The following is a 114,161-nucleotide window of genomic DNA, read 5'->3' on the forward strand; positions in this document are numbered from 1 at the left end:
GATCCAGCCCATCGACATCAGGAAACCATTGAGCAGGCCGTTATTGCTGAGGATGCCCATCCACGCGTAAACGCGGATCAGGATCGCGGTCCAGGTCGGCATCATGATCAGCAGCACCAACACGGTCTGCATCTCTTTGCGCGCATTGGCAATGGCGTAGGCCATCGGGTAACCGATCAGCAGGCACAGCGCCGTGCTGAAGAAAGCCATCTTCAGCGAGCCCAGGTAAGCGGCGATGTACAACTCGTCGTCACCCAGCATGGCGTAGTTGCCCAGGTTCAGCAGCAGCTGAATTTTTTGGTCAACGTAGCTGTAGATCTCGGTGTACGGCGGAATCGCGACGTCGGCTTCGGCAAAGCTGATCTTCAGAACGATGAAGAACGGCAGCATGAAGAACAGGAACAGCCACAGGAATGGAATCCCGATGACCATATGACGGCCACCGGGGGTTATTCGTTGCAGGCGGCGCTTGAATTTTCGAAGGTTCATGAGCGCAATACCACGCCGCTGTCGTCTTCCCACCAGACATAGACTTCGTCGTCCCAGGTCGGACGCGCACCGCGGCGTTCGGCGTTGGCGACAAACGACTGCACGATCTTGCCGCTCGGAAGCTCGACGTAGAACACCGAGTGGCCGCCCAGATAGGCGATGTCATGCACCTTGCCCCGCGACCAGTTGTATTCGCAGGTCGGTTTTTCGGTGGTCACCAGCATTTTTTCCGGGCGGATCGCGTAGGTCGTGTGTTTGTCCTCTACCGAGGTGCTCACACCGTGACCCACGTAGATATCGTTCTCCAGCTCCGGGCAATTGATACGCGCGTAGCCTTCGGCGTCATCGACCACTTCACCGTCGAACAGGTTGACGTTGCCGATGAACTCGCAGACCAGACGGCTGACCGGGGTCTCGTAAATATCGATCGGGCTGCCGATCTGGGCGATCCAGCCCTGATGCATGATCGCGATGCGTTGGGCCATGGTCATGGCCTCTTCCTGATCGTGGGTCACCATGACGCAGGTCACGCCGACGCGCTCGATGATTTCCACCAGCTCGAGCTGCATTTGCGAGCGCAGTTTTTTATCCAGCGCCCCCATCGGCTCATCGAGCAGCAGCAGCTTTGGACGCTTGGCCAGCGAGCGGGCCAGGGCCACACGCTGACGCTGGCCGCCGGACAACTGATGCGGTTTGCGCTTGGCGTACTGGGTCATGTGCACCAGCTTGAGCATTTCGCCCACCCGCGCATCGATCTCCGAAGCGGACATTTTGTCCTGCTTGAGGCCGAAGGCGATGTTTTGTGCCACGGTCATGTGCGGGAACAGGGCGTAGGACTGGAACATCATGTTGATCGGCCGCTCGTAGGGCGGCATGTCGGTGATGTCCACACCATCGAGGTAAATACGGCCTTCTGTTGGGCGCTCGAAACCGGCGAGCATACGCAGCAAGGTGGATTTGCCCGATCCCGATCCGCCGAGCATGGCGAAGATTTCGCCTTTGTTGATTTCCAGGGACACATCGTCCACGGCAATCGTCTCGTCGAATTTCTTCGTGACCCGGTCGATTTTGACCAACACCTGTTTAGGTGTGTGGTCGCCCTCGAGGGCTTTCTTATAGGCGCCGGAGGCAACAGCCATTTACGAAACTCCCAACAAATTTAGCAGCCCGATCAATAGGGTCGGGCCTTGGATAGGTGGTCTTGCGAGCTATTTACCCGTCTTGACCTTGGTCCACGTGCGCGTCATCAGACGTTGCACCTTCGGCGGTAGTTCGGTTGAAACGTAAGTCTTGTCCAGTACCGCCTGGGTCGGGTAAACCGCTTCGTCGGCACGGATGGACGCGTCCATCACCTTGTCTGCTGCAGGATTGGGGTTGGCATAGCCAACATAATCGCTGACCTGGGCAATCACTTCTGGCTTGAGCAGATAGTTGATGAACGTGTGGGCCTGCTTGACGTTGCTGGAGTCCTTTGGAATCGCCAGCATGTCAAACCACAGGGCGCCGCCTTCCTTGGGAACGATATAGGCGATGTTGACGCCTTTTTTGGCCTCTTCGGCACGTGCCTTGGCCTGGAACACATCACCGGAGAAGCCGATCGCAACACAGATGTTGCCGTTGGCCAGGTCGGAAATGTATTTGGAAGAATGGAAGTAGGTGACGTAAGGACGCACCGACATCAGGGTAGCTTCAGCTTTTTTGTAGTCTTTGGGGTTGGTGCTGTTTGGATCCAGGCCCAGATAGTTGAGCACGGTCGGCAGCATTTCATCGGCCGAGTCCAGGAAAGCCACGCCGCACGATTGCAGCTTCTTCATGTTCTCGGGTTTGAACACCACGTCCCAGGAGTCGATGGTGTCGATGCCCAGGACTTCCTTGACCTTATCGACGTTGTAGCCAATACCGTTGGTGCCCCACAGGTACGGCACCGCGTACTGGTTACCCGGGTCATTGGCCTGCAGACGCTTGAGCAGAACCGGGTCCAGGTTGGAATAGTTAGGCAGTTGCGACATGTCCAGTTTCTGGAATGCGCCCGCTTTGATCTGCTTGCCCAGGAAGTGGTTCGACGGAACGACCACGTCGTAACCGGTGCGTCCTGCCAGCAGTTTGCCTTCCAGCGTTTCGTTGGAGTCGAAGACGTCATACACCGGTTTGATGCCGGTGGTCTTTTCGAAGTCGGCCAGTGTGTTCGGGGCGATGTAGTCCGACCAGTTATAAATGTGCACGGTGGGTGCCGCTTGAACGCTGACGGCAAGCGTCAAACCAGCTCCGACCAGCAGGGTCTTGCGAAACAAAGATGTAGACACTTGGTGGTCCTCTAAATAGTTGGGCCTGCAAGGCCCGCGTTGCATGGCAGCACAACTGCCAAAGACAAACCGGCGCGCAACTTACCCTCGATAAACCGGGACGGCAAAGTTTTCTGCGATTTATAGCCCTAAAACCATGATTTTTCGTGATTTCTGCCTTCTTTAGGAGCGTGCTTGCTCGCGATCTTCTGGATCTGAACAGCTCGTGGGCAAGCTCGCTCCTGCAAAGGGGCAGTTATTTACCGGATTTGATCTTGGTCCAGCTGCGGGTCAGCAGGCGCAAGGTTGCAGGCGGCAAATCGCTGATGGCATACAGCTTGGCCTTCACTTCATCCGACGGATAAATGCTCGGGTCACCGGAGATGTCTTTATTCACCAGCGGTGTTGCAGCCTTGTTACCGTTCGGGAAACGTACGCTGTTGGTGATTTCAGCCATGATTTCAGGCTGCATCAGGAAGTTCATCCAGGCGTAAGCGGCATCAACGTTCTCGGCATCCTTGGGAATGGCGACCATGTCGTAGAAGCTGCCGGCACCCTCTTTAGGAATGGCATATTTGAGTTTGACCTTGCCACCGGCTTCTTTGGCACGGGAGATGGACTGCTCCAGGTCGCCCGAGTACCCCACGGCTACGCAGATATTGCCGTTGGCCAGGTCAGAGATGTACTTGGAGGAGTGGAAGTAACCCACCGAAGGACGAATTTTCAGGAACAGTGCTTCGGCTTCAGCCAGTTGCTTCTTGTCTTGCGAATCGGTCGGGTAGCCCAGGTAGTGCAGGGCGGCCGGGATCATTTCGGTCGGCGAGTCGAGGAAGCTGATGCCACAGCTTTTCAGCTTTTCAGCGTTCTCTGGCTTGAACAGAACATCCCAGGAATCGATGGTGTCGACGCCCAGTGCGGCTTTGACCTTCTCCGGGTTGTAGCCGATGCCGATGGTGCCCCACATGTACGGGAAGGCATGTTTGTTGTCTTTGTCGCTGGCATCGCCAACGGCCTTGAGCAACGCAGGATCGAGGTTTTTCCAGTCAGGCAGCTTGGAGCGGTCCAGTTCCTGGTAAACCCCGGCCTTGATCTGCTTGGCCAGGAAATTGTTGGATGGCACGACGATGTCGTAACCGGACTTGCCCGCCAGCAGTTTGGCCTCAAGGGTCTCGTTGCTGTCGAACACGTCGTAAACCACTTTGATACCGGTCTGGTCTTCAAACTTTTTGACGGTATCGGGCGCGATATAGTCGGACCAGTTGTAGATGTGCAGAACCTTGTCCGCGGCTTGAGCTGCCCCCGCCATCACTCCCATCAAAGACAGGGCGAGAAGGGTCTTGCCAGCTTTTTTAAAACCTGATGCCTTCATCTGTAATGCTCCAATTGTTCTCTTAAACCACTGATTCAGCGACCTGATCTCAGGATGACTAAAACCGGCGGGTAGTCTGGCAAGATCGGGGGCAGGCTTTCAAGGGAAGAGCCTTTATTCTTAAGGCTCCGAGCGTAATTGCCTGCATAAAAACAGCAGATTTCATTCACCCGGAGCCTGACGATCAACCTTGTAATACTTCCAGGGTCAGATCGAGGCACTTACGCGCCTTGGTCACCAGCTCATCAATCTCGTCTTTGCTGATTACCAGCGGCGGCGCAATGATCATGGTGTCGCCAACGGCGCGCATGATCAGCCCGTTTTCAAAGCAGAATTGTCGGCAAATCATGCCGGCGCCGCGGCCCTCATAACGTTTGCGGGTGGCTTTGTCCTGAACCAGTTCAATGGCTCCCAACAGGCCCACACCGCGCACTTCGCCCACCAACGGGTGATCGTTCAGTTCACGTAGACGCTTTTGCAAATACGGTGCCGTTTCTGCGTGAACCTTCTCGATAATTTTTTCTTCGCGCAGGATGCGGATGTTTTCCAGCGCAACGGCGGCGGCAACCGGGTGACCGGAGTAGGTGAAACCGTGGTTGAAATCGCCCCCTTCGTTAAGCACGGCGACTACTTCGTCGCGCACGATCAGGCCACCCATCGGGATGTAACCCGAGGTCAGGCCCTTGGCGATGGTCATCATGTCGGGTTTGAGGCCGTAGAAATCGCTACCGAACCACTCACCGGTGCGGCCAAAGCCACATATGACTTCGTCAGCCACGAACAGGATGTCGTACTTGGCCAGAATCTCCTTGATTCGCGGCCAGTAGGTATCGGGCGGAATGATCACGCCGCCTGCGCCCTGAATCGGCTCGGCAATAAAGGCACCGACCTTGTCGACGCCGATTTCGAGAATCTTTTCTTCCAGCTGGTTGGCCGCCCAGATACCGAACTCTTCCGGGGACATGTCGCCGCCTTCGGCAAACCAGTACGGTTGGGCAATGTGCGTGATGCCCGGGATCGGCAAGTCACCCTGTTCATGCATGTAGGTCATGCCGCCCAGACTGGCACCGGCCACGGTTGAGCCGTGGTAGCCGTTCTTGCGGCTGATGATGACCTTCTTCTCGGGTTGGCCTTTGATCGCCCAGTAGTGGCGAACCATGCGCAACATGGTGTCGTTGCCTTCAGAACCGGAACCGGTGAAGAACACGTGGTTCATGCCTTCGGGGGCGATCTGGGCGATGACCTTGGACAGCTCAAGCACTGGCGGGTGAGCGGTCATGAAAAACAGGTTGTAGTACGGCAGCTCGCGCATTTGCTTACTGGCCGCATCGGCCAGTTCGTCACGTCCGTAGCCAATGGCAACACACCACAGGCCGGCCATGCCGTCGAGAATTTTGTGACCTTCGCTGTCCCACAGGTACACGCCCTTGGCGTGAGTGACAATGCGCGGCCCGACTTCTTTCAATTGCTTGAAATCACTGAATGGCGCCAGGTGATGGTCGTTGCTCAGTTGTTGCCAGTGGAGGGTTTGCGGGTTCTTGTTGGTCATACAGAGCTCTCCTTTATTCCGTGAGGTGCCGCGCCTTCCTGGCGCAGCACTCCTGGTGACAGACGGGGTGGATCAGACGGCGAACAGCAGGAACTCCCGCTCCCACGAACTGATGACACGCTTGAAGTTTTCATGCTCGGCACGTTTGACTGCGATGTAACCCGCAATGAATTTGGTGCCCAGGTACTTTTCGACAGTCTTGCTGCTTTCCATGCGTGCCAGTGCTTCTTCAAGGGTCAGAGGCAGGCGCAGGTTGCGGCGTTCATAACCGCGGCCCACTACGGGAGCGCTCGGATTGATCCCTTCAACCATGCCGATATAGCCACACAGCAAGCTGGCAGCAATCGCCAGGTACGGGTTGGCGTCGGCGCCCGGCAAGCGGTTCTCGACCCGGCGGTTTTGCGGGCCGGCATCCGGCACGCGCAGACCTACGGTCCGGTTCTCTTCGCCCCATTCCACGTTTACCGGCGCCGAGGTATCAGGCAGGAAGCGGCGGAAGGAGTTCACGTTCGGCGCAAACAGTGGCAGCAGTTCAGGAATGAACTTCTGCAAGCCGCCGATGTGATTCAGGAACAGCTGGCTCATGGTTCCATCTTCATTGGAGAAGATGTTTTTGCCGGTTTCGATGTCGATGATGCTCTGGTGCAAGTGCATGGCGCTGCCAGGCTCACCGGTCATGGGTTTGGCCATGAAGGTAGCGGCTACGTCGTGCTTGAGCGCGGCTTCGCGCATGGTGCGTTTGAACACCAGAATCTGGTCGGCCAGCGACAGTGCGTCGCCGTGACGGAAGTTGATTTCCATCTGCGCGGTGCCGTCTTCGTGGATCAGGGTGTCCAGATCCAGCTCTTGCAACTCGCACCAGTCGTATACGTCTTCGAACAGCGGATCGAATTCGTTGGCCGCTTCAATGGAGAACGACTGACGGCCGGTCTCGGGGCGTCCCGAGCGTCCGATCGGTGGCTGCAACGGGTAGTCGGGGTCGTCGCTGCGCTTGGTCAGGTAGAACTCCATCTCTGGCGCCACAATCGGCTGCCAGCCGTGATCGGCATAGAGTTTGAGGACCTTTTTCAGCACGTTGCGCGGCGACAGCTCAATCGGGTTGCCCTGTTTGTCGTAGGTGTCGTGAATCACCTGGGCCGTGGGTTCTATCGCCCAGGGCACCATAAACACAGCGTTCTGGTCCGGACGGCAGATCATGTCGATATCGGCAGGGTCCAGCAGCTCGTAATAGATGTCGTCTTCGACATAGTCGCCCGTTACGGTTTGCAGCAAAACGCTCTCGGGCAGGCGCATGCCTTTTTCGGCAATGAACTTGTTGGTCGGCGAAATCTTGCCGCGTGTAATCCCGGTAAGGTCGGCGATCATGCATTCGACTTCTGTGATCTTGTGGTCTTTCAACCAATCGGTGAGCTGGTCGAGGTTGTTACTCATAAATGCCTCTGGGCTGAGTGTCCTGACTTGGATAAGTCAGGCGTTTACTGACGCATCCGCGTCGCGTTGGGTCGCGCGCCTTCTGCAGGCATCGCCAAATGCCTGGAAGATGGCGAGATAAATCGGGTTAGAGCTTACCTGCCATTCGGGGTGCCATTGCACAGCTAAAGCAAAAGCCTTGCCGCCCTCGACCGAAACCGCCTCAACCAGCCCGTCCGGGGCCACGGCCTCAACCCGTAACCCGGGGGCCAATTGATCGACACCCTGGGTGTGAATCGAGTTGACCTCGAACTCCGCCGGCAGGCCCAGACCCGCCAGTACGCCGCCCGGTTGAATGTGCATGGCATGGCTCGGTGCGTACTGCACCTCAACGGGCGCGCTGGGGTCTTCGCGATGCTCGATGAAGCCTTCGACTTCATGCAATTTCTGGTGAAGTGTGCCCCCCAGGGCTACATTCAACTCCTGAAACCCGCGGCAGATCCCCAGCACAGGAATACCTGCGGCTATGGCGGCGCGAATCAGGGGGAGGGTGGTGCCATCACGGTCAGGATCATGCAGCGTGCCAGGCGCACTGGCAGGGCCGTGATATAAGTGAGGTTCGATGTTGGAAGGTGAACCGGTAAAGAGCAGGCCGTCCAGACTGTCCAGAATATTTGTCGGATCAATCAGTTCCGCCAATGACGGAAGGATCAGAGGCAAGCCTTTGGCGGCCACCGCGACTGCTCGCACGTACTTATCGCCAGTGATGTGATAAGGATGCAAACCGATCTGCTTGGTGCAGGCGGTGACGCCGATTAACGGCAGGCGTGACATGTAACACCCCGGTATTATTGCTGTTATGGGTTTGAATCGAGCTTAGCCTTGTTCATTTTTTTACACAACACCCCCGTAAAAAATACAATACGGCCCGCTCAAGCCTGCGGTCGGCAAAGGTTTTAAAAGGGCAAAGACGCCCTAAAAAGCGTCAAAAATGGCCTTTCAGCCCTTTTTAAGGGCAAAAAAGAGGCTGCTTGACTTCGGTATGCCGTTCGGGTTGACTGAATCCCGTAGCGCTCAATGATTGATATTTTTAACAACAAAGGTGTTGCATCATGTCGGTACCCCCGCGTGCCGTTCAGCTTAACGAAGCGAACGCGTTCCTTAAGGAACATCCTGAGGTTCTGTACGTTGACCTTCTAATTGCGGATATGAATGGTGTGGTGCGCGGCAAGCGCATTGAACGCACCAGCCTCCACAAGGTTTACGAGAAAGGCATCAACCTGCCAGCCTCTCTTTTTGCGCTGGATATCAACGGCTCAACGGTGGAAAGCACCGGTCTGGGGCTGGATATCGGTGACGCAGACAGAATCTGTTATCCAATCCCTGACACCCTGTGCAATGAGCCGTGGCAAAAGCGCCCAACCGCGCAACTGCTGATGACCATGCACGAACTCGAAGGTGAACCCTTCTTCGCCGACCCTCGCGAAGTATTGCGTCAAGTTGTTACTAAATTTGATGACATGGGCCTCACCATCTGCGCCGCTTTCGAGCTCGAGTTCTACCTGATCGACCAGGAGAACGTAAACGGGCGTCCACAACCGCCGCGTTCGCCGATCTCCGGCAAACGTCCGCATTCGACCCAGGTTTACCTGATCGACGATCTCGACGAATACGTCGACTGCCTCCAGGACATTCTGGAAGGTGCCAAAGAACAAGGCATCCCGGCTGACGCCATCGTTAAAGAAAGTGCCCCGGCGCAGTTCGAAGTGAACCTGCACCACGTTGCCGACCCGATCAAGGCTTGCGACTACGCGGTACTGCTTAAACGTCTGATCAAGAACATCGCCTACGACCATGAGATGGACACCACGTTCATGGCCAAGCCTTATCCGGGCCAGGCGGGTAACGGGTTGCACGTACATATTTCGATTCTGGACAAAGAAGGCAAAAATATTTTTGCCAGCGAGGATCCCGAGCAGAACGCCGCATTGCGTCACGCGATCGGCGGTGTGCTCGAGACCCTACCGGCGCAGATGGCGTTCCTTTGCCCTAACGTCAACTCGTACCGTCGTTTCGGCGCACAGTTCTACGTGCCGAACTCGCCGTGCTGGGGCCTGGACAACCGTACGGTCGCCTTGCGCGTGCCGACCGGCTCATCTGACTCCGTGCGTCTGGAACACCGGGTTGCCGGCGCTGATGCCAACCCGTACTTGTTGATGGCTTCGGTTCTGGCAGGCGTGCACCACGGTCTGACCAACAAGATCGAGCCACCACCACCCGTAGAAGGCAACTCCTACGAGCAGAACGAGCAGAGCCTGCCGAACAACTTGCGTGATGCCCTGCGCGAGCTGGATGACAGCGAAGTCATGGCCAAATATATCGACCCCAAATACATCGATATTTTTGTTGCCTGTAAAGAGAGCGAACTGGAAGAGTTTGAACATTCCATCTCCGACCTCGAGTACAACTGGTACCTGCATACCGTGTAAGCGATTGCAGTACTGAAAAACGCCATCGGCCCACAGCCGGTGGCGTTTTTTTATGGGTTCACAACCGCGGGCGATCAGGGTGAAGGTCTGTGGCTAACATCCTGCCCGGCTCGTACAATGCCTGCTGCCCCGCAGGAGACACCCATGACGCGCCCCGCCACGCCCCGCGCTACACCTCGCAAGCCCCGCGCCCGCAGTCAGGTCCGAATCGATTCGATACTCGATGCTGCCCGCACTTTGCTCGCGGCAGAGGGTGTGTCCAGCCTGTCGATTTACAGCGTGGCGCAGCGTGCCGCCATCGCACCTTCATCGGTCTACCACTTTTTCCCCAGTGTGCCGGCGTTGCTCCAGGCCCTGACCAGTGATGTCCATGCAGCGTTCCGCGCCTGCCTGCAAGTGCCCGTTGCCCATGGCGAACTCACTGGCTGGCGCGATCTTTCGCGGATTATCGAACAACGCATGCTGACCATTTACCACCAGGACGCGGCGGCCCGGCAGCTGATCCTGGCTCAGCACGGGCTTACCGAAGTGACCCTGGCCGACCGCCAGCACGATCTTGAACTGGGGCAATTGATGCACGCGCTTTTTATGCGCCACTTCGAGCTACCGGTAATGCCGCAAGAGGTGGACGTTTTTGCCCTGGCGATGGAATTGGGCGACCGCGTGTATGCGCGTTCCATGCAGCTTCACGACTGCATCACCCCACGCATGGCCGAAGAAGGGGCGCGGGTGGTCGATGCATATTTGGGCTTGTACCTGCCGCCGTACCTGCCCAAACGGCCGTCCCTGTAGGAGCGAGCTTGCTCGCGAGCTTTTCAACGCTGTATCCCGGGCCGTGAAGAGCTCGCTCCGTCTGTGTCAGAAGGGCGCGTCACCCAGGATTGTCGCGCGATGCATCACGCGCCGGTTCGGGCGGTAATCATCCACGGCGTAATGCTGGGTCACACGGTTGTCCCAGAACGCGACGTCGTTCTCCTGCCAGCGCCAGCGGATGGTGTACTCCGGGCGGGTGCTGTGGGCGAACAGGAGTTTCAAAATCGCTTCGCTTTCAGCCTCTGAAAGCTCATTGATTTTCGTGGTGAAGCCTTCGTTGACGAACAGCGACTTGCGGCCGCTGACCGGGTGCGTACGTACCACCGGGTGCGACAGCGGCGGGTTGTTTTTACGGGTCTGGTCCCAGCGCAGAAAATCTTCAGGTGTAGAGCCGAAACGCTCCAGCGGGAACGATTTGGTGAAGTCGTGGGTTGCAGTCAAACCATCCAGCAACACTTGCAATGGCTTGGACAGCCCCTCGAACGCTGCAATCCCGCTGGCCCACAAGGTATCGCCGCCAAAGGCCGGCAACTGCTTGGCACTCAGCACCGCACCCATCGCCGGGGTCGGCAAAAAGGTTACGTCGGTGTGCCATACCGCGTTGTCACGCACGTCGGTGACGGCGGTGTCCAGCACCAGCACTTCGGGCTGCTCAGGTACGTTGGGATAGATCGGATGAATATGCAGATCACCAAAATTGGCCGCAAAGCGTGCTTGCTGCTGCGGGGTGATCGACTGGTCTTTGAAGAAAATAACCTGATGCTCAAGCAGCGCTTGCTCGATGGCATCGCGCTGCTGCGGGCTCAGGGGGCGGGTCAGGTCAACGCCGTCAATCTGGGCGCCAAGGGCAGAGCTAATCGGGGTAATGGTCAGGCTCATGGTCTATCTCTTTATCAGCGCGCCGATTGATCAGCGTCGAGTGTCTAGTGAGCCTGGCCGTGCCACGGCACCAGCTTGCGTTGCAGGGCGCGCAGGCCCATTTCCATGGCAAAGGCGATGATGGCAATCACCAGAATTCCCAGTACCACCACGTCGGTGACCAGAAATTGTGCGGCGGACTGCACCATGAAACCCAGCCCGCTGGTGGCGGCGATCAACTCGGCTGCCACCAGGGTCGACCAGCCGACGCCAAGGCCGATACGCACACCGGTTAGAATGTCCGGCAGGGCGCTGGGCAAAATCACATGGCGAATCAACTGCCAGCGGGTGGCACCCAACGACTGAGCGGCGCGGACTTTGGCCGGGTCGACGGTACGCACGCCGGTGGCAGTCGCAATTGCAATCGGGGCAAAAATCGCCAGGTAGATCAGCAGCACTTTTGAAAGCTCGCCAATCCCGCACCAGATCACAATCAGCGGCAAATAGGCCAGCGGCGGAATCGGGCGATAGAACTCGATCAGCGGGTCGAAAATCCCCCGCGCAATGCGGTTGTGGCCAATGGCGATACCCACCGGTACGGCGGTCAGGATCGCAAACCCCAGGCCCAGGCCGATACGGCTCAGGCTAGCGCCCAAGTGTTGCCACAAGGTGGAGTCCATATAACCTTTGGTCGCCAGCAACCAGCCCTTTTCCAGTACGGCGGACGGTGGCGGTAAAAACAGCGGTTCGATCAGCCCGGCCGCGGTCACGGCCCACCAAACGGCAATCAGGGTGACGATGGTCAGGACGCTGATCCAGCGCGTGCTCAGGCTGCGTTTCACCGGGCGCGGTGCGTGGGGTGCGGCAACCGGAGCTGCGGCAACGGCTTCATAACTGCTCATGCGCGCTCCTGATGCTGTGTGGCACTGCGTTGGGAAAACACGCGCTCAAGCACGTGCTCACGGGTTTCGATAAAGCGTGGATCGGACTTGATCGAACGGGCCGATTCACCGGCGTTGTAACGCTTTCCGAAATCCAGGCTCAGGCGCTCGACGATACGGCCCGGGTTGGGTGCCAGCAAAATCAGGTCAGTGGCCAGAAACACCGCTTCTTCAATGTCGTGGGTAATCAGGAATACGGGTTTGTCGGTGCGCTTGCACACTTGCAGCAGCAGTTCTTGCATCTGTTCGCGGGTGAAGGCATCCAGCGCGCCGAAAGGTTCGTCCATCAGCAACACGCGGGGATCGGCAGCCAGGGCACGAGCCAGGCCGACGCGCTGCTTCTGGCCGCCCGAAAGCTCCCAGACGCGGCGCTGTTCAAAGCCCGACAAATCCACCAGCGCCAGCATTTCACGGGCGCGGATTTCGCGCTTGTCGCGGGGTACACCGGCCAGTTCCAGGCCGAAAGCCACGTTGGCCAGGACGTCTTGCCAGGGCAGCAGCACGTCGTCCTGAAACACCACGCCACGCTCGGCACTCGGTCCCTTGACCGGGGCACCGTCGAGGGTGATGCGCCCCGCGCTCGGTTCGACAAAACCGGCGATCAGATTCAGCAATGACGTTTTGCCGCTGCCCGACGGGCCAAGGGCGACCAACAATTGCTGAGGGCCGAGGTTGACGGAAATATCCGACAGCACCGGCTCAGCTGCGCCCGGGTACTGTGCGCTGATGCGCTCCAGTGATAACAAGGCCATGACGGTCGACTCCTCAGCGGGCGAAAATTATTGAGTAATGAAGCTGGCGTTGACCGACGGCGCGTAGTCCGGCAGTACCGCATCGACCTTGCCTTGCTCTTTGAGGAAGGCGGCAGTGTCGGTCAGCGCTTTAGTGGTCGGCGCGCCGAGCAGGACAACTTGATCCGCGGCCAGCGGGTAGACGTTGCCTTGCAGCAGCACCGGGATGTCAGCAGGCTTGGCGCCGGAGAGCTTCACCACTTTGTCGACGTTGCTTTGATTGGCCAGCCAGGCTTGCGGATCCTTGCGATAGTCGGCGTAGGCATCCAGCGTGACCTTGGCAAAGTCTTTAACGATTTCAGGGTGCTTGGCAGCGAAGTCCTTGCGCACGATCCATGCATCAAAAGTCGGTGCACCGAATTTGGCCAGCTCGCCAGAGGTAATCAGCACTTTGCCGTTCTCCTTGGCTGCGCCCAATGCCGGGTCCCACACATAAGTGGCGTCGATATCGCCACGCTTCCAGGCCGCCACAATGGCCGGCGGTGCAAGGTTCAGAATCTGTACTTTCGAAGGGTCAATGTTCCAGTGCTTGAGCGCTGCCAGCAGGCTGTAGTGCCCGGTGGACACAAAAGGCACAGCAACTTTCTTGCCGATCAGGTCTTGCGGGCTATTGATTCCGGAACCGTCACGGGCCACCAGTGCCTCAGCGCCGCCGATCTGGGTGGCGATCAAAAAGGTTTCCACCGGCACTTTGCGGGTGATGGCCGCGGTCAGCGGGCTGGACCCCAGATAGCCGATTTGCACATCACCCGAGGCAATGGCGGCAATGATGTCTGAGCCGTTATCGAATTTGCGCCAGTTGATTTTGGCGCCCGTGGCCTTTTCGTAAGCCCCATCGGCCTGGGCGACTTTGGCCGGGTCAACGGTGGTTTGGTAAGCCACGGTCACATCGGTACTGGCGGCCTGCGCAAAGAAACTGGCACCCGCCAGAGACAGAGCTGCCAAAAGGCGTAAGGGGGAGTGCAGTTTCATCAGGAAGCTCCTCGGCAGGCGGCCGGACATCGGCAGAGCGCGAGGTTAAATGATCTAAGAATGCGTAAATAAATAACTTTTAAGCATTAGCTTATGAAGTTCTGAACACTAGATACGCGCGCGAGCTTTAACTGCGTCGCGTTTTTTGCCGGCATCTGGTCGGGTCGCGGGATAAGAACTAAACGCTATTAAAAAATTCATAAATTATTGTTTATAAATTAGACAAAAGGCCTATAGGATTCCCCCGATTTTGCGTAGGAAATATTTAGCTATATATTCTTTTGATCTGAAAAAATTCGAAACAATTCTTTTTGGTTTTATTGAATAGCCATTACCCTGCGCACAAACGGCAGATGACTAGACAAAGGTCGTAGACATGATTGGTTACGATTGACTTGTCAGTCACTGTCTGGCGCTAATCGCGCATCTGTAGCACCGAGGCGTCAGATCTTGGGCTAAAGAACTACAAAAATTAGAAACGCATAGGAGCAACACCATGAACAAGTCCACCTTGGCCCTCGCTGTGGCCGTAGGTTTGTTGGCGCAACAGGCAAGCGCTGCTGGCTTCATTGAAGACAGCAAGGCCACGCTGAAGCTGCGTAACTTCTATATCAACAACGATAACCGTGATGCTGAAGCAGGCTCTGCTGCCAACCGCGCAAATGGTGTTCGGAGCAAAACCGAAGAATGGGGCCAAGGTTTCCAGCTGGACTTCACCTCGGGCTTCACCCAGGGCACAGTTGGTTTCGGTGTGGACGCGATTGGCCTGTTGGGCGTCAAACTGGACTCCAGCGCTGCCAAGCACGGTAATGCACTGGGCACCTCATCGGGCGGCTCTGTATTCCCGAGCGACGGCGACCACGCTGCTGACGAATTCGCCAGCCTGGGCCTGACTGCCAAAGCCAAGATTTCTCAGACTGAATTGCGCATCGGTACCTTGCAGCCAAAACTGCCGGTCATCGTGACCAACGACGGTCGCATGCTGCCGCAAACCTTCCAGGGTGGCCAGATCACCTCCAGCGAGTTCAAGGACCTGACCTTCACCGGCGGCCAGATTGAACACGCCAAGGGTCGTAACTCCAGCAACAACGAAGGCCTGTCGATTGCTGGTGCCAACGGTGGCTCCAACTACGACGCGGGCAAATTTGTTAACAAGTTCTATTACGGCGGTGCCGACTACAAGCTCAACAAAGACCTGTTGCTGCAGTACTACTACGGCAATCTGGAAGATTTCTACAAGCAACACTTTCTGGGCCTGACTCACAACTGGTCCATCGGCCCGGGCGTGCTAAAAACTGATTTGCGTTACTTCCACAGCACAGACGACGGTAAGAACGGTAATGATCCGTCCTACTACAGTGCTGGCGATTACCGTGGCCAGACCAGCGGCAAAGGCAAGGTTGACAACAACCTGTACAGCGGCCTGTTCCTGTACACCGTTGAAGGCCACACCTTCGGTGGCGGTTACCAGGTCAGCAACGGCAGCAGCGACTTCCCTTGGCTGAACCAGGGTGACGGTTCTTCTGCTTACCTGACTACCGACATGCAAATCCAGAAGTTTGCCCGTGCTGGCGAACGTACCTGGCAGGCTCGCTACTCGTATGACTTCGCCAAGCTGGGCGTTCCTGGCCTGACGGCGGGCGCGGTTTACCTGCGTGGCGATAACTTCGACACCGTCAACAAAGCCGGTGGCGTTGCAGGCTCCGGTCTTTCCGAGTGGGAACGGGACATTACCGTGGCCTACGTAGTACAGGAAGGCACGTTGAAAAACCTTGGCTTCATGTGGAAAAACGCCATGTGGCGCAACGATATTCCTTCGAGCCGCGAGCAAGACGAAAACCGTCTGATCGTCAGCTACTCGATCCCGTTGCTGTAAGCCGTTCGTAACAAAAGGCAAGAAAAATCCTGCCCGGCGCAATGCCGGGCAGGGTGTTTACCGAAGATCGAATCGATCAATTCGCAACACATTTAAATGTCGCAGCTCCCTGCCGCTCCCCTTGCCTAAACCTGAATCCAGAGTGGCCCCATGCCTTGGCCGCGTCCAATGAAACAGTTTTTAATATTCCTTTAAGATCTAACCAAATCGATATTTATTCTTTTTAAATCGTTATTGGCGCAGGCAGAGTAAGCCCATCACGCCCTGCCATTCCCTATAAAAAGGAGCTGCACCATGAGCCTCAGACTCGGCGATATCGCCCCCGATTTCGAACAGGATTCCAGCGCCGGCAAAATCCATTTTCATGAATGGCTGGGCGATAACTGGGGCGTGCTGTTCTCGCACCCGGCGGACTTCACCCCGGTGTGCACCACCGAGCTGGGATTCACCGCCAAGCTCAAGGACGAGTTTGCCAAACGCGGGGTCAAGGCCATTGCCCTGTCCGTCGACCCGGTGGATTCGCACCACAAGTGGATCGAGGACATCAACGAAACCCAGAACACCCTCGTCAACTTCCCGATCCTGGCCGATGCCGATCGCAAAGTGTCTGACCTCTACGACCTGATTCACCCCAATGCCAGCGATACCCTGACAGTGCGCTCGTTGTTCGTGATTGATCCGAACAAGAAAATTCGTCTGACCATCACCTACCCGGCCAGTACGGGACGTAATTTCAACGAAATACTGCGGGTGATTGATTCACTGCAACTGACCGACAACTACAAAGTCGCCACCCCGGCCAACTGGCAGGACGGTGACGACGTCGTCATCGTGCCGTCGCTCAAGGACGAAGACGAAATCAAGAAACGCTTTCCTAAAGGCTACCGCGCCGTGAAGCCTTACCTGCGCCTGACGCCACAACCGAATAAATAATCCCTCCTGTAGGAGCGAGCTTGCTCGCGAGCTGTTCAGATCAAAAAGCTCGCGAGCAAGCTCGCTCCTACAGAGTTTCCACCTTCAAGTGCAACAGGGTTTGGGCCGTTTCGACGGCCTTTTTTTGCTTTTTAAATGTTCAAAATGCTTATTCCTTTAAAGAATAAACAAATGAATAAATATGATTTATAGATATATAAATCACCTGTTAAGGTCTTCTCACTCAAGCGAAAACGCTGACAGCGAATTGCACACATTCATTCAAGGAAACGCCTAGATGCTGGTCGTGACAATCGGAGGTAGCCCTAGCCAACGATCCCGTTCCGGGGTGCTGCTGGACCGCGCCAAACACTGGCTCAACCAGCAAGGCGTTGAAGTCGTGAGTTATCAGGTCCGTGACTTTCCGGCCGAAGACTTGCTCCACGCCCGTTTTGACAGCCCGCAAATCATCGATCTGTTGCAGCACATTGATAATGCCGATGGCCTGGTGATTGCGACGCCGGTGTACAAGGCCTCGTTTAGCGGCGCACTGAAAACCATCCTCGATCTGCTGCCTGAACGTGCCCTGAGCCACAAAGTGGTATTGCCCATCGCTACGGGGGGCAGCATCGCCCACATGCTGGCTGTGGACTACGCCCTCAAGCCGGTGCTGTCTGCGCTCAAGGCTCAGGAAATGCTGCACGGCATTTTTGCCGAAGACAGCCAGATTGCTTACGGCGAAGGCAGCGCACAAGCGCAACTGGTGCCGATCCTGGAACAACGTTTGAGCGAGGCCCTTGAGCAGTTCTACAGCGCCCTGGCCCGCCGTCCGAAACCGCTGGACCCGAACATTCTCAACGAGCGCCTGCGCACGGCTCGCTGGAGCATCTGAACCAACCGATGCCGGTGCCTTTGTGTGGGAGCTGGCTTGCCAGCGATTCAGGCGCCCCGGATTGCCTGACACGATGCAGTGATGCCATCGCCGGCAAGCCAGCGCCCACAGGTACAGCACACCGTTTCAAGTAATCCCGCCTTACCGATCCGCTAACGGCCCGGCAGGTGCAACCCGAATCTCGAACTCTGATAGGAGAGCGCTATGCGCCCTTTCATTTTGCGTCGTGGAGTGGTCGCCCTGTTGGCTGCGGCTGTGTCCTTTGGCGTCGTTTTAGAAGCACAGGCCGATGCGCTGCGTATCGGTTATCAAAAGTACGGCACGCTGGTGCTGCTCAAGGCCAGGGGCACGCTGGAAAAGCGTCTGGCCGAGCAGGGCGTCGATGTGCAATGGACCGAGTTCCCCGGTGGCCCGCAATTGCTTGAGGGCCTCAACGTGGGCTCCATCGACTTCGGCGTGACGGGTGAAACTCCGCCTGTATTCGCCCAGGCCGCCGGTGCTGACCTGCTGTATGTCGCCTACGAGCCGCCTGCGCCGACCAGCGAAGCAATTCTGGTGCCCAAGGATTCACCGATCAAATCGGTCAAAGACCTCAAAGGCAAAAAGGTCGTGCTCAACAAAGGCTCCAACGTGCACTACCTGTTGGTGCGCGCCCTTGAAGATGCCGGCCTGAAGTACAGCGACATCCAGACCATATTCCTGCCACCCGCCGATGCCCGTGCGGCGTTTGAGCGCGGCAGTGCCGATGCCTGGGTGATCTGGGATCCGTACCAGGCTGCCGCCGAACAGCAGCTGCAGGCACGCACCCTGCGTGACGCCAGCGGTATCGCAGACAACCATCAGTTCTATCTGGCTACCAAGCCCTACGCCGAACAGCATCCCAAGGTCATCGAGGCCCTGATTGAAGAAGTCCGCGATGTCGGTGAGTGGGCCAAAGCCAACCCTGAAGAGGTCACCCGGCAAGTAGCGCCGATCCTCGGTCTGCCGGTTGATATCACCCGCACGGCGGTCAAACGCCAGGGCTACGGCGCACAGTTTTTGACCCCGGATGTGGTCAGCGCCCAGCAAAAAATCGCTGACAGTTTTTACCAGCTCAAGCTGATTCCCAAGCCGCTGGTTGTGAAAGATGTGATCTGGACACCACCGGCCACTGTGGCCAAAGCCAACTAACGCTTGCCGTACCCATTCAGGAGACAACTCCATGAGCCTCAATATTTTCTGGTTCCTGCCTACTCACGGTGACGGCCATTACCTTGGCACCTCCGAAGGCGCCCGCGCCGTTGACTACGGTTATTTGCAACAAGTGGCACAAGCGGCAGACCGCCTGGGTTTTGGCGGAGTACTGATCCCAACCGGGCGCTCGTGCGAAGACTCGTGGCTGGTGGCGGCAGCGTTGATCCCTGTGACCCAGCGCTTGAAGTTTCTGGTGGCGCTGCGCCCGGGTATCGTTTCCCCGACCGTGGCCGCGCGACAGGCCGCGACCCTGGACCGACTGTCCGGCGGACGGGCGCTGTTCAACCTGGTGACCGGCGGTGACCCGGAAGAGTTGGCGGGTGATGGCCTGTTTCTGAGCCACGAAGAGCGTTATCAGGCATCGGTTGAGTTCACCCGTATCTGGCGCCGTGTACTGGAAGGCGAAACCGTGGACTACGACGGTCAGCACATCACGGTCAAAGGCGCCAAGTTGCTCTATCCACCGATCCAGCAACCGCGTCCGCCGCTGTACTTCGGCGGTTCCTCGGAAGCGGCGCAGGATCTGGCCGCAGAGCAAGTTGAAATGGTCCTGACCTGGGGCGAGCCTCCGGCTGCGGTTGCAGAAAAAATCGAGCAGGTACGGGCCAAGGCCGCCAAACACGGACGTACCGTGCGCTTCGGTATTCGCCTGCACGTCATCGTTCGCGAAACCAACGAAGAGGCGTGGAAAGCGGCAGACAAGCTGATTTCACATCTGGATGACGACACCATCGCCCGGGCCCAGGCTTCACTGGCGCGCTTCGATTCCGTCGGCCAGCAGCGCATGGCCGCACTGCATGGTGGCAGCCGCGACAATCTGGAAGTCAGCCCCAACCTGTGGGCAGGCGTCGGCCTGGTACGCGGTGGCGCGGGCACCGCGCTGGTGGGTGACGGTCCGACAGTGGCGGCACGGGTCAAGGAATACGCCGACCTGGGCATCGACACCTTTATTTTCTCGGGCTATCCACACCTGGAAGAGTCCTACCGCGTGGCTGAACTGCTGTTCCCGCACCTCGATATCGAGCGCCCGGAACTGCCGAAAAGTGCCGGCTACGTCAGTCCGTTTGGCGAAATGGTTGCCAACGATATTCTCCCTAAAGCTGCTTCGCAGAGTTGAGGCGGCCATGAGTAAGGGGAAGGCTCTAAGCCTTAATGGCATCGGCCACAAACTGGCGCCCTGGGCCTTGCCGGTTTTACTGCTGGCGGTTTGGCAGTTGTCGGTTTCGGCGGGCTGGTTGTCGACGCGCATTTTGCCGGCACCCAGCGCCGTGATCGCGGCCGGGGTCGAGTTGGTGCGCAGTGGCGAAATCTGGAAACACCTCGCCATCAGTGGCTGGCGCGCCGGGGTCGGTTTTGTGATCGGTGGCAGCATTGGCCTGGTATTGGGCTTCATTACCGGCTTGTCGAAATGGGGTGAACGCCTGCTCGACAGCTCGGTGCAAATGATCCGCAACGTACCGCATCTGGCGCTGATCCCTCTGGTCATCCTGTGGTTCGGGATCGACGAGTCGGCGAAGATTTTTCTGGTGGCGCTGGGGACTTTATTCCCGATCTACCTCAACACCTACCACGGCATCCGCAACGTCGACCCTGCCTTGGTGGAGATGGCGCGCAGTTACGGGCTGTCCGGTTTCAGCCTGTTTCGTCAGGTGATCCTGCCCGGTGCCTTGCCTTCGATTCTGGTGGGCGTGCGCTTTGCCCTGGGCTTTATGTGGTTGACCCTGATCGTGGCTGAAACCATCTCTGCCAGCTCCGGCATTGGCTACCTGGCGATGAACGCCCGGGAGTTTTTGCAGACAGACGTGGTGGTACTGGCAATTGTTTTGTACGCGGTGCTGGGCAAGCTGGCCGACACCGCAGCCCGTGGACTGGAGCGCGTGTGGTTGCGTTGGCACCCGGCGTATCAAGTGGTTAAAGGCGGTGCAGCATGACAGCTCAACAACCTCCGCGTTTGCGTCAGGGTATTCCGCTGGCCATCCATGGCCTGCAAAAGTCTTTTGGTGAGCGTCAGGTACTGCGCGACATCAATCTGCATATTCCGGCCGGTCAATTCGTGGCGATTGTCGGGCGTAGCGGGTGCGGCAAAAGCACCCTGATGCGCCTGCTGGCCGGGCTCGATCAACCGACGGCGGGGGTATTGCAGGCAGGTACTGCACCGCTGGAAGAAGCCCGCGCAGACACGCGGCTAATGTTTCAGGAAGCGCGTTTGCTGCCCTGGAAAAAAGTCATCGACAACGTCGGGCTCGGGCTCAAGGGCGACTGGCGTGCCAAGGCGCTAAAAGCGCTGGAAGAGGTGGGTCTGGCCGAGCGGGCCAATGAATGGCCGGCGGCATTATCGGGCGGGCAGAAACAGCGTGTGGCGCTGGCTCGTGCGCTGATCCACCAGCCGAGCCTGTTATTGCTGGATGAACCGCTGGGCGCGCTGGATGCATTGACCCGCATCGAGATGCAACAACTGATCGAACGCCTGTGGCGCCAGCACGGATTCACCGTGTTGCTGGTGACCCACGATGTCAGCGAAGCCGTTGCGATAGCCGACCGGGTGATTCTGATCGAAGACGGCGAAGTGGGGCTGGACCTCATTGTCGAATTGCAACGCCCGCGGGTGCGCGGATCGCACCGGCTGGCGGCACTGGAAACTGAAGTACTCAACCGGGTACTTGCCTTGCCTGGCTCTCCCCCTGAGCCGGAACCCGTTGCACCGCTGCCCACGCAACTGCGCTGGGCACAATAACCGCACTTTTCTATCCCAAGACAGGAATCGACACCATGACCATCAAAGCCATCAACGTTCGCAACCAGTTCAAAGGCCATATCAAGGAAATCGTGCTGGGCGACGTGCTCTCGGAAATCGACGTACAGACGGCATCGGGCATCGTTACCTCGGTCATCACCACCCGTTCGGTCAAAGAACTGGAACTGGTTGTGGGCAGTGAAGTCATTGCCTTTGTGAAATCTACCGAAGTCTCCATCGCCAAGTTGTAAGCCATGAAAGACCGAGCCCCGAGCGGTGTAAGCCCCTCGGGGCTTTTTTATGCCCGGCAATGGCGTTGTTTGTATCGCGAGGCAAGCTCGCTCCTACAGGGGCTATGTAGACACATACAGAGATACTGCTGTGTCTCTGTCGTGCCTGAGCAACACTATTCTGTGCCTTGGAATTTATTCAGAGGGCAAAGGAATGCCAGCTTTTCCTCATGCATACCGACTTCGTACCGGGAGGTTTTGCGAAGTAGGGCGTATTTATTTGATTACGGCTGTCGTGAAGAATCGGCAGCCTTATTTCTATGATTTTTGTTTAAGCCGTATTTTGATTAATGAATTCAGGCGAACACACACAGAAGGCCTTGTGGAATCACTCGCCTGGGTCGTAATGCCCGACCACTTCCACTGGTTAATCGAACTTCAAGACGCCAGCCTTGCGACAGTCATGCAGCGGACAAAATCACGGAGTGCGCTAGCGATTGGCTGTGCCCTTGGGCACCCGGTGAAGCTCTGGCAAAAGGGCTATCACGACCGAGGGATTCGCTATGACGAGGATCTTGCAGGCGTTGCCCGCTATGTCGTCGCTAACCCCCTGCGTGCAGGTTTGGTAAAGCACTTGGGCGACTATCCCCACTGGGATGCCATATGGCTCTGACCCCTGTAGGAGCGAGCTTGCCTCGCGAGCTTTCAAGGCTTGCGAGCGAACAGGATTCAGGCGGTGATTTTACGCCACACACTCACCAGCCAGGGCTGCTGGTCGCGGGGCAGGCCCGGTGGGCGATAGTAGTGCTCAAGCTCGACAAAACCCGCTTTGGTGAGCATCGCCCGCCAGTTCTCCAGGTCGTGATATGCCCCGTAACGCTGGCCATTCCAGCCTTCCTGATTGTCTCCCCGGGGGTTGGAACTCAGCAGTACGCCACCTGGTTTCAGGGTGGCGTGCAGTTTGCCCAGCACTTGTTCCAGCTCTTGCGTCGGTACGTGGAACAACGAGGCGTTGGCGAAGATGCCGTCGAAGTGTTCTGCAGGCAGTTCAAGCTTGAGAAAGTCTTGATGCCATACTTCACAGCCACTGTCCTGGCGGGCCATCTGGGTGAAGCGTTCAGTGCCGTCGAGCCCGACCGCTACATGCCCCAGGCGGGTGAAGGTTTGCAGATCGCGCCCCGGGCCGCAGCCAAAATCCAGAAGGGTAAATGGCGCGCGGCCCTGGATGTGCCGCAGCAATGCGTCGATGTTCTGGCTCACGTCGTGGTCGCGAGTCCCTTCGCGAAAGCCTTCGGCACTCTGCTGATAATGCTCCAGCGTGGTGGCAGCAATCTGTTCGAGGGTTTTTGCATCGAGGGTCATGGCAGGCTCGGTCGGCGGCAGTGGCCGCCGACTATACCTCAGCGTTTGTTCAGTACGCGGGCCAGGCGATCACCGCCAAGCTGAATCACCGCCACCAGCACCACCAGCAACACAATCACGGTCAGCATGACCTGAGTGTCAAAGCGCTGATAACCATAGCGGTAGGCAATGTCGCCCAACCCTCCCGCGCCAATGGCCCCGGCCATGGCCGATGAGTTGATCATGGTGACCACTGTGATGGTGAAACCGCCGACAATGCCCGGTAAAGCTTCTGGCAACAGCACGTGCCAAATGATGTGGTGGCGTTTGCAGCCCATGGCCTGCGCTGCTTCGATCAGGCCGTGATCCACTTCGCGCAAACTGACTTCGGCGATCCGCGCAAAGAATGGCGTAGCCGCGATGGTCAGTGGTACGACGGCAGCCCAGACGCCGTAGGTAGTGCCGACAATCAGGCGGGTAAACGGGATCAGCGCCACCATTAAAATAAGAAAGGGAATGGAGCGGAACAGGTTCACGAACGCGCCCAGAGCCTTGTGCAATCTGGGGGCTTCATAGATTCCACCCTTGGCGCTGGTGACCAGAATCACCGCCAGCGGGATGCCCAATATCAATGCGATCAGCGACGACACACCGACCATCAAAAAGGTGTCGATCACCCCCTGCCATAAACGCTCATATCCCATAACCCACGACCTCGACCTGTTGTGCCCATTGTTCGGCGCGCTTGCGCAGTTCGTCCGCCCCCAGTGAGGAGCTGGTCACACTGAGCAACAGTTGGCCCAGGGCATGGCCCTGAATCTGTTCAACCCCGCCATGCAGCAGCCGCACCTGTCCGCCCAGAGCGCTGAACAACGCACCCAGATCCGGTTCCTGGTCCTGGCTGCCGGTAAAACGCAGACGCAGAATCACACTTGAATGTGACGATGCCGGCTGTGCGCTGATGCGGTTTTTCAGGGCTTCGGGCAGGCTGTCTTGCAGCGGTGCAAGCAAGGTTTTGCTGACCTCGTGTTGCGGGTCGCCGAACACTTGCCACACCGGGCCCTGCTCGACGATCCGGCCTTGTTCCAGTACCACCACGCGGTGGCAGATATCGCGAATCACCGCCATCTCGTGGGTGATGAGGATGATGGTCAGGCCCAGGCGCTGATTGATCTCGCGCAGCAGGCCGAGGATCGACTGGGTGGTCTCCGGATCAAGGGCCGAGGTGGCCTCGTCACAGAGCAGGATCGCCGGGTCATGGACCAGCGCGCGGGCAATGCCGACCCGCTGTTTCTGCCCGCCCGAAAGCTGCGCCGGGTAGGCCGTGTGCTTGCCTTGCAGGCCCACCAGCTCCAGCAGTTCTCGGACTTTTTGCTCGCGTTGCAGCTTGGGCACGCCTGCAACCTTGAGCGGCAGTTCGACGTTCTGCCACACGGTTTTGGCCGACATCAGGTTGAAGTGCTGGAAGATCATGCCGGTTTGCCGGCGCAACGCCACCAGCCGGTTTTCATCGAAGTCACCGATGTCGGTTTGATCGATCAGCACGCGACCGCTGCTGGGTTGCTCCAGGCGATTGATGGTGCGGATCAGCGACGATTTGCCGGCACCGCTGCGGCCGATAATGCCGAAAATCTCCCCGTGCTGAATCGCCAGGTCGATACCCTTGAGGGCATCCACCGGTCCCTGGCTACCTTCATAGGTTTTGCCCACGCCGATAAAACGCACATGGGCCTGGCTCAGTTCAGGGTGCAGCTGGGTGTGGGTCGCGCCAGGCTGCGGCTGATCGAGCCGCTCGCGAGCAATAGCCACGTTCATGTTCAGTTATCCCAGCCAGGTTGATACAGGGTGCCGTAGGCCTTATCCAGCGAGGCTTTGACCACAGGCGAGTGCTGGTAGATGTCGACAAATTTTGCCAGTCGCGGGTCGTCCTTGTTCTTGGGCTGGATCACGAATTGAATGACATATTCCGGGTGGTCGATGCCGTCAAACAACAGTGCCGAGTTGGCATCGAAGTTTTTCGACAGGCGGATGTAGTGCGGGTAACCCTGCACCAGATCGGCATCGTCATAAGCGCGCACCAGCTGTACGGCTTCGACCTGCAGGATTTTGATGTTTTTCGGATTGGCGATGATGTCTTCTTCGGTCGCCTTGTAGCCTACGCCGGGCTTGAGGGTGATGAGGCCGGCTTTGGCCAGCAGTTGCAGGCCGCGTCCGCTGTTGATCGGGTCATTGGCGATGGCCACCGTAGCGCCCTGGGGCAGTTGGTCCAGGCTTTTGTATTTTTTCGAGTACAGGCCCACGTTGTTGATGATGCCTTTGGCATAGGGCACCAGATTAAACCCGCCGGCAGCGTTGGCGTTCTCCAGGAACGGGATGTGCTGGAAGTAGTTCACGTCGATGTCGCCGCTATTGAGGCTGACGTTGGGAGCGATCCAGTCGCTGAACTCGATCAGCTCGACATCAAGGCCTTGCTTCTTGGCTTCGCTCACCGTCGTTTCAAGGGCGGGAGCAAAGGCCGCTGTGGTGCCGACCTTGAGCGGGGCGTCGCTGGCGAACACGATGCCGCTGAACAGTCCGAGCGCCATAACCAGTGGGGTTAAGTGTTTTTTGTGCATGGGGCAAATTCCATTCAAAAATTCAGAATTCAAATCCTGTAGCAGCGAGCTTTACTCGCGAGCATCTGACGGCTCGTGAGCAAGCTCGCTCCTGCAGGGTTATTCGGGTTGGCGGTAACCGGCGCCGGTATGCCGCCCGGGCAAGTGTGCGTCGCCTTCGGTAAACAGTTTTTGCCGCAGGCTGCCGACGTCATACGCAGTCTTGTAGGAACCCCGGCGCTGCAACTCGGGGACTACCAGGTCGATAAAGTCGACATAGCTTTCCGGCGTCACGATGCGGGTCAGGTTGAAGCCGTCCAGACCGGTCTCTTCGATCCACGATTCGAGCTCGTCGGCCACCTGTTCCGGTGAACCCACCAACGTCATGTAGCGTCCGCCCAATGCGTGTTGCTCAAGCAGTTTGCGGCGCGTCCAGTCGTTGTTTTGCAGCACTTTGGTGGCGGACTGGATGGCGTTGTTTTTCACGTACTGGATCGGCTCGTCCAGTTCGTAGTCGGCAAAGTCGATGCCCGTGGAGCTGGAAAAATGCGCCACTCCGGCTTCGGCACTGGCATAGCCCAGGTACTCTTCGCGCTTGGCCCGGGCCAAGGCTTCGGTGGGCGCGACGATGACGTTGAGGCCCATAAACAGTTTGATGTCATCCGGGTTGCGTCCTGCCGCCACGGCGCTGGCGCGAACCTTGTCGACCTGGGCTTTGGTCGCTGCCTTGGTCTGGCCACTGATGAACACACACTCGGCATGGCGCCCGGCAAACACCAGCCCGCGATCCGAACTGCCGGCCTGAAACAGTACCGGCGTGCGCTGCGGTGAGGGTTCGCACAGGTGATAACCCTCGACCTGGTAGAACTCACCGGCGTGTTTGACCTTGTGCACCTTGTCGGGCCGGGCATAGACGCGCTGCGCCGGGTCGTTGACCACGGCGCCGTTTTCCCAGCTGCCTTCCCAGAGTTTGTACAACACCTCCAGGTATTCATCGGCCTGGTCGTAGCGCCGGTCGTGTTCGACTTGCTCGGTCAGGCCCATGGCCTTGGCCGCGCTGTCCAGATAACCGGTGACGATGTTCCAGCCCACGCGGCCGCGGGTCAGGTGGTCCAGTGTCGACATGCGGCGCGCGAATAAATACGGGGGCTCGTAGGTCAGGTTTGCGGTCAGGCCAAAGCCAAGGTTTTTGGTCACGGCCGCCATGGCCGATACCAGCAGCAGCGGGTCGTTGACCGGCAGCTGGATCGACTCCTTGAGCGGAACATCAACCGACTGTTGATAGACGTCGTAGACGCCGACGATATCGGCGATAAACAGCCCGTCAAACAGCCCGCGCTCCAGCAGCTGTGCCAGCTCCGTCCAGTATTCCAGGGTGTTGAATCGGGTGGAGGTGTCCCGTGGATGAGTCCACAACCCGTGGTTGATGTGGCCAATGCAGTTCATGTTGAAGGCATTGATCAGGATTTTCTTTTTGCTCATCAGATGGTCCCCCGCAATGGCGGGTTTACATCGTTCAGGTAGTAGTTACCTACCGCGTGATATTTCCAGCGCACCGGATCGTGCAGGGTGTGGACGCGAGCATTGCGCCAGTGACGATCGAGCCCGTGTTCGGCGAGGGTGGCCTGGCTGCCCGCCAGTTCAAAGAGGGTGCTGCCGGCGGCCAGCGAAATCTCGGTGCTGATGGCGCGCGCTTCTGCCACCGCAATCGAGGCGGCTGCCACGGTGCCGGCATGGGTATTGGCCTGGGCGATATCCAGCAGTTCACCGGCGCGCTCCAGCAAGGCTTCGGCAGCATGCAGACGCACGCTCAGGTGGCCAAAGCTTTTCAGGGTCAGTGGGTCTTCGCTGGCGATATCGGTGGTGGCATCGATCCAGGGCCGGGTCTTGGTGCTTACAAAATGCAGCGCGTCTTCAAAGGCGGCGCGGGCGATGCCGGTGTCGATGGCTGCGTGGAGGATTTGCGCCAGCGGGCCAACCGGGGTCGGGCGCTCAAAGGCGCTTTGAAACGGGATCACGTCTTCAGTGGCGACGAATACATTGTCGAACAGCACGGAACCACTGCCGGTGGTGCGCTGGCCGAAGCCGCTCCAGTCGTCGATCACGGTCAGGCCGTCGCTGTCGCGGGGCACAAACGCCAGGTGCTGTACGCCGTTGTCATCGACTACCGAGGTCGGAATCCGCTGCGCATACAGGGCGCCAGTGGCGTAGAACTTGCGACCGGTAATGCGGTAACCGTCTTCGGCTTTGGCCAGATGGGTCGTACGGTCGTGGGCGGTTTTAGTACCTGTTTCGGCCAGGGCATTACCAAAGCGCTGCCCGGCCAGGACCTCGGCATACAGCCGCGCCTGTTGCGCCGGCGTGCCATTGACCCGCAGTACTTCAAGTGCATAAAAATGGTTTTGCGGGATTTGCCCCAGCGAGGCGTCAGCAGCAGCAATCAACGCCACCACCTGTGCCAGCGTGACATTGGACACACCGGCGCCGCCCAGGGCCTTCGGCACGGTGATGCCCCACAGGCCGGTGTGGGAAAACAGTTCGAGTTCATCAAAGGGCAGGCGTCGTTCGCGGTCGCGTACAGCGCTCTCGCGTTTGAAATGTGCGGCGAGCTCACGGGCGACGCTCAGGGCCTCGGCATCACTGCGGATGACCGGGACCTGTTTGGATATCAGTGACATGGGTATCTCCGTAGTCAAATCCAGGAATGCCGGGCAGGCAGGGTGCCGTTGAGGCGATAGGTGCCGATGGCGTGGTATTTCCAGCGGACCGGGTCGTGCAGGGTGTGAACCCGTGCGTTGCGCCAGTGGCGGTCGAGGTTGTACCGGGCCACAGATGCGCTGCTGCCTGCCAGTTCGAAGAGTTTTTCGCTGGCCAGCAACGACAGCTCGGTGCTTAGCACCTTGGCTTCGGCTACGGCAATCGAAGCCCGGGCGGCGGCCTGCGCGTCAATCGGCGCGGCGCTGACTTCATCCAGTACCCGGCCTGCTTTGCGCAGCAAGGCTTCGGCCGCGTGCAGCTCGATCTTCAATTTGCCGATGTCGGCGATGACATAGGGATCATCGCTGTTGCGTTCAACGTTGGCGTCGATCCACGGCCGGGAACGTTCACGTACAAAGCTGATGGCGTCGGTAATGGCTTCGCGGGCGATGCCCAGATCGATGGCGGCCTGGATCAGTTGCGACACCGAGCCCTGAATGTTCGGGACTTCGCTCAGGCGCCAGCTGTCGATGACCAGTTCGTCATCGATTCGCACGTTGTTGAGCAACACGGTGCCGCTGGCGGTGGTGCGCTGGCCAAAGCCGGACCAGTCATCGACAACGCGCAGGCCGGGAGTACCGCGGCGAACAAAGGCCATGACCGGTTTGCCGTCGTCGTTGAGCGCCTTGACTGCGATCCAGTGCGCGAACAGTGCACCGGTGGAGTAAAACTTCTGACCGCTGATAACCAGGTCATCCTCGTCAGCGGTAATGCGTGCCTTCAAGTCGAGGGTATTTTTACTACCGCGCTCAGGCCCTGCATTACCAATGCGCCAGCCTTGCAGCACGCTGCTGAACAGTTGTTCTTTTTGCGACGGGGTCGCGGTGCTCGAAATCAGATTGAGAATGCCCACCTGGTTCTGCGGAATCTGCCCCAGCGCCGGGTCGGCAGCCGAGATAATGGCAAACACTTCAGCCAGGGTGACGAACGATACCTGTGGCCCGCCGAACTCGCGGGGAATGGAAATACTGCCAAGTCCACTGCGGGTGAACTGCTCAATGAGTGACCACGGCAATTTGCGTTGCTGATCGCGTTTTGCGGCGTGCTCACGGGCGGCGTCAGCCAGATCGCGTGCAGCTTGAAGGGCTTCGTTGTCGGTGCGCAGGATGTGCGCTGCGAGCAACAAGGGCGCGACATCCAGGTCGCTTTGCAGGTGTGCATTCGCCAGGTTCGACATCACTGCTGCTCCTTGGCTGCACGCAATGCCCTGGCGATTTCCACAAGGGTAATTGTGTTACGGACCATACCTACCTCGCATCTCATTGGAGCACCGCTTGAGCGGTGCGGATAAAAGCTGGAAAGTCCGGTGGTCCGGTGCATATACCCTAATTGAGTATAAAAATTAAAAGAACTAACTTTTAGGAATATGGATAGACGATTCGTCTTGCTGAGGGTTGCGGTTGCGTCATCGGGTTGCGGCGCTCTTGCGCGAACGGAGCTTTTTGTCGCGTCGTTACCTACAAGTCCTGCTCATTGTTGGCCTCAAGTCAGCGCTTTTATTTTGCTATTTCTTTCCATCGCGCTAAGGAATAGCCATCGTGACCGACTCAACCGACCAAACCCCCCACAGCCAATCCGCAGCCAATCTGTTCAGCAGCGGCGACGTTTTTTCGGGGGCCTACAACTTCATGAGCAGTATCAGTGCCGGGGTCGATCCACGCACCGGCATGTTCTCGGCCTCGATAACCCTGCCCACCGGGGCCGCCAACGATTTACGCGGCCCGATCAGCCAATTGCGCCTCGGCTACAGCCCGTTGATGACCGACGACCAGGGTTTTGGTCTGGGCTGGATGCTCGGCACCACGTCCTGGGACGGGGCTAGTCAGCAGTTGCAGCTCAATTCCGGCGAGCGTTTTCGTGGGGAGATTGTTGGCCAGAACATGCGCTTTCCCGACGTTCGCTTGCCGGTGGTGACGGTTACGGTGCAGCGTCAGGAAATGTGGGTGCGGCATAACGACGGTACCTCCGAGCGCCTGATTCCATTGGCCGGGAATCCGAGCTTGTGGGTGGTCAGCACCCTGGTGGGAGCCGATGGCAGTGCCCTGAGTTTTGACTGGCGCTCCATCGGTAACGCGGCCTATCTGCAAAAGGTCAGCGATGCTCAGGGTCGAACTGTGGTGGCGCTTTCCTACGAAGGTTTGCAAACCCATCTGACCCTACAGCCCGATACTCCCTCGCAGATGGTGATGAATTTTCAGCGCATCTCCGGGCAGTTGCGCCGGGTGACGGTGGACGGGCTTCCCGACAATGGTTGGCAATTTGACTACAGCACCGCGAGCTCGGGCTTGTTGTTGCTGAGCAAATGCACCCAGCCCACCGGTAGCACCGAGGAAGTGACCTACAGCGAGGCCAACGGTCTGGCGTTGCCGCCGGGGGCGCCGTTCCCACGGATGCCGGTAGTCAGCCAGACCCGCAAGGACCCGGGCGACGGGCAACCGGTGCAGTTGGTTCGTTATGACTATGGCCTTTATGGTTCCAACAATTACTTCGGCTGGCCGGTAGTGCGGCAGTGGCGCAACCGTGAGGACAATCTTTATCACCTGACCGGGGGTGGCGATTTTCTATACGGCTCCACCGAAACCCTGATGGATACCCGGGGTACTGTTTTGCAAACAGTGTCCCGCACCTTTAACCGTTTTCACTTGCTGACCCGGGAACGCACCTTGCAGGGCCAGACGCTGCAGGAGACCGAGACCACTTATTACGACGAACCCTGGCTGCCCATTGCCCGGCAATTGCCTTACTTCCAGTTCCCGCACAAGGTGATCACCCGCAAGGCGCATCTAGACGGGCAGCGGGTGTTGCGTGAACTGAGCACTGAAGAAGAGACCCGTTACGACGACTTGGGCAATCCGGTTTGGCACCGCAATGCGTTGGGTGGCATTGAAGCGTCGGAGTACTACCCGGTCAGTGGTGAGACCGACCATTGCCCGGCCGATCCGCTGGGTCGTATCACCCGTCTGAAAAGTCGTACCGCAAGCCCGCCACCCGGCACCGAGGGCCCGGTTAAACAGACTCGATACCGTTATCAATCATTGCCGGTACGGCAGGATGCTCCGGAGTTTGCCTTGCCGACTTTCGTCCAGAGCAGTGAAGAGCGTTTGCTGCTGGTTGAAGGTGAAAACCTGACTGAACTGGTGCATTCCAGCCAGACCTTTATCGTTGATCCAACCTCGCCCCATCACGCTCGCATGTTGAGTGAAACCGAGACTGTGCAGGGTAAAAGCACGACCCGAACCTACAGCTACATGCTCACTCAAACGCGAGGGGCTCGGTCGATTGAGCGTGCCGTACTGCAGGAAAACGTAACCATCACCGGGTACGACGGGCACTCATCTGTATCCCAGTCCTCACAGGATCTGTACTCAGGCCTGATGGTGACCGAGCAGACCGATGAACAAATGCGCATCGCCTTTGCCCACGATGCCCTGGGCCGTGTAGTGCAGGAAGTCGCCGCACCGGATTCGGCGTTCGAAGCCGCGGTCAATTGGGCCTATTCGTTGTCAGCGAACGAGCGCTGCCAGACCCGAATCGGCGCTTCCGGGCGTAAGGAAACGGTCTGGCTGGATGGTATGGGTCGCGAGGTGCGACGTGAGAAACAGACCGACAGCGGTCAGACCTATACCGCCTGGACCGGCGAATATGACGTGTTAGGCCGGGTATTTCGTGAGACCGCTTACGACCCCGGTAACGAAGACACTCCAGCCCTGAGCCTGACTACCGAACGCACCTTTGACGATTGGGGCAATGTGCTGACCGAAACGTCGGCGGACGGCGTCACCCAGCACACTCTGGCCGACCCGGTAGCCCTGACCGGTACCAGTTGGCAGACCGATGCCAATGGCGTGGCCGGGGCCAAAACCGTCACCACCCATACCCTCGATGGCAAGCCGTTGACCGAGCAGTTGTACTGCGCCGACGGCGTGCTGCAGCACGAACTGGGCTGGAGCTATGACGGGCTGGGCCGCTGCATCAGTCAGTCTGACGCCATGGGTCGCAAGACCTTGCAGGAATGGGATGTGCGGGACCGGCTGGTGTCGACCACGCTGCCAGATGGCAGTGTGATCAAGCGCACCTATGCCGAAGGCCACGACGGTGAATTACCGGCCACGGTCTCAATCTCTCATCCTTCTTTGGGTATTAACGAAGTCGTACTGGGAGAGCGTAAATACGACGGTCTTGGCCGACTGGTGTGGGAAAAGGTCGGCCAGAGTGTCTCTGAATGGCAATACGCCGAAGGACAAATCCACGCCCATACCCAGACCTTGCCCGATGGCACCGTAGTCGTCACCGAACGTCAGCCGGAACTGGGCGGCGCGCTGCTGTCGCTGCAGGCCCCGGACATCAGCGTATTCAACACGTACGATCCGCTAAGTGGCCGTTTGCTGGAAGCGCAGGGCAATCTGGGCCTGCAAAAAGATCACTGGTCGCCGTCGGGCTTGCTGACCAAGGCCGATTACGCCTGGCACGGTGATCAACCGCGTTCACAACAGCAAACCACCACACCTGCGGGCAAGGTCACCCGCCTGACCGATGCCGATGGTGCTGAACAGCGCTGTCAGTACGATGAGTTCGGGCGCTTGAGTGTGCAGCAAGGCCCAGACGTCACGATCACCATCACCTACGATGTAGCCTCGCGGATTCACCGGCAGCACACCCAATCAAAAGATGGTTCGCGAGACATGACCGTAACCCTGGACTACGACAACCTCGGCCGTCTGGCCCGTCGCACGACCGAAACCCGCACCCCGTCCGGGCAGCAGGTAGAAGTGCAAACCCAACAATGGCGTAAAGACGGTAAGCTCACCCAGCGCGAACTGACCCGTGACGGCACACTGGTGCGTCGCGAAACCTTCGACTACGACATCCGTGGCCGCATGATTTCCCAGCAGCTAGTGGGCGAGAAATTACCCGAAGACGCCCACGGTCGCAGCTACCGCGAACAACACTTCCAGTACGACGCCCTGGACAACGTGCGACGCCTCGAAACGGTATTTGCCGACGGCAGCGCCAACAACGTCACGCTGTTTGGCTACAACCCCGCCGACCTTACCCAGCTGATAAACGTCAGCCACAGTCGACCCGATTACCCGGCACCAGTAACCCTGGAGTACGACACTCTGGGCAATCTCAAACGCGACGAGCGCGGTAATCCGCTGCACTACGACGCCCTAGGCCGACTGATCGGGGTAACTCTGCCTACAGGCCAGCGTCGTTGGCACTACGGCCCCGGTGGCAACATCATCAAGACCGAAGACGCTGGCGGTCCACGTTGGCGCTACCACACCTCAGGCCAGCTCAGTTGCGAGGTGGGTGAAAGCACACAAACCCGCTGGGTCCGTGCCGGAAATGTTCCGGTTGCTGAAAGCCGACTGGCCTCGGCTGTGCGGGAAGTCATGCTGTTGGGCACCGATGCCCAGGGCTCCATAACCACGCAAGCCAAAGACCAAATCCAGACCCCGGTCTACGGCGCCTACGGCCAGAGCACAACTGAACCGGGAACCAGCCGACTGGGCTACGCCGGCGCCTTGCGTGAACAGGACACCGGCTGGTATTTCCTCGGCGACTACCGGATCTACAACCCGGTGCTGATGCGTTTTCACAGCCGCGACAGCCTCAGCCCCTTCGGTGAAGGCGGCCTCAATGGCTATGCCTACTGCGCGGGCGACCCGGTGAACCGCATCGACCCGTCGGGCCATGCGTGGACCGACTGGCTGTTGCCGGCAGCGGGGCTTGTGCTGGGCATGATCGGCACCGTGGCGTCACTGGGTGCTTTGGCGGCACCTGCCGCAGCCCTGACCGCCAGCTATATGGTGGCGGTGACAACTGCGACCCTGAGTGTGGTGTCACTGGCCGCAGACGTCGCCTCCATAGTCTTGCTGACCAGCGGCAATGAAAACGCGGGGCGGATTCTGGGCTATGTAGGCATGGCGACGGGCCTGGCATCGGCGGCGCCGTCGATTGCCAGTGCCGCTGCCAAAAACGTCAAAGCATTCGGCATGCGCGTGGGCTCGTTGCAGGGCAGGCTGCAACATGCAGGGGGTGTTCCCGGGGGAGGCAGGGCATTTCCTGGAGGGGCTCAACGAGCGGGTGCCGCGACGCCACCCATGCGTGATATGGACTTTTCCATGATGCTGGAGCAAGGACCGATTCGAGAGAGTTTCTTGCCGTACTTGTCGCGTGGTGATTTGCAAAATATAGGGCAAACCAACTTAGCCAACAGGAACTCTGTTTATCGACCGGGGACATCCACTGCTCCCGTGCCACTGCAACTTTCGTCTTCAGAGCCCGTGAATGTTTTATCGGGTCCTTACCTCTATCCTGCGGGAAGTGGTCACCTCGTTCATAACCCCGGTTATGTTATTGAGGTGAGGCAAATTATATCTGGCTCCCATCCCCAGTATTACCCATGGCAATTGGGGCAAGCAGGCATCCAGAACCCGCGTCAATTAAGAATCGTAAGCAGTACTCAATTAGACAACTATGTTAGCGGAATGGCCCGAAATGCCCAAACTGGTCGAGCACACCGGTTGAGCGTAATGGACAGTTTCGCCGAGGTTGACAATCAATGGTTCCGCCAGAACCCTCTGCCTGCTGCTCCAACTAATGCTCGTGCCCGGATAGCGAGGCGAGTTGAGAGGTGTCGTGTGATGTAGTCATAGGCATTGATAAATTTTTAAGCACATGATCAGGATGGGGGGCGTTTTCCTCGCCCCCCATAGTTTCATGGAGTTGTAAGTTCCAGGCCAGTAAGGCTAAAGCAGGGGGGATTTAATGCGTTACTGCAAAATAAATAACTCCTGGAGTTCCACAACTTGAGGAAGCCCTCTACTTTCGGGATCGTGAGCCCGTAGAGGCCTGATAACTCTTGAGGCACTGCTGTAGAGTTCGATACGCCAACTCATATTGTTCCAGCAGCCGACGGGCGACTGGAGGTCGTAGTTTCTTCAGACATCCGCATTCAGATGCATCCGGGACCGGTATGCATTTCGCTGTTTTTATCATTTATTTCACACTGCATCCGCATAATGGGCCGGAGTCAGGAAGCCGGTTTGCCCGCTTTGTGATATTTAGACGTTGCCAAATTTCTCGGAAGATCATTCAAATGGCCTCAGATCCTCAGCTGACCCCACCGGTGCGCTCTCGCTTTAGCCTGCGCTGGTATTACTGGCTTTTGCTGCTTGGCGCATTGCTTTATGCACTGTCGGCCATCATGCATTGGGATGACCGGGGTGCGTTGTGGGTGCTGGAGCAGTTTGAGAACCCGCAAGAACAGAACGAAAGCGTGTGGTTGCCTGACTACGTGGTGACGATAGATGCCAAGCCGTTACCGGGAATGGAAAAGGACGAAGCGTCGGATCTGGCTTATAACCCGCTGAGCAAAACGCTGTTTTCGGTGATGGGTAAAAACCCGTTCCTGGTGGAATTGACCCTCGATGGCGATGTACTGCGCAAAATTCCTCTGGTGGGCTGGAGCAACCCTGAAGGCCTGACGGTGATGGAAAATGGCCTGCTGGCCATTGTCGATGAGCGCGAACACTTGCTGACCATCATCAATATCGATGCGAACACCAAATCCCTGAATATTGCCGACTTCCCCAAGTACAACCTGGGGCCTTCCAGGAATCAGAACAAAGCCTTTGAGGCCATTGCCTGGGACCCGCGCCGCCAGCAACTGTTGCTGGGCGAAGAGCGTCCGCCGCAGTTGTATGTGTGGAAAAGCGATGGCAGCCAGACCCTCACTGGCACCAAGCAGAAAGTGCCTAGCGACGAGCTGGATTTGCGCAACCTGTCGGCCTTGAGCATTGATCCGCGAACGGGCCATACCCTGGTGCTTTCGGCAGATTCGCACATGCTGCTGGAGCTCGATGAACTGGGTGAGCAAGTCAGTTTCATGACCTTGCTTAGCGGCTTCAACGGTCTCAAAAACACCATTCCCCGGGCGGAAGGGGTGGCAATTGATGAGCACGGCACCCTGTACATGGTCAGTGAGCCGAATCTGTTTTATCGCTTCGAGAAAAATGCCAAAAAGCCTTGAGCATTGACCGCCAGGACCTGGCCGACGCTAACGCAGGCAAGCCCGGCTCCCGCACAAGGCGGGCCAGGTTGTTAAGTTTGAATTAATCCGGTCATGGTATTTCACCCGCCTGATTTTTTTAGAGTTCGGCCCAATGCTCCGCTTCAACCGTTTTAGCGCTCTTGCTCTGCTTCTAGCTCTGCTTGCTGCCGGTTTTGCCGCACAACATTACCGTCTGTTCGAGCACACCTGGTTCAAGGTCAACCGGCTGTGGCAACTCGCCAATCCCGCAGCGATCAATCTGGGCGAGTATCGCGCCGTGCTGCAAGGCCAGGTGATTGAAGGGCTTGAGGACGATGTCTCGGCACTGACCTACGACCCGCTGCGTAAAAGCCTGTTTACCGTGACCAACAAAAATGCCGAACTGGTGGAGCTGTCCCTGGATGGCCGGATTGTGCGGCGCATTGCCCTGGTCGGGTTTGGCGATGCCGAGGCGGTTGAGTTTATAGACGCCAATACCTACGTGATTGCCGACGAGCGTGAGCAGCGGCTTTTCAAGGTCAAGCTTGATGACAACACTCAGGTACTCAATGCCCGGGAGGCGGAGCAACTGACGCTGGGGATCCATCTGCGGGGTAACAAGGGGTTTGAAGGGTTGGCATACGACTCGGTCGGCAAACGTCTGTTTGTGGCCAAGGAGCGTGATCCGATGCTGATTTACGAAGTGCGGGGCTTCCCTCAGGACAATCCCCAGATGCCGTCTGCCATCCACGTGGTGACCAATGCGCGGCGTGATGCCCGGTTGTTTGTTCGCGATCTGTCGAGTTTGCAGTTTGACGAGCGCAGCGGGCATTTGCTGGCTTTGTCCGATGAGTCGAGGTTGTTGCTGGAGCTGGATATAGACGGGCGGCCCATCAGCACGCTATCGCTGAAAAAGGGCCGACATGGCCTGAAAAAAACAGTGCCACAAGCGGAAGGTGTCGCCATGGACGACGAAGGGACGTTATACGTGGTGAGTGAGCCGAATCTGTTTTACGTGTTCAAAAAACCATAAAACATAAAAAACTGTAGGAGCGAGCTTGCTCGCGAGCTCTTGAGGCGGTTTGAAAAGCTCGCGAGCAAGCTCGCTCCTACAGGTTCGGGTTAGCGGGTCAGGGTTTTCACGCCTTCAGCGGTACCCAGCAACAGCAGGTCAGCCGGGCGGGCTGCAAACAGGCCGTTGGTCACGACGCCGACGATGGCGTTGATCTGACGCTCCAGCTCTACCGGGTTGGTGATCTGCATGTTGAACACGTCGATGATGATATTGCCGTTGTCCGTCACCACGCCTTCGCGGTAAACCGGGTCGCCGCCCAGCTTGACCAGTTCGCGGGCTACATGGCTGCGGGCCATCGGGATCACTTCAACAGGTAGCGGGAACGCGCCCAGCACCGGTACCAGCTTGCTGCCGTCGGCAATGCAGATAAAAGTTTTAGCCACGGCGGCCACGATCTTCTCGCGGGTCAGGGCTGCGCCGCCGCCTTTGATCAGGTTCAGGTTTTCGTCGCTTTCATCAGCGCCATCGACATAGAACTCAAGGTCGCTAACGGTGTTCAGCTCGTATACCGGAATACCGTGGCCCTTGAGGCGCGCGGCAGTGGCTTCGGAACTGGCCACGGCGCCGTCGAAGGCACCCTTGTGCAGGGCCAGGGCATCGATAAAGCAGTTGGCCGTGGAGCCGGTGCCGACCCCGACGACGCTCTTGTCATCCAGCTTTGGAAGGATGAAGTCGACGGCAGCCTGGGCTACGGCCTGTTTGAGTTGGTCCTGGGTCATGGGGGGCTCCGGGCGGGAAGGGGAACAGAAGGGCCCGCATTATAGAGGCAAGCGCCCGGTTGTGTGGCGGGTGTGATGGCAATAGGTGGGCGCTGGCTTGCCGTCGATTGAGATGGCCCTAATAAACCTTCCCTTTCGTGTGGTCGGTTGCGTAAACGCTGGGGTAGACTCCTTGGTCCCTGCCAACCCGCCCAGTGAAGCTTTCCGATGCTCGAACAGTACGTTAAGAAAATCCTCACCTCGCGCGTTTATGACGTTGCCGTAGAAACCCCCTTGCAAGCTGCCAACCAGCTCTCCGAGCGGTTGGGCAACCATATTTTGCTCAAGCGCGAAGATTTGCAGCCGGTGTACTCGTTCAAGATTCGCGGCGCTTACAACAAGCTCATGCACTTGAGTGACGCCGAGCGTGCCTGTGGCGTAGTCACCGCGTCGGCGGGCAATCATGCACAGGGTCTGGCCCTGGCAGCCAAGGTGCTGGGGGTCAAGGCCACCATCGTCATGCCCAAAACCACTCCCGAGATCAAGGTCGAAGGTGTGCGTTCACGGGGCGGCATTGTGGTGCTGCACGGCGATACGTTCCCGGAAGCCCTGGCCTACTCGCTGCAATTGGTTGAGAAGGAAGGCTACGTCTACGTTCACCCCTACGATGACCCGCACACCATTGCCGGGCAGGGCACCGTGGCGATGGAAATTCTGCGCCAGCACCCGGCACCGCTGGATGCGATCTTTGTACCGGTGGGCGGCGGCGGGCTGATCGCCGGGATTGCCGCGTATGTGAAATACCTGCGCCCCGATATCAAAATCATTGGCGTCGAGCCCGATGATTCCAACTGCCTGCAAGCTGCGATGGCGGCCGGCGAGCGCGTGGTGCTGCCAGCGGTCGGGATTTTTGCCGATGGCGTGGCCGTGGCCCAGATTGGCCAGCACACCTTCGACATCTGCAAGGACTACGTTGACGAAGTGATCACCGTCAGCACCGACGAAATTTGTGCGGCGATCAAGGACATCTTCGACGATACCCGCTCGATCACCGAACCTGCCGGTGCCCTGGGTGTGGCAGGGATCAAGAAGTATGTGGAACAGCGCGGTGTGCGCGGCCAGACCCTGGTTGCCATCGACTCCGGGGCCAATGTGAACTTCGACCGCCTGCGCCATGTGGCCGAGCGGGCCGAGCTGGGCGAAGGTCGCGAGGCCATCATCGCGGTGACCATTCCTGAAGTGCCGGGCAGTTTCGAGGCGTTTTGCCAGGCTGTCGGCAAGCGTCAGATTACCGAATTCAACTATCGCTATCACACCGGTAGCGAGGCGCACATTTTTGTCGGTGTGCAGACCCATCCGGAAAACGACCCGCGCAGTGCACTGCTGGCCAGTCTGATCGGGCAAGGCTTCCCGGTGGTCGACCTGACCGAGAACGAACTGGCCAAACTGCATATCCGGCATATGGTCGGCGGGCATGCGGCCAAGGTCAGTGATGAATTGCTGTTCCGTTTCGAGTTTCCGGAGCGCCCGGGCGCGCTGTTCAATTTCCTGCACAAGCTGGGCGGACGCTGGAACATTTCGATGTTCCATTACCGTAACCACGGTGCGGCCGATGGTCGTGTCATGGCCGGGCTGCAGGTACCTGCCGATGAGCGTCATCTGGTACCGGCAGCGCTGGCTGAAATTGGTTATCCGTATTGGGATGAGAGCGATAACCCGGCGTACCAGCTGTTTCTTGGCTGATAGCCGCTACGCTGATTGAACGGCTCAAGGGATTAATCAAATGGAAACGTTCACCGCGTTAAAACTGCTGCATGGTGTTTGCACATTGCTGCTGTTCGTCAGCGCCATTGCTTTGCTGGTGGTGGTGATTCGTCGCTGGCGGGCGGGGGACAAGGATCTGTCCGGCGCCATCGTAAGGCGGCCCTGGGCCTTTGTCTGGGCGTTAATGGCCGTGTGCCTGGTGGCACTGCCGGTGAGTGGCTGGTTCCTGGTGCATATGGCCGGCTGGCCGCTGAGCCAGTTGTGGTTGCTGGCGGGCAGCAGTTTGTATCTGGTGGGTGGCTTGAGCTGGTTGTGGTTGCTGGTACGCCTCAATCGCCTGCGATTGGGGCGAGTGGCCAAACATCCGGGGTTCACGTTGGGTCTGGCGATTTTTTGTGCAGTTTGCTTTATCGCCATTGCCGGGCTGATGGGCGCCAAGCCGGTCTGACCCTGTTATGAGCATCTGTAGGAGCGAGCTTGCTCGCGAGCTGTCGGTTGTCGCGATGAAAAGCTCGCGAGCAAGCTCGCTCCTACAGTGGGTGCTGGGTGTCGGTTCAGTCGCGCAGCGTCATCACTGGCCAGCCGCGTTTTTCGGCTTCAGCACGCAGGTTCGGATCAGGATCAACCGCCACCGGGTGGGTCACTTGCTCCAGCAGCGGCAAGTCGTTCATCGAGTCGCTATAGAACCAGCTGTCTTCCAGGCTGTAGCCATTTTCTTCGATCCAGCGGTTCAGGCGTGTCACCTTGCCTTCACGGAAGCACGGCACGTCGGTGCTGCGACCGGTATAGCGGCCATCGACGATTTCGCACTCGGTGGCAATCAGGTGTTCCACGCCGAGCTTTTGGGCGATCGGTGCCGTTACCACGCGGTTGGTGGCCGTGATAATGACCAGCGTGTCGCCTGCTGCACGGTGTTTTTCCAGCAGCGCGTGTGCCTTGGGCAACATCAACGGCTCGATGCAATCGCGCATGAATTCGCGGTGCCATTGATCCAGTTGAGCCATGTCATGACGGCCAAAGATTTCCATGCTGAAATTAAGGTAGGCGGCGTTGTCGAGTTTGCCGGCCAGGTAATCCTGATAAAAGGCATCGTTACGTGCCTTGTAAGCATCGCCGTCGAGAATGCCCCGCTGGCACAAGTAATCGCCCCAAGCGTGATCGCTGTCGCCGCCCAGGAGGGTGTTGTCCAGGTCGAATAAAGCCAGTCGCATTGAAATTACCCGCTGAAGTGTCTGTTAAAAGGCTACAAGAATACGGTCTTTTCATAAGAGTGCACATAAGGCAGGAAGGCGCGTTGCTGCTTTCACAACCTTTGTGGAACAATGCGGTGACATGCGTTTGCGAGGTTGTTGCCGTGATCGACCCCGATGGTTTCCGCCCTAATGTCGGGATTATTCTGACAAATGATGCTGGTCAGGTACTTTGGGCTCGCCGAATCAATCAAGACGCGTGGCAGTTTCCGCAGGGCGGTATCAACCCTGATGAGACGCCGGAAGACGCCTTGTACCGTGAGTTGAACGAAGAAGTTGGCCTTGAACGCGAAGATGTAGAAATACTCGCCTGCACGCGAGGCTGGTTGCGTTATCGTTTGCCGCAACGCCTGGTCCGTACCCACAGCCAACCGCTGTGTATCGGTCAGAAGCAAAAGTGGTTTTTGCTGCGCCTGGTTTCCAACGAGCAACGGGTGCGGATGGATTTGACCGGTAAACCGGAGTTCGATGGCTGGCGCTGGGTCAGTTATTGGTATCCGTTGGGCCAGGTGGTGACATTCAAGCGCGAGGTTTACCGTCGCGCTCTCAAAGAGCTTGCCCCGCGCCTTTTAACGCGCGCCTGACACGGAGTTCGACCCCGAGCCATGCTCAATACGCTGCGCAAGATCGTCCAGGAAGTTAACTCCGCCAAGGATCTCAAGGCGGCGTTGGGGATTATTGTGCTGCGCGTCAAAGAGGCCATGGGCAGTCAGGTCTGCTCGGTCTATTTGCTTGATCCAGAGACCAATCGTTTTGTCCTGATGGCGACCGAGGGCCTGAACAAGCGCTCGATCGGCAAAGTCAGCATGGCGCCCAACGAAGGCCTGGTCGGCCTGGTGGGCACCCGTGAAGAACCTCTGAACCTCGAAAACGCCGCCGATCACCCTCGTTATCGCTACTTTGCTGAAACCGGTGAGGAGCGCTATGCCTCTTTCCTGGGAGCACCGATCATCCACCACCGACGAGTGGTCGGGGTTTTGGTCATCCAGCAAAAGGAACGCCGCCAGTTCGATGAGGGCGAAGAAGCCTTCCTCGTGACCATGAGTGCGCAACTGGCGGGCGTTATTGCCCACGCCGAAGCCACGGGCTCGATCCGCGGCCTGGGGCGTCAGGGCAAGGGCATCCAGGAAGCCAAGTTTGTCGGCGTACCGGGCTCTCCGGGTGCGGCGGTCGGTACGGCGGTGGTCATGTTGCCCCCGGCTGATCTGGACGTGGTGCCTGACAAGAGCATTACCGATATTCCGGCTGAAATTGCGCTGTTCAAAACAGCCCTCGAAGGTGTGCGCAACGATATGCGCGCAGTTTCGAAAAAACTCGCCACTCAATTGCGGCCCGAAGAGCAGGCTCTGTTCGACGTGTATCTGATGATGCTCGACGATGCGTCGCTGGGCAGCGAAGTCAAAAATGTGATCAAGACCGGTCAGTGGGCCCAGGGCGCGCTGCGTCAGGTGGTGACTGATCACGTCAACCGTTTCGAACTGATGGATGACGACTACCTGCGCGAGCGGGCGTCGGATGTGCGTGACCTGGGGCGGCGCCTGCTGGCCTACCTGCAACATGACCGCCAGCAAACCATGGTCTACCCCGACCACACCATCCTGGTCAGTGAAGAACTGACCGCGACCATGCTCGGTGAAGTCCCCGAAGGCAAGCTTGCCGGTCTGGTGTCGGTACTGGGTTCGGGCAACTCCCACGTGGCAATTCTGGCCCGGGCCATGGGCATTCCGACGGTAATGGGCCTGGTTGACCTGCCGTACTCCAGGGTCGACGGCATTCAGATGATCGTCGACGGCTACCACGGCGAGGTCTACACCAACCCCAGCGATGTACTGCGCAAGCAATACGCCGAGGTCGTCGAAGAAGAACGTCAGCTGTCTCAGGGCCTTGATGCCCTGCGTGAGCTACCGTGCATCACCCCTGACGGGCATCGCATGCCACTGTGGGTCAACACCGGCCTGCTGGCTGATGTGGCCCGTGCACAGCAACGTGGCGCTGAAGGCGTAGGTCTGTACCGCACTGAAGTGCCGTTCATGATCAACCAGCGCTTTCCGAGCGAAAAGGAGCAGCTGGCGATTTATCGCGAGCAACTCGCCGCCTTCCATCCGCAACCGGTGACCATGCGCAGCCTGGACATCGGCGGCGACAAGTCACTGTCGTACTTCCCGATCAAGGAAGACAATCCGTTCCTTGGCTGGCGCGGGATTCGCGTCACCCTCGACCACCCCGAAATCTTTCTGGTTCAGGCCCGGGCCATGCTCAAGGCCAGCGAAGGCTTGAACAACCTGCGTATTTTGCTGCCGATGATCTCCGGCACCCACGAGCTTGAAGAAGCCTTGCACCTGCTGCACCGTGCCTGGGGTGAAGTGCGTGACGAAGGCACTGATGTGCCGATGCCGCCTATCGGGGTCATGATCGAAATTCCGGCCGCGGTGTATCAGACCAAGGAACTGGCGCGCCAGGTGGACTTCCTGTCGGTGGGCTCCAACGACCTGACCCAATACCTGCTGGCTGTGGACCGTAACAATCCGCGGGTCGCCGACTTGTATGACTACTTGCACCCTGCGGTGCTGCAGGCCCTGCAATCAGTGGTGCGCGATGCGCATGCCGAAGGCAAGCCAGTAAGTATCTGTGGCGAGATGGCCGGTGATCCGGCAGCTGCCATTTTGCTGATGGCCATGGGTTTTGACAGTTTGTCGATGAACGCCACCAACTTGCCGAAAGTGAAGTGGATGTTGCGCCAGGTCAGCCTGAGCCGTGCGAAGGAACTGCTGGCAGAAGTGATGACCATCGACAATCCGCAGGTGATTCGCAGCACCGTGCAACTGGCCCTGAAAAACATGGGCCTGACCCGCATGATGAACCCGGCGGCAATCAAACCTTATTGATCATCCTTCTGCAGGACTGTAGGAGCGAGCTTGCTCGCGAGCTGTTAAAAGCTCGCTCCTATAGTGGAATCTGGGTCATCCCTGGATTTTTACCTCTCCCAAGCGCCCACCCAACGGGCCAAAGCTGTGTTCTACCATCAGTCTCGAACCGTCTGCGTTCACAATCAGTGCGGTGCTGGCGCGGGTGCCGTAGCTGGGGCTGGAAATAAACACGCTCGACAGCAAGCTCTCCGTGGCCAGGCCTACGCCGGTATCAGGCAAATCACTGAACGGCGCCGTCTGGCGGTCATTGAGCAGCGCCAGCAGTGCTTGCGGCTGAGGATCATTAATTATCTCGGCCAGGGCGGCCTTGGCCTTCAGCAACTTGGGCCACGGCGTATCCAGCCCGGCATTCGACACGCCATAAATCCCGGCTTCGAGTAACTGCGGCGCCACATCCCGGGAGTTGTAATGCCAGAGCTGATCGCCAGTGCCCAGCAACAGGTTGAACCCGGCATATTCCACTGAACGACGGCCAACGTCAGCGAAATACTCGCCAATTGACTGGTTACCGCTCAGGAAGTCAGATACCAGCTCCCCGCGCGAGCGCCGCGAAGGTGGCTTGTGCGGTTCACGAATATTGGTCAGCGCCGCAAAGCGCCCGTTGGCACCTACCCCGAGCCAGGTGCCACCTGCCTCCAGATCGCGGCCGGCAAACACTTGAGGCGCATCGACCCACTGCGCCAGGGGCTTTGCGGGGCGCGCATAAAACTCATCACGGTTGGCTGCTACGACCAGAGGCTGGGCGTGGCCGGGGCGCCAGGCGAATACAATCAGACACATGGGCAGTCCTTAATGTTTTTTTAATCACTGTACTTATAGATTGCCTCAGCCTGTCACGCCATTCACTAGAGCCTAAGGCCTCCCTTCCGTTACCATGCCGATCAAATTTGTATGCGGTGCTGTTGTCCTGTGCCGGTTTGAGTTTCCTGATCTAACAAGGAGTCGCAATGCTGCCTTACCCGCAGATTGACCCGGTGGCATTGGCCATTGGTCCGCTGAAAATCCATTGGTACGGCTTGATGTACCTGATCGGCATAGGCGCAGCCTGGCTGATCCTGTCGCGACGTCTGAACCGCTTCGATCCGACCTGGACCAAGGAGAAACTCTCTGACCTGGTGTTCTGGGTGGCCATGGGCGTCATTGTCGGCGGCCGACTGGGCTATGTACTGTTCTATGACCTGAGTGCTTACATCGCCAACCCGCTGCTGATTTTCGAGGTCTGGAAAGGCGGCATGGCGTTCCACGGCGGGCTGATCGGCGTGATGCTGGCCGTCTGGTGGTTCGGTAAACGCAACGGCAAGTCGTTTTTCCAGATCATGGACTTCATTGCACCGGTGGTGCCGATTGGCCTGGGCGCCGGTCGTATCGGCAACTTCATCAATGCCGAGTTGTGGGGTAAGGCCAGCGATGTGCCGTGGGCAATGATCTTTCCTACCGACCCTCAGCAACTGGCGCGCCATCCGTCGCAGCTTTATCAGTTTGCGCTGGAAGGTGTGGCACTGTTCCTGATTCTTTGGCTGTACTCGCGCAAACCTCGTCCTACGATGGCGGTTTCCGGGATGTTCGCCCTGTTCTACGGCATCTTCCGCTTTATCGTCGAGTTCGTTCGCGTGCCTGACGCTCAGCTAGGCTATCTGGCGTTCGGCTGGGTGACGATGGGGCAAATTCTCTGCATCCCGATGATCCTCGGCGGTCTGTTACTGATCTGGTGGGCTTACCACAGCGATCCAGCGGCTCAAAAAGCTGCGTAATGAATTCGAATCGCAGGGCGCACACCGCCCTGCATTCAAACGGTAGGAAAACCATGAAGCAATATCTCGATCTCGTTGCCAACGTCATCAAAAATGGCACCTTGCAAGCCAACCGCACCGGGGTGAAGACCATCAGTCTGCCCGGCGCCATGCTGCGCTATGACCTCAAGGAAGGCTTCCCGGCCATCACCACCCGTCGTATGGCGTTCAAATCTGCGATTGGCGAGATGTGCGGTTTCCTGCGCCCGGTAAACAGCGCTGCAGACTTCCGCGCCCTGGGCTGCAAAGTGTGGGACCAGAACGCCAACGAAAACGCCCAGTGGCTGGCCAACCCGTTCCGTCAGGGTGAAGACGACCTGGGGGAAATCTACGGCGTGCAATGGCGCAAATGGCCGGCGTACAAGCAAATTGCGAGCAGCAACCAGGCCGCAATCGAACTGTCGTTGAGCCAGGGTTATCGGCAGATTGCTGACGGCGAAGAAGACGGCCAGGCCTACGTGGTGCTGTACAAAGCCATCGATCAGGTTCGCCAGTGTGTGGACACGATCATCAACGACCCGGGCAGCCGCCGTATTCTGTTCCACGGCTGGAACTGCGCCCAGCTCGACGAAATGGCCCTGCCGCCGTGCCATCTGCTGTACCAGTTCCACCCGAATGTCGAGACCAAGGAAATTTCCCTGACCCTTTACATCCGCTCCAACGATCTGGGCCTGGGCACGCCGTTCAACCTGACCGAAGGTGCTGCGCTGTTGAGCCTGATCGGTCGCCTGACCGGTTACACGCCGCGCTGGTTCACCTACTTCATCGGTGATGCCCACGTGTATGAAAACCACCTGGACATGCTCAACGAACAGTTGACCCGCGAGCCGTTCCCAATGCCAAAACTGGTGATTTCGGACCGTGTACCGGAATTCGCCAAGACTGGCGTGTACCAGCCTGAATGGCTGGGCCTGATCGAACCGGGTGACTTCAGCCTCGAAGGCTACCAGCACCATGCGCCCATGACCGCCCCGATGGCGGTGTAACTCCCTGTCTCCTGTAGGAGCGAGCTTGCCTCGCGATCCTTACAAAGCTCGCGAGCAAGCTCGCTCCTACAGGTTTTGATGCTGTCGGTGGTATCAATGCCCGTGGCTTCTGCCCACATGGCTCGGTTCGCCTTGCGGCGCACTGACTGAGCCGCTGACCTCCAACTGCTGCAAAATCCCGCAATGCTCTGCGTTCGGCCCTTCGCCACAGCGTTGGCGCAGGTCCAGAAGTTGTGCCTGCAGTGCCAGCAAGCTATCGATCCGCGCCTTGACGTGGTGGATGTGTTCATCGATCAGCGCATTCACGCTTTCACATTGATCCTGGGGGCTGTCGCGCAAATTGAGCAGGCTGCGGATTTCCTCCAGGGTCATGTCCAGGCTGCGGCAATTACGGATGAACGTCAGTCGCTCGACATGGGCCTGGGTGTACAGACGGTAGTTGCCTTCACTGCGCGCAGGCTCCGGCAGCAGCCCTTCACGTTCGTAATAACGGATGGTTTCGACCTGACAGTCGGTCAATTTCGCCAGTTCGCCAATTTTCATTACGGTTATCTCCGAAAGGGTGCTTGACCCTATAGTGGCTACAGGGTCTTTACTTGGCAACAGGCACCTTTTGCGGACGCAACCTGATGAGCGATTCCATTCACACCCACCACAAGCCCCATGCTGGCCACGATCACGATCACGATCACGATCACGATCACGATCACGATCACGATCACGATCACGATCACGATCATGGCAAGAAAGATGAGCATGCCGGCCATGGGCACAGCTGCTGCTCTGCAGCCGAGGCCCCGAGCGTAATCAAGCTCAGCGCTGCCCCTACGGCGGGCGCCCGCTTGAGCAGCTTTCGTATCGAAGCCATGGACTGCCCCACCGAGCAAACCCTGATCCAGAACAAGCTGGGCAAGCTGGCGGGCGTGCAGCAACTGGAATTCAACCTGATCAATCGGGTGTTGGGTGTGACCCACGACTTGCCGTCGACTGAACCCATCATCGCGGCCATCAAATCCCTGGGCATGCAGGCCGACCCGCTGGAGTCGGACACTGATGCGGCCGGCCCCGTAACCCCGCCTGCCAGGAAACACTGGTGGCCGCTGGCCGTGGCCGGTGTCGGTGCACTGGCGGCTGAAGTGCTGCATTTTACCGATGCCGCGCCGACCTGGGTGATTGCACTGGTGGCTTTGGTGTCGATCCTCAGCGGCGGCCTCACCACCTACAAAAAGGGCTGGATTGCCCTGAAAAACCTCAATCTGAACATCAACGCGCTGATGAGCATTGCCGTGACCGGTGCCGTGCTGATCGGCCAATGGCCAGAAGCTGCCATGGTGATGTTCCTGTTTACCGTGGCCGAATTGATCGAAGCCAAATCCCTGGACCGGGCGCGCAACGCCATCGGCGGCCTGATGCAAATGGCGCCGGACAAGGCCACCGTGCAACAGGCTGATGGCAGCTGGCTGGAACGTGAGGTTAAAGACGTCGAACTGGGCGCCATCGTGCGCGTACGCCCCGGCGAGCGCATCGGCCTGGACGGCGAAGTGGTGGCGGGCAGTTCGACCATCGATCAGGCGCCGATCACCGGTGAAAGCCTGCCGATCGAGAAAACCGTCGGCGACAAAATATTTGCCGGCACCATCAACCAGGCCGGCTCGCTGGAATACCGGGTCACTGCTGCGGCCAGCAATTCGACCCTGGCGCGGATCATCCACGCGGTAGAGCAAGCCCAGGGCGCCCGGGCTCCCACCCAGCGTTTTGTCGACAGCTTCGCCAAAATCTACACCCCGGTGGTGTTCATCTTTGCGTTGGCGGTAGCTGTGATTCCGCCACTGTTTATGGGTGGCGTATGGTTTGACTGGATCTATCGCGCCCTGGTGTTGCTGGTGGTGGCGTGCCCGTGTGCGCTGGTCATCTCGACCCCCGTGACCATTGTCAGCGGTCTGGCCGCTGCGGCACGCAAAGGGATTCTGGTGAAGGGCGGGGTGTACCTCGAAAGCGGTCACAAGCTGGATTTTCTGGCGCTGGATAAAACCGGCACCATCACCCACGGCAAGCCGGTGCAAACCGATTACTTGCCACTCGACCCGCTGGTGACCGAGAGCGCGGTGTTGCTGGCCGCGAGTCTGGCGACCCGCTCCGATCACCCGGTTTCCCTGGCGGTGGCCAATGCCGCTGTGGATAAAAACCTGACGCTGCGGGCTGTGGATAACTTCACCGCCCTGGCCGGACGTGGTGTTCGCGGTGAAATCGACGGCAAGGTTTATCACTTGGGTAACCATCGTCTGGTTGAGGAGTTGAACCTGTGCTCACCGGCACTGGAAGAAAAGCTCTTTGCCCTCGAGAAGCAGGGTAAAACCGTGATTTTGCTTTGCGACAGTTCCGGTCCGCTGGCCTTGTTCGCCGTGGCCGACACGGTCAAGGAGTCCAGTCGCGAAGCGATTCGCGAGTTGCATGAGCTGGGGATCAAAACCCTGATGCTGACCGGTGACAACCCGCATACCGCCAGCGCCATTGCGGCCCAGGTGGGGATTGATCAGGCCCAGGGCAACTTGTTGCCCGACGACAAGCTCAAGGCAATTGAAGCGCTGTATGCCCAGGGCCATCACGTTGGCATGGTCGGCGACGGGATCAACGACGCACCGGCACTGGCCCGCGCCGAAATTGGTTTTGCCATGGCGGCTGCCGGTACAGATACCGCGATTGAAACCGCCGATGTCGCCCTGATGGACGACGATCTGCGCAAAATCCCGGCGTTCATTCGTCTGTCACGTCAGACCTCCAGCATCCTCAAACAAAACATTGCCCTGGCATTGGTCATCAAAGGGATCTTCCTTGCGGTAACCTTCCTGGGTATGGCCACCATGTGGATGGCCGTGTTTGCCGACATGGGCGTGAGCCTGTTGGTGGTGTTCAACGGTTTGCGCCTGCTGCGCAAATAGATCAAGAGAGGCCGCAGTGCTGAGTGCCGAGCTGAAAGCGTTTTACCGGGTGGCCCAATTGGGCAGCATTACTCAGGCAGCGAAAAAGCTCGGGCTTAGCCAGCCGACCGTGACCACGCAGATCCGTCAGCTCGAAAGCCAGTACGCGGTGGAGCTGTTTTACCGCGGCGGTCGGCGCCTGACCCTCAGCGATGAAGGCGTGCGTTTACTGCCGATGGTGAAGGCGCTGATCCAGCAAGAAGCCGACATAGAATTCTTTTTGCGCAATAGCGGTCATGGCACCGGCACCCTGCGCATCGCCGCCACCGCCCCGTATTACATCCTCGATCTGGTGAAAACCTTTCGCGAGCGCCTGCCGCAAATTGAAGTGTCGGTGGATATCGGCAATTCGCAGCAAGTGCTCGAAGCGCTGGACGAATACCGGGTGGATATCGCCGCCTCCTCGCAACTGATGGATGACCCGAGGCTGATTCGCCGGGTGCTGGGGACCGATCCGCTGGTGCTGGCGGTGCATCGCAACCACCCGTTGGCCAAGTTCGATCACGTGCCGCTCAGCGCGCTGGCCGGGCATTGTCTGCTGATGCGCGAACAGGGTTCGACTACCCGCAGACTCACCGAGCAATTGCTTGCCGGCGCCGGTGTCGGCTTTGGTCCACTGTTGGAAATCGGCAGTCGGGAGTCGATTCGCGAGGCGGTGTTGCGCAACATCGGAATCAGCATCATCGCCCGCCAGGAAGTGCCCCACGATCCGCAACTGCGGGTGCTGACCCTCGAAGGTGCGCCGCAAATTGCTGAATACCTGTACTGCCTCAAAGAGCGCAAGTCCGCGCGCCTGCCTGCGGCCTTTTTGGGCCTGGCACAGGAAATGGCCCCGGCCTGAGCGAATACCCCAACCTGTAGGAGCGAGCTTGCTCGCGAGCCGTTCCAGGAGCTCGCGAGCAAGCTCGCTCCTACAGTCACCCCATCCAAAAACCACCAATACCTCTATCGGCAGAATTTGCCTTACTGCCACATCCTGTACGCATTGCGTCTCTAGGATGAGCCCCATCTGCTTGATGAGGTGCATCCATGAACAGCTCGAACGCAACCGCTTTGACCCAACCGGGCGTGCCAATGAAGGTGCGCAATGTGAGCAAGCGCTTTGGCGCTTTCAATGCGCTGGATGATGTATCGCTGGAGGTCGCGGCTGGCGAGCTGGTGTGCCTGCTGGGGCCGTCCGGGTGCGGCAAGACCACCCTGCTGCGCTGCATCGCCGGGCTTGAACGCCAGGACAACGGTGTGTTGTATCTGGGTGATCGCGATGTGTCTGACCTTGCACCTCAAGCCCGTGACTACGGAATTCTGTTCCAGTCCTACGCGCTGTTCCCCAATCTGACAGTCGAAGCCAACATTGCCTACGGCCTGGCCGGCAGCAGTCGCGACGTGGTGCGCAAGCGGGTGGCGGCCATGCTGGAACTGGTGGGCCTGACCGGCAGCGAAAAGAAATTCCCCGGCCAGCTCTCCGGCGGCCAGCAGCAGCGCGTTGCCCTGGCCCGCGCCCTGGCACCGTCGCCTTCGCTGTTGCTGCTCGATGAACCCATGTCGGCGCTCGACGCCCGGGTACGTGAGCATTTGTGCACCGAGCTGCGCCAATTGCAGCGCAGCCTGGGCATTACCACGCTGATGGTGACCCACAACCAGGACGAAGCAATGCTGATGGCCGACCGCATTGCCGTGATGAACAACGGCAAGGTTGAGCAATACGCCACCCCGCAGGAAATCTACGACAGGCCGGCCACTCCGTTTGTGGCCGAGTTCGTCGGGCAAGGCAACTGGCTGCCCTTCGAGCGCAACAGCGCCACCCACGCCCGGGTCGGCGGCATGAACATGCGTTTGGCGGACGATGCCGGGCGTGCCGCATCGGGCCGCCTGTTCTGCCGCCCCGAAGCCATCAGCGTCAATCCGCTGCTGCACCAGGAGAACCTGTTCCCGGCGCGGGTGCGCGAGATCACCTTCCTGGGCAATCGCTGCCGCATGAGCTTTGAGCTCAACCATTTGCCGGGCCATGCGCTGACTGCTGAAGTCGGCAGCCAGGACCTGCCGCGCCTTGGCGCCCCGGACATCTTTGTCGCCTTGCCGCCAAGCAGCCTGCAGGTGTTTGCCTGAAATGGCCGCTGAAATGGCCCTGCCAGTGCCCGGCAAAGTGATCCCTAAAACCTCCAGCGCAGAACTCGGCGACAGGATTTTCGTGGTCGGCGGCAAGCTGCTGCTCTTGCTGCTGCTGGGTGTGGCGGTATTGATGCCATTGCTGGCGATCTTCTGGCGCGGCTTCAGCGCCGAGGATGGCCAGGGCGGTGGCTGGGTGGCGGCACGGGAGCTGGTGACCAGCGACAATTTTCACTGGCTGGTGGGTAACAGCCTCAAGGTATCGCTCAGTGTGGCAGCGATTGTGGTACCGCTGGCCTACCTGTTTGCCTACGCACTGCAACGCACCATGATCCCCGGCAAGCGCATCTGGCGCGGCCTTTCGTTGCTGCCGCTGATGGCCCCTTCGATGTTGCCGGGCATTGCACTGGTGTACCTGTTTGGTAATCAGGGCATGTTGCGCGGGCTGATTTGCGACAACATCTATGGCTTCTGGGGCATCGTGCTGGGCGAGGCGATTTACACCTTCCCCCACGCCCTGATGATTTTGCTTTCAGCACTGTCCTTGGCCGATGCGCGCTTGTTCGACGCGGCATCGAGCATGGGGGCAGGGCCCTTCAAAGCCTTTCGCAGTATCACCTGGCCTGGCACCCGCCAGGCGGTGTTCGCCGCCTTCTGCCTGGTGTTCACCCTGACTATCACCGACTTCGGCGTACCGGTGGTGGTGGGGGGCGATTACCAGGTGCTGGCGCTGGAAGCCTACAAGGCCGTGGTCGGACAACAACAATTCGGTCGCGGTGCCTTGATCGGCATGGTGCTGCTGTTGCCCGCGCTGTTCAGCTTCGCCGTGGATGCCTGGCTGCGCCGCCAGCATGGCGACTCGATGAGCGGGCGGGCCCAGGTATTCAAACCACTGCCTTCGACAGTACGTGATCGCTGTTACCTGGCCATTGTGTTGCTGATTTGCGCCACCTTGTTACTGGTGTTCGGCATGGCGGTGTACTCGTCACTGGTCAAGTTCTGGCCGTACAACTTGTCGCTGTCGCTCAATCACTACCAGTTCAACGACACGGCAGGCGGTGGCTGGCTGGCCTACCGCAACAGCGTGACCATGGCGTTGTGCGCGGCACTGATCGGCAGCGTGCTGATCTTCACCGGCGCGTACCTGATGGAAAAGAGCAACGGCCAAAAAGGCCTGAATCTGGCACTGCGCATGCTCAGCTTCGTACCGATGGCGGTACCGGGTCTGGTCCTGGGCCTGGGCTACGTGTTCTTTTTCAACCTGCCGGGCAACCCGCTGCATGTGCTCTACGGGACGATGACGCTGCTGGTGGTGTGCACCATTGCTCACTATTTGACCACCGCGCAAATGACCGCGACCACTGCCTTGCGCCAACTGGACAGTGAGTTTGAAGCCGCCGCGCTATCACTGAAGGCGCCGCTGTATCGCCACTACTGGCGCGTCACCGTGCCGATCTGCCTGCCCGCGTTGCTCGACATCGTGCGCTACCTGTTCGTCTCGGCCATGACCACGGTGTCGGCGGCGATCTTCCTCTACAGCCCCGACACCATCCTCGCGGCGGTGGCGGTGCTGAACATGGACGATGCCGGCAACGTTGGCGGCGCGGCGGCCATGTCGACCCTGATTCTGTTCACTTCGGCGGGCGTGTCCCTGCTGCTGGCCTGGGCTTCACGCGGCTTGCTGCGCCGCTCCCAGGCCTGGCGCCAGGGCGCACCTGCGCAATGACCCGTGCCAATCAAAGCCTGCCCCCTACAACCAAAAGGAACCGCACCATGTTCAAGCCGCTTGCCCTTGCCGCTGCTGTCCTCACGGCTTTTAGCTTCAACGCCTTTGCTGCCAAAACCGAGTTGACCGTGTACACGGCCCTTGAAGCCGAGCAACTGAAAACCTACAAGCAGGCTTTCGAGAAGGCCAACCCGGATGTCGAGATCAAATGGGTACGTGACTCCACCGGCATCATCACTGCCAAGTTGCTGGCTGAAAAAGCCCGCCCGCAAGCCGATGCAGTGTGGGGCCTGGCCGCCTCCAGCCTGGCGATTCTCGACCAGCAAGGCATGCTGCAAAGCTACGCGCCCCAGGACCTGGCCAAGATCGGCGCCAACTACCGCGACCCGGCCAACCCGCCGGCCTGGGTGGGGATGGACGTGTGGGCCGCGACCATTTGCTTCAACACCATCGAGGCGCAAAAGCAGGGGCTGAGCAAACCGGTGAGCTGGCAAGACCTGACCAAGCCTGAATACAAAGGCAAGATCGTGATGCCCAACCCGGCGTCCTCGGGTACCGGTTTTCTGGATGTGAGTGCCTGGCTGCAAACCTTCGGCGAGAAGCAGGGCTGGCAGTTTATGGATGAACTGCACCAGAACATCGGCCAGTACGTCCATTCCGGCTCCAAACCTTGCAAACTCGCGGCTTCCGGCGAGTTCCCGATCGGTATTTCGTTCGAATACCCGGCTGTGCAGCTCAAGCGCCAGGGTGCACCGCTGGACATCGTGTTGCCCAAGGAAGGCCTGGGCTGGGAAATCGAAGCCACCGCCCTGATCAAGGGCACACCCCATGAAGAGGCGGCGAAAAAGCTGGCCGACTTCTCTGCAAGCCCGGCGGCGATGGAGCTTTATAAAGAGAACTTCGCCGTACTCGCACAACCCGGCATCGCCAAGCCGCAGACCGAACTGCCAGCGGACTACGAGCAGCGCCTGATCAAGAACGACTTCGCCTGGGCTTCACAGAACCGCGACAGCATCCTGGCCGAATGGCGCAAGCGCTATGACGGCAAGTCCGAGAAAGTGGCGCAGTAATTTTCTCAACACACACAACTTGTAGGAGCGAGCTTGCCTCGCGAGCTTTTCGTGACCGCAACGAACAGCGCGCGAGCAATCGAGCGTCGACCGACTGCTCCTACAGAAGCCCGCTGCATCAGGACATGCTTATGACTCGAACAATCCTTATCGTCGGTGCCGGCATTCTGGGCCTGTCCCATGCCTTTGCTGCCGCAAAGCGCGGGCTCAAGGTCCAGGTTTTTGAGCGCAGCGCCACGCCGCTGGGCGCCTCCGTACGCAACTTCGGCATGGCGCTGGTGACCGGCCAGCCGCCGGGAGAGATGCTGGACCTGGCCCGCGCCAGCCGCGAGATCTGGGCTGGCTGGGCGCAGCAGGCAGGTTTCGATCTCAAGCAAAACGGTTCGTACCTGTTCGCCCGTACCGAAGCCGAAGAGCACCTGCTGGATGCCTTTTGCCAAGGCCGGGCCCGCGATTTCGGCTACCGCGCCGAGCTGCTGCGCGGCGCCGATCTGGACCGGCTGTACGGCGGCCAGTTCAGCCATCATCGCGCCGCACTGCACGGGCTGGATGACCAGCAGCTGTTGTACTCGCGCGAAGCGATCCCGGCGTTGATCGGGTACCTGCAACGCGAGCTGGGCGTAGAGTTCCACTTCTCGACCCTGGTCAGTGAAGTCGAGCCGGGCTACGTCCATACCACTGCCGGCAGTTTTAAAGGCGCGCAGGTGATTGTGTGCTCGGGGCATGACTACCAGACCTTGCTGGCTGAACCGCTGGCCAGCCTCGATCCGCATATCTGCCGTCTGCAAATGCTGCGTGTGCGGCCCAAAATTGATTTGCAGCTGCAACATGCGCTGATGACCGGCCTCAGCTGTGTGCATTACGGCGCCTTTGCCGACTTGCCGGAAGCGGCAGCGGTGCAGGCCGAGATCCTGCGCGACAGCCCGCATCTGGATCGGCACGGGATTCATCTGCTGGTCAGCCCGACCCCTTACGGGGACCTGATCATCGGTGATTCCCACGATTACGGCCGTGATCCGTCGCCATTCAATGGCGAGCAGGTGGACAACTGGATGCTGCAACTGTGCGAACAAACCCTTGGCTGTGAAGTGCAGGTGGTTGAGCGCTGGCAGGGCGTCTATGGTGCCCGGGGGGCCAAACCCTTTACCTGGCTGCAAGTGGCCCCCGGGCTGAGCGCCGCGTTGATGCAAACCGGGGTGGGCATGAGCGTGGGCCCGGCGATGGCCGAGGGCAATATTGCCCGAATGCTGGAGGCGTTGTGATGACAGATGCGCAGCAAGTGGTGGATGAGGTTTTTGGCCTTTACCGCCAGTACGGTACCGATGATTACATTGGCGAGCCGGTATCGCAGATTGAACACATGTCCCAGGCGGCGCAGCTTGCGCTCAGCGAGGGCTGTGACGATGAGGTGGTACTTGCCGCGTTCTTTCACGACATTGGGCATTTCTGTGGCAAGGATGCGAAGAACATGGACGGTTATGGGGTCGTCAGTCATGAGCGGGTCGGGGCTGATTACTTGCGCCGAGCAGGCTTCAGCGAACGGATGGCCAAGCTGGTGGAATACCACGTACAGGCCAAACGCTACCTGACTCTGCGCCAGCCCGGGTATTACGACCTGTTGAGTGAAGCCAGTATTCGTACCCTGGGCTACCAGGGCGGGGTGATGAGCGAGTCAGAAGCCGATGCCTTCGAGCAAGACCCGCTGTGCCAGCTCAGCTTGCGCATGCGGGTCTGGGATGAACAAGCCAAGCAAATGCACGTGCCGGTCATCGACCTGCAAATCCTCAAGGACAAGGCCGTGCGGCTGCTGGCCAGCTGACCTTTTGGCCCTTTTGGCCCTTTTGCCCTATTGACTCTTTGCCCCTTTGCCCATGACCTGTAGGAGCGAGCTTGCCTCGCGAGCTTTTAACCGCGGTCATGAAGAGCTCGCGAGCAATCGAGCGTCGACCGGCTGCTCCTACAGGGGGTGGTCAGATCTGTTGAGTCAGTAGTCCGATCTGTTCTTGCCGTTCGGTCTGGCTCAGTTTCGGGTGCGGGTTGAGCGATGACCATTGCGGGTGCGCCCGGGCTTTGTTCAGCGCTTCTGGCAGTTTGCCTTCGCGCCAGGTTTTGTCTTGCGGGGTGGCAACCTTGATGCTGTCCACCGCCGCATGCCCGCGAGCGTTGAGGGCATGCAGCAATTGGCGCTGACGCAAGGCCAGCAATCGCAGCACGCTGTCATCCACGGTCAGCTCGCGCTGGCCCTTGAGTTTGCCCAGCAGGCGGCTGCCATAGCTGCGCGCGGTTTGCAGGGCGCCGCCGGCTATGGCCCCGGCCAGTGCTGCCGCGCCCAGCGTCAGGCCGCCGACCATCAAGTCCACTCCCGCACCGGCAGCGGCGCCTGCGGCAATCCCGCTGCCCACGCGTACCCCCAGTTGCTTGAGGGTTTCGGGGTTGAACAGGTCATCGCCCCAGCGGCCGTCCAGCAATGGCAAATCACTGGCCGCGGCATCGCTTGCGCGAAATCCGTAGAGTTTGAGCAAGGCTTCAACGCAGCGCTGTTCCCGTTGCCGGACTGCCTGGCGCAATTCGTTGATGGCCTGTTGCTCGGCGTCTTTTTCGCTGACCACGCTGCGGCGACAGGCGGCACAGTCGATCAACAGTTCAGCGATCAGGCGCAAGGCACTGTGCTTGCGTGCTTCGCGTTGTGCCTGCTGGTCGGTAATCAGGCGCTGCAAGGCCTCGCGTGAATGCTCCAGCAGCAGCGCCAGGCTCTCGTACAGTCTGCGCTCGCCGTCTTCGGGCGGGGCCACGCTGTCAAATCGAACCAGTGCATGCAGGCCGAGGCGGGCCAGGGCTTCGCGCCATTCAGGTTCGCGATGCTGCGGGCTGCTGACAAAATTCAGCACCGCCAGCAGCGGCTTGCCACAACTGGCCAGCACGCTGAGTTCGTCGCGGTACTTGGCCAGCACCGGTTCGCGGGCGTCGATGACATACAGACCGGCGTCCGAGGCCAGCAGTTGGCGCAGCACTTTGGCTTCCTGCTCAAAACGCTGGCGCGCCTCGCTGCCTTCCAGAAAACGCGCCACCCGTGCCGGACCATCGAGGCGTTCGCCGGGACGGTCGAGGCGCTCCAGGTAGTCGAGCAGGGCGATGGCGTCTTCCAGTCCGGGCGTGTCGTACAACTCCAGCAGCGGCTCGCCGTCCACCGACAGCCGCGCGCCTTCGACATGGCGAGTGGTGCTGGGACGATGGGACACCTCGCCAAACCCGACATCCCGGGTCAGGGTGCGCAGCAACGAGGTTTTGCCGACATTGGTGTGGCCGACCACGGCCAGCGTCAGTGGCTTAGTCATGGCCTGTCTCCAGCCAGTTCAAGGGGGCGCTGGTGGCGAACGGCAGCTCCAGTTGTTGCAATGCGTTATGCCAGTCGCTCAGCCGGTCAGCGTCCAGTGCCTGGCCGGGTGGCGCCTGCAGCAGCCAGATGCGGGTCTGGGCGGCACTGCGCGCCAGTTCGCCAATCAGTGCCAGGCTGCCGCGATCCGGGGATCGGCGCGGGTCGCAGGCGATGGCCAGGCGGGCCGGCGGGAAGCGGGTCATTTGTTCCAGCAGCCGTTGCCGGGACTCGCGGCTGTCGAGGATGCCTGCGTCCTTGACCGAGGCGGGCAGTTTGGGCGGCCAGGGGTGTTGATCGTCCAGCTCGATGGCGACGATCAGCGCGCCATCGGTTTGCAGGTCGGAGTGCCCGGCCTGCACGTTGTGCAGGTGTTCGGGGGCCAGATCGTTGACGCCCAGACGCTCGCTGCTGGGCATCAAGCGCTCGCGCAACTGGCTGTAGCCCGGCAGGTTGAGGTCCAGTTGCAGGGCGTTGCGCCCGTGTTTCCAGCGCCACAGGCAGAATGCTGCCAGCAGCAGGCGCGGTATCACGCCGTAAAACAGCACTATGCCCACCAGCCAGACCGCCCAGGCCTGACGCAGCAATTCGCTGTTGTAGCGGGTGTCAGTGCTGACGCGAATCATCTCATCGGTCGGCACGCCGAAACCCAGCCAGCCCGGCAGCGCGCCGAGACTGCGGGTGACGGCAACAAACACATCCGGGCTCAAAATGGTGGTTTCCCAGATAAAGCCATACCGGCGGGTGGCCATGAGCAGCAGCATCATCAGCAGTGCGCTGAGCATTGCCAGCAGCCACAGGCCATTGACCAGCGAACCGAGTGCCCAGCGATTGAGTTTGTGGCGTTGCAGCAACAGCAACAACGCAGGTGCCAGTTGTGCGGCCTTGGCGTCGCGGGCGAATTTTTCGCTCAGCCACAACCAGAGCCGGCCCAGGCTGGCGCCGTGTTCACCGGCAAACAGCAGGCCCAGAGCCCAGCTCAGCAGCAAAATCAGATTGAGCCCGAGCAAACTGCCCAGCGCCCAAAATACATTGACCGGGTTTTGCCCGTCGCCCAGGGCGGCAAAGGCAAGCCCGGCACCACTGATCACGGCCAGTACGGCCAATACCAGCAGCGCCAGCCGGGCGCCTTGCAGCCAATGCTGCATGGCGCCGAGCAAACCATCGCGTTCGGCCAGCCACAGGGCACGGTTTTGCAAGCGTGTGGATAAGTCACCGCCAGCCGTGCGGGCGCGGCGGCTGGCTTCCAGATCGTCCAGAGGGCCCGCGTGTTCTTCGCGCAGGCGCACGGTTTCGGTCAGCCAGAGGCGGTGCAGGGGGGGAAGTTGAGTCACGCGACATTCCATTCAAGTGTGCCAAGAGCATAACCGCTGTTACGTCGGACCGGGTACTGCTGGCGCGGGCGGCTCTGGTATCCTCGCGCCCATGAAAAAATCACTCCCCCTCAGCCTGATCGCGGCACTTGGTGAAAACCGCGTGATCGGCGTCGACAACAGCATGCCGTGGCATTTGCCGGCGGATTTCAAATATTTCAAGGCCACCACCCTGGGCAAGCCGATCATCATGGGTCGCAAGACCTGGGATTCCCTGGGCCGCCCGTTGCCGGGCCGCTTGAACCTGGTGGTCAGTCGTCAGACCGGCCTGCAGCTTGAAGGTGCCGAAGTTTTTGCATCACTGGAGGCCGCCGTTGAGCGGGCTCAAGCGTGGGCGCAGGAGCAGGGCGTGAGCGAAGTGATGCTGATCGGCGGCGCACAACTGTACAGCCAGGGGCTGGCGGATGCTGACCGGCTGTATTTGACGCGGGTGGGCCTGAGCCCGGAAGGCGATGCGTGGTTTCCTGAGTTTGATCAGGCGCAATGGAAGTTGGTATCGAATGAGCCGCACCCGGCGGCGGATGACAAACCGGCGTTCAGCTTTGAGGTGTGGGAAAAAATCTGAGGGTTCTCACCTGCCCTGTAGGAGCGAGCTTGCTCGCGAGCTCTTGAAAAGCTCGCGAGCAATCGAGCGTCGACCGACGCTCCTACAGGGGTAAGGGTGATGCGGTGTTTAGGCGTGCGCCAGATCACCGTGATCGTCTTCAGCCAGAATGGCCTTGTCGGTCTGGTGCAGGATCTGGCTGGTCACCGTACCGGCTACCATCGAACCGCTGACGTTGAGTGCCGTACGGCCCATGTCGATCAACGGCTCGACCGAAATCAGCAACGCCACCAGCGACACCGGCAAGCCCATGGCCGGAAGCACGATCAGGGCGGCGAAGGTTGCACCGCCGCCCACGCCTGCCACGCCAACCGAACTCAAAGTCACAATCGCTACCAGCGACGCGATCCACACCGGGTCCAGCGGGTTGATGCCCACTGTCGGTGCAACCATCACCGCCAGCATGGCCGGGTACAGACCGGCGCAGCCGTTTTGACCGATGGTGGCGCCGAACGAGGCGGCAAAGCTGGCGATCGAGGACGGAATCCCCAGGCGACGGGTTTGCGCTTCGATGCTCAGCGGGATGCTGGCCGCGCTCGAACGGCTGGTGAAGGCAAATGTCAGTACCGGCCAGACCTTACGGAAGAAGCGCAGCGGGTTAACCCCGGATACCGACACGATCACGCCGTGGATCACAAACATCAGCGCCAGGCCGATGTAGGACACCACCACAAAACTGCCGAGCTTGATGATGTCTTGCAGGTTGGATGTGGCGACCACTTTGGTCATCAGGGCCAGCACGCCGTAGGGGGTCAGCTTCATCACCAGACGCACCAGACGCATCACCCAGGCTTGCAGGGTGTCGATAGCGCTGAGGATTTTTCCGCCTTTTTCCGGCTCGTCCTTGAACAGTTGCAGTGCGGCAATCCCCAGGAAGGCCGCGAAAATCACCACGCTGATGATTGACGTCGGCTTTGCTCGGGCCAGGTCGGCAAACGGGTTCTGCGGAATGAACGACAGCAGCAGTTGCGGCACATTGAGATCGGAAACCTTGCCCGCGTAATCACTCTGGATCACTTGCAGGCGGCTCATTTCAGCGGCACCCGCGACCAGGCCGTCAGCCGTCAGGCCGAACAGGTTGGTCAGGCCGATCCCGACCAGCGCTGCGATCATGGTGGTGAACAGCAGTGTGCCAATCGTCAGAAAGCTGATCTTGCCCAGTGACGAGGCGTTATGCAGGCGCGCCACGGCGCTGAGGATCGAGGCGAACACCAGCGGGATCACGATCATTTGCAGCAGTTGCACGTAGCCGCTGCCGACTAGATCGAACCAGCCGATGGAGGTCTTCAAGGTCGGGCTGTCGGCGCCATAGACCAGGTGCAGGCCCAGGCCGAACAGCACGCCGATAACCAGCGCCAACAAGACTTTTTTCGCCAGGCTCCACGCGGTGTGGCGGGTCAGCGACAAGCCGAACAGCAACGCGAGGAACACCAGCAGATTGAGGATCAGCGGGAAATTCATGAAAGCTCCGAGGGACGACTTGTACCAGTCTTGGGTTGTAGCGATTTCGAACCGGAAATCCTAACAGGTTGATATATCTACAAATATACCGTTGTGGAATGACTACCTTGGTTTTGGGAATAAGCGAGTGCCGCGATTAGAACGTCAGCTGTCGTGCTCGCGTTAAAACTGTCACGCAGGTTTGATAGCGTCGATGCCTTTAAATAGGAGCATAGCTGATGAACCTGAGCATAAAGTTGATCGCTGCAACCCTGTGTCTGGGCCTTGCCGGTCAGGCCATGGCCACGGACTTGAAGCACTGGCCGGCTGATCAGGCCAAACAACTGGAGGCCATGATCGCGGCAAATGCGAACAAGGGTAACTTTGCAGTCTTTGACATGGACAACACCAGTTATCGCAACGATCTGGAAGAAGTGCTGCTGCCCTATATGGAAAACCGCGGCCTGATCACCCGTGACAGCCTCGACCCCTCGCTCAAGCTGATCCCCTTTAAAGACACGGCCGACCACAAGGAAAGCCTGTTCAGCTACTACTACCGCTTGTGTGAAGTGGACGACATGGTCTGCTATCCATGGGTGGCACAGGTGTTTTCCGGGTTCACCCTGCAGCAACTCAAGGGCTACGTGGATGAGCTGATGGCCTCGGGCAAGCCGGTGCCGGTGACTTACTTTGAAGGCGACACGATCAAGACGTCCGAGGTCCAGCCGCCCAAGGTGTTTACCGGCCAGGTCGAGCTGTTCAACAAATTGATGGAGAACGGCATTGAGGTGTACGTGATGACGGCCGCCTCGGAAGAGCTGGTGCGCATGGTCGCGGCAGACCCCAAGTACGGCTACAACGTTAAACCGCAAAATGTGATTGGCGTAAGCACCCTGCTCAAGGACCGCAAGACCGGCGAGCTGACCACCGCGCGTAAACAGATCAGCGCAGGCACCTACAACGAAAAGGCCAATCTCGGACTGGAACTCACGCCTTACCTCTGGACCCCGGCGACCTGGATGGCGGGTAAACAGGCGGCGATCCTGACCTACATCGACCAGTGGAAAAAACCTGTGTTGGTGGGTGGCGATACCCCGAGCAGTGACGGCTACATGTTGTTTCACGGGGTGGACGTGGCCAAGGGCGGGGTTCATCTGTGGATCAACCGCAAGGACAAATACATGACCCAGCTGGAAGGCATGATGGCCAAGAACGCTGCGGCGCAGGCCAAGGAAGGGTTGCCGGTCACGGCGGACAAGAACTGGGTGATCGTCAAACCGGACCAGATCCAGTAACAGGCTTGCACAACCCTTTGGGAGTAGCTGGCTTGAATCGATCCGCATCGCCGGCAAGCCGGCTCCCACAGTGGATTTGTCCTGAATATAAAAGCAGGGACTCTGCCTACCCTGTGGGAGCTGGCTTGCCAGCGATTCAGGCGATCGGGTCGCGGTGCTGCTATCGCCGGCAAGCCGGCTTCCACAGTGGATTTGTCCTGAATATAAAAGCAGGGACTCTGCCCTCCCTGTGGGAGCTGGCTTGCCAGCGATTCAGGCGATCGGGTCGCGTGCTGCTATTGCCGGCAAGCCGGCTCCCACAGTGGATTTATCCTGAATATAAAAGCAGGGACTCTGCCCTCCCTGTGGGAGCTGGCTTGCCAGCGATTCGGGCGATCGGGTCGCGTGCTGCTATCGCTGGCAAGCCGGCTCCCGCAAATGGATTTGTATCGGGCATAAAAAATCCCGGCACATGGCCGGGATTTTTGTTTGACGCGTCGGTTTATGGCACCAGCTTGTCCAGCAGCGCTTTGTCACGTACCGCGCCTTTGTCGGCACTGGTGGCCAGCAAGGCGTAGGCCTTGAGGGCCGTGGTGACCTTGCGTGGGCGCACTTCTACCGGCTTCCAGCCTTTTTTGTCCTGGGCGGCGCGGCGTGCGGCCATTTCTTCGTCGCTGATCAACAGGTTGATCGAGCGGTTCGGAATGTCGATCAGCACTTTGTCGCCGTCCTGCACCAGACCAATCGCGCCACCGGCAGCAGCTTCTGGCGAAGCATGGCCGATGGACAGGCCCGAAGTACCGCCCGAGAAACGGCCGTCGGTAAGCAAGGCACAGGCTTTGCCCAGGCCTTTGGATTTCAGGTAGGACGTCGGGTAGAGCATCTCTTGCATGCCCGGGCCGCCTTTTGGACCTTCATAGCGAATGATCACGATGTCACCGGCTTTGACTTCGTCAGCCAGAATGCCGCGCACGGCGCTGTCCTGGCTTTCGAAGATTTTGGCGTTGCCTTCGAACACGTGGATCGACTCGTCAACGCCTGCGGTTTTGACTACGCAGCCATCCAGCGCAATGTTGCCGTACAGCACGGCCAGGCCGCCTTCTTGCGAGTAGGCGTGCTCAACACTGCGGATGCAGCCGTTTTCACGGTCGTCATCCAGGGTTTCCCAGCGGGTCGACTGGCTGAACGCCGTTTGCGTCGGAATACCGGCCGGGCCGGCCTTGAAGAAGGTGTGAACAGCTTCATCGTCGGTCTGGGTGATGTCCCATTTGGCGATACCTTCGGCCAGGGTCTTGCTGTGCACGGTCGGCAGGTCGGTGTGCAGCAAACCGCCCCGGGCCAGTGAGCCGAGAATGGAGAAAATGCCGCCTGCGCGGTGCACGTCTTCCATGTGGTACTTCTGGATGTTCGGCGCCACTTTGCACAGCTGCGGCACGTGGCGTGACAGGCGGTCGATGTCTTTAAGGTCGAAATCGATCTCGGCCTCCTGGGCAGCGGCCAGCAAGTGCAGGATGGTGTTGGTCGAACCGCCCATGGCGATGTCCAGCGTCATGGCGTTTTCAAACGCCTTGAAGTTGGCAATGTTGCGCGGCAATACCGACTCGTCATTTTCGACGTAGTACTGACGGCACAGGTCGACGATGGTGCGGCCGGCCTGCAAGAACAGTTGCTCGCGGTCACTGTGGGTTGCCAGTGCCGAGCCGTTGCCCGGCAGAGCCAGGCCCAGAGCTTCGGTGAGGCAGTTCATCGAGTTGGCGGTGAACATGCCGGAGCACGAACCGCACGTCGGGCAGGCGCTGCGCTCGTACTCGGCAACCTTCTCGTCAGAAGCGCTGGAGTCGGCGGCGATGACCATGGCGTCTACCAGGTCGAGACCGTGGCTGGCGAGCTTGGTTTTGCCCGCTTCCATCGGCCCGCCGGAAACGAAAATCACCGGGATGTTGAGGCGCAACGAGGCCATCAGCATGCCAGGGGTGATTTTGTCGCAGTTGGAAATGCACACAATGGCGTCGGCGCAGTGAGCGTTGACCATGTACTCGACGGAGTCGGCGATGATCTCGCGGCTCGGCAGCGAATACAGCATGCCGTCATGGCCCATGGCGATGCCGTCATCCACGGCAATGGTGTTGAATTCTTTGGCAACGCCGCCAGCGCGTTCGATCTCGCGGGCTACCAGTTGCCCCATGTCCTTGAGGTGGACGTGGCCGGGTACGAACTGGGTAAAGGAGTTGGCAATAGCGATGATCGGCTTCTTGAAGTCGGCATCTTTCATCCCCGTGGCGCGCCACAGAGCGCGGGCACCGGCCATGTTGCGGCCGTGGGTGGAGGTTTTCGAACGATAGTCAGGCATGGAACAACTCCGGGCGGCTAATCAGGTAACAAACAGGGAAGTGAGCTTCTAATGACTGGCGGACTACACAGAAAATGACTACGTGTCAGCAAGCTGCCGTTAACGCTGCGGGATCGCCGCGCGTCAGGGCCTGAGCTCATAAACCCGCCGGGGATGATTGGCGATGAATCCGTCGATTCTACACGGCTGGCGGCGTGAGGGAATGGGGTAGACGGTTGGCTGCCTGAGCGAGGAGTCATTGCATTTGGCGGGTCGGCAGGCATCTGCGGCGTTCAGGCTATAAAGTGCAGGCATGATTTAGAGTGCAGGCTTAATTTTTCGATAAGGACATTTGCATGCTGACCCTCACCCGATCCGTGCGAACCTGCCTGGCCATTGGCCTGGCGCAAGGGCTGCTGCTGTGGCTGGCGAGTTATCTGACCGAGCCGGGAATCAGGTTCGCATTGGCCACGGCGGCATTGGTCGGTGGTATCAACCTGTTGCTGCTGGGGCCAAGCGTGCGTGAGCGCGGCACAGCTTGGCTGGTGCTCGGGCTGACGGTGGTGGTGAGCGCAATCAGTGCCTGGGTGTTCTGGGAGGGCGGCGACAGTTCGCGCCCCAGTAACTGGCTGACCGGCACTTGGGTCTGCTTTGCGGTGGTGGTCACTTACATAGTGACGGCTTTCATTCTCAGCTGGCCGAGCCGCGAAGGGCGCTTCCCGCGTTACGAAGACCTGTTCCGCCACGCTTGGGACACGGTGTTTATCGTGTTGCTGGGCTTGCTGTTGAATGGCGTGTTCTGGGCGCTGCTGCTGTTGTGGGGCAGCCTGTTCAAGATGCTCGGGATTGTGGCCCTCAATCAGTTGTTTTCGACCACCGGGTTTATCTGTGTCAGTTCAATGATGGTGCTCGCCCTGGGCCTGCAGATGGGACGCGACAACGATCGTGTGATCGGGTTGTTGCGCGGGATTTTGCTGACCTTGTGCCGCTTCCTGCTGCCCCTGAGTTCGCTGATTGCCATTGTCTTCACCTTCGCCCTGCCATTCACCGGCTTGCAGCCCATTTGGGCCACCGGCTATTCAACGCCGATCATGCTGTGCCTGGTGGCAGCCAATCTGTTTCTGCTCAACGGCGTGTTCCAGGTCGGTGAACAGAGCAGCGGTTATCCGCGATGGCTGTTGGGCATAGTGGACCTGTGCCTGCTGTGCTTGCCGGTACTGGTGGTGCTGGCGGGGTATTCGAGCTGGCTACGAATTGAGCAATACGGTCTCACGCCCAGCCGTATTCTGGCCATGTTGCTGGTGGCCGTGATGTTGGCGCATACCCTTGCCGCCGCCTGGGCGGTGGTGGTGCCTCAGCGCCAGTGGTTGTGGAGCTTGCGCATCAGCAACCCGCTGATTGCGTTGATCAGCGTGGTGTTGCTGCTGGCGATTCATACCCCGTGGTTCAGCCCGTTGCAGATCAGCGCCAGTAATCAGGTAAAGCGCGTGCTTGAGGCCAAAAGCCCGGTTGAGACCTTTGATGCAGACACCTTGCGCTATCGGTTGGGCCCACCGGGCAAGCAGGCGTTTGAGGCATTGCTGGAGCAGGTCGAGCAGGGCAGGGTGCTGGCAGAACCCGCGCGGCAGGTTTTGTTGAAACGGCTCAAGGATGCGCAAGCCGGCAAAGCTGAGCGGGAGTCCGATGGACGGCTTCTGGAGTGGGTCGGGCCTGCCGTGGAAGGCAGCGAACAGTTCAACGACGCAAAAATTGGCGGTCAGGGCTGTTTGTACCCGGGATGTGCCATGTGGGCAGTCGATCTGGATCAGGACGGGCAGGACGAAGTGCTGCAACTGCCCAAATACAAGTGGTCGGATGCGCTGTACTTCTTCAAGCGTGACACCCAAGGCAAATGGCAGCGCACAGGCGCCTATGAAGGTGTGGACAACCCGCTGGAGATGATTGAACAGATTCGTGAAGGGAAGGTGAAAGTGGTGAAGCCGCGTTATCAATCGCTGCAGACTGGCGATCAAGAGCTGAACCCGAAGCTGGATACAACGCCGCAGCCTTAACAAGGACAACCCTGTGGGAGCCGGACTTGCGGCGAGGCAGGATGTTGAGTCATCGCCGGCAAGCCGGCTCCCACAAGATATGCTCAGGGCATTTCCACTGTGGGAGCTGGCTTGCCAGCGATTCAGGCGTGTTAGCTGTTAGGCAGCAAACGGCAGGTGATGCTCTTGATGTAGCGTGTTTCGGCAATTGCCGGGTGCACCGGGTGATCCGGGCCCTGGCCGCCGCGTTCCAGCAGCTGGATGTTGCGATCCAGGTGACGGGCGCTGGTCAGCAGAATGTTCTGCAGGTCGTCTTCTGGCAGGTGCATCGAGCACGATGCGCTGACCAGAATCCCGTCCTTGCTGAGCAGGCGCATGGCTTGCTCGTTCAGGCGACGGTAAGCACCTTCGCCGTTTTTCAGGTCTTTTTTACGTTTGATGAAGGCCGGAGGATCGGCCACGATCACGTCGAAACGCTCTTCGTTGGCCTTGAGCTCTTTCAGGGCTTCAAAAACGTCGCCTTCCATGCAGGTGACTTTCTCGGCAAAACCGTTCAACGCAGCGTTGCGCTCAACACCGTCCAGGGCGAACGAGGATGCGTCGACGCAGGTCACTTCGCTGGCGCCGAAAGCGGCAGCCTGAATACCCCAGCCACCGATGTAGCTGAACAGGTCCAGAACCTTTTTGCCTTTAACGTACGGTGCCAGGCGGGCGCGGTTCATGCGGTGGTCGTAGAACCAGCCGGTTTTCTGGCCGGCCATGACCGGTGCTTCGAACTTCACGCCGTTCTCTTCCAGCGCAACCCACTCCGGCACCAGGCCGAAGACGGTTTCAACATAACGCTCAAGGCCTTCGGCATCACGGGCCGCCGAGTCGTTCTTGAACAGAATGCCGCTTGGCTTGATGACTTGTACCAGTGCCGCGATCACGTCGTCTTTGTGCTGTTCCATGGTGGCTGAGGCCAGCTGAACCACCAGAATGTCGCCGAAACGGTCTACGACCAGACCTGGCAGCAGGTCGGAATCGCCGAATACCAGACGATAGTAAGGCTTGTCGAACAGGCGCTCGCGCAGGGACAAGGCCATGTTCAGGCGATGGACCAGCAGGGACTTGTCCAGCGGCAATTTGATGTCGCGCGACAGCAGGCGGGCGCAGATCAGGTTGTTCGGGCTCATGGCAACGATGCCCAGCGGCTTGCCGCCGGCTGTTTCGAGAACGGCCTGGTCGCCGGCCTTGAAGCCGTGAAGGGGGGTGTTGGCTACATCAATTTCGTTGCTGTAGACCCACAAGTGGCCGGCGCGCAGGCGTCGATCGGCATTGGCTTTAAGGCGCAGGCTTGGCAGGGACATGACGTCGCTCCGGGTATTGAAAAGGGCGCGATTATAGCCTTAGACGCTCCCTTCAAGCTCAGCTGATTCGCGGTATTGCGTCGGATTACGTGCGCAAATGGCCAGAAATTTCCGCTAGACTCGCCGTCCAATTCAGAGTGCGTCGTTATGCCCCCAGAGCTTTCATCGGAACAGATCAGCCTCGCCCTGCAAGGCATCAGCGTGCCGCCCCAACCGCAAATCATGGTGGATTTGCAGATGGAGCAATACATGCCGGACCCGGACCTGGAAGTGATCGCCGGCCTGATAGCTCAAGACCCGGGGCTGTCCGGCGCACTGCTGAAAATCGTCAACTCGCCGTATTACGGCCTGAGCAACAAGATCGCCTCGATCCGCCGTGCCGTCACGGTGCTCGGCAGCCGGACCGTGATCAACCTGATCAACGCACAGTCGATCAAGGGCGAGATGACAGACGACACCATCGTGACCCTTAACCGGTTTTGGGACACGGCCCAGGACGTGGCAATGACCAGCCTGACCCTGGCCAAGCGCACCGGCACCCAGGCTCTGGATGAAGCCTACGCCCTGGGGCTGTTTCACGATTGCGGCATCCCGTTGATGCTCAAGCGCTTCCCGGATTACATGCGGGTACTGGAGCAGGGCTACGCCAATGCCGGGACCGGCAGCCGTGTGGTCGACACTGAAAACCGGCACTTCAATACCAACCATGCGGTAGTCGGCTACTACACGGCCAAGTCCTGGCGTTTGCCGGTGCATCTGACAGAGGCGATTGCCAATCACCACAATGCGCTGGCGATTTTCAGTGACGACTCTTCGCGCAACAGCCAGCTTAAAAACCTGCTGGCGATCCTCAAGATGGCCGAACATATTTGTGCCTCGCACACAGTGCTGGGCAACCAGCGTGAAGACCATGAGTGGGACAGCATCAGGCACCTGGTACTGGACTACATTGGCCTGTCCGATTACGACTTTGACAACCTTAAAGAAAGCATTCGCGAGCTGGGTGCCCACTAGTTTCGCAGGAGCCTCCCATGCCTGAATTACCTGAAGTCGAAACCACCCGCCGGGGGATTGCACCGCACCTTGAAGGTCAGCGGGTCAGCCGGGTGATTGTGCGCGAGCGACGTTTGCGCTGGCCGATCCCGGAAGACCTTGATGTGCGTCTGTCGGGGCAAAAGATCGTGCTGGTCGAGCGGCGCGCCAAGTATTTGCTGATTAACGCCGAGGTCGGGACGCTGATCAGCCATTTGGGCATGTCGGGCAACCTGCGCCTGGTGGAAGCCGGGCTGCCTGCGGCCAAGCACGAGCATGTGGACATTGAACTGGAATCCGGCCTGGCATTGCGCTACACCGACCCGCGGCGTTTCGGGGCGATGCTCTGGAGCCTGGACCCGCTGAACCATGAATTGCTGCTGCGACTGGGGCCTGAGCCCCTGACTGATCTGTTTGACGGTGACCGGCTGTTTCAGCTGTCGCGCAAGCGTTCGATGGCCGTCAAGCCGTTCATCATGGACAACGCAGTGGTGGTGGGCGTGGGCAATATCTACGCGACAGAAGCCCTGTTTGCCGCGGGCATTGATCCGCGTCGCGAGGCCAAAAGCATTTCCCGGGCGCGTTATTTGAAGCTGGCAATCGAGATCAAGCGGATTCTGGCGGCGGCAATCGAGCGCGGTGGCACCACCTTGCGCGATTTTATCGGTGGCGACGGGCAGCCCGGCTACTTCCAGCAAGAACTGTTTGTGTACGGGCGGGGCTACCAGCCCTGCAAGGTCTGTGGCACCGAGCTGCGCGAGGTCAAACTGGGCCAGCGCGCCAGCGTATTCTGCCCGCGTTGCCAGAGCTGACACGCAATCGCCGGCAAGCCGACCCCCACACTGTTTATCGATGTGGGAGCTGGGTTGCCGGCGATTCAGGCACTGTGGCTTTTCAGGTTCGGCGCATGGAAACAATGGCTGACAAGGTCAGGCCTTGCCGGTGATTGCCTTGTATTTGGCCATCAGCTGTTCTTCGGTTTCCGGGTGGGCTTCATCCAGGGGAATGCAGTCAACGGGGCAAACCTGCTGGCATTGCGGCTCGTCGTAGTGGCCCACGCATTGGGTACACAGGTTCGGGTCGATCACGTAGATCTCTTCGCCCTGGGAAATGGCAGCGTTCGGACACTCGGGTTCGCAGACGTCGCAGTTAATGCAATCGTCGGTGATGATCAGGGACATGGGTACTCCTGCCGGGGCGCGCGGCCCGGGCAACTGAAATCGAATGCGGGCAATTGTGCCGCATTGGCGCCCGCAGTGCACGCGGGCGCCGCTTCAGCGGTCACTTCTTGCGAAAGCGCTCGGTGAGGGCATCGGCTACGGCCGGGTGAACGAATTTGTTGATATCGCCACCCAATGCTGCGATTTCCCGCACCAATGTCGACGAAATGAACGAATAACGCTCTGACGGCGTGAGGAACAGACTTTCGACGTCGGGGGCCAGTTGGCGATTCATGTTCGCCAGCTGGAACTCGTATTCGAAGTCCGACACGGCCCGCAGGCCACGCAGAAAGACATTGGCGTTCTGTTCTTTGGCGAAGTGCGCGAGCAGTGTCGAGAAGCCGACTACCTCCACATTGGGCAGGTGCTTGGTGACTTCACGCGCCAGCTCCACACGCTGTTCCAGAGGGAATAGCGGGTTTTTTTTGGTGCTGGCAGCGACAGCAATGATCACGTGATCGAACAGGCGCGAGGCGCGTTCGACCAGATCGCCATGGCCCTTGGTAATAGGGTCAAATGTACCTGGGTACAACACTCGGTTCATCGCGTCGTCCTGGCGGGAATCCGTTGGGGAGTCGGATGGTATCGCAGCATTCCCGGTCGGCCAAGTCGCCATTCGCAGAAGAAAGCACTATAGACGTAGCCAAATAACTACTTTTTCACGGATTTTTCAGGCGTGCGGCCAGCTGTGTTGCCAGTTTGGCCGTGACCCCGTACACCGATAATTGCGGGTTGGCGCCAATGCTGGTGGGGAATAAAGAGCCGTCGTGGACCGATAGATTGCGCAGTTGATGATGACGCCCAAGGCTGTCGGTGACGGCCATCTGCGGATCCTCGCCCATCGCGCAGCCGCCCATCACATGGGCGCTGGCAAGCCGGGTGCGATACAACTCAAGGCTCAAACTGTCGATTTGATCACGTGTCCGGGCAAGGCTGTTCATGTACCGCGCATCACTGTGCAGTGGCATGACGGCGCTGGCGCCTGCCGCAAACTGGATCTCGGCCATGCTGTGGAGGGCGCGTTTGAGGCCTTCCCAGACGTAGGGCGTGAGCCTGTAGTCGAGTACCGGGCTGCCATCTGAGCGCAACTCGACACTGCCTCCGGGGCTGTCGGGATGAAAACCGTCGCGCATCAACGCCAGCATCATATGGGTATGGGGCAGTTGCGCCATGTGCCCGGCGCTGGTTTGGCCGAAGCCGGCAAATAGCGTGGCGGCCAGGGCCGGGTGCAGTGGCGGTACTTCGAGTTTGTAGCCCATGGGCCCGGTGGTGCCGTCTTGCCATTGAAAGTGATCGGAGTAAATCGATTGCGGGGCGCCGTAAAACGGATTGATGGCAGCAGGAAACTGCGCCGCAGAGAAGTTGACCAGGTGCAGAAACGTACGTTTGCCGACTCGGCCGTGGGGGTCGGGCGCGTCTGATCGCAGCAGCAGGCCGGGGGTATTGATGCCGCCGCCGGCCAGCACATAGTGCTGGGCCTTGACCGTTATTGTGCGGCCCGTGGGCGCCACGCAGCGGTTGTCCATGGCCTGGCACTCCAGCCCTGTGACCTTGTCGCCGCTGATCAGCAGCCGCCAGGCGCGGGCCAGGTACAGCAGCTCGCCGCCTTGTTCCAGGGTTGCGGGGATAGTCGTCACCAGCATCGATTGTTTGGCATTGGTCGGGCAGCCCATGCCGCAATAGCCCAGGTTCCAGCAACCGCGCACATTGCGCGGGATCACATGCCAGCTGTAGCCGAGCTTTTCACAACCGTTGCGGATCACCTCGTTATTGGCGTTGGGCGGAACCCGCCAGGGTGCGACGCCAAGACGTTGTTCCATTTGCTCGAACCAGGGCGCCATCTCGGCGTCGCTGAGGCCTGTCACCGAGTGTTCGCGGGCCCAATGCTCCAGGGTTGGTGCAGGGGTGCGAAAACTTGAGGTCCAGTTGACAAGGGTCGTACCGCCCACTGCCCGCCCCTGGAGGATGCTGATGGCGCCGTCTTTGCTCATGCGCCCGACGCCCTCCTGATAAAGGCTCGAGTAGGCATCGGCTTCGAGCAGTTTGAAATCACTGCTGGTTTTGAGGGGGCCTTCCTCAATCAATAGAACCTTGTACCCCGCGGCGCTAAGAATCTCGGCCGTCGTCCCGCCGCCGGCACCGCTCCCGACGATCACTACATCGGCGTCGAGCGTCAGGTCGCTGTCGAGTTGCGAGCCATCCCGGGTTTTCCAGCCTCGGGCCATGCCTTCGCGGAACGGATCAGGTACGGGCATAAAGGACTTCCATGGTGGCAATAGGTTGTCTGTAGGAGCGAGCTTGCTCGCGAGCTGTTAAGCGCGGCGACGAAGAGCTCGCGAGCAAGCTCGCTCCTACAGGTTTTATGGGCGCAGTCAGATCTTTGGCGGGCCGGGATAGCCGCACGCAGCCCAGGATTCGGGGCGTTCGTACCAGCTCATCATCACCAGTTGCACCAGCGAGCCATGGCCCATGCGCAATAGGCTCAGGCTGCTGTTTTGCCAGCGCTGCAAGAAGTCACTGATTTGTTCGGGGCTGGCGCTTGCCCAGCTGCTCCAGACCCCGGTCAACGGACCGCGTGTTACCGGCAGGGCCAGCACATCGAACAGTTGTTGAGTCAGCTTGAGCAGTTCCGGTGACAAGTGATTGAGGTTGTTATCCAGTTGATGCAGCGTGGCATCCGCCGCACCGGGAAGCGCCGGGGCGTCCACGCTGCCCGCCAGCATCACCGGGATCAGTGCGCGCAAAAAAATCAGATCACTGCTGCGCAAAATGGTAAAGCCTGAGGCACTGCTGCTGGCCGAGCAGCCACTGAGGCTGGCACCCAGCCCGGCGGTAACCAGCAATGCGCTGGCACACAGGCCGATTTTCAGGGCACCCCGACGCGACAGCACAAGCTTCTCAACGCTTAATTCAGGCATGGGCCACCCCGGCTAGCGAATAAACAGCTTCTGGATCAGACGTACCAGCTGGCGGCCATAAGGCGGGTAAATCATCAGCGAGCCATTCAGGCGTTGTTTAGCCAGTACGCCCTTGGCTTTGCTGAAGGTCAAAAAGCCTTCGTGACCATGGTAGTGGCCCATGCCGGAATGCCCGACGCCACCAAACGGCAAGTCGTCGATGGCCACATGCAGCAGTGTTTCGTTGATGCACACGCCGCCGGAATGGGTGTTCTGAATGACCCTCTGCTGCTCAGCCTTGTTGTAGCCGAAGTAGTACAGCGCCAGCGGGCGCGGTCTGGCGTTGATGTAATCCAGTGCTTGCTGCAAATCGCTGTAGGCCACGATGGGGAGCAACGGGCCGAAGATCTCGTCCTGCATGACCTGCATCTCGTCGTTTACATCCAGCAGCAGGGCGTGGGGCATACGCCGACCCTGACCTTGATCGTACAGCGGGACCAGACGTGCGCCCTTCAGTGTGGCGTCGATTTGCAGCCGTTCAAGCCGCGCCAGCTGGCGCTCGTTGATGATTGCGGTGTAGTCCGGGTTGTCGATCAGGGTCGGATAAAAGCTGTGCACGGCCTGGCGATAGGCCTGAACAAAGCCATCGACCCGATCTTGCGGGACCAGCACGTAATCCGGGGCAATGCAGGTTTGCCCGGCGTTCAGGGTCTTGCCCCAGGCAATGCGTTGGGCGGCATCCTTGAGTGGCACATCGACAGACACGATAGCCGGCGATTTACCGCCCAGTTCAAGGGTGACCGGGGTCAGGTGTTCGGCCGCTGCACGCATGACCTGCTTGCCCACGTGGGTCGAGCCGGTGAACAGCAAGTGATCAAATGCCAGGCCCGAGAACGCCACCGCGACATCGGCTTCACCCAGCACTACGGCCACCATGTCTTCGGGGAAGATGCGCCCCAACAATTCCTTGAGCCAGTGGCCGGTGGCCGGGGTGAACTCGCTGAGTTTGAGCATTACCCGGTTGCCCGCCGCCAATGCCCCGATCAGTGGCCCTATAGCCAAGTAGAGCGGGTAGTTCCACGGCACGATAATGCCGACCACGCCCAGTGGTTGATAGATCACGCTGGCGCTCGCGGGCTGGAACATCAGGCCCACGCTGCGCGGCGAAGGCTTCATCCAGCGTTTGAGGTGTTTAAGGGTGTAATCAATGCTGTGCAGGCTGGGCATCAGCTCGGCAAACAGGGTTTCGTCAGGGCTGCGGTGGCTGAAATCCTGGCTGATGGTGTCGATCAGGACTTCGCGCTCATCACTCAATAACCTGCGCAGACTTTTCAACCATTGCTGGCGCTGTTCCAGGGGCGGGCAGGGATGAGCTGCGTAAGCCAGACGCTGTGTGTCGAGCAGGGACTGGAGATCGCTCAGTACGGCTGGGGCGTCTTGGCGGTGGACACTGTCGACAGACATGGTTTGCTCCGGGCGGATGGCGTGTTGGTTATTTTTATTAGAGAGCAGCAATGCTTTTAGAGCCTATGCTCTAAGCTGTCAATCAGGGGCTGTTACCCGTGAGGTTTAACGATGGCGGGTAAGGTCGTAAGATGTCTTTCGTTTTTTCATTAAAGCCCAAGAAGCCCATGGCCCCACGAATAAAAACCAGCCAGCGCATCGTCAACAGCAGCCTTGAGCTGTTCAATCAGCTGGGCGAGCGCAGTGTGAGTACCAACCACATTGCCGCGCACATGGAAATTTCTCCGGGCAATCTGTATTACCACTTCCCTAACAAGCAGGCGATCATCTCGGTGTTGTTCAGCGAGTATGAGGCGCTGGTGTTGAGGTTTCTGCGCCCGCCCGAAGGGCGTATGGCCAGTGTTGAAGACAAGCGCCATTACTTGCAGCAGTTGCTGGACGCCATGTGGCGCTATCGCTTTTTGTACCGTGATATCGAGCACTTGCTGCACAGCGACAGTGAGCTTGCAGCCCGTTACCGGGTCTTTTCCCAGAACTGTCTGCATCAGGCACAAGCAATTTATCGCGGTTTTGTCGATGCCGGGCTCATGTGCATGACCCCCCTGCAAATCGAGTCGCTGACCCTCAATGCGTGGATCATTCTCACCTCATGGGTCAGTTTTCTGTGTACTACCCGGGAGAACAACGATCAGCTCAGTGAGCAGGCCATCAAGCGCGGGGTGTATCAACTGCTGGTCCTGGAATCGGGATTTGTCACCGCTCAGGGCCGAGCAGACTTCGATGAACTGATCAAGGACTACTACGTCCCGCTGGAGCACGCGCTGCACGTTCAATAAATGCATTTCACCCCCTCACAGGAGTTCCCTATGCCCGTCGCGCAACTGATCAGCCCCCAAGCCCTGAGCGAACGCCAGGAGCTGCCCGGTCTGGTTATTCTGGATTGCCGTTTCGCCCTTGAAGACCCGGACTATGGCCGTTGCAGCTATGCCGAAGGGCATATAGCCGGTGCGCAATTTGCTGACCTTGAACGTGATTTGAGCGGCCCCGTGATCAAAGGTGTCACTGGTCGCCATCCGTTGCCCGAGCCACAGGTGTTACTGGAACGACTGCGCGCATGGGGCATCAATGACGACAGCGATGTGGTGCTTTATGACGACGGTCCGGGGGTCTATGCCGCCCGGGCATGGTGGTTGCTGGCCTGGCTGGGCAAGCGCGACGGCGTGTTTATCCTCGATGGCGGCCTCAAGGCCTGGCATGGCGCAGGTTTCCCGCTCAGTCTGGATGCTGTGGTCAAGCCGCGTGGCAACCTGGAAGGCAAGCTCGACAAGCGTTTGATGGTGGATGCCGAGCACTTGCAAAAGCGCCTGGGTGATCCGGGCCTGACCTTGATCGACGCCCGTGCCCGACCACGCTTTCGCGGCGAGGTTGAACCTATCGATCCTGTTGCCGGGCATATTCCGGGTGCGCAATGTGCAGCGTTCAGCGAAAACCTCGACAGCAGCGGGCAATTTTTACCTGCTGATCAACTCAAAAAGCGCTTTGCCGAGCAACTCGCCGGTCGTTCTGCGCAAGAGCTGGTGGCCTATTGCGGCTCCGGCGTGACGGCGTGCCACAACCTGTTTGCGCTGGGGTTGGCCGGTTATCCGCTGGGTAAACTCTATGCGGGCTCGTGGAGCGAATGGATCAACGACCCTGAGCGGGGCATTGCTACCGGCGATTGATGCCCGCTCTGTACCGTAGTCGCAGCCTTCGTGCCTGGGCAGCGACTACGGGTGTTTATTGGCACTGGCTGCGCGATAGGCACCGGGGCCAACGCCGTACACCTTCTTGAATTGCCGGCTCAGATGGCTTTGATCGGCAAAACCCAATTGCGTAGCCACTTGCAGCGGTAAACAACCCTTTTTCAGCAAGGCGCGGGCGTGGGCAATACGTTGCTGCATCAGCCAGGTGTGCGGTGGCATGCCCGTCGCGCGTTGAAACACCCTGGCTAAATGGAACGCCGAGAGATTGACCGCTGCTGCCAGCTGTTCCAGGGAGGGCGGTTCGGCGAGACGTGTTTGCAGCAGCTCCTTGGCCTGACGTACGGCACGATGTTCAATGCCCGGCCTGGCCGGCATTGGCAGGCGGGCATGGCGATTGAGCAGCGCCAGCATCATTTGCCGCCAGACCGTTTGTTGATGCAGTGCCGACTCCGGGCCTTCGAGCAATTGGTGCAGCTGGCACAAGCCGCTGAACAGGTCCGGGTCGTGAATCAGGGTGTCATTGAAGGTCGGCAGGTGCATGCCAGGCAATCCGAGTTCTTCCAGCAGGCTGTGCAGTTGCGCGTTGTCGGGATAGAACGCCCGGTAGCGCCAGCCGGCCTCATGGCCTTTGTGCCCGTTGTGCACTTCGTCCGGATTGATCAGCACCAGGGTGCCGGAGCAAGCAAGATGTTCAGCCCCGCGATAGCGATAGCGCTGGGCACCGTCCATGATCATGCCGATCACAAAACCATCATGCACGTGGGGTACGAAGCGGTGTTCGATGTAGCGCGCGGTGAGCAATTCGACACCTGTCAGCGGTGGCGTTTGCCAGAATCGGATCGACTCACCCTGCTCGCTGCTCATTACGCCGATCCGGGCCTGAGGGCCGCCAGCCATTGCGGGATACGCCGTTCGAGGTAATAACCCGGGGTTTTCAGGGAGCCTTCGACAAACCCGACATGGCCACCTTTGGCGTGCAACTCAAGTGTGGTGCATGCCGACAGTTCGCTGGCCTCGGGGATACTGTGTTTGAACACGAACGGGTCGTCTTCGGCGTGGATAATCAGCGTGGGAGTGTTGATGGCGCCCAGGAAATACCGGCTTGAGGCGCGGCGGTAGTAATCATCGACATTCAGGTAGCCATTGAGCGGTGCCGTGACCCGGTCATCGAACTCCCAAAAGGTGCGCATTTTGCGCAGCGATTTTATGGAGCCCAGGTTTTCCAGCGTGGCCAGCGGCTCATGCCGGGCATCGTGGCGAAATTGACGCTGCTTGTTGGTGACATACACCAGCATTTCACGCATGAAATGTGCCTGGTAGACCTTGGAGAAACCCTGGCCAATCCGGTCGGCGCACTGGTCGAGGCGAAACGGCACCGACACTGCCACCGCGCCCTGCAAGCCACTCTCGCTGCCACTTTCACCCAGATATTTGAGCAGTACGTTGCCTCCCAGCGAGTAGCCCACCGCATACAGCGGCGCCAGAGGATGCGTGGCGCGCAAATGGGCCACGGCTGCCGCCAGGTCTTCGCTGGCGCCGGAGTGATAACTGCGCGCCAGCAGATTCGGCTCGCCGGAGCAGCCGCGCCAGTTCAGGGCGACACTGGTCCAGCCTTGCGTGGCAAGGGCCCGTTGCTGGCCGGCGACATAGTGTGAAGCCGATGAGCCGGTCAGCCCATGCAATACCAGCACTATGGGCGCATCGGATGAAGGTGCGCCGTGCCAGTCCAGATCGAGAAAGTCACCATCTGCCAGCCACAGGCGCTCGCGGCGGTGTTCAACCACCGGGCGGGTGCGCCACAGCGGCCCCCACAGCGTTTGTAAATGGGGGTTGCGCAGGCCATGGGCCGCCATGAAGGATTCAGGAGGAGATACAGGGACGCAGGGCACGGAAATTCTCTTACGCTAACTGATGCAGGATTGGGCTAGCTTGCCACAACAGCGGCCCGGGCCTGTAGTCGCTGACGAGGTGTGAGGCTGCGAAGGGGCCTGATGCACCACGGGGTTTAATAAACCCCGTGGTGCATGGCTTGTTACTCGGCGGCGGCTGTTGGCGCTGCTTCGCGCTCCCACAGGGCGTAATTCACGCCGCCGGCCTTTTGTTCACGGTGCAGGCGCCAGTTGGCAGGCAAGCCCAGCTCCGAAGGACGGCGCTCGCTTTCGGTGTAGATCCAGGCGTTTTCAGCCAGCCAGCCGTTCTGTTCCAGCAGGTCGCATGCAGGCTTGAGCAGGTCCAGGTTGAAGGGCGGGTCGAGGAACACCACGTCAAACACTTCGGTCGCAGGCGTTGCCAGGTAGTTCAGGGCATTGGTTTGCTGAACTTCACCGGTGGTGCAGCGCAGGATGCCCATGTTTTCGCGGATGTTGGAAATCGCATCGCGGTTGCTGTCCAGGGCCACGCCCTTGGCTGCGCCGCGTGACAGTGCCTCCAGGAACAGCGCGCCGCTGCCGGCAAACACGTCCAGCACCTTGGCGCCGACGATGTCCGGGGTCAGCCAGTTGAACAGGGTTTCACGTACACGGTCCGGCGTCGGGCGCAGACCTTCTACGTGGGGGAAGTCCAGCTTGCGGCTGCGCCATTCCCCGCCAATGATGCGTAACTGACCAGCACCCGAGTGCGATGTGTTTTTAGGCTTTGCCATTAATGCTCCGGAACCCCAAGAGGTTGCTCTGAAGGTTTATCGGTAGGAGGTGGCAGTGGTTTTTGCGGCACAGTTGGTCCGGCGGTCACTACGACCAGTTTGTCGGCGCTCAGGTGCTTGTTCATGGCGTCCTTGACCTGCTCTTTAGTCAGGCTTTGGGACTGCTGCATGAAGGTTTCCAGATAGTCCAGGGGCATATCATAGAAGCCCATTGCGCCCAGTTGGCCGACGATTGCCGCGTTGCTGGCATTTGACAGCGGGAAGCTGCCCGCCAATTCACGCTTGGCATCGTCGAGTTCTTTTTGCGTCGGACCATTTTTCAGGTAGTCGGTCAAAATGTCTTGCACCAGTTTGAGCGTGCCTTCGCTCAATTCGGCACGTGTCTGCAGGTTGATCATGAACGGCCCGCGAGCCTGCATCGGGCTGAAGCCGGAGTACACGCCGTAGGTCAGGCCGCGTTTCTCGCGTACTTCAGTCATCAGGCGCGTGCCGAAGCCACCGCCACCGAGGATGCTGTTACCCAGTGAGAGTGCGGCATAGTCCGGATCGTCGCGGTCAATGCCCAGCTGGGACAACAGCAGGTGGGTCTGCTTGGACGGAAATTCGATGTGGGTTTCGCCGGCCTTGGGTTCGGTGGGCTGTACGGTTTTGGCGACTGCAGGGCCTTTAGGCAGCGCGGCGGATACTTGAGCGGCGATGGCCTCGGCTTCTGCGCGAGACAGATCGCCAACGATTGCAATCACCGCGTTGCCGGCGGTGTAAGCCTTGTTGTGGAACGCCTTGAGCTGATCGATGGTCACCGCAGCGATGCTTTGAGCGGTGCCATCGCTGGCGTGGGCGTAAGGGTGATTGCCGTACAGACGCTTGAACAGTTCATCGCTGGCCAGCTTGCCCGGGTCCTGCTTTTGGTATTCAAAGCTGGCGAGCAACTGGTTTTTGATCCGTGCCAGAGAGTCGGCAGGAAAGGTTGGCTTGCCAACAACTTCGGCAAACAGGTTGAGCGCTGGTGTGCGCTTGGCCGGGTCACTCAAGCTGCGCAATGACACTACGGCCATGTCGCGATAGGCCCCGTTGCCGAAATCCGCACCCAGGCTTTCGAAGCCCTGGGCGATGGCGCCGACGTCCTTGCCTGCCACGCCCTCATTGAGCATGGCGTTGGTCAGCAGTGCCAGGCCCGGGGTGTTTTCGTCCTGGCTGCTGCCGGCGGCGAAGGTCAGGCGCAGATCGAACATCGGCAGCTCGCGGGCTTCAACGAACAGAACTTTGGAACCTTCGGCGGTTTTCCAGGTTTGTACATTTAATGCGCGATGGCTGGGTGCCTTGCCGTCCAGTTCGGCCAGAGATTCGAGCTTGTGCTCGGCCTTGGCCTGATCCATTGCCTGGCTGGCCACGGAGACCGAGGGGCTGACGAAATAGTAGCCGAGTAAGCCGGCCAGTATTGCAGCGCTCAGGCCGAGCAGGGCGTAGCGGGAACCTTTACGCTCACTCATGGGTTTTCTCCTCGGGCAGTACATGCGCAACGCTGAGGCGGTCGCGAGTGAAATAAGTACGGGCGGCTTGCTGGATATCGTCCGGAGTGACCTTTTGCAGGTCTTGCAGCTCGGTATCCATCAGCTTCCACGACAGGCCCACGGTCTCCAGCTGGCCAATCGAGGTGGCCTGGCTGGTGATCGAGTCGCGCTCATAAACCAGGCCTGCGATCACCTGGGCGCGTACGCGCTCCAGTTCCTGTGCCGATGGCGGGGTCTTTTTCAGGTCATCGAGCATGCGCCACAAGCCGGCTTCGGCCTGGGCCAGGGTCACCTTCTTCTGGCTATTGGGCATCGCCGAAAGCATGAACAGGCTGTCGCCACGGGTGAAGGCGTTGTAATTGGACGAAGCGCCGGATACCAGTTCTTCGCCGCGCTCCAGCTGGGTTGGCATGCGTGCGCTGTAGCCACCGTCCAGCAGTGCCGAAATGAGGCGCAGGGCGTTGGCAGTCACCGGGTCTTTGGCGGTGGCAATGCTTGGCACGTTGAAGCCCAGGATCAGGCTTGGCAGTTGGGTCTGCACGTGGATCTTGAGCAGGCGCTCACCGGGGGTTGGCAGTTCCAGCGGGACTTTGGCCACAGGCACTTCGCGTTTGGCCACCTGGCCGAAATAGCGCTGGGCCAAGGCTTTGACTTCATCCGGTGTTACGTCTCCCACCACCACCAGGGTGGCGTTGTTCGGTGCGTACCACTCTTCATACCAGGCGCGCAGTTCGCCAACGCTCATGCGCTCCAGGTCCACCATCCAGCCGATGGTCGGCGTGTGGTAGCCACTGGACGGGTAGGCCATGGCGCTGAACAGTTCGAAGGCCTTGCTCATCGGTTGATCGTCGGTACGCAGGCGGCGCTCTTCTTTAATGACCTCGATCTCGCGCTTGAACTCTTCAGGTGGCAAGCGAAGGCTGGCCATGCGGTCGGCTTCGAGCTCGAACGCCACACCCAGACGGTCGCGGGCCAATACCTGGTAATAGGCGGTGTAGTCATCGCTGGTGAAAGCGTTTTCCTGGGCGCCGAGGTCGCGCAGGATCAATGAGGCTTCACCGGGGCCGACCTTGTTACTGCCTTTGAACATCATGTGCTCAAGAGCGTGGGACAGGCCGGTCTTGCCGGGTGTCTCGTAACTGGAGCCGACCTTGTACCAGACCTGGGACACCACAACTGGCGCGCGATGGTCTTCGCGCACGATGACCTTCAGGCCATTGTCCAGGCGAAACTCGTGGGTCGGTTGCTGATCGGCCGCCAGGGCCGAAAGCGGGAGCAAAACTGTGCTGAGCAACAGGCCAGCAGCGCGGCGGGCTAGAGCATTCATTCGTTTTTAAACCTGTTGGGCTGCCCGCTTGGCCTTAGCGTCAGCGGGTGAGGAGGTGCTAGGATACTGATCCGTTTTACTGGCGGCCACGCCTATCAGGCCTTTGACGATCAGACGACGATTGATCGGGCAGTATAGGAGCCAGCCTGGAAGAGTGAATATATCCCGGTAAATTTAGCTTTTTTGCCGATTTTCCCGTTCCAGATCCGAGTTAAGACGAAGTTTCAGGGGTGTGCTTTACCCTCTGATCAAGTTGCGTGCGAACGAGCTGACAAAAAAACAGTCTGTTTCACACCGAATATTATTTGCCGGGGCGCCACGGTGGCGCTTCGCTACGATGAGATAGCCGTCCTCCATGTTTGGTTCCAACGACGACAAGAAGAACCCAGCTGCGGCTGGCGAGAAAAAAGGCCTGTTCGGATGGCTGCGCAGAAAGCCGCAGGAAACCGTCGTTGAGCAGCCCGCACCTGCACCCGAAATCACCCCTGAGCCGTTGATTGAGGCCACCCCGGTGGTTGTCGAGCCAACGCCTAAAGTGGTTGTGGTCGCCCCTGTTGAAGCGCCTCCCGCCCCTGAGCCATGGCCGCCGTTGCCGGTGCCCGAGGAGCCCGTCGCGCTGGTCGAGGACCCGCAGGCGCCGCATATCGTGCCTGCCATTCCTGAGCCGCAGATCGAGGTCGCGGTCAGCACTCCGGTCATCGCCCCGCAGCCGGTGGTCGAAGTGCTTGAGGTGGTTGAAACCTTCGTCGAGCCTGTTGCGCCAGAGCCAGAGCCAGAGCCAGAGCCAGAGCCAGTCGTAGTTGTTGAGCCCGAGGTTGTTGCAGTTGCTGTGGTCCCTGCTCCAGTGGTGGCTGTGCCGGCCGTTGTAATTGAACCTCCAGCTCCAGCTCCAGCTCCGCAAGCCAAGACCGGCTTCTTTGCCCGCCTCAAGCAGGGGCTGTCGAAAACCAGTGCCAGCATCGGCGAAGGCATGGCCAGCCTGTTCCTGGGCAAAAAAATCATCGATGACGATCTGCTTGACGAGATCGAAACCCGCCTGCTCACCGCCGACGTTGGTGTCGAGGCCACCTCGGTGATTATCAAAAACCTGACGCAAAAGGTTGCACGCAAGCAACTGACTGACGCCGATGCACTCTACAAGTCGTTGCAGGCCGAGCTGGCCGCCATGCTCAAGCCCGTTGAGCAGCCGCTGAAAATCGAAGCGAAAAACAAGCCATTCGTCATTCTGGTGGTCGGTGTCAATGGTGCGGGTAAAACCACCACCATCGGCAAACTGGCGAAAAAGCTCCAGCTCGAAGGCAAAAAAGTCATGCTTGCCGCCGGTGATACCTTCCGTGCGGCCGCGGTCGAGCAACTGCAGGTGTGGGGTGAGCGCAACAACATCCCGGTGATCGCCCAGCACACTGGCGCCGACTCGGCTTCGGTGATTTTTGACGCCGTGCAGGCAGCCAAAGCGCGCGGCATTGACGTGTTGATCGCCGATACTGCCGGACGCCTGCACACCAAAGACAACCTGATGGAAGAGCTGAAAAAAGTTCGCCGGGTCATCGGCAAGCTCGACGAAGACGCCCCGCACGAAGTTTTGCTGGTGCTGGATGCCGGTACCGGTCAGAACGCGATCAGCCAGACCAAACAATTCAATCAGACAGTGGCCCTTACCGGCCTGGCGCTGACCAAGCTTGATGGCACAGCCAAGGGCGGCGTGATCTTCGCCCTGGCCAAGCAGTTCAATATTCCTATTCGTTTTATCGGTGTCGGTGAAGGCATTGATGATCTACGGGACTTTGAGTCCGAACCCTTTGTCCAGGCTCTGTTTGCGGAGCGGGAGCGTCCATGATTCGTTTCGAGCAGGTCGGTAAACGCTATCCAAATGGACACGTGGGCCTGCACGAGCTGAGCTTTCGGGTCCGTCGCGGCGAGTTCCTTTTTGTAACCGGTCATTCCGGTGCAGGCAAAAGCACCCTGCTCAGGCTGCTTCTGGCAATGGAACGCCCGACCACCGGCAAACTGCTGCTGGCCGGGCAGGATCTGGGTCAGATCAGCAACGCGCAGATTCCTTTCCTGCGTCGCCAGATCGGTGTGGTGTTCCAGAACCACCAACTGCTGTTTGATCGCACGGTGTTCAACAACGTTGCCTTGCCACTGCAGATTCTCGGGCTGTCCAAGCCTGAAATCGCCAAGCGTGTCGACTCGGCACTTGAGCGTGTGGCGCTGTCGGACAAAACCGATCTGTACCCCGGCGACTTGTCTACGGGGCAGCAACAACGCGTCGGTATTGCCCGGGCCATCGTCCATCGTCCAGCATTGTTGCTGGCCGATGAACCCACCGGCAACCTCGACCCGCGTCTGGCGGCGGAAATCATGGGCGTATTTGAAGACATCAACCGTTTGGGCACCAGCGTGCTGATTGCCAGCCATGACCTGGCACTGATTGCGCGCATGCGCCACCGCATGCTCACCTTGCAACGCGGGCGGTTGATCGGTGACGGGGAGGCGGCGCAATGAGTGCGACACGCAGCTCCAAGGTTTCTGAGCGGGTAGCACCCAAGGCCGCAGATCCGCAGCCGGCCAAGAAAAAACACGACGATGACGATGGCCCGGGTTTCGGGATGTTGTTTCGGGCCTGGGTTGAAGCCCATCGCGCCAGTTTGCTCGACAGCCTGCGGCGTCTGGGCAAGCAACCGATTGGCAGCTTCTTTACCTGCCTAGTGATGGCGGTGGCACTGAGCCTGCCAATGGGCCTCTCACTGCTGCTTAACAACGTCGAGCGCCTGGGCGGTTCGTGGCAGCGCGCAGCACAGATTTCGCTGTACTTGCAGCTGGATGCCAACAGCTCGCAGGGCGAGCAATTGAGTAATCAGATAAAAGGTATGGCAGGCGTGGCTGACGCTGAATTTATCAGCCGCGAAAAAGCCCTTGATGAGTTCCAGCAGCAGTCCGGGTTGGGGGAAGCGCTTAAAGAGCTTCCGGATAACCCGTTGCCGGGGGTGGTGCTGGTGACCCCGAATGAGGTCGATAAAGCGACCCTTGAAGCCCTGCGCGAGCGTCTTTCGGAGTTGCCGAAGGTGCAGCAGGCGCAACTTGATCTAGTCTGGGTCGAGCGTCTGGCAGCCATTCTGAAACTGGGTGATCGTTTTGTGTTCGGCTTGACGGTCTTGCTGGTATCGGCTTTGCTGCTTGTTATTGGTAATACGATTCGTTTGCATATTGAGAATCGTCGTATCGAAATCGAAGTCATCAAGCTGGTCGGCGGTACAGACAGCTATGTGCGCAGGCCCTTTCTTTATATGGGCGCGCTTTATGGTTTTGGCGCCGGGGTGCTTTCCTGGGGCGTATTGGCATTCGGCTTGAACTGGCTCAACGACGCGGTTGTCGGGTTGGCCGGGTTATACGGCAGCAATTTTGCCCTGGCCGGTGTGCCGGTAGCCGATGGTCTGTCTCTCTTGCTTGGCGCGGTGCTGTTAGGGTATATCGGTGCATGGATTGCAGTAGCGCGTCACTTACGTGAGCTTTCGCCTAAGTAGTTTCTTTTTGCCTGTTGACCTTTTCAGCTTTTTTTGGGAACTTTTTTCTGAGTTTCCGGTCAACTTTCGCAGTGCTGAACTGCACGAGTTATGTGAGACGGAGGTTTATTCGTATGACCACTTCTTTGCAACCTGCGTATGCGTTGGTCCCAGGTGCGAACCTGGAGGCCTATGTCAACACGGTTAACAGCATTCCACTGCTGACACCCGAGCAGGAGCGTGAACTGGCCGAGAGTCTCTACTATGAGCAGGATCTTGGGGCGGCTCGGCAGATGGTGCTCGCCCACCTGCGTTTTGTTGTACACATTGCCCGTAGCTATTCGGGCTATGGCCTGGCTCAGGCTGACCTGATCCAGGAAGGCAATGTCGGCCTGATGAAGGCGGTCAAACGCTTTAACCCTGAAATGGGCGTGCGTCTGGTTTCGTTCGCCGTGCACTGGATCAAGGCAGAGATCCACGAGTTCATTCTGCGTAACTGGCGGATCGTGAAAGTCGCGACCACCAAAGCTCAGCGCAAACTGTTCTTCAACCTGCGCAGCCAGAAAAAACGTCTGGCCTGGTTGAACAATGATGAAGTTCATCGCGTGGCTGAAAGCCTCGGCGTAGAGCCTCGTGAAGTCCGCGAGATGGAAAGTCGGCTGACTGGCCATGACATGGCCTTCGACCCGGCAGCTGAGGCTGACGACGACAGCGCGTTCCAGTCGCCAGCCAACTACCTGGAAGACCACCGGTACGATCCGGCGCGCCAACTGGAAGATGCTGACTGGACCGATAACTCCAACACCAACCTGCATGAAGCGTTGGAAGTGCTTGATGATCGCAGCCGCGACATTCTGTATCAGCGCTGGCTGGCTGAAGAGAAAGCCACGCTGCATGACCTGGCACAGAAGTACAACGTGTCTGCCGAGCGGATTCGTCAGCTGGAAAAAAGCGCGATGAACAAGCTCAAACTGTCGATCGCCGCCTGAGTCGGCCCGACAAAAAAACGCCCCGGCTCTAACGAGTCGGGGCGTTTTTGTTTGTGCCGGTGGGAGTCGGGTCAGGCTTAATCGGCCCAGGGCGCCTTGCGCGAAGTGTTCAGTGAGTCGAGGTAGCTGTCGCCGCCCAACTGACGCATCTGTCGTTGAATCCAGCTGGCGCGGCGGCTGACGTAAGGGCTTGGTCGACTGGCACTCCAGTTGCGCGGATTGGGCAGCACGGCAGCCAGATAGCTGGCCTGCTGGCGTGACAATCGGGCGGCACTCACGCCAAAGTGATGCTGTGCCGCTGCCTCTGCACCAAATACCCCCTCATCCCATTCTGCGCTGTTGAGGTACACCTCGAGAATCCGCTGTTTGGGCCAGAGCACCTCGATCAACCCGGTGAACCAGGCCTCCAGCCCTTTGCGCAGCCAGCTTCGGCCCGACCAGAGAAACAGGTTTTTCGAGACTTGCTGGCTCAGGGTGCTGGCGCCGCGCAATGTCCCGCCCTGTTCGTTATGGGCGAAGGCGGCCCGGATGGCACTGAAATCAAAGCCCCAGTGCTCGGCGAATTTTTGATCCTCGCCGGCAATGACTGCGACTTTCAGCTCATTGGATATTTCATCCCACGGGCGCCAGCTGCGTTGCAGGTCTATTGGCTCACCGTCGAACCATGATTCGACCTTGCGTTCCACCATCAACGCGGTGCCGGGCGGCGGGACCCAGCGAAAGATCAATACCAGCAATGCGCTGCCCGCTGCGAACCAGAGCAGGGCTTTGAGAAAGCGATGAACAAGAATACGCAGCATAGATGGCTTGGCCGAACCCGTTGAGCGGGCCATTATACAGACCCTGCGCCATTCCATAGTCCTCACGGGAGTTAACCATGTTGCGCGTTTTTCTGATGCTGGCCGCCTTCTTCGGCTTTACCGGTGTGGCCCTTGGTGCATTCGCGGCTCATGGCCTGAAAAGTCGCTTGAGCGAGCAGTACCTGGCTATTTTTCATACAGGCGTTACCTACCAGCTGGTTCATACCCTGGCCTTGTTCGGGGTTGCCCTGTTAGCCGCCCAGCTGCCGGGACGTCTGGTGACGTGGGCCGGTATCTGCTTCGCGCTGGGCATTGTGCTGTTTTCCGGCAGTTTGTATCTGCTGACCCTGACGGGCATCAGCAAGCTGGGGATTATTACGCCCATCGGAGGTCTGGCTTTTCTGGCCGGGTGGCTATGCCTGGGTATCGCCGCCTGGCGCTTGAGCTAAGCCGGCAAGATGAATGGCTTGGGTCGGCCTGACTGATCGGGATAGAATGCTGGCCCCTTAAAATGAAGGCAGCGTCGCGCATGCGCATTCAGTTGAACGGTGAATCTTTCGAACTGCCGGACGGTGAGACCGTTGCGGGCCTGTTGGCACGTCAGGAACTGACCGGTCGCCGGGTGGCTGTCGAGCTTAATCTGGACATCGTCCCGCGCAGTCAGCACGCCGGGACGGTGCTCAAAGAAGGTGACCAGGTCGAAGTGGTACATGCCATCGGTGGTGGTTAGTCCCCCCGCTTGACCCCATTCCCGCGGTGTACACAATTAAAGAGGATTCCCGATGAGCAATGTTCGCAGCGACAAGCCTTTTATCCTGGCCGGCCGTACTTATCAGTCGCGTCTGTTGGTGGGGACCGGCAAATACCGTGACATGGAAGAAACCCGCCTTGCCATCGAGGCATCGGGTGCTGAAATCGTTACCGTCGCCGTGCGTCGCACCAACATCGGGCAAAACCCTGGCGAGCCTAACCTGCTCGACATCCTGCCGCCGGATCGCTACACCATCCTGCCAAACACGGCCGGTTGCTACGATGCGGTAGAAGCCGTGCGCACCTGCCGCCTGGCCCGTGAACTGCTAGACGGCCACAACCTGGTCAAGCTGGAAGTACTGGCAGATCAGAAAACCCTGTTCCCGAACGTGATCGAGACCCTCAAGGCCGCAGAAATTCTGGTCAAGGAAGGTTTCGACGTGATGGTGTATACCAGCGATGACCCGATCATCGCCCGCGAGCTCGAGGCCATGGGCTGCATCGCCGTGATGCCGCTGGCCGGGTTGATCGGCACCGGTCTGGGGATCTGCAATCCCTACAACCTGCGGATCATCCTTGAAGAAGCAAAAATCCCGGTGCTGGTGGATGCGGGCGTGGGCACTGCCTCCGATGCCACCATTGCCATGGAAATGGGCTGCGAGGCGGTGCTGATGAACTCGGCCATCGCCAATGCCCAGCACCCGATCATCATGGCCGAAGCCATGAAACACGCCATTGTGGCGGGCCGTCTGGCGTATCTGGCCGGACGCATGCCGAAAAAACTCTATGCCAGCGCCTCTTCGCCGCTGGATGGTCTGATCAAGTAAGAGCCACTGATGACTGAATCACTCGACACCCCAACCCCGGAAGAAGGCGAAGATCGCCAACACCGTCGCATCAAGAGTTTTGTGATGCGCGCCGGGCGCATGACCGAAGGCCAGCAACGCGGCCTTGACCAAGGTACGCCGCTGTACGTACTGCCGCTGGCTGATGCGCCGGTCGATTTCGACCAGGTATTCGGTCGCTCCGCGCCGCGTACCCTCGAAATCGGTTTCGGCATGGGCCACTCCTTGCTGGAAATGGCGGCTGCATCGCCTGAGCAGGACTTTATCGGGGTTGAGGTTCACCGTCCGGGTGTCGGCGCGCTGTTTAATGGCGTACTGACTCAAGGGCTGACCAACCTGCGGGTCTACGATTGCGATGCGATCGAAGTATTGACCCGGTGCGTGGCCGACAACAGCCTGGATCGCCTGCTGCTGTTCTTCCCGGACCCATGGCACAAGAGCCGTCACCACAAGCGACGCATCGTGCAGGCATCCTTTGCCGAGCTGGTGCGCTCCAAGCTCAAGGTCGGCGGCGTACTGCACATGGCGACCGACTGGGAGCCCTATGCCGAATACATGCTGGAAGTGATGAACGTCGCGCCGGGCTACCGCAACCTGGCCGAAGATGGCCGTTGCGTGCCGCGCCCGGCCGAGCGTCCGGTGACCAAGTTCGAACGCCGTGGCGAACGTCTTGGGCATGGCGTGTGGGATCTGAAGTTCGAAAAACTGTAAGCGCCAACCTTTGTGGGAGCTGGCTTGCCAGCGATAGCATCAACGCGGTCTGACTGTAAACCGCGTCGTCTGCATCGCCGGCAAGCCAGCTCCCACAATGTTTTCAGTCTTCGCATCAGCGCCGGTCAGCCACAACCCCGATCAAAACCAGCACCACCAGCAGCACCGGCGCCAGGCTGTAGTTGTTGAACTGGCTCAGGCCGCGTTCAACCCAGGGCGTGGCGTAGATCAGTGCCGCACCGCTGCCCACCAGGCACAACAGGGCCATCAAAGGCACGCGCAAGGCGCCGGCAATGCTTCCCAGGCGTTGCTCGACCCAGCCTTTGAAGTCGGCACCGAACAGCACCAGCAAGCAGCCGATCAGGGCCAGCGAGATCTCCGAGAGGTGGCTGCGGCTCCAGCGCGATACGGTAGCAAGCAGGTCTAGTACCAAGTCCATTTGAGTTCCTTAGATCAGAAAGTGCTGCAGCAAGTCGTTGAGAAACAGCTGGCCCCGGGCAGTCGCCGCCAGGCGTGACGGTTCGACCTGCAATAAGCCACTTTGTTCGGCAGCATCGCGTCCTGTTTTCAAGCTTTCGAGTGCCAGCCCGGTGCGCTCGGGGTAGAGCGCTGCGTCAACGCCATCGGTCAGGCGCAAGGCGTTCATTAGAAACTCAAACGGCAGTTCTTCAGCAGTCAGGACTTTCTCGCCTGCCTGAAAGTTTTTGCCCGGGTTCAGGTAGTCCTTCGGCAGACGGGTTTTCCAGGTGCGGATGATGCGGCCATCCGGATGGCTCAATTTGCCGTGGGCGCCAGCACCGATGCCGATAAAGTCGCCAAAGCTCCAGTAGTTGAGGTTGTGCCGCGCCGGGCGACCGGGCTGGGCGTAGGCTGAAACCTCGTACTGGGCGTAGCCGTGTTCAGCCAGCAATGCCTGGCCGGCTTCCTGAATATCCCACAGGGTGTCGTCTTCGGGCAGGATCGGCGGCTGGTTCCAGAACACCGTGTTGGGTTCCAGCGTCAGTTGGTACCAGGACAGGTGCGTCGGCTTCAGGGCGATAGCCTGGCGCAGATCGCTCAGGGCGTCGTCCAGCGACTGATCGGGCAAACCGTGCATCAAGTCCAGGTTGAAGTTGTCAAAGCCGGCCTGGCGGGCCATACCGGCCGCACGTACGGCTTCGTCACCGTTGTGGATGCGGCCCAGCGCTTCGAGCTTCTGCTGTTGAAAGCTCTGGATGCCGATCGACAGTCGATTGATCCCCAGCTTGCGGTAAGCCACGAACTTTTCCTGCTCGAAAGTACCGGGGTTGGCTTCCAGGGTGATTTCGATATCGCTGGCGAACGCAATTCGCGCTTCGACACCCTTGAGCAGGCGCCCCAGGGACTGGGCGCTGAACAGGCTTGGCGTCCCGCCGCCGAAGAAGATCGAACTCAACTCCCGGCCATAGACCGCATGCAGGTCTTGATCAAGGTCGGCCAGCAGTGCGTCGACGTATTCGTCTTCAGGCAACACCGGGCTGGCAGTATGGGAATTGAAGTCGCAATACGGGCATTTGCGTACGCACCACGGAATATGGATGTACAGCGACAGGGGCGGCAATTGTTTCAACGGTGCGCGGGGCGCCTGTTGAGTAAAGCCAGCCGCACCCAGATAGAGCGGCTGTGGAGGAGTATCGTGGGTCATTTCAGGCCCAGACGCTGACGCAGCAGGACCATGGCGCGGGCACGATGGCTCAGCTGGTTTTTTTCACCGGGGCTCAGTTCGGCGCTGGAGCAATTACGCTCGGGTACCCAGAACAACGGGTCGTAACCGAAGCCGTGCTCACCGCTGGCGGCAGGCAGAATACGCCCGTGCCACAGGCCTTCGCAGATGATCGGTAGCGGATCTTCGGCGTGGCGCACTAAGGCCAGAACGCAGACAAATTGCGCACCGCGTTCGGCTTCAGGTACGTCCTTGAGGGCGTCGAGCAGTTTGGCGTTGTTTGCCGCATCACCCTGGCCGTCGGCGTAACGTGCCGAATAAATACCCGGCGCCCCGCCGAGAAAATCCACCGCCAGCCCGGAGTCGTCGGCCAGTGCCGGCAAGCCCGAGATACGCGCGGCATTGCGCGCTTTAAGAATCGCGTTTTCAACGAACGACAAGCCGGTTTCTTCCGGTTCAACGCTGCTGAATTCTCCAATCGAGCGCAACTGCACCGACTCGCCGAGCATGGCCTGAAGTTCTTTGAGTTTGCCGGCGTTGTGGCTGGCCAGTACCAGTTGCGTGAAGTTGATCATTAGAGCGGAGCGACCTCTTGGGAATAATCGATGGATTTGGTTTCGCCGTTGACTTTGAGTTCGATATCGAAAATAAAGGTGGCAGGCTGATTGACCGGGAATTGCGCGAAGTAATCGATCGCACCCTTGTCATCAATCACTTGCTTGAAGGTCAGGGGCCTGGCTTTTTTCTCGCCTTCGACACGTACGGTGCCTTTGACGGTGGACGCGACTTTTTTACCCGCTGTGTCCAGATTGATATTCAGGCCGCCCAGCTGTTTGCTGCGTTCCAGTTTGTATTTGGCCGCAATTTCAGGCGACAGGAAGTCCGACATATAAGCGTTGTAATACACCTTGGTGCCGCCAACCGTGGCTTCACCTGCCGCCATTGCCTGCATGGCAAAGCACATTGAAAGCAGTAGCAATCCAATACGACCCATCGTCATTCTCCTTGAGCGCTGATTTAAACCGCGACCTGATGATCCTGAAGGCCGGGGCTGCTGACACGATAAATGCCAATCTCGCCCAACAGGTTAGGCCATAACTTGCTGGCCCACCCGTGGCGGTGCTGTTGATCTACAGCAAGGCGGTTGATCACCCGGGCTTCGCGACCACGGCACAGCTCTTCAAAGTCTTCGAAGGTGCAGAAGTGGATGTTTGGCGTGTTGTACCAGGTGTAAGGCAGAAACTCGGATACCGGCATCCGGCCCTTGCTGGCCAGGTACCAGCGGCAGCGCCAGTGCCCGAAATTGGGGAAGGTGATGATGCACTGGCGACCGACGCGCAGCATTTCGTCGAGAATCCGGTCGGGGTAGTGCACGGCTTGCAGCGCCTGGGTCATGACCACGATGTCGAAACTGTTGCTGGCGAAGTTGCCCAGCCCCTTGTCCAGATCCTGCTCGATGACGTTGATGCCTTTGGCCACGCACTCGGCGATGTTGTCCGGGTCGTTTTCCAGGCCGTAGCCGGTGACTTGCTTGTTGTCGCGCAGCCAGCTCAGCAGTTCGCCATCACCACAACCGAGGTCGAGCACGCGGCTGCCGGCGGGGATCCAGTCTTGGATGATTTCCAGGTCGGCTCTCATGGCGTTCTCACAGTTCTATGCGGTTCATGTAGTTGCTGAAGGCTTGCAGGTAGCGCGGAATCGGGATCAGGAAGGCGTCATGGCCTTGCGGAGCATCGATTTCCAGATAGCAGACGTCTTTCTTCGCCGCCATCAGGGCATCCACCAGTTCTCGCGAGCGAGCGGGCGAGAAGCGCCAGTCAGTGGTGAATGACATCACGCAAAAGCGCGCCTTGGCTGAGGCGAAGGTTTTGGCCAGGTCATCATCGAAGTTGGCCGCCGGGTCGAAGTAGTCCAGCGCCTTGGTCATCAGCAAGTAAGTGTTGGCATCAAAGCGCCCCGAGAACTCTTCGCCCTGATAACGCAGGTAGCTTTCAACCTGAAACTCCACGCTGTGGAAGTCGTAGTTGAGGTTTTCGTTCTTCAGGCCGCGACCAAACTTCTCACCCATCGAGTCATCGGACAGGTAGGTGATGTGCCCGACCATGCGCGCCAGCATCAGCCCGCGCTTGGGGATGACGCCTTTTTCCTGGAACGAACCGCCGTGGAATTCGGGGTCGGTAAGAATGGCTTGGCGGGCAACTTCGTTGAACGCGATGTTTTGCGCAGACAGTTTGGGTGCTGAGGCGATGGCCAGGCAATGACGCAGCCGGTCCGGGTAGCTGATGCTCCACTGCAGCGCCTGCATGCCGCCCAGGCTGCCACCGATGATGGCGGCCCACTGAGTGATACCCAGCCGGTCTGCCAGACGGGCCTGGCTGTGAACCCAGTCTTCAACGGTCAACACCGGGAAATCGGCACCAAACGGGCGACCGGTTTCGGGGTTGATGCTGCTGGGGCCGGTAGAGCCGTTGCAGCCGCCCAGATTGTTCAGGCTGACGACGAAGAACTTGTTGGTGTCGATCGGCTTGCCGGGCCCGATGCAACTGTCCCACCAGCCGGGCTTGCGCTCATCGATGCTGTGGTAGCCGGCAGCGTGATGGTGCCCGGAGAGCGCGTGACAGATCAGCACGGCATTGCTGGCCGTGGCATTGAGCTGGCCATAGGTTTCGTAAATCAGGTCATAGGCAGGCAGTGAACGGCCACAGGCTAAAGCCAGAGGTTCGCTGAAGTGCGCCATTTGCGGCACAACCAGACCAACGGAATCGGGGGGAAAGACGGCTGGCATCGACCCTGCTCTCTTTAAATGAGGCGTAAGTCTAATGAGCGGGGGAGTGGGCGGCAAGCAATGCTCCGGGCTGATTTCGGAGGCGCTTGAACACTGCCTTTGTGGGAGCTGGCTTGCCAGCGATGCAGTCGACAAGTTCGGCCTGGAACCCGCAATGATGCAATCGCCGGCAAGCCGGCTCCCACAGAAGAAACAGTATTCAGACTGGCTTTGTCAGACCCGGCAAATCCGGCAGTTTTTTCGGGCCGTGCAGGCGCACGCGCTTCTGCCGGTTGAGTTCACCGCTGATCAGGCTGACCTGACTTTTGGAGATACCGAACGCCTTGGCCAGAAAGGCCATCAGGTGGGCGTTGGCCTTACCTTCTACCGGCGGGGCAGTGAGGCGGATTTTCAGACGTTCACCATGCAGGCCGGCGAACTCGTCGCTGCTGGCCTTGGGTTGCAGGTGGCAGTCGAGAATCAGGTCCTCGCCGTCCCAGCGGAAGTAGCTCATCAGATCAGGCCGAACAACACGACCGGCATGCCGACATACATGGCCAATGGCGGGATCACATAGCTCTGGATCAACTGAATCACCATGAACGCGATGATAGGCGAGATATCCAGGCCGCCCATGCTTGGCAGCATGCGGCGGAACGGTGCCAGGGCCGGTTCGGTGATCTGATTGACCAGCTCGGCACCCGGGCTGTTACTGCCCGGTGCGACCCACGACAGGATCACACTGATGATCAGCGCAAAGAAGAACACCTTCAAGAACAGCGCGGTCACGCCAATGATGGCCCAGGCCAGCAGCCCCAGGATGTTGAACGACATGTAGCTGAGTGTCAGCACGATGGCGAAAATCACCATCTGCACGAGAATGGCCAGCACCAGCGATGACATGTCCAGGCCAAACAGGCTCGGAATCACGCGGCGCAAAGGCTTGAGCAGCGGCTGTGTGGCTTTGACCGTGAACTGGCACAGCGGGTTGTAGAAGTTGGCCCGCACCAGCTGCAGGATGAACCTCAGCAGGACGATCAGCAGGTAGAGGCTACCCAGGGTTTGAATCACGAAAATGGCGGCGCCATTAAGTCCAGACATCATGTGCTCCTTATTGACCCAGTTGTTCGGCCATTTCGGCCGAGCGGTGCGCGGCGGCACTCAATGCTTTTTCGACCGTGGCGGCAAAACCGTCGGCCTGGAATGATTTGATCGCAGCTTCAGTAGTGCCGGCGGGGGAAGTCACGCGGCGGCGCAACTCGGCGGCATCGACATCACTGCCTACGGCCATGTGCGCGGCGCCCAGAGCTGTCTGCTCGGCAAGCTGCTTGGCCACTTCGCGTGGCAGGCCGAGCTTGACGCCGGCGTCGGTCATGGCTTCGATCAGCAGGAAGAAATACGCAGGGCCGCTGCCGGACACAGCGGTGACGGCATCAATCTGGGCTTCGGTATCGACCCAGACTGCAATCCCGACGGCTGACAACAACTCTTCAGCCTGTTGACGCTGTTCGCCAGTCACGGCGGCAGTGGCGAACAGACCGCTTACGCCTTTACCCAGCAAGGCCGGGGTGTTGGGCATGCAGCGTACCAGCGGCTGGTTGCCCAGCCAGTTCTGCAGGCTGGTGCAGGTGATGCCTGCGGCAATCGAAATCAGCAACTGATGCGGTTTGAGGTGCGCCCGCAGGTCCTGACACACGGCTTTCATGACTTGAGGCTTGACCGCAATGACAATCACGTCGGCGTCCTGAACCGCCTGGGCATTGTCGGAAAACAGTTCGATACCGTGCTCGGCGGACACCCTGGCCCGGGTTTCGGCCCCCGGATCGCTGGCGCGGATCCGTGCAGCATCCAGACCTTTGGCCAGCAGGCCGCCGATCAGGCTGGAAGCCATGTTACCGGCCCCGATAAAGGCAATACGCATGTTGCTCATAACAGATCCTTATAAAAATTGAGGTCGGTCTTATCAGGCCTGGCCGTAATCGCGGGCACCAAACAGCGCGGTACCAATTCGCACCCAGGTGGCGCCTTGGGCAATGGCCGACTCCAGATCGTGGCTCATGCCCATGGAAAGCGTATCGAGCCCCAGGTTCAGGCTTTGTTGCAGATCACGTACTGTCGCAAAGGCGGCGTCCTGCTCGGCGCGGTTTTCAGTGGGCTCCGGTATGGCCATCAGGCCGCGCAACTTCAAGCGCGGCAAGGCGTTGATGGCGGCGGCCAGCGCAGGCAAATCCTGCGGGGTGCAGCCGGATTTGCTGGCTTCACCACTGACGTTGACCTGAATGCAGATATTGAGCGGCTCCAGATCAGCCGGTCGCTGTTCGGACAAGCGCTGGGCAATTTTCAGGCGGTCCACAGAGTGCACCCACGAAAAATGCTCGGCGATCTCGCGCGTCTTGTTCGATTGAATGGGGCCGATGAAGTGCCAACTCAAGGGCAGGTCGGCTAATTCGACCTGTTTGGCACGGGCCTCTTGCAGGTAGTTTTCGCCAAAGTCGCGAACCCCGGCGGCATAGGCCTCGCGCAGCGCTGCAGCGGGTTTGGTCTTGCTGACCGCGAGTAAGTGAATGCTCGTTACATCACGTTGCACAGCCAGTGCCGCGGCACGGATGCGCGCCTCAACTTCAGCGATGTTGTCAGCTATCGTGGACATTCGTTTAAGCCCGCCGTTGTGAAAGTCTGCGGCATTCTACTGGAATTGGGAGGGGGGATGGATATCGCCGACCTGTTGGCATTCAGCGCCGGTCACGGCGCTTCGGACGTGCACCTGTCAGCGGGTGTAGTGCCCATGCTGCGGGTCGATGGTGAGATGCAGCGTAGCGGGCTGCCGGTGTTGGCACCTGACCAGGTGCGGGCGCTAGTGCACAGCGTGATGACCCAGGCGCAACGCAGCGAGTTTGAGACCGGGCGCGAAGCCGATTTTTCTTGTGAAGTGGCTGGGCTGGGCCGGTTCCGGGTCAATGCCTTTGAACAACAGCGTGGCGCGGGGGCGGTGTTTCGCAGCATTGCTCAAGCGATACCGAGCCTTGAGTCACTTGGGCTGGGTGAGGTGTTCAGGCGGATTTGCCACCTGTCTCACGGTCTGGTCCTGGTGACCGGTGCCACTGGCTCCGGTAAATCGACGACCCTGGCTGCGATGATCGACCACCTTAACAGTACCCGCCAGCAGCACATTCTCAGCATTGAAGACCCGATTGAATTCATCCACGAACCTCGCCAGAGCCTGATCAACCAGCGTGAAGTGCACCGTGACACCCACAGTTTTGCCGCTGCGTTGCGCTCGGCGCTGCGAGAAGACCCGGACGTGATCATGCTGGGCGAAATGCGCGACCTCGAGACCATCCGGCTGGCACTGACTGCGGCGGAAACCGGGCACCTGGTATTGGCCACGCTGCATACCTCTTCGGCGACCAGGACCATTGACCGGGTGGTGGATGTGTTCCCGGCAGAAGAAAAGGCCATGGTGCGCACCATGCTGTCTGAATCACTGCAGGCGGTGATTTCCCAGACGCTGGTCAAGAAAGTTGGCGGGGGCAGGGTTGCGGCTCACGAGATCATGCTGGCGACGCCTGCAATCAGGAACCTGATACGGGAAAACAAGGTTGCGCAGATGGTTTCTGCGATCCAGACCGGCGCAGCGGTTGGCATGCAGACGCTGGAGATGAGCCTGAAAAGGCTGAGGGGGGCGGGGATAATTTGTTGAAGCAACCCTTATGGGAGCTGGCAATTCAGCTCCCATAACATCAGGAAAGACAGCTTAGCGCTGGACAACCTGCAGACTGGTTTTCTCTTTCGGCAGTACGCGCTTGGCGACTACGTAGTGGCTCTGCCAGTAAGGCTTTTTAAGGGTGTCGATGGTGACCGACTTGCCGCGACGTGGTGCGTGGATAAACCGGTCGTTGCCCAGGTAGATGGCGACGTGATTAACCTTGCGACTCTTGATGTTGAAGAACAGCAGGTCGCCGGGTTTCAGATCCTTGCGTTCGACCTTTTGCCCGTGGCCGCTGGCCATTTCGCTGGAGGTACGTGGCAAATCAACCGCTGCAACGTCATTAAAGGCGTATTTGACCAGCCCGCTGCAATCAAACCCTTTACTTGGGCTGCTGCCGCCCCAACGATACGGGGTGCCCAACACGTTTACGGCGCGGCTCAATACCGTGCTGCTTTGCTTGTTGGCGGCGGCCAGCGAAGCGGTCGCAATTTTGCCCGGGGCTTTGCGATGAGCTTTGCTGGACGCTGGACGTGCTACGGTTTTGTTGGTGGTCTTGCTGTTAGTGGCAACAAAAGCAGCGCCCGCAGATGATTTTGCGGTGTAGCCAGTGAAGCCCGAAGGAAGATGTTGCTCACGATTGGTGGCGTGGGCGGCCAGTGGCATTAATAGGCAAATGGTTAGCCATGTCTTGAATATAGGACGCATTCGGCAGGGCTCTATGGTGGTAAGCGCGAAACTTTATAACAGCTTTTTTGTCCTTTCTCAGTCCGTTTGTCGATTGGACCCTGGGGTCAAAAAGCATAAATGTGCTGGCAAAATGTCGCATGCCAACAGTGCAGGTCAGGTGGTACAAGGCTTTGCGTCATTTTTTGTAAGACACTTTTACCGGTTGCGAGACAGTAAAAAAGTCACAAAAAAATTCACAATATTTTTCTATCAGCACCAAAGAGGGCATTTATGAGCGGCTATCGAGACGATGTACAACGCGATACCCACAGCAAGGTGCTGGGTTATTTGCTGTGGATTTTTGGTTTTCTGGGGGCGCATCGCTTCTATTACGGCAAGCCGGTGACCGGGACGATCTGGTTTTTTACCCTGGGCTTGTTGGGTATTGGCTGGCTGATCGACCTGTTCCTGATCCCGAGCATGGATCGCGAAGCCGATCTGCGCTTTACCTCGGGTGATACCGATTACAGCGTGGCCTGGATTCTGCTGACCTTCTTGGGTGTATTCGGGGTGCACCGCATGTACATGGGCAAATGGATCACCGGGATCATCTACCTCTTTACCGGCGGTTTGTTTCTGGTCGGTATCCTTTACGACTTCTGGACCCTGAACGAACAGATTTCGATCAAGAACGCCGAGCGTCGTTAACAAACACCGCAAAACAGGCAGGAGCGAGCCTGCTCGATCTTTTAAACGATCAAAAGATCACGGGCAGGCTCGCTCCTGCAGATGCTTAGCCTTCGTAGCTGATCCGGCCATCCACCAGCGTGTAACGCACCGCACTTGGCAAGCAATGGCCAAGGAACGGGCAGTTGTCGCCTTTGGAAAGCCATTTTTCACCGGCCACGGTCGAGGCTGCCGGGTCAAACAGCACCAGGTCCGCAGCGCTACCTACGCCCAGGCGTCCGGCCGGCAGGCGCAAGGCTTCAGCCGGGCCAGCGCTCAGGCGAGCGAGCAAGGTCGGCAGGTCCAGCAAGCCGTCTTCTACCAGTGTCATCGCCAGCGGCAATAACAATTCGACGCTACTCATGCCAGGTTCGGTCGCACCGAACGGTGCAAGTTTGGCATCGCGCTCGTGGGGCTGGTGATGGCTGGAGATGGCTTGCACCACACCTGATCTCACGGCCTCGCGCAAACCGTCGCGGTCGGCGCGGGTCCGCAACGGCGGTTGCACGTGGTACAGACTGGAGAAATCCACCAGCGCTTCGTCGGTCAGGATCAACTGGTACAGCGCCACATCGGCCGTCACGCGCAAGCCGCGCGCCTGAGCCTGGGCGATCAGGGCGACGCCACGGGCACTGGTCAGCTGGCTGAAGTGAGCGCGCACGCCACTTTGCTCAACCAGCAGCAGATCACGGGCCAGAGCCACGGTTTCGGCGGTTTCTGGGATCCCCGGCAAGCCGCGGAAGGCCGCCATCGGGCCGTCGTGGGCGATACCGCCTTCAGCCAGATCGCGATCCTGGGAATGGAAAATCACCGTCAGGTCGAAGGTTGCGGCGTATTCCAGCGCCCGGCACAGGGTGCGGGTGTTGGTGAAGCTGCTGAGGCCGTTGCCGAAGGCGACACAGCCTGCGTCACGCAGGGCAATCAGCTCTGCAAGCTGCTCGCCTTCCAGGCCCTTGCTCAGCGCACCAATCGGGAACACCTTGCAGTTTCCGGCTTCGCGGGCGCGGTCCAGGATCAGCTCGGCGACGGCCGAGGTGTCCAGTACCGGTTTGGTCTGTGGCGGGCAGCACAGGCTGGTCACGCCACCGGCTGCGGCAGCCCGGGTTTCGCTGGCGATGGTGCCTTTGCGGCTGTAGCCCGGCTCGCGCAGGGCGACGTTCAGGTCAACCAGCCCCGGGGCGGCCACCAGGCCCTTGGCCTCGATGGTTTGAGTCGGGGTAAAACCTGCCGGGGCCGCGCCAATGGCGATGATTTTGCCGGCTTCCAAATGCAGATCGGTCACTTGATCCAGCTTGCTGCCCGGATCAATCACACGGGCGCCGAGAATGCTGAGCTTCACTGGGCGTTCTCCTGTTCGAATTGGCGCTGGGCCGTTTGCCCGCTCATGGTCATGGACAACACCGCCATACGCACGGCGATGCCGTAGGTCACCTGGTTGAGAATCACCGAATGCGGGCCGTCGGCCACCGCCGACTCAATCTCCACGCCACGGTTGATCGGCCCCGGGTGCATCACGATGCAATCGGGCTTGGCACCCGCCAGGCGGGCAGTGGTCAGGCCGAACAGGCGGTAGAACTCGCCTTCGCTCGGCAGCAGGCCGCCGGACATGCGCTCGCGCTGCAGGCGCAGCATGATCACCACGTCGACGTCTTTCAGGCCTTCGGTCATGTCGGTGTAGACCTTGACCCCGTATTGCTCGATACCGATCGGCAGCAGGGTTTTCGGTGCAATGACACGGATGTCCGGGCAGCCCAGGGTTTTGAGGGCGATCATGTTCGAGCGCGCGACCCGCGAGTGCAGGATGTCGCCGACGATGGCCACCGACAGATTTTCGAAGCCGCCCTTGTGGCGACGGATCGTCAGCATGTCGAGCATGCCCTGGGTCGGGTGCGCGTGCCGGCCGTCGCCGCCGTTGATGATCGCCACCTGCGGGCACACATGTTCGGCAATGAAGTGCGCGGCACCGGAGTCGCCGTGGCGCACCACGAACATGTCGGCGGCCATGGCTTCAAGGTTGCGCAGGGTGTCGAGCAGGGTTTCGCCCTTGCTCGCGGACGACGTCGACACATTGAGTGTGATCACGTCGGCGGACAGGCGCTGGGCGGCCATTTCAAAGGTGGTGCGGGTGCGGGTGGAGTTTTCGAAGAACACGTTGCATACGGTTTTGCCGCGTAGCAACGGGACCTTTTTCACCGCCCGGGCGCCGACTTCGAGGAACGAGTCGGCGGTATCGAGGATTTCAGTCAGCAACTCGCGGCGCAGTCCGTCAAGCGACAGAAAGTGGCGCAGCTGGCCCTGATCATTGAGCTGCAGCGGGCGCTTGGCGTCTATGGGCGTCATCGCAAAGGTCTCTTAGGCAAGGTCTTGGAGTTCGAGGGTCAGGGGTGTCGGGCCGGACAGTTTCACCCGCTCGGTCGGCTTCAGGGCCAGGGTCGCGCCCACCACGTCGGGCCGGATCGGCAGTTCGGCCGCGTCCAGATCCAGCAGGCTGACCAGCGTCACGCTGGCCGGTCGACCATAGTCGAACAATTCATTGAGTGCGGCGCGGATGGTACGTCCGCTCATCAGCACGTCATCGATCAGGACCAGATGCTGGCCTTCGATTTCGAATGGCAGTTCAGAAGGGCGCACTTGCGGGTGCAGACCGTTCTGGCTGAAATCATCGCGGTAGAAAGACACATCCAGCGTGCCCAGTGGCGAGTCGCTGTCCAGGGCGCGCAGCAGTGCCTGAGCAACCCAGATACCGCCAGTGCGAATGCCAATGAAGCGTGGCTCGGTGATGCCGCGTCGAGCGAGATGGGCCTTGAGGTCCAGGGCCATCTGAGAAATCAGTTCAGCGGGAACAGGCAGGATCATGGTGGCTCCTTAAAAGGCCCGCGAAGCGAAGCGTGCAGCGGCGGGCGCAAACAATGGGGCGCGTCAGTGAGGCAAACGCAGGGTCAGGCTTTGGATTGAGACGTGGCCAGGAACTCGTCGATCCAGCTTTGCAGCACCAGCCTGGCGGCAATGGCATCAACGGGGTTGTCACGGAAACTGCCGCGCTGGCCGCCCTGGGCCATACGCTCGCCCTTGGCCTCAAAAGTGGTCAGGCGTTCATCGTGTTCGTAAGCGGGCAAATTGAAACGGCCATTGAGACGGTTGGCAAACTTTTTGGTCCGCGCGCAAAGCGGGCTTTCGGTGCCGTCCATGTTCAGGGGCTTGCCGACGATCAGCACATCGGGTTTCCACTCTTTAATAAGCTTTTCGATTTCTTCCCACTTCGGAATGCCGTTCTCGGCTTTCAGATTGCACAGTTCACGGGCCTGGCCGGTGATCATCTGGCCAACGGCGACCCCGATGGAACGGGTGCCAAAGTCGAAACCGAGCACTAGACGAATGTCGGGCCCGGCCATCAGGAATGGCCTGCTTGGGTGCTTAACAAATTGAGGTTCACTCCGAGGTGTTTGGCGGCGGCGTCGAGGCGCAACTCGCTAGAGGTTTCAAACAGCACGTGGGCTGAGTAGGGGCAGGTCAGCCAGGCATTGTCGGCCAGTTCGGCCTCCAGCTGGCCGGCATCCCACCCGGCATAGCCCAGGCAAATCAGGCTGCGTCGCGGCCCGCGCCCGTCAGCAATGCTGAACAGCACATCGGCCGAGGTGCTCAGGGCCAGTCCGTCCTGCAGTTCGACAGTGGCGTCAAAGCTCATGCCGACCGGGTGCAATACAAAGCCGCGGTCAACCATCACCGGGCCGCCGCCGTAGATCGGTACGTGCTGGCACAACGGTGCAGAGGCTGTATCAGGGCGCAATTGCTCAAGAATGTCCGCCAGACTCAGATCCATTGGCCGGTTGATCACCAGGCCCATGGCACCATTGGCCGTGTGTTCGACGATGTAGGTCAAGGTATGTGCAAAGTTCGGGTCAGCCATGTGAGGCATGGCGATCAGGAATTGATGCTTGAGGTAAGTCGGTGCGTGGTTTTTCATGAGCCTTAGTGTGGCGCTGGCAACGTGAACTGACAAGTTTGGCGGATGAAGATTGCGGCTTTCCTGTAGGAGCGAGCTTGCTCGCGAGATTTTGTGCGAACGACCCCGGTTCACCAACAGCTCGCGAGCAAGTTCGCTCCTGTACAGAATCTAAATGGCTGGCTCAATTGCTCGACAGCCTGTCGCCCTGGGCGAACTTCCAGGTGCGGATGATCTCCAGCCGGTCGATGTCTGCCAGGTCCCCGGTGAATGGCGCAAAAGGTGCCGCCAGCCGTACGATTCGTTGCGCCGCCTCGTCCAGCAGCGGTTGCCCGGAGGACTCAAGCACCAGCACTTCGTGCAGTGAACCGTCGCGATTGATCGACACCAGCAGCCGCAGCTTGCCGTAGATCTTTTCGCGACGCGCCTGTTCGGGGTAGTTGAGGTTGCCGACGCGTTCGATTTTCTTGCGCCAGTCCTCTTTGTACCAGGCACCCTTGTCGCGCATGGTCGAGGCCGCACTCATGCGGTAGATCTTCGGGCGCTTGGCGTATAGCTGCTGCTCGTTGGCCAGTTCGGCTTCGAGGCTGGATATTTCGCTGGACAGCTGCGAGCTGTCGAACGTGGGAATGTTGGCCTTGGGTGCCGCTTCGGTTTTGACCTTTTGCGGTTCGCGGGGCGCTTTGTTCGGTTTCGGTGCCACAGTGGTGACCGACGCCTTGGGCTTGGCCTGTGGCTGTTCGGGCCTGGCGGCCGGCGGCGGCGTGACCTTTTTAACCGTGTTGTCCTGGAACGGTGCGACCTCAGTGGTCTTGGGCACGGCTTTCTTGTCCAGCGTGCCACTGCCTTGCTGATTGTCCTGCGCCAGGAAGTCAGCTTTGTCCGGGGCTTTTTCGCTTTTGAAGGTCGAGAGGGTGATTTCCAGGGTTTTGCTGATCTGCTTGGGCTCGCTCATGCTGAAACCCACACCCAGAATCACAGCGATATGAATCAGCGCCGCGACAAACAGGGTAAAACCGAGGCGATCAGCCGCGCGCACGCCTGTATGGCTGAGTTCGGGGGGCAGGTCGCTGGGGAGTGTCATGGCAGAAAGACCAACATTGCGCGTTTCACAGGTCGCGCATGATAGCGCAATGTTGGTCTTTTACTGGCTGTTGCAGATCAGCGAGCGGCGAGCTTGCGCGCAATCGCGTCCATCAACAGGGCGCCGATATTGGTGCCGAAAGCATTGTCGATCTCGCGGATACAAGTCGGGCTGGTGACGTTGATTTCGGTCAGGTGCTCACCGATCACATCCAGGCCGACAAACAACAGGCCTTTTTCCCGCAGGGTCGGGCCGACCTGGGCCGCAATCCAGCGGTCCTTGTCACTCAGTGGCCGGGCTTCACCGCGGCCGCCTGCGGCCAGGTTGCCACGGGTCTCACCGGCGGCAGGAATGCGCGCCAGGCAATACGGCACCGGCTCGCCGTCGATCATCAGGATGCGCTTGTCGCCGTCCTTGATCGCCGGCAGATAGCCTTGCGCCATGATTTGCTGAGTACCGTTGGCGGTCAGGGTTTCGAGAATCACTGACAGGTTTGGATCACCCACCCGATGGCGGAAAATCGAAGTGCCGCCCATGCCGTCGAGCGGCTTAAGGATCACGTCGCCGTGGGTGGCTGCGAATTCGCGCAATACATCGGCGCGGCGGCTGACCACGGTCGGCGGCGTGCACTGGGTGAATTGAGTGGCAAACAGCTTCTCGTTGCAGTCACGCAGGCTTTGCGGCTTGTTGACGATCAACACCCCGTCGCGCTCGGCTTGTTCCAGCAAGTAGGTGGAGTACACGAACTCCATGTCGAAGGGCGGGTCCTTGCGCATCAGGATCACGTCCAGATCGCTCAGGGCGGTGTCAGTTTCGGCTTCCAGTTCGAACCATTTTTGCGGATCGGCGAAGACCTTCAGCGGTTTCATCCGCGCCCGTGCCTTGCCTTCACTCAGGTAAAGATCCTGCTGCTCCATGTAGAACAGGGTCCAGCCGCGATCCTGTGCAGCCAGCAACATGGCCAGCGAGCTGTCCTTTTTGTAGGAGATGCCCGCAATGGGGTCCATGACAATCCCGACTCGAACGCTCATGGCGAATTCCTCATATAAAATTGGCGAAGATCTCACCCGTAGGAGCGAGCTTGCTCGCGAGCTCTTCGTAGCAACGTTGAAAAGCTCGCGAGCAAGCTCGCTCCTGCAGGTATTAAAAGGCTTTGAAAAGTGGCGCCAGAGTGGCGCTGAGCGGGGGCCCGGTCAAGGAAAAACCACAAGCCCCCCGGCGGCTCGGGCCGTGCGATAGATTGCAGGTCGTGACTGTGCTAAAAAGGCTCGCACAGTGCTTTCAGCCCTTGTCCATCAAGGAGTTGGGTTTTCTAGCCGCATATTTGTAACAAAACGGGTCGCAACGCGACGGTAGAGCACATATGGAAAAGCAGTCCAGCGCCTTGAAGGTGATGGTGATTGACGATTCAAAAACCATCCGCCGTACCGCCGAAACGCTGCTCAAAAACGTAGGGTGCGAGGTCATTACGGCCATCGACGGTTTCGATGCGCTGGCCAAGATTGTTGATCATCACCCGCATATCATCTTTGTCGACATCATGATGCCGCGTCTGGATGGTTATCAGACCTGCGCGCTGATCAAGAACAACCGGGCGTTCAAGTCGACGCCCGTGATTATGCTGTCATCCAAGGACGGCCTGTTTGACAAGGCCAAGGGGCGGATAGTGGGCTCTGATCAATTTTTGACCAAGCCTTTCAGCAGGGATGAACTGCTGAGCGCGATCAAGGCTCATGTGCCCGGTTTCAACGTCGTCCTGACTGCTCAATGATGCCCGGCCAGCCGGCCGCTTACCTTTTTTATGGGGAACACCATGGCTCGCATTCTGATCGTCGATGACTCGCCGACTGAAATGTACAAATTGACCGGCATGCTGGAAAAGCACGGTTACGTAGTGCTCAAGGCCGAAAACGGCGCGGATGGCGTCGCGCTGGCGCGTCAGGAAAAACCCGATATGGTGCTGATGGACATCGTGATGCCGGGCCTCAATGGTTTCCAGGCGACCCGTCAGCTGACCAAAGACTCCGAAACCAGTCATATCCCGGTGATTGTCGTCACCACCAAAGATCAGGAAACCGACATGGTCTGGGCTGCCCGCCAGGGTGCCAAGGGGTATTTGACCAAGCCGGTCGAAGAAGAAACCCTGATATTGAAGCTCAAGCAAGTACTCAAGGATAACCCTCCAAAATGACGGAGGCTCTGTGCCGGATTCTCTGACCGCGTTCGAGTTGCTGCTCGAGATAGATCAGCGCTGTCGTTCGCTGGCGGCGGGTCTGGCGCCTGCACAAGTGCAGGCCGACAACTGGAGCGGTATCGGTTTCCGCATCGGCGAGCATTGTTTTGTGGCGCCGATGGGCGAAATCGCCGAAATCCTCCACGAACCGCGCTTTACCTTGCTGCCCGGGGTAAAACCCTGGGTCAAGGGCGTTGCCAACTTGCGTGGCCAACTGCTGCCAATCATGGACCTTTGCGGTTTCTTCGGCGTGGAGCTGTCACCTTTGCGCAAACAGCGCCGGGTGCTGGTGCTGGAATACAAAGAGATATTTGTCGGGCTGCAGGTTGATGAAGTGCTGGGCATGCAGCACTTCGCTCAAACCGACCTTGATAGCAACGTGCAGGCATTGCCCCATCCCATGTTTGCGCCCTACGTACAGGGGCATTTTGCCGGCAACCCCATATGGTGGGTCTTCAGCCCCTTTGTTCTGGCCCAGGCCCCGCAGTTCTGGGCGGTGGCGGTGTGAGCCGGCGCCACGTCGTACCTTCAGCTTTAACACGGGACCCCGGGACCTGATCGATGACCATAGCCAATACCGCTAAACCAATGGAAGGGTCGCGCAGTCGTTCGCAGATCATCGTGCTTTTTATCGCCCTGATCGTGTTCATCATGCTGTTGTTCGCCAACTTTGCTTACCTCAATACCCAGTCCAACTACGACAAGCAGTACATCAGCCATGCGGGCGAGTTGCGGGTGCTTTCGCAGCGAATCGCCAAAAACGCCACTGAAGCCGCTGCCGGTAAAGCCGCTGCGTTCAGGTTGCTCAGCGATGCACGTAATGATTTCAGCCAGCGCTGGAGTTACCTGAAAAAAGGCGACCCGGCTACCGGCCTGCCCCCTGCGCCCCCTGCCGTGCACAAGGAAATGCAGGCGGTGCAACGCGACTGGGAGCAATTGCTGGATAACACCAACGCCATTCTGGCCAGTGAACAAACGGTTCTGTCGCTGCATCAGGTGGCTGCCACGCTGGCTGAAACCGTGCCGCAGTTGCAGGTCGAGTCCGAAAAAGTGGTCGAAATCCTCTTGCAGCGTGGCGCTCCCGCCAGCCAGGTAGTGCTGGCGCAGCGTCAGTCCTTGTTGGCCGAGCGTATTTTGGGCGCGGTTAACACGGTGCTGGCCGGCGACGAGAATGCCGCCCAGGCCGCGGGCGCCTTTGGCCGTGATGCCAACCGTTTCGGTCAAGTGCTCAACGGCATGCTGGAGGGCAGTGTCGGGCTGAGAATTTCTCAGGTAGAAGACAAGGATGCGCGCGCTCGCTTGCTGGAAATATCGGAACTGTTCCAGTTTGTCTCCGGTTCGGTGGACGAAATTCTCGAAACTTCACCGCAGCTGTTTCATGTGCGTGAAGCCGCCAACAATATCTTCAGTCTGTCGCAGACCTTGCTCGACGAAGCCTCGACCCTGGCCAACGGCTTTGAAAACCTGGCCAGCGGCCGTTCGCTGGACATCATCGGTGGCTACGTACTGGGCCTGCTGGCGCTGGCGTCGATCATCCTGATCGGCCTGGTGATGGTGCGCGAAACCAATCGCCAACTGCGCGAAACCGCCGAAAAGAACGAGCGCAATCAAAACGCGATCATGCGCTTGCTGGACGAAATCGAAGATTTGGCCGATGGCGACCTGACCGTAACGGCCTCGGTCACGGAAGACTTCACGGGTGCCATTGCCGACTCGATCAATTACTCCATCGATCAGCTGCGCGGGCTGGTGGCAACCATCAACCTCACGGCGGGGCAAGTGGCAGCGGCAGTCCAGGAAACCCAGGCCACTGCCATGCAACTGGCCGAGGCTTCAGAGCATCAGGCGCAGCAGATTGCCGAGGCATCGGCAGCAGTCCAGCAAATGGCCCACTCCATCGATCAGGTCTCGGCCAACGCTTCCGAGTCTTCGGCTGTTGCCGAGCGCTCCGTAGCGATTGCCAACAAAGGCAATGAGGTGGTGCACAACACCATCCACGGCATGGACAACATCCGTGAGCAAATTCAGGACACCGCCAAGCGGATCAAACGTTTGGGCGAGTCTTCCCAGGAGATTGGCGACATTGTCAGCCTGATTGATGATATTGCCGATCAGACCAATATCCTGGCCCTGAACGCGGCCATCCAGGCCTCGATGGCCGGTGATGCCGGCCGCGGGTTTGCCGTGGTGGCAGACGAAGTCCAGCGCCTGGCCGAGCGTTCTTCGGCGGCCACGCGGCAAATCGAAACCCTGGTGCGTGCCATTCAGGCCGATACCAACGAAGCGGTTATTTCCATGGAGCAAACCACCACCGAAGTGGTGCGCGGTGCTCGCCTGGCACACGATGCCGGTGTGGCCCTGGAAGAAATCGAGGGTGTTTCGCAAAACCTTGCGGACCTGATTCAAAGCATTTCCAACGCCGCGCAACAACAAACCACCTCGGCGGCCCAGATTTCCCTGACCATGAACGTGATTCAGCAAATCACCAACCAGACCTCATCGGGTTCCACTGCCACCGCTGACAGCATTGGCAACCTGGCCAAAATGGCCAGCCAGCTGCGGCGTTCGGTGTCCGGCTTCACCTTGCCTGCCACGCAAAAACCACGTGAGCCACAGTAATGGTTGACCGGCACGACTACGTAGCCCTTGAGTGGGTTAAAGGCGATATAGCGGACACCTTGAGCCAGGCTCGGGTGGCGCTGGGTGACGACGGGCACACGCCGTCCACCGAGATGCTGGATCAGTGCCTGGCCTGTATTCACCAGGTGCATGGCAGCCTGTTGATGGTGGAGTTCTATGGCGCCGCGTTGCTGGCCGAAGAGATGGAGAAGCTGCTGATCGCGCTGCAGCAAGGGCGTGTCAGCCAGATCGACGAAGCCTTGCGCCTGTTGCAGCAAGCGTTCAGCCAGTTGCCGCTGTATCTGGACCGTGTGCACAGCGCCCGGCGTGACTGGCCGTTGGTGGTGCTGCCGCTGCTAAATGACTTGCGCACTGCCCGCGGTGAAGCACTGCTCTCGGAAACCAGCCTGTTCAGCCCGCCCTTGCATGAGCTGCCCGCGCTGGATCAGGCAGCATTGGCCCGCTTGCTTGCGCCGCAATGGCCGCACCAGTTGCGGACCCTGCGCCAGGCCCTGCAATCCGCGTTGCAGGGCCTGCAGGGTGAAGAAGAGGCACAGGCCAGTCTGGAACAGCTGGCGGGTGTGTTCACCCGGCTTGAAAGCCTGTGCCACGGAGCGCCGCTCAATGCGCTGTGGAAAATTGCTTCGGCGCTGGTTGATGGCATGCTCCGGGGCCGTGTGGCCAACAGCCCGGCCTTGCGCAGCCTGTTCAATGAAACGGACAAAGAGCTCAAGCGCCTGCTGGAACAAGGCATTAACGGTATCAACCAGCCTGCGCCCGAAGAACTGCTGACCAGTTTGCTGTTTTACATCGCCAAAGCCGAACAGCCGACCACCAAAATGCTGGCGTTGAAAAACAGCTATGAGCTGGACGAAGCCATGCCCGATGCGGCGATGGTGGATGAAGAGCGTGCGCGGCTGGCTGGCCCGGATCGCGACGCCATGCGTTCAGTGGTGGCTGCGTTGTGCGAAGAGCTGGTGCGGGTCAAGGAGCGTCTGGATCTGTTTGTACGCAGCGACCGCTCGCACGTCTCGGAGCTCAGTAGCCTGATGGCGCCTTTGCGCCAGATCGCCGATACCCTGGCCGTACTGGGCTTTGGTCAGCCACGTAAAGTCATCATCGACCAGCTGGCAGTGGTCCAGAGCCTGGCCCAGGGGCAGCGCGAGCCCACCGATGCGGTGTTGATGGATGTGGCCGCGGCCCTGCTTTATGTGGAGGCCACGCTGGCCGGCATGGTCGGTAACGCAGAACCCTCGCAGCGCGAAGAGAGTCGCCTGCCCACCACTGATCTGATGCAGATTCATCAACTGGTTATCAAAGAGGCGCGCATCGGCCTTGAAGAAGTCAAAGACCTGATCACGGATTATCTGGCGGCAGGTTTTGACCGCCAGCACCTGCAACCCCTGCCTGAATTGTTGACGCAAATCCGCGGTGCGCTGGCGATGATCCCACTGAGTCGCGCCGCCAGCCTGCTCCAGGCCTGCAACCAATACCTGAGTGAACATCTGCTGCAGCAAGCCGAACCGCCGACGGCGCCGCAACTTGAACATCTGGCGGATGCATTGATCAGCATCGAGTACTACCTGGAGCGTCTCTCCCAGGACCCGGGGGCCGGCGGCGAGCAGGTGCTGGATCGGGCCGAGAACAGCCTGAATAATCTGGGCTACGCGCCGGCCGAGCGTCAGGTGCCAGTGCTCAACGACCGTCTGAGCCCTGCCGAAGTCATGGTGATGCAGGACTTGCAGACGCTGCAGGATCCACAGGTTGCACAGAGTCTGGCCGATGTTCTGGCCAGCCCGTTGTCAGCGCTCAACCCGCCCGCGCAAGACGTGCCCGCCAGCTTGCTGCCACCACCGGTGGACGAAGAAGCCGTAGATGAAGAACTGCTGGAGGTCTTTCTTGAAGAGACCGACGAAGTGCTGGTCGCGCTGCACGATTACCTCCCGCAGTGGGTGGCCAACCCGGCCGACAGTGCTGCGCTGGCCGAACTGCGGCGGGCTTTTCACTCCCTTAAAGGCAGCGGGCGCATGGTCCGCGCGCTGGTGCTGGGCGAGCTGGCGTGGTCCATCGAGAACTTGCTCAACCGGGTGATGGAACGCAGCGTGGCGCCAGGGCCACAGATCTATCAACTGCTGGATGAGGTCGTGGCGATCGTGCCGCAACTGATCCAGGAGTTTGCCGAGCGCAACCAGCGTCAGCGTGAAGACGTCGATCAGCTGGCTGCGCGCGCCCATCAGTTATCCATAAGTGAACCGCTGCCGTTATTGATCGAGCAGGACAGCAGTATTGACCCGCAACTGCTGGACATCTTTCGTCAGGAAGCACAAACCCACCTTGCCAGCCTTGACCGCTTCCTCGATCAGGCCAGCCAGCAACTGCCGCTGCATGCCAGCGATGACCTGCAGCGCGCCATGCACACCCTCAAGGGCAGTGCCCACATGGCCGGCGTGTTGCCCATAGCTGAGCTGGCCACGCCGCTGGATCATCTGGTGCGCGAATACAAGGCGCACCAGATCACCCTGGACCGGGATGAAATCGAACTGCTGCTGGAGGCCGACAGCTTGCTGCATCGCGGCCTCAAGCAGCTGGATGCCGACCCGCTGGCGCAGATCCAGGGTGCCCGGTCCCTGATCGGGCGCATCGAGCAAATGATCGCTACGCGTCTGGACGCATTGATCAATGTTCCCGACAGTGGTTTGTCGGCCAGGCGTGATCCTCAGCGTATCTCCGAGTTTCTGGCCGAAAGCATGGACGCCCTGTTTGATGCCGAAGACCTGCTGTTGCATTGGCGCGAGCATCCGCACGAGCGTCAGGGGCTGGACGCATTGCTGGAACACCTGACCGGTCTGGCCGAGTCCGCGCACCTGCTGGACTTGCAGCCCTTCGACGCGCTGTGTGAAGCCTTGCTTGATCTGTATGGTGGCGTCGAAGAAAGCAGCCTGGCGGTCAGCGAGCGCTTTTTTGCCGAGGCCAATAACGCCCATGAAGCCTTGATCAACATGCTCGATCAGCTGGCTGCGGGACAAGAAATCACCCCGCAGCCGGTTCTGATCCAGACCTTGCACGACTTGTTGCATGAAGGTCTGGCGCCGGAAGCTACGGGCCTGATTCGCCGGGATGGCGACAGGACGCTCGACATTACCGAGCTGGGCGCTGCCACCGCGCAGCTGGACGTCAGCCAGGGCGAGGCGAGCAGCATTGAGACTGACGCGGCCCAAGGCAATGGCGACCCCGAGTTGCAGGACATCTTCCTCGATGAAGCCTTCGACATTCTCGAGAGTTCGGGCGCGGCCCTGTTGCGCTGGCAAGCCGACCCGCAGAACCATCTGGAAGTCGAAAACCTGCTGCGTGACCTGCACACCCTTAAAGGGGGCGCGCGCATGGTCGAGGTGGCCGCCATCGGCGACTTTGCCCACGAACTGGAAACCCTGTTTGAGGATATTTCCGTTGGTTTCCTGGCACCTGGCGAGGACCTGTTCACGTTGTTGCAGCGCTGCCATGATCAGTTGGCGCAAATGCTTGATGCCTTGCGCAGTGGTCAGCCGCTGCCCTCGCCCCAGACGCTGATCGAGCGTATCCGGCAGATCGAGCGCAGTGCCCGCCAACCGGCTCAGGCGGGCTCGTCGGCCAAGCCGGAGCCGGCTGGCGCGGCGGTGCCGGAGGGCGAGCGTACCGGGCTGGACACGGTCAAGGTGCCGGCTGAGCTGCTGGAGGACTTGCTCAACCTGGCAGGGGAGAGTTCGATCATCCGCGGGCGGGTGGAGCAGCAAGTCAACGATGCCCAGGTCGCCCTCAACGAAATGCAGACCACCCTGGAGCGGATGCACGATCAGTTGCGCCGGCTCGACAGCGAAACCCAGGGGCGCCAGCATAATCGTCAGCACACCGAGGGTGACGGGGTGGCCTACGATGAGTTTGATCCGCTGGAAATGGACCGTCATTCTCTGCTGCAGCAACTGTCCCGGGCACTGTTCGAGTCGGCATCTGACTTGCTCGACCTCAAGGCGACCCTGGCTGCGCGCAACCGGGATGCCCAGGGCCTGCTGCAAAAGCAGGCGCGGGTGAACACCCAGTTGCAGGAAGGCCTGATGGGCACGCGCATGGTGCCGTTCGAGCGAGTGTTGCCGCGCCTCAAGCGGATAGTCCGGCAAGTGGCCGGCGAGCTGGGCAAGCAGGTCGATTTCAGGGTCATCAACGGCGAAGCCGAAATCGACCGTAACGTTCTGGAGCGTATGGTGGCGCCCCTCGAACACATGTTGCGTAATGCCGTCGACCACGGCCTGGAGCCTGCGCACATACGCCAGGCCGCAGGTAAGCCCGAGCAGGGGCTGATTACCCTTGAGCTGTCCCATGAGGGCGGCGATGTGGTGTTCGACATGCACGATGATGGCGCCGGCGTGCCGCTTGAGGCCGTTCGGCGCAAGGCCATCCTGCGGGGCTTGCTTGATCCGGCATCCAGCGTATCGGACCGTGATGTGTTGCAGTTCATCATGCAGCCGGGGTTTTCGACTGCAGAAAAAATCACCCAGATTTCCGGGCGCGGCGTGGGCATGGACGTGGTGCACGAAGAAGTGCGTCAGCTGGGCGGCAGC

Annotated in this window: 104 protein-coding genes and 1 pseudogene (1 of these 105 running past the window's edge); 49 read left to right on the forward strand and 56 right to left on the reverse strand. The window is 59.3% G+C overall.

The features are described from left to right. The 7 genes and pseudogenes from ACP7BO_RS16110 to ACP7BO_RS16140 all read right to left on the reverse strand — a co-directional run. Positions 1-489: pseudogene (locus tag ACP7BO_RS16110) on the reverse strand (putrescine ABC transporter permease PotH); the annotation flags it as partial. Next, positions 486-1,628 (reverse strand): ABC transporter ATP-binding protein, encoded by a 1,143-nt coding sequence (locus ACP7BO_RS16115; RefSeq protein WP_397455425.1) that lies wholly within the window; start codon positions 1,626-1,628, stop codon positions 486-488. The gene ACP7BO_RS16115 and the pseudogene ACP7BO_RS16110, both read right to left, overlap by 4 nt. A 69-nt stretch (positions 1,629-1,697) precedes the next feature. Beyond that, positions 1,698-2,792, reverse strand: coding sequence for a polyamine ABC transporter substrate-binding protein (locus tag ACP7BO_RS16120; RefSeq protein ID WP_397455426.1), 1,095 nt, complete (start codon positions 2,790-2,792; stop codon positions 1,698-1,700). A gap of 235 nt (positions 2,793-3,027) precedes the next feature. Then, positions 3,028-4,140, reverse strand: a complete 1,113-nt coding sequence (locus tag ACP7BO_RS16125) for a polyamine ABC transporter substrate-binding protein (RefSeq protein ID WP_060696511.1) — start codon at positions 4,138-4,140, stop codon at positions 3,028-3,030. Positions 4,141-4,324: 184 nt separating this feature from the next. After that, positions 4,325-5,689 (reverse strand): aspartate aminotransferase family protein, encoded by a 1,365-nt coding sequence (locus tag ACP7BO_RS16130; protein WP_397455428.1) that lies wholly within the window; start codon positions 5,687-5,689, stop codon positions 4,325-4,327. A gap of 72 nt (positions 5,690-5,761) precedes the next feature. Then, on the reverse strand, positions 5,762-7,120 hold the full coding sequence (locus ACP7BO_RS16135) for a glutamine synthetase family protein (RefSeq protein ID WP_003444610.1): 1,359 nt from the start codon (positions 7,118-7,120) through the stop codon (positions 5,762-5,764). Between the two features lie 36 nt (positions 7,121-7,156). Beyond that, positions 7,157-7,933, reverse strand: a complete 777-nt coding sequence (locus ACP7BO_RS16140; RefSeq protein WP_060696513.1) for a gamma-glutamyl-gamma-aminobutyrate hydrolase family protein — start codon at positions 7,931-7,933, stop codon at positions 7,157-7,159. A 278-nt stretch (positions 7,934-8,211) separates the two neighbouring features. Between ACP7BO_RS16140 and ACP7BO_RS16145 the strand changes: the two genes are divergently transcribed. Then, a complete protein-coding gene (locus ACP7BO_RS16145) occupies positions 8,212-9,588 on the forward strand; it encodes a glutamine synthetase family protein (RefSeq protein ID WP_003444606.1) in 1,377 nt (458 codons plus the stop codon). Between the two features lie 144 nt (positions 9,589-9,732). After that, the gene (locus ACP7BO_RS16150; RefSeq protein ID WP_426211428.1) at positions 9,733-10,380 is read left to right on the forward strand and encodes a TetR/AcrR family transcriptional regulator; all 648 of its coding nucleotides are present in this window, start codon (positions 9,733-9,735) and stop codon (positions 10,378-10,380) included. A 66-nt stretch (positions 10,381-10,446) separates the two neighbouring features. Here the strand turns inward: ACP7BO_RS16150 and tauD are convergent, their stop codons facing one another. The 4 genes from tauD to tauA are packed head-to-tail and all read right to left on the reverse strand — an operon-like array spanning position 10,447 to position 13,963. After that, positions 10,447-11,280: a taurine dioxygenase gene (tauD, locus tag ACP7BO_RS16155; RefSeq protein WP_426211430.1), complete on the reverse strand. Its 834-nt coding sequence runs from the start codon at positions 11,278-11,280 to the stop codon at positions 10,447-10,449. A 44-nt stretch (positions 11,281-11,324) separates the two neighbouring features. Then, on the reverse strand, positions 11,325-12,161 hold the full coding sequence (gene tauC / locus ACP7BO_RS16160; protein WP_397455431.1) for a taurine ABC transporter permease TauC: 837 nt from the start codon (positions 12,159-12,161) through the stop codon (positions 11,325-11,327). Beyond that, positions 12,158-12,952, reverse strand: a complete 795-nt coding sequence (gene tauB, locus ACP7BO_RS16165; protein ID WP_073509211.1) for a taurine ABC transporter ATP-binding subunit — start codon at positions 12,950-12,952, stop codon at positions 12,158-12,160. The genes tauC and tauB overlap by 4 nt, the downstream gene beginning before the upstream one ends. A 27-nt stretch (positions 12,953-12,979) precedes the next feature. Further along, positions 12,980-13,963, reverse strand: a complete 984-nt coding sequence (tauA, locus tag ACP7BO_RS16170) for a taurine ABC transporter substrate-binding protein (RefSeq protein WP_426211433.1) — start codon at positions 13,961-13,963, stop codon at positions 12,980-12,982. Between the two features lie 496 nt (positions 13,964-14,459). On the opposite strand from tauA, the gene ACP7BO_RS16175 reads away from it, so the two are divergent. The 9 genes from ACP7BO_RS16175 (at position 14,460) to ACP7BO_RS16215 (ending at position 22,513) form a co-directional block, all read left to right on the forward strand. Next, positions 14,460-15,839: an OprD family porin gene (locus ACP7BO_RS16175; RefSeq protein ID WP_426211435.1), complete on the forward strand. Its 1,380-nt coding sequence runs from the start codon at positions 14,460-14,462 to the stop codon at positions 15,837-15,839. 294 nt (positions 15,840-16,133) lie between these two features. Further along, entirely contained in the window at positions 16,134-16,772 is a 639-nt protein-coding gene (locus ACP7BO_RS16180) for a peroxiredoxin (RefSeq protein ID WP_060696520.1), read from the forward strand. A gap of 277 nt (positions 16,773-17,049) precedes the next feature. Beyond that, positions 17,050-17,643 (forward strand): NADPH-dependent FMN reductase, encoded by a 594-nt coding sequence (ssuE, locus tag ACP7BO_RS16185; RefSeq protein WP_060696521.1) that lies wholly within the window; start codon positions 17,050-17,052, stop codon positions 17,641-17,643. A gap of 204 nt (positions 17,644-17,847) precedes the next feature. Continuing rightward, positions 17,848-18,813, forward strand: coding sequence for a sulfonate ABC transporter substrate-binding protein (locus tag ACP7BO_RS16190; protein ID WP_426211438.1), 966 nt, complete (start codon positions 17,848-17,850; stop codon positions 18,811-18,813). 31 nt (positions 18,814-18,844) lie between these two features. Next, a complete protein-coding gene (ssuD, locus tag ACP7BO_RS16195; protein ID WP_060696523.1) occupies positions 18,845-19,993 on the forward strand; it encodes an FMNH2-dependent alkanesulfonate monooxygenase in 1,149 nt (382 codons plus the stop codon). A gap of 7 nt (positions 19,994-20,000) precedes the next feature. Beyond that, positions 20,001-20,807 (forward strand): aliphatic sulfonate ABC transporter permease SsuC, encoded by an 807-nt coding sequence (gene ssuC, locus ACP7BO_RS16200; RefSeq protein WP_060696524.1) that lies wholly within the window; start codon positions 20,001-20,003, stop codon positions 20,805-20,807. Further along, the gene (gene ssuB / locus ACP7BO_RS16205; protein WP_060696525.1) at positions 20,804-21,610 is read left to right on the forward strand and encodes an aliphatic sulfonates ABC transporter ATP-binding protein; all 807 of its coding nucleotides are present in this window, start codon (positions 20,804-20,806) and stop codon (positions 21,608-21,610) included. The genes ssuC and ssuB overlap by 4 nt, the downstream gene beginning before the upstream one ends. A gap of 35 nt (positions 21,611-21,645) precedes the next feature. Further along, entirely contained in the window at positions 21,646-21,861 is a 216-nt protein-coding gene (locus ACP7BO_RS16210; RefSeq protein ID WP_003444581.1) for a TOBE domain-containing protein, read from the forward strand. 193 nt (positions 21,862-22,054) lie between these two features. Continuing rightward, complete coding sequence (locus ACP7BO_RS16215) at positions 22,055-22,513, forward strand: REP-associated tyrosine transposase (RefSeq protein WP_426211440.1); 459 nt, start codon at positions 22,055-22,057, stop codon at positions 22,511-22,513. Positions 22,514-22,569: 56 nt separating this feature from the next. Here ACP7BO_RS16215 and ACP7BO_RS16220 read toward each other — a convergent pair whose 3' ends face one another. The 7 genes from ACP7BO_RS16220 to ACP7BO_RS16250 form a co-directional block, all read right to left on the reverse strand. Then, a complete protein-coding gene (locus ACP7BO_RS16220) occupies positions 22,570-23,202 on the reverse strand; it encodes a class I SAM-dependent methyltransferase (RefSeq protein WP_397455434.1) in 633 nt (210 codons plus the stop codon). 38 nt (positions 23,203-23,240) lie between these two features. Continuing rightward, positions 23,241-23,885, reverse strand: a complete 645-nt coding sequence (locus tag ACP7BO_RS16225; protein WP_060696528.1) for a methionine ABC transporter permease — start codon at positions 23,883-23,885, stop codon at positions 23,241-23,243. Beyond that, positions 23,875-24,996: a methionine ABC transporter ATP-binding protein gene (locus ACP7BO_RS16230; RefSeq protein WP_426211443.1), complete on the reverse strand. Its 1,122-nt coding sequence runs from the start codon at positions 24,994-24,996 to the stop codon at positions 23,875-23,877. The genes ACP7BO_RS16225 and ACP7BO_RS16230 overlap by 11 nt, the downstream gene beginning before the upstream one ends. A 2-nt stretch (positions 24,997-24,998) precedes the next feature. Continuing rightward, the gene (locus ACP7BO_RS16235) at positions 24,999-25,796 is read right to left on the reverse strand and encodes a MetQ/NlpA family ABC transporter substrate-binding protein (protein WP_397455436.1); all 798 of its coding nucleotides are present in this window, start codon (positions 25,794-25,796) and stop codon (positions 24,999-25,001) included. Positions 25,797-25,895: 99 nt separating this feature from the next. Beyond that, the gene (locus ACP7BO_RS16240; protein WP_426211445.1) at positions 25,896-27,257 is read right to left on the reverse strand and encodes an LLM class flavin-dependent oxidoreductase; all 1,362 of its coding nucleotides are present in this window, start codon (positions 27,255-27,257) and stop codon (positions 25,896-25,898) included. Next, on the reverse strand, positions 27,257-28,453 hold the full coding sequence (locus ACP7BO_RS16245; RefSeq protein WP_397455439.1) for an SfnB family sulfur acquisition oxidoreductase: 1,197 nt from the start codon (positions 28,451-28,453) through the stop codon (positions 27,257-27,259). The genes ACP7BO_RS16240 and ACP7BO_RS16245 overlap by 1 nt, the downstream gene beginning before the upstream one ends. A gap of 14 nt (positions 28,454-28,467) precedes the next feature. Further along, positions 28,468-29,709, reverse strand: coding sequence for an SfnB family sulfur acquisition oxidoreductase (locus ACP7BO_RS16250; RefSeq protein ID WP_397455440.1), 1,242 nt, complete (start codon positions 29,707-29,709; stop codon positions 28,468-28,470). 361 nt (positions 29,710-30,070) lie between these two features. Between ACP7BO_RS16250 and ACP7BO_RS16255 the strand changes: the two genes are divergently transcribed. The 3 genes from ACP7BO_RS16255 to ACP7BO_RS16265 all read left to right on the forward strand — a co-directional run bounded on the left by ACP7BO_RS16255 (position 30,071) and on the right by ACP7BO_RS16265 (position 37,603). Beyond that, on the forward strand, positions 30,071-35,188 hold the full coding sequence (locus ACP7BO_RS16255; RefSeq protein ID WP_426211448.1) for an RHS repeat-associated core domain-containing protein: 5,118 nt from the start codon (positions 30,071-30,073) through the stop codon (positions 35,186-35,188). A 449-nt stretch (positions 35,189-35,637) separates the two neighbouring features. Further along, on the forward strand, positions 35,638-36,570 hold the full coding sequence (locus ACP7BO_RS16260; RefSeq protein WP_426211450.1) for an SdiA-regulated domain-containing protein: 933 nt from the start codon (positions 35,638-35,640) through the stop codon (positions 36,568-36,570). 133 nt (positions 36,571-36,703) lie between these two features. Beyond that, entirely contained in the window at positions 36,704-37,603 is a 900-nt protein-coding gene (locus tag ACP7BO_RS16265; protein ID WP_426211452.1) for an SdiA-regulated domain-containing protein, read from the forward strand. Between the two features lie 89 nt (positions 37,604-37,692). On the opposite strand, the gene rpiA is transcribed toward ACP7BO_RS16265, so the two are convergent. After that, a complete protein-coding gene (gene rpiA, locus ACP7BO_RS16270) occupies positions 37,693-38,364 on the reverse strand; it encodes a ribose-5-phosphate isomerase RpiA (protein ID WP_003444561.1) in 672 nt (223 codons plus the stop codon). A 207-nt stretch (positions 38,365-38,571) separates the two neighbouring features. Here rpiA and ilvA point away from each other — a divergent pair, with 207 nt between their 5' ends. Then, positions 38,572-40,086 carry a threonine ammonia-lyase, biosynthetic gene (gene ilvA / locus ACP7BO_RS16275; protein WP_060696537.1) on the forward strand — a complete coding sequence of 505 codons (1,515 nt, stop codon included), beginning with the start codon at positions 38,572-38,574 and terminating at the stop codon, positions 40,084-40,086. Positions 40,087-40,126: 40 nt separating this feature from the next. Beyond that, a complete protein-coding gene (locus tag ACP7BO_RS16280) occupies positions 40,127-40,555 on the forward strand; it encodes a DUF2269 family protein (protein ID WP_073510943.1) in 429 nt (142 codons plus the stop codon). A gap of 106 nt (positions 40,556-40,661) precedes the next feature. On the opposite strand, the gene ACP7BO_RS16285 is transcribed toward ACP7BO_RS16280, so the two are convergent. Further along, positions 40,662-41,318, reverse strand: coding sequence for an HAD family hydrolase (locus ACP7BO_RS16285; protein ID WP_060696539.1), 657 nt, complete (start codon positions 41,316-41,318; stop codon positions 40,662-40,664). Positions 41,319-41,461: 143 nt separating this feature from the next. Here ACP7BO_RS16285 and ACP7BO_RS16290 point away from each other — a divergent pair, with 143 nt between their 5' ends. Both ACP7BO_RS16290 and ptsP read left to right on the forward strand, forming a co-directional pair. Then, a complete protein-coding gene (locus tag ACP7BO_RS16290) occupies positions 41,462-41,941 on the forward strand; it encodes an RNA pyrophosphohydrolase (RefSeq protein ID WP_019828104.1) in 480 nt (159 codons plus the stop codon). A 21-nt stretch (positions 41,942-41,962) separates the two neighbouring features. Then, on the forward strand, positions 41,963-44,242 hold the full coding sequence (gene ptsP / locus ACP7BO_RS16295) for a phosphoenolpyruvate--protein phosphotransferase (protein WP_060696540.1): 2,280 nt from the start codon (positions 41,963-41,965) through the stop codon (positions 44,240-44,242). Between the two features lie 75 nt (positions 44,243-44,317). Here ptsP and ACP7BO_RS16300 read toward each other — a convergent pair whose 3' ends face one another. Next, complete coding sequence (locus ACP7BO_RS16300) at positions 44,318-45,064, reverse strand: NRDE family protein (protein WP_060696541.1); 747 nt, start codon at positions 45,062-45,064, stop codon at positions 44,318-44,320. A gap of 167 nt (positions 45,065-45,231) precedes the next feature. Here ACP7BO_RS16300 and lgt point away from each other — a divergent pair, with 167 nt between their 5' ends. Beyond that, complete coding sequence (lgt, locus tag ACP7BO_RS16305; RefSeq protein WP_060696542.1) at positions 45,232-46,035, forward strand: prolipoprotein diacylglyceryl transferase; 804 nt, start codon at positions 45,232-45,234, stop codon at positions 46,033-46,035. Between the two features lie 53 nt (positions 46,036-46,088). Further along, a complete protein-coding gene (locus ACP7BO_RS16310; protein WP_060696543.1) occupies positions 46,089-47,060 on the forward strand; it encodes a thymidylate synthase in 972 nt (323 codons plus the stop codon). A 93-nt stretch (positions 47,061-47,153) separates the two neighbouring features. On the opposite strand, the gene cadR is transcribed toward ACP7BO_RS16310, so the two are convergent. Next, positions 47,154-47,603: a Cd(II)/Pb(II)-responsive transcriptional regulator gene (gene cadR / locus ACP7BO_RS16315; protein WP_060696544.1), complete on the reverse strand. Its 450-nt coding sequence runs from the start codon at positions 47,601-47,603 to the stop codon at positions 47,154-47,156. Positions 47,604-47,689: 86 nt separating this feature from the next. Here cadR and ACP7BO_RS16320 point away from each other — a divergent pair, with 86 nt between their 5' ends. From ACP7BO_RS16320 to ACP7BO_RS16350, 7 genes are all read left to right on the forward strand, one after another. Continuing rightward, positions 47,690-49,999 carry a heavy metal translocating P-type ATPase gene (locus ACP7BO_RS16320; RefSeq protein WP_426211457.1) on the forward strand — a complete coding sequence of 770 codons (2,310 nt, stop codon included), beginning with the start codon at positions 47,690-47,692 and terminating at the stop codon, positions 49,997-49,999. Positions 50,000-50,015: 16 nt separating this feature from the next. Further along, the gene (locus ACP7BO_RS16325) at positions 50,016-50,879 is read left to right on the forward strand and encodes a LysR family transcriptional regulator (protein WP_426211459.1); all 864 of its coding nucleotides are present in this window, start codon (positions 50,016-50,018) and stop codon (positions 50,877-50,879) included. Positions 50,880-51,067: 188 nt separating this feature from the next. Beyond that, a complete protein-coding gene (locus tag ACP7BO_RS16330; protein ID WP_426211461.1) occupies positions 51,068-52,144 on the forward strand; it encodes a putative 2-aminoethylphosphonate ABC transporter ATP-binding protein in 1,077 nt (358 codons plus the stop codon). 1 nt (position 52,145) lies between these two features. After that, positions 52,146-53,870, forward strand: coding sequence for a putative 2-aminoethylphosphonate ABC transporter permease subunit (locus tag ACP7BO_RS16335; protein ID WP_426211463.1), 1,725 nt, complete (start codon positions 52,146-52,148; stop codon positions 53,868-53,870). Positions 53,871-53,917: 47 nt separating this feature from the next. After that, positions 53,918-54,940 (forward strand): putative 2-aminoethylphosphonate ABC transporter substrate-binding protein, encoded by a 1,023-nt coding sequence (locus tag ACP7BO_RS16340; protein WP_426211465.1) that lies wholly within the window; start codon positions 53,918-53,920, stop codon positions 54,938-54,940. A gap of 131 nt (positions 54,941-55,071) precedes the next feature. After that, positions 55,072-56,202, forward strand: a complete 1,131-nt coding sequence (locus tag ACP7BO_RS16345; protein ID WP_426211467.1) for a TIGR03364 family FAD-dependent oxidoreductase — start codon at positions 55,072-55,074, stop codon at positions 56,200-56,202. Beyond that, on the forward strand, positions 56,202-56,759 hold the full coding sequence (locus ACP7BO_RS16350; protein ID WP_426211469.1) for a phosphonate degradation HD-domain oxygenase: 558 nt from the start codon (positions 56,202-56,204) through the stop codon (positions 56,757-56,759). Before ACP7BO_RS16345 ends, ACP7BO_RS16350 begins: the two co-directional genes overlap by 1 nt. A gap of 151 nt (positions 56,760-56,910) precedes the next feature. Here the strand turns inward: ACP7BO_RS16350 and ACP7BO_RS16355 are convergent, their stop codons facing one another. Together ACP7BO_RS16355 and ACP7BO_RS16360 are read right to left on the reverse strand one after the other, a co-directional pair. Then, a complete protein-coding gene (locus ACP7BO_RS16355) occupies positions 56,911-58,275 on the reverse strand; it encodes a GTPase/DUF3482 domain-containing protein (RefSeq protein WP_426211471.1) in 1,365 nt (454 codons plus the stop codon). Beyond that, positions 58,268-59,647: a DUF2868 domain-containing protein gene (locus ACP7BO_RS16360; protein ID WP_426211473.1), complete on the reverse strand. Its 1,380-nt coding sequence runs from the start codon at positions 59,645-59,647 to the stop codon at positions 58,268-58,270. Before ACP7BO_RS16360 ends, ACP7BO_RS16355 begins: the two co-directional genes overlap by 8 nt. A 91-nt stretch (positions 59,648-59,738) precedes the next feature. Here ACP7BO_RS16360 and ACP7BO_RS16365 point away from each other — a divergent pair, with 91 nt between their 5' ends. After that, positions 59,739-60,251, forward strand: a complete 513-nt coding sequence (locus tag ACP7BO_RS16365; protein WP_397455462.1) for a dihydrofolate reductase — start codon at positions 59,739-59,741, stop codon at positions 60,249-60,251. A 108-nt stretch (positions 60,252-60,359) separates the two neighbouring features. Here the strand turns inward: ACP7BO_RS16365 and ACP7BO_RS16370 are convergent, their stop codons facing one another. Next, entirely contained in the window at positions 60,360-61,751 is a 1,392-nt protein-coding gene (locus ACP7BO_RS16370) for an L-cystine transporter (protein ID WP_060696555.1), read from the reverse strand. A 218-nt stretch (positions 61,752-61,969) separates the two neighbouring features. On the opposite strand from ACP7BO_RS16370, the gene ACP7BO_RS16375 reads away from it, so the two are divergent. Continuing rightward, a complete protein-coding gene (locus ACP7BO_RS16375) occupies positions 61,970-63,025 on the forward strand; it encodes a haloacid dehalogenase-like hydrolase (protein WP_426211475.1) in 1,056 nt (351 codons plus the stop codon). 481 nt (positions 63,026-63,506) lie between these two features. On the opposite strand, the gene ilvD is transcribed toward ACP7BO_RS16375, so the two are convergent. Beyond that, entirely contained in the window at positions 63,507-65,354 is a 1,848-nt protein-coding gene (gene ilvD / locus ACP7BO_RS16380; RefSeq protein ID WP_397455465.1) for a dihydroxy-acid dehydratase, read from the reverse strand. Between the two features lie 335 nt (positions 65,355-65,689). On the opposite strand from ilvD, the gene ACP7BO_RS16385 reads away from it, so the two are divergent. Then, a complete protein-coding gene (locus tag ACP7BO_RS16385) occupies positions 65,690-67,384 on the forward strand; it encodes a DUF4153 domain-containing protein (protein WP_426211478.1) in 1,695 nt (564 codons plus the stop codon). Between the two features lie 131 nt (positions 67,385-67,515). Here the strand turns inward: ACP7BO_RS16385 and ACP7BO_RS16390 are convergent, their stop codons facing one another. Then, positions 67,516-68,712 (reverse strand): class I SAM-dependent rRNA methyltransferase, encoded by a 1,197-nt coding sequence (locus ACP7BO_RS16390; protein ID WP_004419762.1) that lies wholly within the window; start codon positions 68,710-68,712, stop codon positions 67,516-67,518. A gap of 201 nt (positions 68,713-68,913) precedes the next feature. Here ACP7BO_RS16390 and ACP7BO_RS16395 point away from each other — a divergent pair, with 201 nt between their 5' ends. Both ACP7BO_RS16395 and mutM read left to right on the forward strand, forming a co-directional pair. Continuing rightward, a complete protein-coding gene (locus ACP7BO_RS16395) occupies positions 68,914-69,726 on the forward strand; it encodes an HDOD domain-containing protein (RefSeq protein WP_171970568.1) in 813 nt (270 codons plus the stop codon). Positions 69,727-69,743: 17 nt separating this feature from the next. Then, a complete protein-coding gene (mutM, locus tag ACP7BO_RS16400; RefSeq protein WP_426211480.1) occupies positions 69,744-70,556 on the forward strand; it encodes a bifunctional DNA-formamidopyrimidine glycosylase/DNA-(apurinic or apyrimidinic site) lyase in 813 nt (270 codons plus the stop codon). A gap of 117 nt (positions 70,557-70,673) precedes the next feature. Here the strand turns inward: mutM and ACP7BO_RS16405 are convergent, their stop codons facing one another. The 5 genes from ACP7BO_RS16405 to ACP7BO_RS16425 all read right to left on the reverse strand — a co-directional run bounded on the left by ACP7BO_RS16405 (position 70,674) and on the right by ACP7BO_RS16425 (position 75,325). Continuing rightward, positions 70,674-70,925: a YfhL family 4Fe-4S dicluster ferredoxin gene (locus ACP7BO_RS16405; RefSeq protein WP_004419756.1), complete on the reverse strand. Its 252-nt coding sequence runs from the start codon at positions 70,923-70,925 to the stop codon at positions 70,674-70,676. Positions 70,926-71,025: 100 nt separating this feature from the next. Next, positions 71,026-71,508, reverse strand: a complete 483-nt coding sequence (gene coaD, locus ACP7BO_RS16410; protein WP_004419754.1) for a pantetheine-phosphate adenylyltransferase — start codon at positions 71,506-71,508, stop codon at positions 71,026-71,028. 115 nt (positions 71,509-71,623) lie between these two features. After that, the gene (locus ACP7BO_RS16415; RefSeq protein WP_426211484.1) at positions 71,624-73,219 is read right to left on the reverse strand and encodes a GMC family oxidoreductase N-terminal domain-containing protein; all 1,596 of its coding nucleotides are present in this window, start codon (positions 73,217-73,219) and stop codon (positions 71,624-71,626) included. 117 nt (positions 73,220-73,336) lie between these two features. After that, positions 73,337-73,882 (reverse strand): twin-arginine translocation pathway signal protein, encoded by a 546-nt coding sequence (locus tag ACP7BO_RS16420; protein ID WP_426211486.1) that lies wholly within the window; start codon positions 73,880-73,882, stop codon positions 73,337-73,339. Positions 73,883-73,894: 12 nt separating this feature from the next. Next, positions 73,895-75,325, reverse strand: a complete 1,431-nt coding sequence (locus ACP7BO_RS16425) for a coniferyl aldehyde dehydrogenase (RefSeq protein ID WP_426211488.1) — start codon at positions 75,323-75,325, stop codon at positions 73,895-73,897. A gap of 167 nt (positions 75,326-75,492) precedes the next feature. Between ACP7BO_RS16425 and ACP7BO_RS16430 the strand changes: the two genes are divergently transcribed. Both ACP7BO_RS16430 and ACP7BO_RS16435 read left to right on the forward strand, forming a co-directional pair. Further along, positions 75,493-76,161 (forward strand): TetR/AcrR family transcriptional regulator, encoded by a 669-nt coding sequence (locus ACP7BO_RS16430; protein WP_397455472.1) that lies wholly within the window; start codon positions 75,493-75,495, stop codon positions 76,159-76,161. Between the two features lie 30 nt (positions 76,162-76,191). Further along, complete coding sequence (locus ACP7BO_RS16435; RefSeq protein WP_426211490.1) at positions 76,192-77,046, forward strand: sulfurtransferase; 855 nt, start codon at positions 76,192-76,194, stop codon at positions 77,044-77,046. 45 nt (positions 77,047-77,091) lie between these two features. Here ACP7BO_RS16435 and ACP7BO_RS16440 read toward each other — a convergent pair whose 3' ends face one another. The 5 genes from ACP7BO_RS16440 to ACP7BO_RS16460 all read right to left on the reverse strand — a co-directional run bounded on the left by ACP7BO_RS16440 (position 77,092) and on the right by ACP7BO_RS16460 (position 82,546). Then, the gene (locus ACP7BO_RS16440; RefSeq protein WP_426211492.1) at positions 77,092-77,931 is read right to left on the reverse strand and encodes an AraC family ligand binding domain-containing protein; all 840 of its coding nucleotides are present in this window, start codon (positions 77,929-77,931) and stop codon (positions 77,092-77,094) included. Further along, entirely contained in the window at positions 77,931-78,920 is a 990-nt protein-coding gene (locus ACP7BO_RS16445) for a hydrolase (RefSeq protein WP_426211730.1), read from the reverse strand. Before ACP7BO_RS16445 ends, ACP7BO_RS16440 begins: the two co-directional genes overlap by 1 nt. 179 nt (positions 78,921-79,099) lie before the next feature. After that, complete coding sequence (rsmD, locus tag ACP7BO_RS16450) at positions 79,100-79,708, reverse strand: 16S rRNA (guanine(966)-N(2))-methyltransferase RsmD (protein ID WP_060696568.1); 609 nt, start codon at positions 79,706-79,708, stop codon at positions 79,100-79,102. Continuing rightward, entirely contained in the window at positions 79,708-81,198 is a 1,491-nt protein-coding gene (locus tag ACP7BO_RS16455) for a M16 family metallopeptidase (RefSeq protein WP_426211494.1), read from the reverse strand. Before ACP7BO_RS16455 ends, rsmD begins: the two co-directional genes overlap by 1 nt. Continuing rightward, entirely contained in the window at positions 81,191-82,546 is a 1,356-nt protein-coding gene (locus tag ACP7BO_RS16460; protein ID WP_060696570.1) for a M16 family metallopeptidase, read from the reverse strand. Before ACP7BO_RS16460 ends, ACP7BO_RS16455 begins: the two co-directional genes overlap by 8 nt. A gap of 355 nt (positions 82,547-82,901) precedes the next feature. On the opposite strand from ACP7BO_RS16460, the gene ftsY reads away from it, so the two are divergent. The 4 genes from ftsY (at position 82,902) to rpoH (ending at position 87,038) form a co-directional block, all read left to right on the forward strand. Next, positions 82,902-84,383, forward strand: coding sequence for a signal recognition particle-docking protein FtsY (ftsY, locus tag ACP7BO_RS16465; RefSeq protein WP_426211496.1), 1,482 nt, complete (start codon positions 82,902-82,904; stop codon positions 84,381-84,383). Continuing rightward, on the forward strand, positions 84,380-85,051 hold the full coding sequence (ftsE, locus tag ACP7BO_RS16470) for a cell division ATP-binding protein FtsE (RefSeq protein ID WP_004419735.1): 672 nt from the start codon (positions 84,380-84,382) through the stop codon (positions 85,049-85,051). Before ftsY ends, ftsE begins: the two co-directional genes overlap by 4 nt. Further along, positions 85,048-86,070, forward strand: a complete 1,023-nt coding sequence (gene ftsX / locus ACP7BO_RS16475) for a permease-like cell division protein FtsX (RefSeq protein ID WP_060696572.1) — start codon at positions 85,048-85,050, stop codon at positions 86,068-86,070. The genes ftsE and ftsX overlap by 4 nt, the downstream gene beginning before the upstream one ends. 113 nt (positions 86,071-86,183) lie before the next feature. Continuing rightward, on the forward strand, positions 86,184-87,038 hold the full coding sequence (gene rpoH, locus ACP7BO_RS16480; RefSeq protein WP_060696573.1) for an RNA polymerase sigma factor RpoH: 855 nt from the start codon (positions 86,184-86,186) through the stop codon (positions 87,036-87,038). Positions 87,039-87,115: 77 nt separating this feature from the next. Here the strand turns inward: rpoH and mtgA are convergent, their stop codons facing one another. Beyond that, complete coding sequence (mtgA, locus tag ACP7BO_RS16485) at positions 87,116-87,838, reverse strand: monofunctional biosynthetic peptidoglycan transglycosylase (RefSeq protein WP_171970567.1); 723 nt, start codon at positions 87,836-87,838, stop codon at positions 87,116-87,118. Between the two features lie 77 nt (positions 87,839-87,915). Here mtgA and ACP7BO_RS16490 point away from each other — a divergent pair, with 77 nt between their 5' ends. The 4 genes from ACP7BO_RS16490 (at position 87,916) to trmB (ending at position 90,144) form a co-directional block, all read left to right on the forward strand. Beyond that, the gene (locus tag ACP7BO_RS16490; RefSeq protein WP_426211500.1) at positions 87,916-88,287 is read left to right on the forward strand and encodes a DUF423 domain-containing protein; all 372 of its coding nucleotides are present in this window, start codon (positions 87,916-87,918) and stop codon (positions 88,285-88,287) included. Between the two features lie 80 nt (positions 88,288-88,367). After that, entirely contained in the window at positions 88,368-88,568 is a 201-nt protein-coding gene (gene thiS, locus ACP7BO_RS16495; RefSeq protein ID WP_060696576.1) for a sulfur carrier protein ThiS, read from the forward strand. Positions 88,569-88,620: 52 nt separating this feature from the next. Further along, positions 88,621-89,415 carry a thiazole synthase gene (locus tag ACP7BO_RS16500; protein ID WP_004419719.1) on the forward strand — a complete coding sequence of 265 codons (795 nt, stop codon included), beginning with the start codon at positions 88,621-88,623 and terminating at the stop codon, positions 89,413-89,415. A 9-nt stretch (positions 89,416-89,424) separates the two neighbouring features. Beyond that, positions 89,425-90,144: a tRNA (guanosine(46)-N7)-methyltransferase TrmB gene (gene trmB, locus ACP7BO_RS16505; RefSeq protein ID WP_426211502.1), complete on the forward strand. Its 720-nt coding sequence runs from the start codon at positions 89,425-89,427 to the stop codon at positions 90,142-90,144. 115 nt (positions 90,145-90,259) lie between these two features. Here the strand turns inward: trmB and ACP7BO_RS16510 are convergent, their stop codons facing one another. The 10 genes from ACP7BO_RS16510 to ACP7BO_RS16555 form a co-directional block, all read right to left on the reverse strand. Beyond that, positions 90,260-90,583, reverse strand: a complete 324-nt coding sequence (locus tag ACP7BO_RS16510) for a DUF3392 domain-containing protein (RefSeq protein ID WP_060696578.1) — start codon at positions 90,581-90,583, stop codon at positions 90,260-90,262. Between the two features lie 9 nt (positions 90,584-90,592). Then, the gene (hemW, locus tag ACP7BO_RS16515) at positions 90,593-91,807 is read right to left on the reverse strand and encodes a radical SAM family heme chaperone HemW (protein ID WP_397455482.1); all 1,215 of its coding nucleotides are present in this window, start codon (positions 91,805-91,807) and stop codon (positions 90,593-90,595) included. Further along, on the reverse strand, positions 91,804-92,400 hold the full coding sequence (gene rdgB / locus ACP7BO_RS16520; RefSeq protein WP_397455483.1) for an RdgB/HAM1 family non-canonical purine NTP pyrophosphatase: 597 nt from the start codon (positions 92,398-92,400) through the stop codon (positions 91,804-91,806). The genes hemW and rdgB overlap by 4 nt, the downstream gene beginning before the upstream one ends. Next, entirely contained in the window at positions 92,400-92,819 is a 420-nt protein-coding gene (locus tag ACP7BO_RS16525; RefSeq protein WP_060696581.1) for a DUF4426 domain-containing protein, read from the reverse strand. Before ACP7BO_RS16525 ends, rdgB begins: the two co-directional genes overlap by 1 nt. Before the next feature lie 23 nt (positions 92,820-92,842). Continuing rightward, a complete protein-coding gene (gene metW / locus ACP7BO_RS16530; RefSeq protein WP_004419699.1) occupies positions 92,843-93,463 on the reverse strand; it encodes a methionine biosynthesis protein MetW in 621 nt (206 codons plus the stop codon). Positions 93,464-93,470: 7 nt separating this feature from the next. Continuing rightward, positions 93,471-94,610, reverse strand: a complete 1,140-nt coding sequence (gene metX / locus ACP7BO_RS16535; RefSeq protein WP_060696582.1) for a homoserine O-succinyltransferase MetX — start codon at positions 94,608-94,610, stop codon at positions 93,471-93,473. A gap of 199 nt (positions 94,611-94,809) precedes the next feature. Beyond that, complete coding sequence (locus ACP7BO_RS16540; RefSeq protein ID WP_060696583.1) at positions 94,810-95,103, reverse strand: DUF167 domain-containing protein; 294 nt, start codon at positions 95,101-95,103, stop codon at positions 94,810-94,812. After that, entirely contained in the window at positions 95,103-95,690 is a 588-nt protein-coding gene (locus ACP7BO_RS16545) for a YggT family protein (RefSeq protein ID WP_397455486.1), read from the reverse strand. Before ACP7BO_RS16545 ends, ACP7BO_RS16540 begins: the two co-directional genes overlap by 1 nt. 10 nt (positions 95,691-95,700) lie before the next feature. Continuing rightward, positions 95,701-96,519 carry a pyrroline-5-carboxylate reductase gene (gene proC / locus ACP7BO_RS16550; protein ID WP_426211508.1) on the reverse strand — a complete coding sequence of 273 codons (819 nt, stop codon included), beginning with the start codon at positions 96,517-96,519 and terminating at the stop codon, positions 95,701-95,703. A gap of 33 nt (positions 96,520-96,552) precedes the next feature. Continuing rightward, the gene (locus ACP7BO_RS16555; RefSeq protein WP_060696586.1) at positions 96,553-97,239 is read right to left on the reverse strand and encodes a YggS family pyridoxal phosphate-dependent enzyme; all 687 of its coding nucleotides are present in this window, start codon (positions 97,237-97,239) and stop codon (positions 96,553-96,555) included. A gap of 57 nt (positions 97,240-97,296) precedes the next feature. Between ACP7BO_RS16555 and ACP7BO_RS16560 the strand changes: the two genes are divergently transcribed. Next, positions 97,297-98,289: a type IV pilus twitching motility protein PilT gene (locus ACP7BO_RS16560; protein ID WP_426211510.1), complete on the forward strand. Its 993-nt coding sequence runs from the start codon at positions 97,297-97,299 to the stop codon at positions 98,287-98,289. Positions 98,290-98,343: 54 nt separating this feature from the next. Here ACP7BO_RS16560 and ACP7BO_RS16565 read toward each other — a convergent pair whose 3' ends face one another. Further along, positions 98,344-99,003 carry a C40 family peptidase gene (locus ACP7BO_RS16565; RefSeq protein ID WP_060696588.1) on the reverse strand — a complete coding sequence of 220 codons (660 nt, stop codon included), beginning with the start codon at positions 99,001-99,003 and terminating at the stop codon, positions 98,344-98,346. A gap of 252 nt (positions 99,004-99,255) precedes the next feature. On the opposite strand from ACP7BO_RS16565, the gene ACP7BO_RS16570 reads away from it, so the two are divergent. Next, the gene (locus ACP7BO_RS16570) at positions 99,256-99,672 is read left to right on the forward strand and encodes an NINE protein (RefSeq protein ID WP_060696589.1); all 417 of its coding nucleotides are present in this window, start codon (positions 99,256-99,258) and stop codon (positions 99,670-99,672) included. A gap of 85 nt (positions 99,673-99,757) precedes the next feature. Here ACP7BO_RS16570 and ACP7BO_RS16575 read toward each other — a convergent pair whose 3' ends face one another. The 7 genes from ACP7BO_RS16575 to gshB form a co-directional block, all read right to left on the reverse strand. Beyond that, a complete protein-coding gene (locus tag ACP7BO_RS16575; protein WP_060696590.1) occupies positions 99,758-101,029 on the reverse strand; it encodes a dihydroorotase in 1,272 nt (423 codons plus the stop codon). After that, positions 101,026-102,030: an aspartate carbamoyltransferase catalytic subunit gene (locus ACP7BO_RS16580; RefSeq protein WP_004419674.1), complete on the reverse strand. Its 1,005-nt coding sequence runs from the start codon at positions 102,028-102,030 to the stop codon at positions 101,026-101,028. The genes ACP7BO_RS16575 and ACP7BO_RS16580 overlap by 4 nt, the downstream gene beginning before the upstream one ends. Before the next feature lie 12 nt (positions 102,031-102,042). Continuing rightward, positions 102,043-102,546: a bifunctional pyr operon transcriptional regulator/uracil phosphoribosyltransferase PyrR gene (pyrR, locus tag ACP7BO_RS16585; protein ID WP_060696591.1), complete on the reverse strand. Its 504-nt coding sequence runs from the start codon at positions 102,544-102,546 to the stop codon at positions 102,043-102,045. 83 nt (positions 102,547-102,629) lie between these two features. Further along, a complete protein-coding gene (ruvX, locus tag ACP7BO_RS16590) occupies positions 102,630-103,082 on the reverse strand; it encodes a Holliday junction resolvase RuvX (protein WP_060696592.1) in 453 nt (150 codons plus the stop codon). Continuing rightward, entirely contained in the window at positions 103,082-103,654 is a 573-nt protein-coding gene (locus ACP7BO_RS16595; RefSeq protein ID WP_397455490.1) for a YqgE/AlgH family protein, read from the reverse strand. Before ACP7BO_RS16595 ends, ruvX begins: the two co-directional genes overlap by 1 nt. A 163-nt stretch (positions 103,655-103,817) precedes the next feature. Continuing rightward, on the reverse strand, positions 103,818-104,717 hold the full coding sequence (locus ACP7BO_RS16600) for an energy transducer TonB (RefSeq protein ID WP_426211514.1): 900 nt from the start codon (positions 104,715-104,717) through the stop codon (positions 103,818-103,820). A gap of 77 nt (positions 104,718-104,794) precedes the next feature. Then, positions 104,795-105,748, reverse strand: a complete 954-nt coding sequence (gshB, locus tag ACP7BO_RS16605) for a glutathione synthase (RefSeq protein WP_397455493.1) — start codon at positions 105,746-105,748, stop codon at positions 104,795-104,797. A 332-nt stretch (positions 105,749-106,080) separates the two neighbouring features. On the opposite strand from gshB, the gene pilG reads away from it, so the two are divergent. The 5 genes in view from pilG to ACP7BO_RS16630 are tightly spaced (at most 53 nt apart) and all read left to right on the forward strand, a layout consistent with a single transcriptional unit that may run on beyond the window. Further along, positions 106,081-106,488 (forward strand): twitching motility response regulator PilG, encoded by a 408-nt coding sequence (gene pilG / locus ACP7BO_RS16610; RefSeq protein WP_060696596.1) that lies wholly within the window; start codon positions 106,081-106,083, stop codon positions 106,486-106,488. Between the two features lie 42 nt (positions 106,489-106,530). Further along, positions 106,531-106,908 (forward strand): twitching motility response regulator PilH, encoded by a 378-nt coding sequence (gene pilH / locus ACP7BO_RS16615; protein WP_060697005.1) that lies wholly within the window; start codon positions 106,531-106,533, stop codon positions 106,906-106,908. 10 nt (positions 106,909-106,918) lie between these two features. After that, positions 106,919-107,458, forward strand: a complete 540-nt coding sequence (locus tag ACP7BO_RS16620; RefSeq protein WP_426211518.1) for a chemotaxis protein CheW — start codon at positions 106,919-106,921, stop codon at positions 107,456-107,458. A 53-nt stretch (positions 107,459-107,511) separates the two neighbouring features. Further along, a complete protein-coding gene (locus ACP7BO_RS16625; protein ID WP_060696598.1) occupies positions 107,512-109,569 on the forward strand; it encodes a methyl-accepting chemotaxis protein in 2,058 nt (685 codons plus the stop codon). Continuing rightward, positions 109,569-114,161, forward strand: the 5' portion of a protein-coding gene (locus ACP7BO_RS16630) for an Hpt domain-containing protein (RefSeq protein ID WP_426211521.1). It continues 924 nt past the right edge of the window; 4,593 of the gene's 5,517 nt are visible here — the first part of the coding sequence; it begins with the start codon at positions 109,569-109,571; its stop codon lies beyond the right edge, outside the window. The genes ACP7BO_RS16625 and ACP7BO_RS16630 overlap by 1 nt, the downstream gene beginning before the upstream one ends.

The sequence above is a fragment of the Pseudomonas sp. TWR2-1-1 genome, from assembly GCF_049897045.1.
Lineage (GTDB): Bacteria > Pseudomonadota > Gammaproteobacteria > Pseudomonadales > Pseudomonadaceae > Aquipseudomonas > Aquipseudomonas versuta.

Coding starts and splice junctions, on each gene's coding strand:
- ilvD (WP_397455465.1), bottom strand. CDS start 65,354: ATGCCTGACTATCGTTCGAAAACCTCCACCCACGGCCGCAACATGGCC.
- ACP7BO_RS16245 (WP_397455439.1), bottom strand. CDS start 28,453: ATGTCACTGATATCCAAACAGGTCCCGGTCATCCGCAGTGATGCCGAG.
- lgt (WP_060696542.1), top strand. CDS start 45,232: ATGCTGCCTTACCCGCAGATTGACCCGGTGGCATTGGCCATTGGTCCG.
- ACP7BO_RS16430 (WP_397455472.1), top strand. CDS start 75,493: ATGGCCCCACGAATAAAAACCAGCCAGCGCATCGTCAACAGCAGCCTT.
- tauC (WP_397455431.1), bottom strand. CDS start 12,161: ATGAGCAGTTATGAAGCCGTTGCCGCAGCTCCGGTTGCCGCACCCCAC.
- ftsE (WP_004419735.1), top strand. CDS start 84,380: ATGATTCGTTTCGAGCAGGTCGGTAAACGCTATCCAAATGGACACGTG.
- ACP7BO_RS16625 (WP_060696598.1), top strand. CDS start 107,512: ATGACCATAGCCAATACCGCTAAACCAATGGAAGGGTCGCGCAGTCGT.
- ACP7BO_RS16335 (WP_426211463.1), top strand. CDS start 52,146: ATGGCCGCTGAAATGGCCCTGCCAGTGCCCGGCAAAGTGATCCCTAAA.
- ACP7BO_RS16545 (WP_397455486.1), bottom strand. CDS start 95,690: ATGTCTGGACTTAATGGCGCCGCCATTTTCGTGATTCAAACCCTGGGT.
- tauB (WP_073509211.1), bottom strand. CDS start 12,952: ATGGCCTTGTTATCACTGGAGCGCATCAGCGCACAGTACCCGGGCGCA.
- ssuB (WP_060696525.1), top strand. CDS start 20,804: ATGACAGCTCAACAACCTCCGCGTTTGCGTCAGGGTATTCCGCTGGCC.
- ACP7BO_RS16445 (WP_426211730.1), bottom strand. CDS start 78,920: ATGGCGGCCCATGGCCTGCGCAACCCCCATTTACAAACGCTGTGGGGG.
- ACP7BO_RS16405 (WP_004419756.1), bottom strand. CDS start 70,925: ATGTCCCTGATCATCACCGACGATTGCATTAACTGCGACGTCTGCGAA.
- metW (WP_004419699.1), bottom strand. CDS start 93,463: ATGAGAGCCGACCTGGAAATCATCCAAGACTGGATCCCCGCCGGCAGC.
- ACP7BO_RS16525 (WP_060696581.1), bottom strand. CDS start 92,819: ATGGGTCGTATTGGATTGCTACTGCTTTCAATGTGCTTTGCCATGCAG.
- ACP7BO_RS16375 (WP_426211475.1), top strand. CDS start 61,970: ATGAACCTGAGCATAAAGTTGATCGCTGCAACCCTGTGTCTGGGCCTT.
- ACP7BO_RS16175 (WP_426211435.1), top strand. CDS start 14,460: ATGAACAAGTCCACCTTGGCCCTCGCTGTGGCCGTAGGTTTGTTGGCG.
- cadR (WP_060696544.1), bottom strand. CDS start 47,603: ATGAAAATTGGCGAACTGGCGAAATTGACCGACTGTCAGGTCGAAACC.
- ACP7BO_RS16510 (WP_060696578.1), bottom strand. CDS start 90,583: ATGGACTTGGTACTAGACCTGCTTGCTACCGTATCGCGCTGGAGCCGC.
- ACP7BO_RS16210 (WP_003444581.1), top strand. CDS start 21,646: ATGACCATCAAAGCCATCAACGTTCGCAACCAGTTCAAAGGCCATATC.
- ACP7BO_RS16310 (WP_060696543.1), top strand. CDS start 46,089: ATGAAGCAATATCTCGATCTCGTTGCCAACGTCATCAAAAATGGCACC.
- ACP7BO_RS16570 (WP_060696589.1), top strand. CDS start 99,256: ATGAGCGGCTATCGAGACGATGTACAACGCGATACCCACAGCAAGGTG.
- ACP7BO_RS16345 (WP_426211467.1), top strand. CDS start 55,072: ATGACTCGAACAATCCTTATCGTCGGTGCCGGCATTCTGGGCCTGTCC.
- ACP7BO_RS16285 (WP_060696539.1), bottom strand. CDS start 41,318: ATGCGACTGGCTTTATTCGACCTGGACAACACCCTCCTGGGCGGCGAC.
- rpoH (WP_060696573.1), top strand. CDS start 86,184: ATGACCACTTCTTTGCAACCTGCGTATGCGTTGGTCCCAGGTGCGAAC.
- metX (WP_060696582.1), bottom strand. CDS start 94,610: ATGCCAGCCGTCTTTCCCCCCGATTCCGTTGGTCTGGTTGTGCCGCAA.
- ACP7BO_RS16415 (WP_426211484.1), bottom strand. CDS start 73,219: ATGCCCGTACCTGATCCGTTCCGCGAAGGCATGGCCCGAGGCTGGAAA.
- mutM (WP_426211480.1), top strand. CDS start 69,744: ATGCCTGAATTACCTGAAGTCGAAACCACCCGCCGGGGGATTGCACCG.
- trmB (WP_426211502.1), top strand. CDS start 89,425: ATGACTGAATCACTCGACACCCCAACCCCGGAAGAAGGCGAAGATCGC.
- ACP7BO_RS16555 (WP_060696586.1), bottom strand. CDS start 97,239: ATGTCCACGATAGCTGACAACATCGCTGAAGTTGAGGCGCGCATCCGT.
- ACP7BO_RS16350 (WP_426211469.1), top strand. CDS start 56,202: ATGACAGATGCGCAGCAAGTGGTGGATGAGGTTTTTGGCCTTTACCGC.
- ACP7BO_RS16365 (WP_397455462.1), top strand. CDS start 59,739: ATGAAAAAATCACTCCCCCTCAGCCTGATCGCGGCACTTGGTGAAAAC.
- ACP7BO_RS16280 (WP_073510943.1), top strand. CDS start 40,127: ATGGAAACGTTCACCGCGTTAAAACTGCTGCATGGTGTTTGCACATTG.
- ACP7BO_RS16500 (WP_004419719.1), top strand. CDS start 88,621: ATGAGCAATGTTCGCAGCGACAAGCCTTTTATCCTGGCCGGCCGTACT.
- rdgB (WP_397455483.1), bottom strand. CDS start 92,400: ATGATCAACTTCACGCAACTGGTACTGGCCAGCCACAACGCCGGCAAA.
- ACP7BO_RS16425 (WP_426211488.1), bottom strand. CDS start 75,325: ATGTCTGTCGACAGTGTCCACCGCCAAGACGCCCCAGCCGTACTGAGC.
- ACP7BO_RS16220 (WP_397455434.1), bottom strand. CDS start 23,202: ATGACCCTCGATGCAAAAACCCTCGAACAGATTGCTGCCACCACGCTG.
- ACP7BO_RS16265 (WP_426211452.1), top strand. CDS start 36,704: ATGCTCCGCTTCAACCGTTTTAGCGCTCTTGCTCTGCTTCTAGCTCTG.
- thiS (WP_060696576.1), top strand. CDS start 88,368: ATGCGCATTCAGTTGAACGGTGAATCTTTCGAACTGCCGGACGGTGAG.
- ptsP (WP_060696540.1), top strand. CDS start 41,963: ATGCTCAATACGCTGCGCAAGATCGTCCAGGAAGTTAACTCCGCCAAG.
- ACP7BO_RS16355 (WP_426211471.1), bottom strand. CDS start 58,275: ATGACTAAGCCACTGACGCTGGCCGTGGTCGGCCACACCAATGTCGGC.
- pilG (WP_060696596.1), top strand. CDS start 106,081: ATGGAAAAGCAGTCCAGCGCCTTGAAGGTGATGGTGATTGACGATTCA.
- ACP7BO_RS16190 (WP_426211438.1), top strand. CDS start 17,848: ATGCGCCCTTTCATTTTGCGTCGTGGAGTGGTCGCCCTGTTGGCTGCG.
- ACP7BO_RS16490 (WP_426211500.1), top strand. CDS start 87,916: ATGTTGCGCGTTTTTCTGATGCTGGCCGCCTTCTTCGGCTTTACCGGT.
- ACP7BO_RS16595 (WP_397455490.1), bottom strand. CDS start 103,654: ATGAAAAACCACGCACCGACTTACCTCAAGCATCAATTCCTGATCGCC.
- ACP7BO_RS16420 (WP_426211486.1), bottom strand. CDS start 73,882: ATGCCTGAATTAAGCGTTGAGAAGCTTGTGCTGTCGCGTCGGGGTGCC.
- rpiA (WP_003444561.1), bottom strand. CDS start 38,364: ATGACCCAGGACCAACTCAAACAGGCCGTAGCCCAGGCTGCCGTCGAC.
- pyrR (WP_060696591.1), bottom strand. CDS start 102,546: ATGATCCTGCCTGTTCCCGCTGAACTGATTTCTCAGATGGCCCTGGAC.
- ACP7BO_RS16145 (WP_003444606.1), top strand. CDS start 8,212: ATGTCGGTACCCCCGCGTGCCGTTCAGCTTAACGAAGCGAACGCGTTC.
- coaD (WP_004419754.1), bottom strand. CDS start 71,508: ATGAACCGAGTGTTGTACCCAGGTACATTTGACCCTATTACCAAGGGC.
- pilH (WP_060697005.1), top strand. CDS start 106,531: ATGGCTCGCATTCTGATCGTCGATGACTCGCCGACTGAAATGTACAAA.
- gshB (WP_397455493.1), bottom strand. CDS start 105,748: ATGAGCGTTCGAGTCGGGATTGTCATGGACCCCATTGCGGGCATCTCC.
- ACP7BO_RS16435 (WP_426211490.1), top strand. CDS start 76,192: ATGCCCGTCGCGCAACTGATCAGCCCCCAAGCCCTGAGCGAACGCCAG.
- ACP7BO_RS16130 (WP_397455428.1), bottom strand. CDS start 5,689: ATGACCAACAAGAACCCGCAAACCCTCCACTGGCAACAACTGAGCAAC.
- ACP7BO_RS16600 (WP_426211514.1), bottom strand. CDS start 104,717: ATGACACTCCCCAGCGACCTGCCCCCCGAACTCAGCCATACAGGCGTG.
- ACP7BO_RS16115 (WP_397455425.1), bottom strand. CDS start 1,628: ATGGCTGTTGCCTCCGGCGCCTATAAGAAAGCCCTCGAGGGCGACCAC.
- ACP7BO_RS16385 (WP_426211478.1), top strand. CDS start 65,690: ATGCTGACCCTCACCCGATCCGTGCGAACCTGCCTGGCCATTGGCCTG.
- ACP7BO_RS16580 (WP_004419674.1), bottom strand. CDS start 102,030: ATGACGCCCATAGACGCCAAGCGCCCGCTGCAGCTCAATGATCAGGGC.
- mtgA (WP_171970567.1), bottom strand. CDS start 87,838: ATGCTGCGTATTCTTGTTCATCGCTTTCTCAAAGCCCTGCTCTGGTTC.
- ftsY (WP_426211496.1), top strand. CDS start 82,902: ATGTTTGGTTCCAACGACGACAAGAAGAACCCAGCTGCGGCTGGCGAG.
- ACP7BO_RS16320 (WP_426211457.1), top strand. CDS start 47,690: ATGAGCGATTCCATTCACACCCACCACAAGCCCCATGCTGGCCACGAT.
- ACP7BO_RS16540 (WP_060696583.1), bottom strand. CDS start 95,103: ATGAGCTACTTCCGCTGGGACGGCGAGGACCTGATTCTCGACTGCCAC.
- ACP7BO_RS16390 (WP_004419762.1), bottom strand. CDS start 68,712: ATGTCCCTGCCAAGCCTGCGCCTTAAAGCCAATGCCGATCGACGCCTG.
- ssuC (WP_060696524.1), top strand. CDS start 20,001: ATGAGTAAGGGGAAGGCTCTAAGCCTTAATGGCATCGGCCACAAACTG.
- ACP7BO_RS16455 (WP_426211494.1), bottom strand. CDS start 81,198: ATGAGTGAGCGTAAAGGTTCCCGCTACGCCCTGCTCGGCCTGAGCGCT.
- ftsX (WP_060696572.1), top strand. CDS start 85,048: ATGAGTGCGACACGCAGCTCCAAGGTTTCTGAGCGGGTAGCACCCAAG.
- ACP7BO_RS16135 (WP_003444610.1), bottom strand. CDS start 7,120: ATGAGTAACAACCTCGACCAGCTCACCGATTGGTTGAAAGACCACAAG.
- ruvX (WP_060696592.1), bottom strand. CDS start 103,082: ATGGCCGGGCCCGACATTCGTCTAGTGCTCGGTTTCGACTTTGGCACC.
- ACP7BO_RS16460 (WP_060696570.1), bottom strand. CDS start 82,546: ATGAATGCTCTAGCCCGCCGCGCTGCTGGCCTGTTGCTCAGCACAGTT.
- tauD (WP_426211430.1), bottom strand. CDS start 11,280: ATGAGCCTGACCATTACCCCGATTAGCTCTGCCCTTGGCGCCCAGATT.
- ACP7BO_RS16180 (WP_060696520.1), top strand. CDS start 16,134: ATGAGCCTCAGACTCGGCGATATCGCCCCCGATTTCGAACAGGATTCC.
- proC (WP_426211508.1), bottom strand. CDS start 96,519: ATGAGCAACATGCGTATTGCCTTTATCGGGGCCGGTAACATGGCTTCC.
- ACP7BO_RS16340 (WP_426211465.1), top strand. CDS start 53,918: ATGTTCAAGCCGCTTGCCCTTGCCGCTGCTGTCCTCACGGCTTTTAGC.
- ssuD (WP_060696523.1), top strand. CDS start 18,845: ATGAGCCTCAATATTTTCTGGTTCCTGCCTACTCACGGTGACGGCCAT.
- ACP7BO_RS16225 (WP_060696528.1), bottom strand. CDS start 23,885: ATGGGATATGAGCGTTTATGGCAGGGGGTGATCGACACCTTTTTGATG.
- ACP7BO_RS16440 (WP_426211492.1), bottom strand. CDS start 77,931: ATGAGCAGCGAGCAGGGTGAGTCGATCCGATTCTGGCAAACGCCACCG.
- ACP7BO_RS16125 (WP_060696511.1), bottom strand. CDS start 4,140: ATGAAGGCATCAGGTTTTAAAAAAGCTGGCAAGACCCTTCTCGCCCTG.
- ACP7BO_RS16230 (WP_426211443.1), bottom strand. CDS start 24,996: ATGAACGTGGCTATTGCTCGCGAGCGGCTCGATCAGCCGCAGCCTGGC.
- ACP7BO_RS16565 (WP_060696588.1), bottom strand. CDS start 99,003: ATGCGTCCTATATTCAAGACATGGCTAACCATTTGCCTATTAATGCCA.
- ACP7BO_RS16370 (WP_060696555.1), bottom strand. CDS start 61,751: ATGAATTTCCCGCTGATCCTCAATCTGCTGGTGTTCCTCGCGTTGCTG.
- ACP7BO_RS16250 (WP_397455440.1), bottom strand. CDS start 29,709: ATGTCGAACCTGGCGAATGCACACCTGCAAAGCGACCTGGATGTCGCG.
- rsmD (WP_060696568.1), bottom strand. CDS start 79,708: ATGGCAAAGCCTAAAAACACATCGCACTCGGGTGCTGGTCAGTTACGC.
- ACP7BO_RS16215 (WP_426211440.1), top strand. CDS start 22,055: ATGCCAGCTTTTCCTCATGCATACCGACTTCGTACCGGGAGGTTTTGC.
- ACP7BO_RS16300 (WP_060696541.1), bottom strand. CDS start 45,064: ATGTGTCTGATTGTATTCGCCTGGCGCCCCGGCCACGCCCAGCCTCTG.
- ACP7BO_RS16150 (WP_426211428.1), top strand. CDS start 9,733: ATGACGCGCCCCGCCACGCCCCGCGCTACACCTCGCAAGCCCCGCGCC.
- ACP7BO_RS16240 (WP_426211445.1), bottom strand. CDS start 27,257: ATGAGCAAAAAGAAAATCCTGATCAATGCCTTCAACATGAACTGCATT.
- tauA (WP_426211433.1), bottom strand. CDS start 13,963: ATGAAACTGCACTCCCCCTTACGCCTTTTGGCAGCTCTGTCTCTGGCG.
- ACP7BO_RS16330 (WP_426211461.1), top strand. CDS start 51,068: ATGAACAGCTCGAACGCAACCGCTTTGACCCAACCGGGCGTGCCAATG.
- ACP7BO_RS16560 (WP_426211510.1), top strand. CDS start 97,297: ATGGATATCGCCGACCTGTTGGCATTCAGCGCCGGTCACGGCGCTTCG.
- ilvA (WP_060696537.1), top strand. CDS start 38,572: ATGCTCGAACAGTACGTTAAGAAAATCCTCACCTCGCGCGTTTATGAC.
- ssuE (WP_060696521.1), top strand. CDS start 17,050: ATGCTGGTCGTGACAATCGGAGGTAGCCCTAGCCAACGATCCCGTTCC.
- hemW (WP_397455482.1), bottom strand. CDS start 91,807: ATGACCCACGATACTCCTCCACAGCCGCTCTATCTGGGTGCGGCTGGC.
- ACP7BO_RS16235 (WP_397455436.1), bottom strand. CDS start 25,796: ATGCACAAAAAACACTTAACCCCACTGGTTATGGCGCTCGGACTGTTC.
- ACP7BO_RS16260 (WP_426211450.1), top strand. CDS start 35,638: ATGGCCTCAGATCCTCAGCTGACCCCACCGGTGCGCTCTCGCTTTAGC.
- ACP7BO_RS16140 (WP_060696513.1), bottom strand. CDS start 7,933: ATGTCACGCCTGCCGTTAATCGGCGTCACCGCCTGCACCAAGCAGATC.